The following is a 115,343-nucleotide window of genomic DNA, read 5'->3' on the forward strand; positions in this document are numbered from 1 at the left end:
ATTACCCCACTCAAGAAGCCGGCCAATCCACGCTGACCCGAGCCGAAGTTCGTGCCCAGGTTCTGGATGCCATAGCCAAAGGCGAAATGCTCTCGCAAGGCGAGTCCTATCTGCCTCTGTCGGTCCAAAAACCAACAAACTCCACGCTGACCCGCGAACAAGTGCGCAACGAAACCAAATCCGCAGCCAAAGCAGGCCTGCTCGACAACTACGGTGCCTGATAAAGGCAGGGACGCAAGAGCAATCAGCCACTGTGCTGCACAAAGAAAAAGCCCCGGGGCCAGGCCCTGGGGCTTTCTTGATTTGTCTTGAAAGAGAGTTCAAGCCTCGGCGCCATAGCTGCGCGCCAGCGATTCGGCCACGCACACAGGTTTGTCACTGCCTTCGCGCTCCACCGTCACCAGCCAGGTCATCTGCACGCCATCGGGCTCGATCCGTTCGGCCGCCTGCAGCGTCATGCGTGCGCGCAAACGGCTGTTGACGGGTACGGGGGCCATGAAACGTACCTTGTTGAGGCCATAATTCACGCCCATCTTCGCCCCCTCGATACTGAACGTATCTTCAAAAAACCGGGGCAGCAGCGACAGCGTGAGAAAACCATGAGCGATAGGCGCGCCGAACGGCCCTTTGGCGGCACGCTCCGGGTCCGTATGAATCCATTGCTGATCGCCGGTGGCATCGGCAAACATCTGGATTTGCGCCTGTGTAATCGTGATCCAGCCGCTGACGGCCACTTCCTGCCCTATGCAGGACAGCACTTCGGAGTAGGAATGAAAGGTTTTCATGCCTGCCACTGTAGAAGCAGCCCACGCGCCTGCTTGTCTGGCGCGAGACAAGGGTTAGCCCATAGAGATCAATATCAAAACAGGCCGTATCGCTTATGCATCAAGCGCCTGCAGCTATCTTTTTTACGGATTTCAGGCTTCCGACGAGCGCTGCACAAAGAACAACCCCGTCCCCACGGCCATCAGCAATCCGCCAAACACGCGGTTCTGGTTGCGCATGGCTCGCGCACTGCGCATCAGGCCGCGCAGCGCGCTGGCACCGGCCGCGTAGCTGTGCATGACCGTGGTGTCCACGGCCAGCATGGTGACGGCCAGAATGGCCAGCTGCGGCACCAGCGGGCGGCTGGTCGTCATGAACTGGGGCAGCACGGCCACCATGAAGATGATGCCCTTGGGGTTGGTGGCATTGGTCAGGAAACCGGTCAGCACGCGCTTTTTGACACTGACTTCAGGCGCCACTTCCTGCGCCATCAACGGAGAGCCACCCGAGCGCCACTGGCTGAAGCCCAGATAGATCAGATAGCCCGCGCCCACGACCTTGACCGTGTTGAAGGCCCATTCGGAGGCCATCAGCAGCGAGCCCACGCCCGCCCCGGCCACCAGCAGGATGGACAACAGGCCCAGTTGCAACCCCAGGATGGTGACACTGGTTCTGCGCACGCCATAGGAAAGGCCATGGCTCATGGACAGCACGGCCCCCGAGCCTGGCGACACCGCAATGATCCAGGACGCCACAAAAAATGCGAACCATGTATGCAAATCCATCTCAAGACCCCTGAAAACACCCGCTGGCAGATTAGCCGGATATTTTAAAAGTTACGCGCCAAGCCTGCAGGCGCAGCAGAGACATACCAGTACAAGCCATCAGTAACGATTCATTGGCATTTATGGCCCGTCAAGAATTGACGGCTGTTGCGAGGTGCCAAAATGGCCCGAACCTGGGTTAACACCAAACAACATCCCCCCATGGAACACAGCACTCCCATCTGGCTGACCTACGGCTTCATCTATCTCACAGCCGCCGTGCTGGCCGTGCCCATTGCCCGCGCACTGGGGCTTGGCGCCATCATTGGCTACCTCGGTGCAGGCATTGCCATGGGCCCCTGGGGTTTCGGCCTGGTCAAGAATGTGGAGGACATACTGCACTTTGCCGAATTTGGCGTGGTGCTGATGTTGTTCGTGATTGGCCTGGAACTCCAGCCCAAACGGCTATGGGAGCTGCGCCGCCCGATTTTTGGCTGGGGCATGGCTCAGATGGCCGTCTGCACGGGCATTCTGTTCATCGCGGCCTGGGGCTTTGGCTTTTCCTGGCGCGTCAGCCTGATCGCAGGCATGGGTCTGGCGCTATCGTCCACGGCTATCTGCCTGCAGGTCATGGCCGAGCGCAATCTGATGCGCACCCCCAGCGGCCAGGCTGCGTTTTCCATCCTGCTGTTCCAGGACGTGGCCGCCATCCCCATCCTGGCCCTGATTCCCATTCTGGGCGCCTACAAGGCCGCCCACGCCACTCATACGGACGGGCATATCTGGCTGGCCATACTCAAGACCGTGGGCACGATTGCCGCTGTCATCATCGGCGGTCGCCTGCTGTTGCAGCCGCTGCTGCGCTGGATCGCGCGCAGCAAGACACCCGAGATCTTCACCGCCACCTCGCTGCTGCTGGTGGTGGGCATCGCCATGCTGATGACCCAGGTGGGCCTGTCCATGGCGCTGGGCGCCTTTCTGGCCGGCGTGCTGCTGGCCGACAGCGAATACCGCAGCGAGCTGGAAACCAATATCGAACCATTCAAGGGACTGCTGCTGGGCCTGTTCTTCATGGCCGTGGGCATGAGCATCGACTTTGGCGTCCTCCTCAAATCGCCCTGGACCATGGCGGCCATGGTGGCGGGCTTCATCAGCCTCAAGGCACTGATGATTTTTGGCCTGGCCAAGTTCATGAAGCTGCCCTGGCGCGAGCGCCCCGTTTTCACCCTGATGCTGGCCCAGGGCGGTGAATTTGCCTTTGTGGTGTTCCAGACCGCGGCTCAGTACAAGGTCTTTCATCACACCATCTCATCCATGCTGGTGGCCGCCGTCGCTTTGTCCATGCTGCTGGGCCCGTTGCTGCTGGTGCTGCTGGACAAGCTGCTGCTGCGCCGTTTCTCGACGGTCAAGGAAGAAGGCCAGAGCGGCAAGGCCAAGGAGATTTCCGAGCAGCAGGAGTCTCCCATCATCATCGCGGGCTTTGGCCGCTACGGCCAGATCGTGGCCCGCGTGCTGCTGGCCCAGGGCCAGCGCCCCACCATCCTGGACCACAGCGTGGAGATGCTGGAGACCGCGCAAACCTATGGCTACCGCGTCTTCTATGGCGATGCCACCCGCATGGACCTGCTGCGCATCGCTGGCGCGGCATCGGCGCGCGTGCTCGTGATTGCCGTGGACTCTGTCGAGCAGTCGATCAAAATCGCCAGTCAGGTGCGCAAGCATTTCCCCAATCTGGAGGTCGTGGCCCGTGCCCGTGACCTCGATCACTGGTTCCGCCTGCGCGACCTGGGCGTAAAGCATGCCCAGCGCGAAGTCTTCGAATCCAGCCTGATATCTGCGCAGTCCGTGCTGGAGCTGATAGGAGAAAGTGCTGAAGACGCCCGGCGTGTGACAAAGCGCTTTCGGGATCACAACCAGGCGCTGGCCGAGCGCATGTATCCACATTACAAGGACAAGGATCAGAACCAGTTGATCGCCGTGGCCAAGCAGGGCCGCCAGCAACTGGCGGAGCAAATGGCCAGGGAGCGTGCAGCCATGCTGGAAGGCGACAACGACGAGACCGCGCAGGATTCAGCACTTCCCGCACAGGCAGAAATCCAAGACCACAGACCTGCCAGCGCCGAGCAGCCGTGATACGCTGCGCGCCATCATGTTCAACCCCAGTCAAGCCGACGTACGGCGTTTTTTTTGCGGTGTGCGCGCCAAGATGATCAGCGGCGCGCCCATGGAGGCCATCGAGACCCTGGCCAGCCTGTGGATCGATGAGCACCCCGAGTATTTTGCGGAGCTGGCAGATGCCGACGCCGCCGTGGCACGCGACTACGACGCCGAGCCCGAGCGCACCAATCCGTTCCTTCACCTGTCCATGCATCTGTCCATCAGCGAGCAATGCAGCGTGGATTCACCGCGCGGCATTCGCCAGGCCGTGGAGCTGCTGGCCAGGAAACGCGACCTGCATGACGCCCACCACGCGGCCATGGAATGCCTGGGGCAGATGCTCTGGGAAAGCCAGCGCTCGGGCCGCCCCCCTGACGGCGAGGCTTATGTGGCCGGTGTGCAGCGTCTTGCGACCAGTGACGGTAACTTCAAAAACACCCCCTGAGTCGCTTCGCGCCTTCCCCCTCGACAGGGGGACGACACAATCGCTGCGGGGCGGCCCTTGCTCTGTGTCCCTGGTTCTTTCGAAAAAACACAAAGCCCGCATCTGCGGGCTTTGTGTTTTTCCGAGGCAGGACTTATTTCTGGCCCAGACGGAAATGAGGCTGCACCACCACCTGCATCTCGCTCTCCTGCGCTCCTATGTATTTGGCCAATTGCTGCAATTCATCATTCTTGAATTGCTTGGCAATGCCTGCCATTACACCGTTGCTGCGACCGATGAGCGGATTGCTCTCGGTCTTGTACGACTGCAGTGCGCGGAACACATAGTCCGAATACTGCCCCGCCACCTTGGGGTAGGAGGGGTCTATGGGTTTGGAAAAGCCTTCACCGTGGCAGGAGAAACAGGCTCCCTTCTGCAGCAGCGCGGTGACTGCAGCATTGGCTTCTGCGGGCTTGGCGCCCTTGGTTTTCCCATGCCCAGCGTAGAAGGCCGCCACATCGGCGATATCCTGCTCGCTCAGCGAATCGGCAATGCCGCGCATGGTGGGGTGTTTGCGTTCGCCCTTTTTGTAGGCGTTGAGCGCCGAGACGATATAGGCCTCGTTCTGTCCACCGATCATGGGTACTTTGTACACCTCGGGGAAGCTGGCCTGATAGCCTTGAATGCCGTGGCAACCGATGCACATGGCGATCTTGCCTTCGCCGGCTTTGGCATCGCCCTTGACGGCCTGGGCATGTGCCACTCCGGTCACTGAGGCGACAACTACTGCCAATGCTGTGGTCCAAGTTTTTATCATTTTGCGCGCACAATCCTTCAAGAGTTCAGACGGGTGCTCAAATGCCTTGCTGCAGTGCAAATGATTATGGCAGCCAGAATTTGACACGCTTATCAATACTTACGCTGATACCGCCCATGAAGTTTCAAGGTTCCGACAAATACGTGGCCACACAGGATCTGATGCTGGCCGTCAATGCTTCCGCTACCCTGCAGCGCCCCTTGCTCATCAAAGGTGAACCCGGCACAGGCAAGACCATGCTGGCCGAGGAAGTGGCAGCGGCACTGAAGATGCCGCTGCTGCAGTGGCATATCAAGTCCACCACCAAGGCCCAGCAAGGCCTCTATGAATACGATGCCGTCAGCCGCCTGCGCGATTCGCAGCTGGGCGACGAACGCGTCAAGGACATCACCAACTACATCGTCAAGGGCGTTCTCTGGCAGGCTTTCATGGCCGATGAGCCCGTGGTGCTGCTGATCGATGAGATCGACAAGGCCGATATCGAATTTCCCAACGACCTGTTGCGCGAAATCGACCGCATGGAGTTCTACTGCTACGAGACGCACGAGATGATCCGCGCCAAGCATCGCCCGCTGGTCTTCATCACATCGAACAACGAAAAGGAATTGCCCGACGCCTTCCTGCGCCGCTGCTTTTTCCACTACATCAAGTTCCCCGATGCGGACACCATGCGCCAGATCGTCAGCGTGCACTTCCCCAAGCTGCAGGGCGAGTTGCTGAGCGCCGCCATGAAGGTGTTCTACGACGTGCGCAATCTTCCCGGCCTCAAGAAAAAGCCTTCGACCAGCGAGCTGCTCGACTGGCTCAAGCTGCTGGTGGCCGAGGACATTCCGGCCTCTGCGCTGCAGGATATCGATGGCAAGGTCAGCGTGCCCCCCATGGTGGGCGCACTGCTCAAGAACGAACAGGACATGAGCCTGTTTGAAAAGCTGGTCTTCATGAACCAGAGGAATAGATGACATCCCCCTGTGTCGCGGCGCTCCTTCCCCCTTCTCTCACTTCGCTACGCTACGTGGGAAGGGGGTCGATGCCGGCGCGGCGGGGCGACCCTTGCGCGGCATCTGCTGACCTGGACCATGCTTGTTTATGCACCATGGATAACTGATATGAGCTTTGTCGAACCCGTCACCTTGCGCGACCGGGGCGTGCGCCTGGAGCCCCTGTCCCTTGATCATGAAGCAGGCCTGGCTGCCGCCGCTGCGGACGGCGAGCTGTGGAAGATCCGCGTCACCTCGGTGCCGGCGCCGCAGGAAACCCGCAGCTACATCGAGACCGCCCTGCTGGGCCGCGCGCAAGGCCACCGCTTTGCCTTCGCCGTGCTCGACGACGAAAGCGGCAAGGTGCTTGGCACCACCAGCTATCACGACATCGTGCCCGCCGTGCGCCGCGTGGAAATCGGCTACACCTGGTACGCCCAAAGCGTGCAGCGCACGCATGTGAACACCTCGGCCAAACTGCTGCTGCTGGCCCATGCCTTCGGCACGCTGGACTGCCATGTCGTGGGCTGGCGCACCGATAACTTCAACTTCGCCAGCCAGCGTGCCATCGAGCGCCTGGGGGCCAAGAAGGATGGCGTGATTCGCGGCCATGCGCTGCGCCGCGACGGCACGATTCGCGACACCGTGATGTATTCCATGCGCAGCGGCGAATGGCCCGAGGCCCGTGCGCAGCTGCTCTATCTTCTGGAGCAGCATACGCCCGCTGCATAAGAGCTGGAGGCATATTTCATGCTGATCGACTTTTTCTACACCCTGCGAGCCGCCAAGCTGCCGGTATCGGTCAAGGAGTTTCTGGCACTGCTGGAAGCGCTGGATGCGGGCCTCATCGGCCCCAAGAGCGAAGACCGCTGGAGCCTGGACGACTTCTATCACCTGGGCCGCACGATCCTGGTCAAGGACGAGAAGCACTACGACAAATACGATCGCGCTTTTTCCGCCTATTTCAAGGGCGTGGAAATGCTGGCCGACCTGACCAAGGAGATCCCTCAGGACTGGCTGCAAAAGCTGCTGGAGCGCGAACTCAGTCCCGAGGACAAGGCCAAGATCGAGGCCATGGGCTGGGACGAGCTCATGGAGACGCTCAAGAAGCGCCTGGAAGAGCAGAAGGAACGCCACGAAGGCGGCAGCAAATGGATCGGCACGGGCGGCACCAGCCCCTTCGGCCATGGCGGCTACAACCCGGCCGGCATACGCATAGGCGGGCCGGGCCGCAACAAGAGCGCCGTCAAGGTCTGGGAGCAGCGCGCCTACCGCGACTATGACGACACCCAGGAATTGGGCACGCGCAACATCAAGGTCGCGCTGCGCCGCCTGCGCAAGTTCGCACGCCAGGGCGGCGAGCTGGAGCTGGATCTGCCCGACACCATCCGTTCCACGGCCGCCAACGCCGGGTATCTGGACATCAAGATGATTCCCGAGCGGCACAACAATGTGAAAGTGCTGCTGCTCATGGACGTGGGCGGCACCATGGACGAGCATGTGCAGCGCGTGGAGGAACTGTTCTCGGCCGTCAAGAGCGAACTCAAGCATCTGGAGTTCTATTACTTCCACAACTGCGTCTATGACTTCATGTGGAAGAACAACCGCCGCCGCTTTGCCGAGAAGTTCCCGACCTGGGACATCATTCGCAAGTACAACAAAGACTACAAGCTGATCTTCGTGGGCGACGCAACCATGAGCCCCTACGAAATCCTGCAGCCCGGCGGCAGCGTCGAGTACATGAACGAGGAGCCCGGCGCCGAATGGTTGCAGCGCCTGACCCATGCCTTCCCGCGCTTTGCCTGGATCAACCCCGAGCCGCAAGGCGTGTGGCAATACCGCCAGAGCATCAGCATCATCCAGCAGCTGATGGGCGACCGAATGTACCCGTTATCGCTCAAAGGCTTGGAAGACGCCATGCGCATGCTGTCAAAATAGGGGCATGCCCCAGACCTTGCCCTTGAAAAAGCCGGCCTTGAGGCCGGCTTTGCTTTTGGGAGCCGCCTTGCTCCTCAGCGGCTGCAGCCTGCTTTCCCCCAAAGACAAAGAAGCCGAAACCATGGGCATCGACACCAGCGGCCCTGCGGCTTTCACGCTGGAAGTCGAGGCCCCCAAAGAAATGCGCGAGCTGCTGGAAAAACATCTGGAACTCAAACGCTTTCGCTACCAGCCCGATCTGCAGCGCCGCGAGCTCACGCGGCTGCTGGGCGCTACCGACGCCAATGTGCGCGAGCTGATCGGCACCCTCGGCTACTTCAGCCCCACGGTCACGGTGGAGCTGACGGACACCCCCGAAGAAGATGCCGATGCTCCGCGCAAGGTGGTGGTCAAGGTCGACCCCGGCCCCGCGACGGTGATCGAGCAATCCGAAGTCAAATTCGTCGGCCCCAATGCCGAGGATGAACTGGGCCGCTCGCAGCGCCTGACCATCGAGGAAACCTGGCCGCTGAATGTGGGTGAGCATTTCACCCAGAACGCCTGGGGCAGCGCCAAGAGCGGCGGCCTCAAGGAGTTGCAAAAGCGCCGCTATCCGCTGGCACGCATCGACCACAGCCTGGCCGATGTGGATGCAGACACCAACAAGGCGCGCATCAACGTGGCCTACGATCCGGGTCCGGCCTATACCTTCGGCCCCTTGCAGATCGAGGGTGCCCAGCGCTACGACTCCGTGGGCACGGCCCGCATCGCCCGCCTGCCCGAGGGGCAGGAGTACAACCAGCAAAGCATGCTCGATGCGCAGCAGCGTCTGGTCAGCAGCGGCTATTACGACTCCGTCTTTCTGACGCTGGCCGATGCGCCTCAGCAAACCGAGAGCGCCGCGGCCGACGACGAGAAACGCAAGGCCATGGCCAATGAAGTCACCTCGCCCGTGATTGCCAAGGTGCGCGAGGCCAAGCTGCAGAAATGGGTGTTCGGCGTGGGCGCCAGCACCGATACCGGGCCACGCCTGTCCGTGGACCATGTCTACAACAAGGTGCCGGGTCTGAACTGGCGCGCCGTCAGCAAGCTGCAGCTGGATACCAAGAACCCGCTGATCTCCACCCAGCTCACCGGCTTGCCCGGTGAGGATCTGTGGCGCTGGTTCGTGGGCGGCAAGATAGAGCGCGCACCGGCCGGTGACTTCACCACCAATAGCGCACAGTTGCGCTTTGGCCGCTCCAAGGCCGAAGACCGGATCGAGCGCAATATGTATCTGCAGTATGACTTCGCCAAGACGCAGGGCCCCGATGCCCCGCCCAGCGCCTCGTCGCTGCTGGGCAACTACGGCTGGACCGGGCGTTACTTCGACAACCAGATCTCGCCCACCTCGGGCTTTGGCTTTGCGTTTGAAGTCGGCGCAGGCACCACGCTGACACCGCAGCGCACGCCGTTTGGCCGCGCCACGGGGCGCTTTCTGACGCTGATTCCGATCGGCGAGCGCGACGAGGAAACCAAGCGCCGCAGCCGCCTGTCGCTACGCGCCTCGGCCGGGGCCATCATGGCCAAGAAAGAGGCTGACCTGCCCATGACGCTGATGTTCCTCACGGGCGGCGACAACACGGTGCGCGGCTACGGCTACCAGAAGATCGGTGCACGTGCGGACAACGGCCTGGTCATCGGCGGCCGCTATCTGGCCACCGGCAGCGTGGAATGGCAGCGCCCCATCACCATCAAGGGCAACACCCGCGACTTCGAGCACGCCGTGTTCATGGACGCGGGCACGGTGGGCGATGAGCTCAATCACATGTACATGCGCGTCGGCGTGGGTACCGGCATTCGCTGGAAAAGTCCCGTCGGCCCGATTCAGGCTGACCTTGCCTACGGTTTGCAGGAAAAGCAGCTGCGTCTGCACCTGCGCCTGGGCTTCACTTTCTAGACATGGCGGATAACAAGACCCCCGCAGGGCAAGCGCCCTCCACTCCAGCTCCTTCCGCAGCCGCTGCAGCGCATGCTCCTCGAAAGCGCCGCCGCTGGCTGCGTGCCCTGGGCTGGCTGTTTCTCACATGCGTCGTCGCGATCGCGCTGGCCCTGGGCACCTTGCTGTGGTGGATTGGCCGCGACGACTCGCTGGCCACCACCTTGCAACGCGTGGCCCGCTGGCTGCCGGCGGAGCAATCGCTGTCGGCCAAGGAAGTGACGGGCTCGGTCAAGAACGGCGGCCATATCGGCTGGCTGCAATGGCAAAGCCCGACCATGAAGGTCGAGCTCAAAGAAGCCACGATAGCCTGGCAGTTCAGGCCGTTGATTCTGTCGCGCGCGCTCAAGCTGGGCGAAGTTCATGTCGCCGAGCTGGAAATTTCCAGCACGCCCGACCCTGAGAAAAAGCCCAGCGAGCCGCTGCAGTCGCTGATGCTGCCGGTCAAGATCGAGCTGCCCTTCCAGATCGACCGCATTGTCTGGAAAGGCCCGCCCGAAACCGTGGTGGAAAACCTCAGCGGTCGCTACGAGTACACAGGCAGCCTGCATGAGCTGCAGGTGCGCAGCCTGCATGTGGCCGACGGCGACTACCAGGCGCTGGCCCGCATTCAGGCTGCAGCGCCCATGCAGACCAGGGTGGAACTGCAAGGCCAGCTGAAAACGCCCAACCCCTTGCAGAGCAAGGATGGCCAGACTGCCAGCCTGATCGATGTACTGGCCGATGCGCAGATCAAGGGAACACTGGCCACGGAAGCCGCCGAGCTGCAGATCACCGCCCATGCCGAAGCGGCGGTGCAAACAGCCGAATCTCAAAATAGTGAGCAGCCAGCGCAATCCGATGCTTCATCTAATAGCAAATCAATCCAGAAATCAGCCAACAACAAGCGCAAACAGCTAGAAAATCAGGAGCAATCCACGGCTGATGTGCAGCCCATGCTGGCCGATATCAAGGCGACCATCGCCCCCTGGAAGCCACAGCCACTGCTGTCCGCCCAGGCCTTGCTCAAGAACCTGGACGTAGCGGCTTTCTGGCCCCAGGGACCGCGCACCGCCCTGTCCGGCGAGCTGCAGGCCGGCCCCGGCCCTGTGCTGCAGGCAGATTCGGCAGCCGCCGCTGATCAGACGCCGCAGCCCACCTGGGCATTGAGCACGCAGTTCAGCAACGCCCTGCCCGGCCCCTGGGACAAGCAGCGCCTGCCGCTGAAGAATCTGCAGGCCCAGGTCAATTTCGATGGCAGCCAATGGCTGGTCGATGAAGCCCTGGTCGACATCGGCAAGGGCCAGCTCAATCTGGCTGGCCAATATATGCCCGCAGGCCAGATGTTCGAGGGCAAGCTGCTGGTCAAACAGCTGAACCCTGCCGACCTCTACAGCAGCCTGGAAGCCGCACCGTTGGACGGCAGTCTCAAGGCCGAGACACTGACGCCGCCTGTGTCCTCAGATGCAGGCAATGGCGAAACCGTTGCGGCAGCGCCCATTGCCTTCTCCGTCGATCTGCATGCCCCCGGCCGCCCCTCGGACAAGGCCTTGCGCATACAGACCCTGGCCACCCAGGGCCAATGGCAAGCCCCGCTGCTGCAACTGCAGACGCTGGAGCTGGAGGCCCTGCAAGCCAGCATCAGCGCCAAGGCCATCGAATTCAATACCGAGACCCAGCAGGCCAAAGCCCAGCTCAAGGCCGCCTTGCCCGGTGCACAGCTGCAACTGGCCGGTCATATCGCGCCCAAGGATGGGCAAGGTCAGGCCACGCTGCAGCTCAGTTCCCTGAGCGCGCTGACGCAGTGGCTGGCACGCCTGCCCGGCATGGACAAGCCGCTGGGTGGCGCCAAGCTGGACGGCGCCGTTCAGACCCAGCTGGACTGGCGCGGCGGCTGGGGCGCATTGCTGGAGCGGCTCAAGGCTGCCCCGGGCGCACCGCTGCCCGCCAGCGGCCTGCAACTCAATGCCAGCGTGAACAGCGATCTGATTCGCTACCAGGCTGCGGGCGCTGCCCCCGACCAGGCGCTAAGCCTGAGCAAGCTGCAACTCAAGCTGAACGGCAGCCCCGAAAATACGCAGCTGAGCCTGGCAGCCCTGGCACAGCAGGCCGACAAATCCGTGCAACTGGATACCGCCCTGCAAGCGGGCCTTGCCAGCGGCAAAGGCGCTGCGCCCCTGGACTGGCAAGCCAGCCTGGACAAGCTGCAGGCCCAGCTCAAGCCGGGCAAGGACAAGCCCGGCCCCTGGGCCCTGCAGTTGCAGCCTGGAGCCCCTGTGCAGATTACCCAACGCACATCGGGCAATACCGTGCTGAGCACGGCCTGGCAGATCACCGCAGGCAAGCTGCAAATCACGCCGCCTGCGGGTGCTGGCGGCCAAGGCCGGGGCAACGCCCTGGCCCCGGCACTGCTGCAATGGGACAACAGCAGCTTTACCAAGGCAGGCAATGGCCAGTTCGGCCTGCGCAGCACAGGTCGCGCACAAGGCATTCCGCTGGCCTGGGTCGACGCCTTCAGTCTGGGCGACGATGAACCGCCGCTGCAGGCCGCAGGCCTGTCAGGCGACCTGAGCTTTAACGGCCAGTGGGATGTGGACACCATGGGCCGCAACCTCAGGGCCGAACTGATGGTGGAGCGCGCTGGCGGCGATCTGCGCCTGGCCGTGGACGACGGTGGTACAGGCACCACCGTGATCCAGACCACCGGACCCACGGCCAAGCGCGCAGGCGGCACGCGCACGCGCACCATCAGCGGCGCGGGCATGCGTTCCCGCATCAAGCAAGCCAAGCTGACCGTACAGGCCAGCGGCAGCAATGTGACCACCAAACTGCTCTGGGACAGCGAACGTGCGGGCACGGCCCAGGCCGAGCTGCGCACCCAGCTCAGCTACGGCAAGGACGGCTGGTCATTGCCACCCAACGCGCCCCTGAGCGGACAGCTGCGCGCCAGCATGCCGGACATCGGCATCTGGGGCCTGTTTGCTCCGCCAGGCTGGCGCGTGAAGGGCACGCTGGCCGCCGATGCCACGATCTCCGGCACGCTGGACGACCCCAAGTGGCTGGGCAATATCAATGCCGAATCGCTCAACATCACCTCGCTGCTGGACGGCGTGGACCTGCAGGACGGCGTGCTACGCGCCAAGCTGCAGGGCACGCGCCTGGACATCACCGAGCTGCACCTCAAGGGCGGCAAGGGCAGCAACACCCGCATCCTTGGCTACAGCGGCAACCTGACCTCGGCCCCCGAAGACGGCGGCACGCTGACTGGCAGCGGCTATGCCCAGTTCACCCCGCCCGGCCGGGCCGGGGAGCCGGGGCTGAGCATGCACCTGCAGGCCAAGGCCAGCAAGCTGCAGGTGCTGGTGCGTGCCGACCGCCAGGTCAGCGTCTCGGGCGAACTCTCCGCCAATCTGCAGCAAGGCCAGTTCACGCTGCGCGGCGATCTGACGGTGGATCGTGCCTCCATCATCCTGCCCGAGGAATCCGCGCCCTCGCTCGACAAGGACGTGGTCGTGCGTTCGGCCGCATCACGCAAGGCCGAAGAGGAAGCACGCAAAAAGCAGGAGCGCGACGAACGCCGCGACCAGGCCCGAGCCACACCACGCAAGCTGCCCGACATTCTGGTCAAGCTCAATATGGGCCGCGACTTTGCACTGCAGGGCTTTGGCATCGTCACCCGGCTGCGCGGCGATCTGGAGATCAAGGGCGCCAGCTACGCTGGCGGCCCGCCCAGCGTGACCGGCGAAATCCGCACCGAGCAAGGCCGCTACCGCGCCTGGGGTCAGTCGCTGAATGTGGAAAACGGCCTGATCCGCTTCAATGGTCCCTACAACAATCCATCGCTGGACATCCTGGCCCTGCGCCCCAATATCGCCGTCAAGGCCGGCGTGCAGGTCATGGGCTCGGCCAGTGCGCCCCGCGTGCTGCTGTACTCCGACCCTGTGCTGCCCGACGCGGAAAAGCTCTCCTGGGTCGTCATGGGGCGCGATCCTGCCTCGGGTGGCGCCAGCAGCGCGCTGCTGCAGCAAGCTGCCATGGCACTGCTGGCCGGCGGCAACAGCAGCAGCGGCAAGATTGCCGGCAGCCTGGGCCTGGATGAAGTGGGTTTCAAGGGCGGCGGCGATGGCGACGCCGAAGGCGCGGCCCTGACCATGGGCAAGCGTATCTCGGACAAGCTCTACCTGACCTACGAGCAAAGCCTGTCGGGAGCCATGGGCATCATCTACATCTTCTACGACCTGTCACGCAACCTCACGCTGCGTGCCCAGACCGGCGTGACCAGTGCGCTGGACCTGGTCTATACCGTGCGCAAGGATTAAGCATGAAACAGGCCTTTAGCACTTATCCAGTAAGCGCAAGCAGCTATCTCATTTGATATGAGCAAACACCGCACAGCACTGCAAGCCGCCGCCGGCCAACTGATCAAGGCCATCCAGAAAGAATGGATGGACGAGATTGGCGCGCCAGCGGCCGCACAATGCGAGCAGATCATGCTCAGCGCACATGAGCTGCTGCAAGCCACCAAGCAAGGCTGCCTCACCGACGTTCTGCGAGGCCGCTCCATTACGCAATTTCTAGGGCAGGACTGGGTTCAGATGCATCCGCGCGTGCAGCCCTTCATCCAGGCTCTGGCAACGGCTGCCAGGGCATAGAAAAGCAGCCCTGCCACACAGACAGAACCGCGCCGAGCATCCCCCAGTCGCCGCATGAACCAACCGATATTCGGTGCCATTCACCATCAATCGCCGGAGAGGGCGCACAACGCGGGTAAAATTCGGCGTCCCTCCCCGTAGTTCAATGGATAGAACGGTCGCCTCCTAAGCGACAGATACAGGTTCGATTCCTGTCGGGGGGACCAAATTCAAGGCCGCTAAGGTGCACAACCTTCCGGCCTTTTTCTTTTCCCCCTCGACAGAGGCAATTTTATTGTCCACCGTCGTCCACTGAAGTGCACGGCAATCCGGGGGTATCTGGGGGTACATCTGGGGGTATATTTTTCAAAACTGGGGGTACATCGCAAACAGGGGCATAGCAGTACCACTAGCACCAGGCACTGACACCCCCACCCCTCCAAAACCTGCGCACGCAAAAATTTCACTAGGCGCTCGGTTTCCGGCCTATGCGTTCTCAGACTTTCTTGACCCCCTACCCCTACATACCCGGACTCAAACCCCCAGGGGGTAGTTTTTCATGTCCATGAATTGCCGCCTAGGCGCTCGGTTTCCGGCGGCATTGCGTCAAAGTTTTGACCCACCCCCACCTTACGCAGCAAGCCCCCCCCCCCATTTTTCCCGCATTTTGCAAACGGAGAGTACCGGTCGGTCTAGGACACTCGGGCCTACAAATTTCCGATAGCCCCTTCCCATTGATTCATTTGATGAATAAATCATCACCACCATGCCGCGCACTTTCTTCGGGGTATTGACCAAAAATCTTGGGGACATTGGGGACAAGCGCAAAAACCTCACGTAACCCATTGACCCTATTGAATAAAAATGTCCCCAAAGCGAGTTTGGGGACAAGCCTTTTTGCTTGGGGACATTGGGGACAAATTGCCATTTCTTGGGGTCAATCAGTCACAAAAGCCACTCATGAGGTGCATCCATGGCCTAAGGCAGGCACGGCACCTGTTTTTCTTGGTACGGTCTTTGCGCTGTCCTTCCCGCACTCACGCCGGATTATTTATTCCATCGCGGAACTAAATCCCCCTGCGCCCCACACGGCGCGCCCGTCCTCGCACCTGGCTGCATAGTCGTCAGGCCGCTGGGTCAGAATCGCAAAGGCTGGCCATGCCATGCAGACACATGAACAGGCCCGGCCACAGCCGGGCAAAGCAACGATGGGGAGCCTGTTGCTACGCACAGGCACCCCGGCCATGCCCATGGATACTGCAGATAGCAAAAGGCCCAGGGCTGTGAACCTTGGGCCTTTGTACTGCTATGCCGGTGCATAACTGCTGGCGCTGGCGACTGGCTATATGTCCAGCTCCATGATGGCGGGGCTGATGCGATAGCACCAGGTAGGCCCCATGCCAGGCAGGCGCGGCTTGGCATCAACCTCGCGGCCTTTGTCGGGCTTGAGGCAACCGTGCTGCAGCAGCACCTTGCACACGGCCTTATGGTCAAAGCCCCGGCATAGCTCGGTGCGGAACACTTCGGGCAGCACAAAGTACTCAATGCGGGTCTGCTCGCCATCAATAGCCGTCAGCTCTTCGTATATCTCTTTGTCGGCGCGCGGCGTGTAGACCGTCTTCTGCACCTTGATGGGCTGCCCCTCTTCATCAATCAGACGCCGGAATCCGGCCCGCATCAGCGTCTTGGCATTGTGGTCATCCATGGCCCTGTGCCACCAGGTAAAGCGCCCCTCACCGTGCGCCTCCAGGAAGCCGCGCACCTGGCGAAGCATGGCCTTCACCTCACCATTGCCAGCACCACCACGGGCCTGCAGCCAGGCATCAAAGCAGGCCTTCGCCGCGTCCTCGCTTTCGCCCTCATCCCAGCCCGTTAAACCTGCCTCGGTTGCCAATGCACCCGCCACGCCCACTAGGGCAAAGCGTGCAGCCACGCGGGCCACCTGACCACTGGCACCGCTGGGCACCCAGGCATAGGACAGAACTGCAGCCGCATCACGCACACGCCTGGCCAGGGTATCCGCATGCTGCGTGACCCACTGCAGGAAGGCATGACCAACGGCACCATGGCACAGCCCGGCCTCACGCGCCAGGTGCGAAGAGAATGCAGCCCCGTCGCCTAGACCATGCAGGCATTCAAACGCCCCCATACCAGCGCCAGCATCAGCGGGAATATCGGCCATGCGCACCTCTTGCCCGGTGCGCGTGCGCTTGCCGCCCTCGGCCATGTGGTCAGCCAGGCCCAGCTCGCCCGCACTTAAAAACAGCAAGCGCCAGGAAAGGCGCGAGCGTGCTGCACCGTTACGCGTGGCGCGCGCCTTGCTTTGCTCATTGGCCAGCATGTAGGCGCACTCGCCCGCCACCTTGCCCTCCACCTGCGCCAGCTCGTCCAAGATCAGCAGGCTATCGCAGTGCTGTGCGGCAATGGCCTCCAACGCGTTATCCGTTGTGCGCCACCGCTGCATGTAGCTGGGGCCACCGTACACGCTGGCCGCCAGGCGCAGCGCCGTGGTCTTGCCGCTGGAGCTATCGCCCCGAAGGTGAAACCCGCCAGACTCCATACCCGCAGGGCGCAGCAGCGGCCCCGCAAAGGCACAGGACACAGCAAACACCAGGCGGCTATTGCCAGCGCACAGGCGACCTATGCGGTCTGTCCAGTCTTGCGCCTCACGCTTGATGCGGAACGTGTTCTCCATCTGGTTTTCAGACTGAAACACGATGCGCTCGGCATCATCGCCAATGGTTTTATGCGGCAGCACAAAGGCGCGACCATGCCAGCCTATGCGGTCTGTGCAGCTCGCAAACTCTTCGGGCTTGCGTGTCTGTATGTACTCGGTCAGCCGGTTGCGCGCTGCTGGCGCTGTGGCAATGCGCAGACCCATATTCAGCAGCGCGGCGCGGTACTCGCCACCATCACCGCTCAACATGCGCGCGGGCATGGCCCACTGCTTGGGTACGCCCAGAGGGTCAGCAAAGGTCAGCAGATAACCCCACCCTGCGCCCTCTTGGTTGCGCGTCAAAGCCTCTACATGGAGCGCAGAGCACAGCCACAGCGCACGGGCCGGGTTGCCATCCTTGTCACGCCCATGGAACCACACGCCGCCTTCATCAATGGTGAATGGGTCACCCCATGCAGGCTCATCATCTGGAGCGCTTGACGCCCCCTTACGCTTGCCGCCGCGCCCGCCACCATTGCCACCGCCTGAGGCAGAACTACCAGCACCAGAAGAAAGCAGGCCAGCGCCGCCACCTTGACCAGCGCCAGCATCAGCGCCGCCCGTCCTGGCATGCAATGCATCAATGGCTTGCTGTACACACGTCTGCACAGCCTCCAGGCCGTGCGCTTGGTGCATATCGTTGAAGTCTTTGCCACCATCAGGCAGATCAATAGGGAACACGGCCACACCGCCCACAGCGAGCGCCACGGCTTCGGCCTTGTCGCGGCCAGGGTTGCGGCCTGTACGGGCTTGCGTGTCCGTATCGTCATCACCGCACACCACCACCAGCGCGCCCGCGTTCTGAGCCTGCAGCGCCTTGGCCACATGCATCAGATTTCCCGCATCAAACGCCACCACCACCGGCCAGCCCGTGGCCATGTGCAAGCTGGCCGCAGTGGCATAGCCCTCAGCCACCAGCACCACCGCAGCGTCTGCCAGATCACCCAGCACATGCCACAGGCCCGACTTGCGCCCACCCTTGCCCAAAAACTTGTCTGTCCCTTTGGCTGGCTTGACCGGCGCAATGCGCTGCACATTCCACAGCCTGCCATCACCATCGCGCAGCGGCACCAACAGCCAGCCATCAGCCCCATAGCGCACGCCAAAGCCTTGCACGCCCTTGCGCTCCAGATAAGCGCTGGAACCGGTTTCGATGGCGCTGGCCCACAGTGCCACTGCCTCACCCGCTGCAGCCTCTTGCGTAGCCTGTATCGCCGCATCCTCGGCTTGCTGGCGCTGCCTGCGTTCATCGTCCTGGCGCTGACGCTCTGCAGCGCTCACGGGTTTGGAATCTTGCCCCTGGCGCGGCAGCTTGAAGCCGTGTTGCTTGGCTAGATAGAGCAAGGTAGACACACCCACACCACCACCGGCCTTAATGCTGCGCCAGGTGCTGCCCACGGCATTGGTATCAAAGCCGCTGCCAGCGCCCGCCGCGCTCCAGTCGCTAAAGAGCTGCAGACCCGTATCGTCGGGGTACTCGCTCTTGATCGCCATGCCCACACGCGCCCATTCATCGCGCGGCAGGTTCGCAGGCACAAAGCTCAAGGCATTGCGCAACAGCTCGGGGGTGATTGTGGTTTGAGACATAGACATTCAATTACGGACGCCAGGCCAAAGGCCGCAGCAACTCCAATTCCGCAGCCTGCGCATAACGCACGCTGTCGCACAACACCCCAGCCTCTATCTGCTTTCGGTGCAGCACTTCCATCAAAAGCAGCAGACGCTCAACACACTCAGCAGGCAGAGCCTTCAACGCCTTGAACACATCGCCCAACTGGCGCTCAGCATCAGCACTGGCCATCAAAAATTTCATGGTCCGATCAGCAATCAGGCCACCTACATCACCAGGCGCAACATCAGCCCGCCCAAAGTGCGGCTTGAACAGTTCCACGTTTTGGTACTCCATCCAAACTTGCAGAATCTCGGCGCGCTCATCCTTTGTCATCGCACCCGTTCTGACGTTGGCACCAGTCACCACACGCTTGTATTTCTCAGCAAGTTGCAAGCGGTAAGCCATAGATGGCGAGACAGGCAGCTCAGGCACTGCATAGACGGGTTCATTCGCTGCGTGCGACTTCATGCTTGGGCACCTCCAATACGCTCCTGCACCCAGGTCAACACAGCCGACTCAGGCCAGGCAACCATGCGGCTGGTGACGTACACGCAGCGGGGAAATTTGCCCTCCTTCATCAGCTTGTAGATGGTGCTTTTCTTGCACCCCGTAGCAGCCTCCACATCAGCCAGGCGCAACAGGCGATCACGGGGAACTACAGGACGGGCGGAATGAACTACTTGCATCACAAACCTTTCAACGCCATCAACGCCAGCACACCAACACGGAGCACCTTGAACGCAGACAAACATTGAGGGAAAGTTTTCACGGCATGAGGTACGGCAGTCGCCCGGCAGCAGTCCAGCAAAGGCCGTATAGAGCACGGTGAACGCTCGCGAACAACCAGACCTGCAGGGCGTTGCCGGACAAACAGAAGGGCATCAGGAGGCCTTCACACCACGGGGCCTCATGGCATCCCAAGGTGTTGCAGGGGCTTGCAGCTTTTCTCCCGTCGCTTGGTTGAAGTCGTGCTTTTTCAGCAGCTCACCTACCGTAGAGCGTACTGACCCAAGCTCACCCGCTAAGCGGCCCAATGCACCGCGCCCCCGGCCTGCCTGATGCTCTTCATGCAATCGAGCCGCCAGAATTTCCACATGCCCAGGCAACCATACAGGGCGCTTCTGAGCAGCCAGGCTGACGAACTGCAATCGATACCGCACCAGGGAATGCCAATCGGTCACGTCCTGCACTTCAATCACCGCCACAGCTGCTGGCGCTGCCTGCGTGCCAGCCACAGCATCCGGCAGCGCCACAGCAGCCGCAGCACGACCCCAGCCCCACAAGGTGAAAGCAATGGGAATGGGCACTGCCAAGCGCTCCAGCAGTCGCATCATCTCTTGGCGCTCTTCACTAAGCATACTGGCCGGTGCAGGGACAGACGATGCATAGGGATCGGCATTCACTCTTGCCCGGTGATTGAGATTGGCCGACTTCACGCGAGCCAGATACCAGTCACGGTCGGCATCAGGATCAGCGCTCACGCCCGGCCATGCGTACTCCCACATACGGACAATGACGCCTATCACGTCCTGAGCACCGCATTCAGACGTGACGCACTCGGGGTACTCAAAAGTGGAGTCAGGCTCACGCAGGTACTGCCAAAAATCTACTGTCTCAGGCGATGGCCCAAAGTGGCGAATCAAGCGCTGGGCATAGCCCTTTCCATTGAGGACGAACAATTGCCAGCCCCAGGGATCGGCCTCGTTTTGGTACAGCGCGCCAAACAACCGCCGACTCACCTCATCGCGGGGGTATTCATTAGCCATCCATGCTGCCACTTCCACCAAGCGCACCAGTCGGCACTCATCGCCAGGGCCGTGCCGCAGCAGTCCATTGGGCGCATTGGGCATCCAGCCCTCCAGTGGCCCAACATCCCATTGAACCTCACTCATTGACAACGGCCACATGGGGCGCAGCGTCTGCATCTGTCCATAACCCCACACCTTGCACGCCGCCCACAAGGGCACGGCCAGGCAGTCCAGACCTGCAGCCTCATAGACACTGCAGGCAGGTTCGCTGCCCCAGTAACGGCGCATGGCCTCTATAGCACCGGAATGGCCTGCACGCTGCGCACTTCTGCCAGAACTCCCGCCAACACCAACAGAGTCAAAGCTGGTGCGATTCGTGACAACCATGGCCAGGCCTTGCTGCTGCACCATGTACAGGACCAGCGCAGCATCAGCCTCAAGATCGGCACATACGACCTTCACGACCTCGCTGCACGGCAAGCTATCGCGCTCCATCAAAAAGCGCACCACAGCATCCAGCCTGGCCAGCAAACCGCCATCCGCAGCACCGGACTCATCCCGGCGCAATGTGCCCTCGCGGGTATCAGCCACCCAACCCACAGGTGGAACCACCTTTGGGCGCAGAGATTTCATGATTTCCATATCCGCACACTCATATCAAAAACGCCAGCCTGTGCACACGTCTGCACAGTGCTGGCGCTGGTTTACCGACTGGCAACGCGTGAATGCAGATGCGTCGCCATGTCACTCACAAGCCGCAACCCATTGAGCAAACTTACCTGGTTGGAAAGAAAAAACATCAGGCGCGGCAAATCATCTGTATCTCGAAAACTCCCTGAGTCAGCATCTGCAGCGACCAGGCAGCCGATCCCCTCTGTCAGATCCTCAAGCTGCATTGCGAGCGTGCCCGCAAACTCAGACACATTGCGCCCAAGCCAAGTCAGCTCTTTCTGGGTCAAGTGAGGTGCAGCACGTACCAGAAGCAAATCCAGCAGGACTCGCAAACTGAACGGAGACATTTGTTCAGCCTCTGGGGCTGGTGCTTTCGCTCTCTCTGTCATACCGCACCGCCTTTCACAGCAGCGCTAGTACTAGACGATTGAGCATCAGCACAAGCCAACAACTCAGCCGCCAAAGCTCGCGCCTGCTCGGGCGTGAACGCCATAAAGGTCTGATGAGAGACAAGATCGGTAGAGCAGGACAAGCCCAGCTCTACCAGGCCGGTATGCCTGGCCGCATTGATGGCCAGATAGCGCCCATCGGGCAGCGTGGCATCTGAGCTGAGCACGCAGCGTGAATGCACATCCATGCGGCGGGTGAAGTTGGCTTTACTCATGCTGCACCCCCAGCCTTTTCAAAGCCTTGTCCGCAATGCCAAAGGCCCATGCCGCCAATGATTCCACCGCCCGACGCTTCATCAGCCAGGCAGCCCACACCCTGCGCCAACGCCTGTGCAGCATCGACCAGGCGGCAGCGTTCCCAATCGTCCTCACAGGTCTGCGCAACCAGCAGCAAACCATTGAGTGCAACCATCTGGGTTGCAATGCTCTGCATGAGCATCTGCAGTTGCACCAGGCTGTAGCCATCACGGCCATTGTTTTGCGTTGCCATGGCTCAGCCCTCCATGCTCAAGGACAAGCCACGCAGCGCGGCCAGGGCCTGCGCAGCCTTGCGGCGCGCACCGGGCACATTGGCCGCCGGCTGGCGCAGGTAGAACACGGCCATGCTCAGCGCGTTATGCGCATCGGCGTGCAACTGGATGGGGTCAGGGGTGTTGCCCGTGCTGGGCAAAGACAGGCATGCAGCACCAGAAGGCTGGGTGCTGGCCAGGGGGTGAGATACGGTGTTCATGGTTCCGTGCTCCTTTGAGAGACTAAAACCACCGCCCTCGCGTTTTCAAGCACAAGAGAGGTGGACGGGATGTTGAAAACACGTTCAAAGCCGTGCGGGCATCCTTACGGGTAGCCCCATCCCGTCCATAACCGTGTGGATGTGCGGGCGCTATGCCCACTTTTCCAGTGTTCAGACGTGACTAAACCTCGCTATCGGGGAGGTTGCACCGCTTTGAATTTGGTGTTTTCAAGCACCGGCCCCGGGACAGGGGGCTGGGATGGATTGTGCCACGTTTACAGAGAAATCCGCGAAATCAACCGATGAGCTTAGTTTCAAACAAATCCTGTAATAAAGGATGGAATAGATAATGGTGGATACTCTCTCAACGTGCATATTACCAATAATAACCACGTAATGGTAAGAGCAATAGCAACATATATCGGAACTCTACTGACAGAATATTTTTTCAAAATTAATTTATTCGTAATGAAATATCTTCCAGAATCTAGATTGCTTGCAACCATTTGCTTATATCTATTCTCATCTTTGTGAAAAAGCTGAATTAATAGACTTCTATTTACAGAGCTTTTCATGAGATATTTTATTAGATTTTTCTCCAGATCATGAAGCGCTGCCTCCCAATATTCTTGCCAGAATTTAGCCCCTGAGGCCATTTGCATTTGATAAAAGGATACGAATAGGCCTACTATGCAGACCATAAAGCTAACAACTGGCTTTTGGTGCGCCGATTGGATCATCCCTGCAAACAACACCCCTTGAAATATCATAAAAAAATTATTACGCTGCACTAGCATTGATATTTCAAAATTCCTTGTTTCCAATGCAGTTTTAAACAAAGATTTAAGCGCCTCTAAATCTTGATTTTCTGCGGAAAATTCATTTTTATTTAATCCATTATCTAAACCAGGCTGCCTACCTGGAAAGTCATTATTTTTTCTCATCATATGTATTTCTATTAAAATTTAATATTTATCATTCTTCTGATTTATTTTCAGAAATTTCTTTAGCGCCACTACCAACCTCTTTCTTTAAATATTTTTCTGAGTTATCAATATTTATTGTTCTTTTTCGATAATTGAAGGTACCTATATTTCCACTCAAATATGATTTGAGCATTTCAATTTTCAAAAAGGTTCTATTCTCCAGCAGTTCTTTCTCTGATATATTAATATTGTTGGCTGATGCTGTAGCAACATCCTTGGCAATAATTCCTATCTTTGAAAAATCCAATCTCTCTGAATATATATTAGTGATTCGTCCAAAAAGAAAAATAGCTAAAGAGTAGCAAACACCTAGAATCGACGTACAAACGACAAGATAAGGAATACGAGTAACAAAGATAGTGAGTAGATCTAACTTTGGCTCTTGGGAATACTTGACGGATAGGTCTACCGCACCACTTAGGAGCTGCCATGTTAAAATCAAAATTACTGCAAGCGGTATAACACTTAAACAAAGAAAAACTCTGGCTTGTTTTGCGCCATGGTCTGAAAAAGATGAAAACTCCTCAGAAAAAAGATTAACATTGCTTGTTAAATCTTTCAGTTTTCTCTCACCTACTGCTGTTTCTTCCGCTATTAATTTCAGACGCTTTTCGCCAGCAGATATTTCTCCATCTATTTTTCTAGCATTAGCCTCCATGCTAGTTATCTGATTTTTTAGCGCATCTCTTTTCTTGTCTGCTTCGGAATAATCTTTTTTTAACTCATTAAAATCTTTCTGCCATTCAGAATAATTTTTTTTATTTCTAATATTTTTTCTTCTAGATGCTCTACTTCTTGATTTTTTCTATCCTCTAAATTTTGAGCTTCTCTCTCCTTTTTTTCCGCTGCCAGCTCTCTGCTTTCTAAACTCTCATTCTTTGACTTAATAAAATCCAATGACTCTTTTTTTAATGATGTTATCCTTTTTATTGATTCATTAATCTCATAAAAATCCTTAACAAAATATCCAGTGATAATTATATTTTTTATTTCAATAGTTTTCCTTCTGATTTTTTCATAAAGATCCGGATGCAACTTTATTGAAATCCCCGTAGTGATTCTACTTATTTTTAAAATTGCTTTTGCTGGATATGGATCAAGAGTCTGCCTAGAAGTAATTTCTTTATTATTAATTTGATCCATAACTGAAATATCAATATACGATCCAAAAATTGATTTTTCAAGAACTATTTCAAACTTCTCTACATACGCTGGCTCATTAAAATATATATGATAATCATCACCGGCCCGTACTGTAAATGGTTTACTTCCATCATTTAAGCATCTGGAAATAGCTCCAGAAGAAGCATTTATGAAGTCTGCTTTGAATTGAGTAGGCTCATAGTATTTCTCTTCCTCAATATCAGCTATTGAGGAATTAATTTTTTCATATTTCATTTAATCTCACAATATATATTTATCTAATAAATTATTATTAGATAAAATTCATCTTCAATCCATCGTTCCCACTTTGCTCCCTTCCTGTTCTCACTACGTTTCCATATATTTTGATAGCATCAAATGATTTCTACGTAAGCGTTTCCGGCATTTCCACTGCGTTTGCTCCCACGTTCCCACGGTTTTTGCAGAAATAGTCCCGAAGCAAATTGCGTTGTAACAAAGTGACACTTCTTGATTGGCAAGCACAAAAAAGCCGCCTCAACGGCGGCTGCTGGTCTGTCTCTTGTGCCTGAAGCGGCTAGCCCCTTACCTGCTGGGGCATGACCAGGGACTGCCCCGTCCTGCGGGCATCCAGATAATCTGGCCCAGCACTGCATGAGCTGGGTGCGCTCGGTGCGGCGGTAGCCAGCCCGCACCTTGTTGCGCTCTTTGTGGGCCAGTTGCCGCTCGATCACATCGGGGCGCCAGCCTGCCTCGTTGGCCACGGTCGCGAACAAGGCCCGAAAGCCGTGGGCCGTAGCCAGGTACTTGTAGCCCATGCGGGCCATGACCGAGTTGAAGGTGTTCTCGCTCAGCGGTTTGGTGCTGTAGAACGGGCTGGGAAAGACCAGCTCCAGCCGTTCAGAGATAGGCCGCATCTGCTGCAGCACGGCCACGGCCTGCCGCGACAAGGCCATTCAGTACGGATCGCTTTAAGCCTCAATCAACCCGCCGCCAGAATGCGGGCACCAGGGAAATGCCTTTCGCGTGCATTTCCCGCACTGTCCACTCACATGCACCGCCGTGCAGCCAGGTACAGGTGCTCGCCCCTGGCCCAAGCCCCACAGCCCAGGCTTTGCCGCGCCTTTTCTGGAGCCATGCACGTCACCCAAAAGCTAGATGCAGCACAAGCAGGCAAGAGGCTAAAAACAAAAAGGAAAGAGTAAATATTTCATATAAAGAAAAACTCTTCTTTATGTCCCCAACTTGACCCCACTTTGACCCCAAAATGTCCCCAAATTATTTGATAGCGCCGAATCCTTTATTCATCAGTGTTTCAAAGCCATAGCCCTTTCAGAAAAAGCCGTGTCCCCATGCCCCTACGAAAAATCATCTCCTACGCGAGTTGGTTTGCCATCGAGGCCGTGCCGCTGCCTGGCTTGCGGGCACAAAAAAGCCGCCTCTGTGGGCGGCTGCTGGACTGGGCGCAGGCGTATGGCTGGCACTGCTGGCCGGGTCTGGCCTGGCTAAGCTACCCGGCGCGCTGGCGCAGGTGCAGCACCTTGCCGGATTTGCAGCCCTCCAGGTAATCAGCCCACCACTGCAGCAGCTTGGTGCGCTCGGCCATGTAGGTGCTGCGGTGATATGCGGCCCGCACTTCGTTGCGTTCCTTGTGGGCCAGCTGGCGCTCAATCACATCAGGCCGCCATCCGGTTTCATTGGCCACGGTGGAGAACAGCGCCCGAAAGCCGTGGGCCGTGGCCAGGTTCTTGTAGCCCATGCGAGCCATGGCCGAGTTGAAGGTGTTCTCGCTCAGCGGCTTGCTGGGATAGAAGGGACTGGGAAAGACCAGCTCACGCCCACCGCTCAGGGCCTGCATGGACTGCAGCAGCTCCAGGGCCTGGCTGGACAAGGGGATGCGGTGCTCTTGCCGCATCTTCATGCGCTCGGCGGGGATGGTCCACATGGCGGCATCCATGTCCACTTCATCCCAGCGCGCGCCGCGCACCTCGCCGGGGCGCGTGGCAGTCAGCATCAGCAAGCGCAGGGCATGCACGGTGTGGGGGTCACCGTCGTATGCATCCAGTTGCGCCAGGAAGGCGGGCAGCTCTTTCGCATCGAGCGCGGCGCGGTGCTGCACTTCACGCGGCTTGAGGATTTCGGCGGGCATCAAGTCCAGCATGGGATTGCTGTCCAAGCGGCCATGGATGACGGCCCAGCGGAATATGGCCTTGACCCGCTGCAGCACGCGCCCGGCCTGCTCGCCCGCACCGCGCGCCTCGACCGCCTTCACGGCATTCATTACCTCCAGCGGCTTGATGCTGGCCAGCGGGCGCGCGCCCAGCGCCTTGAGCACGTTGGTCTCCAGTGATACATGGATGCGCTCTCGCGTCAGCGGCTCCCATCTGGCCGACTGGTGCTCCATCCATTCCAGGGCCACGGCCCGAAAGGTGTTGACAGACTCATGGACGGCTTTGGACTTGGCGGCCTTGCGCTGCTCGGCAGGGTCATCTCCCGACTGGATGGCCTGGCGCGCCTGGCTGGCCATTTCTCGCGCATCCTTCAGGCTCACTGCTGGGTATACGCCCAGCGCCAGCAGCTTTTCCTTACCTGCAATCCGGTACTTCAAGCGCCAGTAACGGCCACCGGCAGCAGTCAAATCCAAAAACAAGCCCGCGCCATCAAAATATTTGCCTGGCTCAGACAAGGTGCGCAGCTTGGCGTCGGTCAGCTTCATGGGGGGTATCCTCGACAGTCTGGGGGTACATTTGGGGGTACATTTCTAAATCACACCCAGACTATCAAGCATTCATGCGGGTTTCAAGCCTAAGTGTGAGTTCTGTCGGGACCAAATTCAAGGCCGCGAAGGTGCATAACCTTCCGGCCTTTTTCTATTGGCAGACGCTTTTAGCGGCCAAGTGCAGAACCATCACTCCGACACTGATTTCCTCTGCCGCGCAACCTTGACTCGGTACATGGATGCATCGGCTTTCTGCAAGGCGTCATCGACGTCGGTGTCATCGGGAACAAGGCAGACCATGCCGACGCTGGCGCCGCCATAACTGATCTTGCGGCCGTCCAACAGCTCGAACTCCAGCACAGAGGCCGCGGACAGGCGCTGCTGGATGTCCTTGACCACAGCATCGCCATCGCTTTGCAGCGGTGGGCCGATGCCGACCATGACAAATTCGTCACCGCCAAACCGGGCCAAAATGTCGCTGCTGCGCATGGCACTGCCAAGCTGCTCGGCCATGGTGCGCATCAGCGCATCTCCAGCCTCATGGCCGTACCGGTCGTTGATCTGTTTGAAATGATCCAGGTCGATAAAGCCGACCAGCACCCATTCCTGGGTGCGCCGGCAATGGGCAATGACGCGGTTGAGCTCATCGGTCATGCAGCGGCGGTTGGGCAAACCGGTCAGCGTATCCAGCATCGCCAGCGAGATCAGCTCCCGATTGGCACGCTGCAGGGAGTTGACCAGTTGCTCACGCTCGGCAAAACCCGCGATGATTTTGGCAAACAGGCGCAGCACATCTTCAGCTTCTTGCTCCAGCGTGACGGATCGGTCACTGGTGGCGCACAGGGTGCCATAGAGCTGGCCGCTGGCAAAGCGCACCGGCGTGCTGATATAGGTTTGTATGCCCAGCGCACGCGCAGCCTCGGAATCACCCCAGCATTCCCCGACATTGTTGGTATAGGTTCGACCTTCGTCGAGGGCACGCTTACATAGCGTATCGCCCCATGGCACTTCCAGACCTTCCGGTATGACCATGCTGCCGGTATTGAGCGCATGGATGACGTTTTGCACACCGCGCTCTTCGTCCACGCTGGTGAGGTAGGCAGAGTCCAGTGCGGTAACTTCCACCATGATTTCCAGCAAGGGCTTGATGAGGGCCGGCATGGTCTGTGAGCTGTTCACAGTCTGAGAGAGTCGCTGAACAATCGATGGCATATGCATGCAGTCTCCGTACGTTGCTCAATCAAAGGCTTGAGCCAAGTTTAAGCAAGGATGTCCAAGGCAGTTGCAGTTCATGGCAGCAAGCATGAATTTGATGCATTTTTGCCACCTTTCGCTTTTTAGATCAGCACTTTCAGCTATCTTTTTTGATAGTTCCAATTGATAGATGCGGCCAGATGACGCGCACTCGAAGCCCTCCCAGCTGGGGCGAGGTATCCAGCTCCAGCTGCGCGCCATTGCGCTCTGCGACGGCCTGCACTATCGCCAGGCCCAGGCCGCTGCCGCCCGCCATGCTGCCCGCGCCCTGCCCGCGCACAAAGCGCTGCAGCACGCGCGGGCGCTCTGCTGCAGCAATGCCTGGGCCGGAGTCCTCGACCACCAGCGCGCGGCCGTGCTCATCCTGCAGCCAGCCCACATCCACCCTGCCGCCCTCAGGCACATACTTGATGGCGTTATCCAGCAGATTGCGCAGCATCATGGACAGCGCCTGGGCATCCGCCTGCACGCAGAAGCTGGCCTGCTGCCCAGGGTCTTCGCTGAGCCCCATGTCCAGACCTTTGGCCTGAGCCGCCTCTGCGGTGTCGGCCAGCACCTGTTCTGCCAGCTCGCGCAGATCCACGAGGGCGGCGGTACTCAGTGCCTGCGCGGCGGCACCAGCCTCCTGCCGAGCCAGGGCCAGCAACTGCTCCACCAGTCGCCTGGCGCGCTCTATGCCTGCGGCCAGATCGTCTTGCGCTGCCTGGCGTGTGGCGTCGTCCGGGGCTTTGCGCAGCAGCTGCAGCTGCAGGGTTAGCGCCGCCAGCGGAGAGCGCAGCTCATGCGCGGCATCTGCGACGAAATGCTGCTGCGCCTCAAAGGCTTGTTGCACACGTTGCAGCAGGCTGTTGAGTTCATGGACCAGGGGACGGATTTCATCGGGCAGCCCCTGAACGTTGACGGCCGCCAGATCCTGCGGCTGGCGCAGAGCCAGCTCGGTACGCACGCGCTGCACCGGCAGCAGAGAGCGCCGCACCACCCACCACACGGCCAGCGCCAGCAAGGGCAGCAAGACCACGACGGGCAGCAGGCTGCGCAAGGCGGCCTCGCGGGCCAGCGCCCGGCGCACGCGCATGTCCTGCGCAATCTGTATGACCTGGGAGCGCGTTTGCAGGGAGAACACACGGTAGGTAGTACCGCGCGCAGACACATCGGCAAAGCCCAGTACGGCCATCTGCGGCAGTGCCGCCCCCAGGGCGGATTCAAAAATGCGCAAACCCTCGTTGGTCCAGACCTGCACGATGAATTCATCATTTTCATCTTCGGCCGGCGTGCCTTGAGGCCGCCCTTTGGCATCGACAGGCAGGCCAGCGCGCAACGCAAATGCCGTTTGCTGCATCTGGTAGTCAAACAAGGTGTCTGTCTGTTCCAGCGCATTGCGATAGGCCAAGGCACCCTGCAACACGGCCAGCAGACCAATCGCCAGACCGATGAACAACAGAAGCCTGGCCCCCAGCGAACCGGGCAATCGCAACCAGCGAGGAAAGACAGCGCGGTTCATGCTTTGGGCACCATATAGCCGACACCGCGCACATTGAGCACGGCACCGCTACCCAGCTTTTTGCGCAAGCCGTGGATATAGACCTCCACCGCATTGCTGCTGACCTCGTCGCCCCAGCCATAGAGCTTGTCTTCCAGTTGCTGGCGCGACAGCGTGCTGCCAGGTCTGGCCAGCAAAGCCTGCAGCACCGCCCATTCCCGGCCCGATAACTGCACAGGCTGGCCATTCACACTGGCTTCATGCGTTCTGGGGTTCAGCACCACTGCACCATGCTCGTAGACCGATTCCAGGTGAGCGGCTGCACGGCGTGTGAGAGCACGGATGCGAGCCAGCAACTCATCCATGTCATAGGGTTTGACCACATAGTCGTCTGCCCCGGCATCCAGCCCTGCGATGCGGTCACGCACGGCATCGCGGGCCGTGGCCACCAGCACCGGCGTGGCATCGCGACGTGCGCGTAGCTGACGCAACACCTGCAGGCCGTCGAGTTGCGGCAGGCCCAGATCCAGCAACACCAGATCGTAGTGATGACCGCGCAGGGCGGCATCGGCCTGAGCGCCATCCTGAACCCAGTCCACCACATAGCCATCGCCACGCAGCAGGCCCTGCACGGCCTGGCCGATCATGGTGTCATCTTCAACGAGCAGAATTCGCATGTGGACAGGATAGCGCCCCCTGAGCGGCTGCGCCGTTAAACCGCCGCCTCAATCCCCGGCATCGCCATGCGCGCCTTGGTCAACGCCATGCCCAGATTGGCCGTGCGACGGCAGACAAAAACCGCCACATAGTCCGTCACGGCCTTGCTGCGCAGGAACACGTGAATCAGGTTGTCGCTGTTGATGATGATTTCCTGGAAATAGTGGTGACCATCATCGGACATGCCGCGCGAGCGCTTGAACAGGGTCTCGATCATGGAGACATTGGGACCGTTGAACAGGTCGGCCGTGGCAGCGGCCACGAGGTCGATCACCTCGCGTGGATGGGAGTCCACGGTGCGGATAGACAGCAGCATGCCGGAAGCAGCATCCACATAGCCAGCAGCCAGGCATTCGGGCACCGATGCCACGGCCTGGGTCAAGACAGCATCCAAACTCATCAGTTTCTCTCTTTCGTGTTGCGCCACAGGGCGCGTTATCTCACGCCATCTTTTGGAGTAGCGCGTTTTCGTATTCGTGGAGCAAGGCTTCCTGCGCTGCAGACTGCACATATTGCGCATCGATCAATCGCACACGGCGCAGCGCCTCTTCGGCCGTCAGCCCTTCGCGCACCAGCCAGGCCGCCAGCACCGTGCCGGTGCGTCCCAGACCGGCCAGACAGTGCACCGCCAGCACTTCGCCACGGCGCATCGCGGCCGACATGCGGGCCAGCAGCATCTGGATCTGCGCCACTGTCGGTGGCTCATGGTCATAGACGGGCAGATGGAAGTTGCAGAGGCCGTGGCGGGCCAACGCATCCTGCGGAAAATCCTTTTCGGTCAGCGTGATCAGCATGGTCACACCGCAACGGCTCAGGGCCTTGAGGTCGGCATCCATGTCGTGAACCACACCAGGCCACGGCGTGCCTGCCAGGCGTCCTGGCACCAGCCAGGAAAAGCCACTGGGGCCACGGCTGGCGGGTACGGCATCTTCCGCAGCCTCCAGCGGCTGCATCTCCATCAGTACAGCTGCATTGACAGGGCGCGGCTTAAAGACCGGAGCCTGGGCCTGTACGGGGGCAGCCACGGCGCTCTCTGCTTCTACCGTTGCAACAGGCTCGGGCTGCAGAGAAGGCTGAGGCTCAGCCGCGATCACTGCCGGCTCCTGCCTAGCTTCGATGAATTCGGCAATCGCAGCCAGCGCAGCCGCTGGCAGCGGTGGCGGTGGCAGCACGTCGTCCGCCAGCTCATGCACCGGTGTGCCGGGCATGGGCACATGACAACTGCCGGTGCGCACAAACTGCTGGCCTGCAGCGCTGGCCGGACGCTGCATAAATTCGGCCATGGGCCGCGCTTCCTGAATATGGCCCCCTGCCAGCAACAGCATGTGCTGGGCCACGGCCTGGGCATGCTGCTGCTGATGCGTGACCAGCAGAACACTGCTGTGCTGACCAACCTGCTTGATCACATCCAGCAGAAGGAATGCCTCATAGCCATCCAGATCGGCCGTGGGCTCGTCGACCATCAGCACCGCAGGCTTGGCCCAGGCCTCACGCAAGATGGTCACGGCCCGCTGCTGCACGCTGCTCAGCTTCATGGTGGGGCTGTCCAGCTCATGGGCCAGCTCGGCAAAGCCGTAGTTCTGCAGCTGCTCGGTCACCCACTGGCGCCACTGCAAAGGGCTGCGCTGCTCGACTTGACGCGCCATCTCTATCAAAGCATCCAGGGTATTGGCACGCATGAGGCGCGCATGCTGCTGCACCAGCCTTGGGCGGTTATCGCCGTTCAGAGGCTGACCACCACTGAGCACCTGGCCCCAGCTGCGAAAGCGCGGATTGGCGTCGTTCAGTCCCGCCAAGGTGCGCAGCAAAGTGGATTTGCCGGTACCTGCAGGCCCCAGCAATGCAGTGATGCCGGTGGGGGGCAGCACAAAGTCCACCTCCGCCAGAATGACGCGCGGACCATAGGAGGCCCCCAGGCCCGATGCCTGCAGACTGTGTTGCTGATCCAAAAGAGCCTCCCCTCACTGCGCCGTGCGCTGTCTGTCAAGACGTGTTTTGTTGTCGCGCGCCAGAGTCGCCAGTGGACTTTGAAGCCCCAGGCCCAGACCCCTCACTCAGTCGAATAGACGCATTGGTGCAGCAGTCTATTTCATTACACATTTATGAAATTCGTTACTTAATGAAACGCGACAATTCCATGGGGAAATCCCGATTTAAAACGACGATTGAGTTAGTTTTTGTGATGAATCAATCAAATCGACGTCCAAAGAAAAACCGCATCCCAAGGGATGCGGTTTTCATTTAGGCCGCCAAGGCTCTACGCTTTACAGGCAAGCGCCCTCAACCCAGACGCACAGGCACAAAGATCTTGTTGCCATCACGCCAGATCAGCACAGCCACGGTTTTGTCGGCCTTGGCCACCGCGGCCCGCACGTCCTCGACATTGCTGGCGGGAGTACCGTTAATGGACAGCAGCACGTCCCCCTGGTTGATGCCTGCCAGGGCAGCCGGCCCGCTGGCTCCTGCCACGACCAGACCCGTATCCACACCGATCTGCTTTTTCTCATTGGGCTGCAGCGGACGCAGCGCCAGTCCCAGCTTGCCCTTTCCAGCATCCGATGTGTCCTTGGCCTGCTTGACGGCCTTTTCGCTGGCATCACCCAGGGTCGCGGTCAGCGTCCTGGATTCGCCCTTGCGCCAGACCTCCAGCGTCACCTTCTGGCCAGGCATGGCCTGGCCGATATAGGCAGGCAGGTCGCCCGAACCCACGATGGGTGAACCATCGACCTTGCGCACCACATCGCCGGGCTCCAGTCCGGCCTTGGCGGCAGGCCCATTCTTTTCCACGCTGGCCACCAGCGCACCTTCGGGCCGGTCGAGCTTGAAGGAATCGGCAAACGCCTGGTTGACCTCCTGCACGCTCACGCCCAGCTTGGCGTGCTGGGCCTTGCCCGTGGTCTGGATCTGCTGCTGCACGCGGGTTGCCAGCTCGATCGGAATCGCAAAGGACACGCCCTGATAGCCGCCCGAGCGGGTATAGATCTGGCTGTTGATGCCCACGACCTCACCCCGCGCATTGAACAGCGGGCCACCCGAGTTGCCGGGGTTGATGGCCACATCCGTCTGCAGGAAAGGCACAAAGGAATCATCGGGCAGCGAACGCCCCTTGGCACTGACCACACCGGCCGTCACGCTGTTTTCAAAGCCAAAGGGCGAACCAATGGCCAGCACCCAGTCGCCCACACGCAGTTGGCTGGTTTGGCCCAGCTTGACGGTGGGCAGGTTATGGGCCTCGATCTTGAGCACGGCCACATCGGTCTTGGGATCCGAGCCCAAGACCTTGGCACTGAACTCGCGGCGATCGGTGAGCTTGACGGTCACCTCCTTGGCGCCGCGCACCACATGGGCATTGGTCAGGATCACTCCATCGCTGGAAACGATGAAGCCCGAGCCCTCGCCGCGCATGGGTGTATCGGGCTGCTGGGCACGCGGGCCCATGCCCGGGATGCCGGGCATGCCGAACTGGCGGAAGAAATCAAAGAAAGGGTCGTCCGGGCTCATGCCCTGAGGGCCCTGGCGGGAATCCTGGCGTTCGGCGGCTTCATCCCCCTCGCCCTCTTCCATTGCGCGCGAGCTGCCCACCACGCTGATATTCACCACGGCCGCACCATTGCGGGCGGTGATATCGGCAAAATTGGGGGTAGCAACCGCAGGCAAGCTGGCAGGCAGATTGGCTGCCTGTGCGGGCTGGGCCACGGCGGCGGCAGTCGCCTGGGCATGGGCATCGCTGCGTGCACCGACCAGACCTGCGCCAGTCGCACCCAGTGCACCAATCGCACCTGCGGCGACCAGGGCCATCACCAGACGACGGGGAGTCAACGACAGTGTATTCATGGCAAACCTTTCAAAAAAGCACCGTATCGGCGTTGTTGAAAGCAAGTTTGCCAAGCCACACTTAGAACAGACTTAGGAAGCCGGCCCTACCGCAAGAACTCCTGAAAGATGAGCGTCTGACGGTTACCAGTAAAGCGTTAGACCCCTAAATTACCATCAATGGCAACGTTCAGATCAGCTCCAGCACCAGTTCTGGCGGGCGGCACAGCTTGGCGCCCTTGGGCGTGACCACGATGGGACGATTGAGCAGCACGGGATGCTGGGCCACTGCCTGAATCAGCTGCACATCGCCGAGGGCCGCATTGTCCAGCCCCAGCTCCTTGAACTGCGCTTCCTTGCTGCGCAGCAGCTCACGAACCGGCACACCCAGATGGGCCACCAGCTCGGCCAGCTCTGGCGCAGTCAGGGGCGTGGCAATGTAGTCGACGATATTGGGCTCTATGCCATGCTCGCGCAGCAATGCCAGTGCACCACGCGAATTGCTGCAGCGGTTGTTGTGGAAGATGGTGATATCGGGGCGATTGACAGGGGTGTCGATGCTTGTAGTCATGCTGCAGTGTAGCGAGACCCGGAGCATGCCTCACAGTCGCACCAGACCTGCTGCATCACCTCAGTTGCCACGCCCGCCGGGGCATTCATTCCCCGGGCGGGCATGTACTCCTACTCCATCAAGTCGCCACGGAAGTCACTGGCAGAGGAGTTGCCACAGCGTCCATGTCTTCCTCCGGTGCTTCCACTTCGCGTCCGGGCAGCAGCAGGTTCAGGCCCACGGCTACCAGGGCGCCGACCGTGATGCCCGAGCCGAAGACCTCGCGCACAAAGGCGGGCATCTTGGACAACAGGTCGGGGCGCACCGTCACCGCCAGACCGCAACCCAGCGAAACCGCAATGATCAGATTGCTGCGGCGCGAGTCCGCCGAACCGCCGAGCATGCGAATGCCGGCCGCAATAATAGTTGCGAACATCATCAGGCCTGCGCCGCCCAGAACCGGCAGGGGAATGGTGACCACCAAAGCCCCCAGCACCGGAAACAGCCCTGCCGCCAGAAGCATCACGCCGGTCAGCATCACCACATGGCGGCTGGCCACGCCCGTGAGCGAAACCACACCCACATTCTGGGCGAAGGTGGAAACCGGAGGGCTGGACATCACGGCGGCAAAGGCCGATCCCACGCCATCACACAACATGCCGCTGGCCAGGCGCTTGCCACGGATGGGCGTCTGCGTGGCCGCCCCCAGGGCCATGAAAGTGCCCGTGGTCTCGACAATGGTCACGAGAAAGGCGATGGACATGGCGACGATGCCAGACACCGGAAAGCTCATGCCGAAATGCAGCGGCTGGGGAATCGCGAAGACAGGTGCCTCGCGCACCTGGGTGAAGTCGATCAGGCCCAGCGCCAGGCACAGCAGATAGCCGCAGACAATGCCCAGCACCACGGCCGATGCCGAAATGATGCCCTTGCCCCATTGCACGAAGGCAATCACCAGCGCCAGCACAAAGCCGGCTATCGCCAGATTACCCACGGCCCCGTAGTTGCCGCTGCCCACGCCGCCTGCGGCCCAGTCCACAGCCACCGGAGTCAGCGACAGGCCGATCATGATCACGACCACGCTGGTCACGGTGTGCGGGAAGAAACGACGGATCACCGGCATGAAGAAGCTGCCGATGATCATCACCAGCGAACCTACGAGCGAGGAGCCCAGGATGCCGGGCACGCCATGCTCCAGCCCCACGCTGATGCCCGCGCCGACAAAGGCAAAGCTCGTGCCCATCACGCAGGGCAGGCGTATGCCCACAGGCCCCACGCCGCGGCACTGGATGATGGTGACTATGCCCGAGCCCAGCAGCGCCGCATTGACCAGGGCCACGATCTGGTCGGCCGGCAACTTGAGCGCGCCGCCGAACACCAATGGCACGGCGATGATGCCGCCCAGGGCGGCGAGCAAATGCTGCAAGGAAAGCAGCGTGGTGGTGATGAGGTTGGGTGGACGGTCTTCCACCCCGTAAAGCAGCTTTTCCATGGTTTTGTCTCCTGTTCCCTATGCGATGGCCTCTTCAGAGGCACTTGTATCTATGTCGTCGAGGGTGCCCTTAAGGGCTTCACTGCGTGCTTGGCTGTGTCGTGGCGCGTCTCCTGCGATTGGATAGAGAGATTCGGGCGCCGCCGTGTTGCGCCTAGGCTGGCGCACAACAAGACGGAATAGCGGCGGTCAGTGACCCGCAGCTCGCTCGAACAAGCTGCGAGCCAGATCACGGTGCTGGCCCAGCACCACGGGCAGGTCAGCGGTCAGCAGGCGGCCGTCCTCGACCACCACGCGGCCGTTGATGACGCTGCTAGACACATTGGCCGGCGTGCAGAACACCAGCGCCGCCACGGGGTCATGGCCCGCGCCCGCATAGCCGACCTCGGACATGTCGAAAGCCACAAAGTCGGCCGACATGCCGGCCGCCAGTGCGCCGATGTCGTCGCGGTTGAGCACGCGCGCACCGCCCAGCGTGGCAATCTCCAGTGCCTCGCGGGCGCTCATGGCCGCCGGGCCATGGCCCACGCGCTGCAGCAGCATGGCCTGGCGTACCTCGCCCAGCATGTGGGCGCCGTCGTTCGAGGCGCTGCCGTCCACGCCCAGGCCCACGGGCACGCCCGCGTCGCGCATGGTGCGGATCGGGGCGATGCCCGAGGCCAGGCGCATGTTGGAGCATGGGCAGTGCGCCACGCCGGTGCCGGTGCGCGCAAACAGCGCGATGCCTTCGGGGTCGAGCTTGACGCAGTGCGCATGCCAGACGTCGCGGCCCACCCAGCCCAGGTCTTCGGCGTATTGCGCCGGAGTCAGGCCGAACTTCTCGCGCGAGAAAGCCACGTCGTTGTCGTTCTCCGCCAGATGGGTGTGCAGCGACACGCCGTGGGCGCGTGCCAGCACAGCCGACTCGCGCATCAAGTCACGCGTCACCGAGAACGGCGAACAGGGCGCCAGCACCACGCGCAGCATGGAGTGGCGCGAGCCGTCGTGGTACTGCTGGATCAGGCGCAGGCTGTCGCGCAGAATGGCCTCTTCCTCCTCGACCACCACGTCGGGCGGCAGGCCGCCCTTGCTGCGGCCCAGGCTCATCGAGCCGCGCGCCGCGTGAAAGCGCATGCCCATCTGCTGCGCGGCGGCAATGGAGTCGTCCAGGCGCGAGCCATTGGGGAAGAGGTAGAGGTGGTCGCTGGTCGTGGTGCAACCCGACAGCATCAGCTCGGCCATGGCGGTCTGGGTCGAGACATGGATCATCTCGGGCGTCAGGTGCGACCACAGCATGTAGAGGTTCTGCAGCCAAGAGAACAGCTCTGCGTCCTGAGCCGCGGGCACGGCGCGTGTCAGGCTCTGGTACATATGGTGGTGAGTGTTGATCAGGCCGGGGGTCACCACCTTGCCGCGCATGTCCAGCACGCGCGCCTGGCCCTCGTCGGCCATGCGGCGGTACTGCGCCGGCAGATCGGCCGTGGCGCCCACCCACAGCACGGCCGGGCCGTCGGCCACCAGTGCACCGTCCTTGATTTCGCGGCGCTGCGCATCCATGGTGACCAGTACGTCGGCATTCAGGGCAATCAGGGTCATGAAGCTATTCCTCTCTAAACAATGGATCCCAGTCTAGAGAGGACGCTTGGCGCGCGATAGCGCCAAATTCAGCCCAGCATGTCCACAAAATGTGGACATCAAAAATCAGAGCTTCTTCGCAAACAAGCGCGCCAGCACTGCCTGAATACTCTCTGCCATCAGTTCAGCGGCAGCACTCAGCTCGGCTCCTTTGCGGGCAAACAGCATCAGGGTCTGACGCTGCAGATGCGCATCGCGCAAGGGCACAAAACTCAAGGCACCGCGGTCAAGCTCCTCCAGCACGTCGAGTGCATTGAGCAAGGCAATGCCCTCGCCCAGCATGACCAGACGCTGAATCAAGGCCATGGAAGTGGACTCCGCCACCGGCGTGACCTCGATGGCATTGCGTGCAAAGGCCTCGTTGAGCAGGCTGCGTATGGTCAGGGGCAGAGCCGGCAGAATCAGCGAATGCCCGACACACTCGCTGAGCAGCAGCGAGGACTGCGCTGCCAGTGCATGCCTGGTGGGCACGACCGCACCAATCTGCCATTCGCTGGCGGCCAGCGTGCGCAAGCCCGGTCGCAACGACAAGTCATAAGCCAGTCCCAGGTCGGCATCACCGCTCTCCACCACTGCAGCAATATCGGTGGTTGGCAAGTCCATCACCCGCACGGCCATGCCTGGGTGACTGCTGCGAAAGTCATGCACCAGAGAAGGCAGCAAGGAGCCTGCCAGCCCTGAAGTGGTTGCCACCGTGATCTCGCCACGTCTCATGCCCTTGAAGTCGGCAATGCGCTCGCGCAGCGCTGCATGTTCGCGCAAGGTGCTGCGCACATGGGTCAGCACCATTTCACCCAGGGGTGTCAGGCGCAGACGGTTCTGGATACGGTCGAACAGCGGCGCCCCAAGCTCGGCCTCCAGATCGAGAATCTGCCGATTGACGGCCGTGGGGGCCACATGCAGGTGCTCGGCCGCCTTGCGGATGGAACCACGGCGAACCACTTCATCGAGATAGCGCAGGACTCTGGCGTGCATCCGCGCAGCCTACACGGGTTTGGGTCTGATCGCTCTCAGCCTTTGCGCAGGCGGTCGACCTCGGCATGCAGATCCTTGGCCCAGGCCCGGCGGTCACGCCCCTGGGCTGTCTGCGCCTGGCCGTAGTGCACCACGGCCATCAGTTGGTCGGAACTGAGCACGCGCCAGATGGAGCCCAGCAGGGTTTCATCACCCACATAAGTTGCGGCATAGCTGACCTCGCCCGTCCTGCCATCGACAAAGCTCAGCCCCACGGGCTGCACCGGCGCGTCACATTGCACGGCCGCTTCGAGCAGATTGGAGTGAAAAGAGAGCAGCTCCCGACCATCGCCGGTCGTGCCCTCGGGAAAGACAGCCAGGATTTCGCCACGCTTGAAAGCCTCTTCCATGGCGCCAACCATGCGCATGGCATCGCGGCGCGAGCTACGCTGGATATAGAGCGTGCCAGCCGCCGTGGCCAGCGTGCCGATGATGGGCCAGCCTTTGACATCGGACTTGGAAATGAAGCGGCAGTGACGTGCCGCATGCAGCATGGGGATGTCCAGCCACGAGATATGGTTGCTGACCAGCATGACCGGCCCCTTGGCGGGCGGCTCTCCCTTGATCTGCAACTGCACGCCCGCGCGCACCATCAAGGTCGCGGCCCAGGCCTGCACATGCTCGTGCTGCTGCCAGTAGTGCAGCTGCGGGAAGCGAAACGCCACAATCCACGCGCCTTTGGCCACATGGGCCAGCAGCCGTATGCCACGCCAGACAGCGCGAATACTGGTTTTGATTCTGTGCAAGCCGTTTGCCATGATTCCCGGGAAGTGTAGCGACTGAGCCCAAACGAGATGCAGCAACTTGAAACGGGCAAGCCCCCAAAACTGGCGCGCACCAGCAAAGTGACTGCAAGCAAGGGCCGCCCCGCAGCGATGCTGTCGTCCCCCGCCCCCTAGCGCGAAGCGCGTAGAGAGAGGGGCGCCCGGCTAGGGGGAAGCGCGGGGCCGCCTAGGCAAAGCGCCTCAGGAGGTGCTTCAACGCAGAAATGCCATTTCGCCATCCACCACAGTGCAGCGCACGCGGGCGGGCAGCTCGTAGCCCGCAAAAGGCGTGCTCTTGCCCTGGCTGGCCAGAGCCTTGGGTTCCACCGTCCACTCGGCAGCGGGATCGACGATGCACAGATCGGCCACGCCGCCCACCTTGAGCTGCCCCAGCAAGGACTGCTGCTCGCCCAGCGCATTGCCCAACACCGTCACCGGCGCCGATGTGACGACGGCCAGTGCACGGCTCAAAGGCACGTTGTGCTCGCGGCTCCACTTCACGGCCACGGACAGCAGCAGCTCCACACCGGTGGCGCCGGGTTCGGCTTCGGCAAAAGGCAGCACCTTGGCATCTTCATCCACCGGGCAGTGGTCGGAAACCAGCGCATCGATGGTGCCGTCAGCCAGCGCGGCAGACAGCGCATCGCGGTCGCGCTGCTGGCGCAGCACGGGCACCACACGGGCACTGCTGTCGAAGTAGCCGATATCGTTCTCGGTCAGCAGCAGCGAGTTGATGGACACGTCGGCCGTCACGTTCAGGCCTTCGGCCTTGGCGCGGCGCACCAGTTCCACGCCGGCGGCGCTGGAGATGCGGCACAGGTGAACCCGGGTCTGCGAGCCACGGATCAACTCGAAAATGGTGTGCAGCGCAATCGTCTCGGCCGCCACGGGCACGCCGGCCAGACCCATGCGCGTAGCCAGCGCGCCGCTGGCCGCCACACCCTTGCCCAGATCCTTGTCCTGGGGGCGCAGCCACACGGCATAGCCAAAGGTGTTGGCATAGGCCAGCGCACGGCTCAGCGTGGTGATGCTGGGCAGAGGCACATCGGCCTGACCGAAGGCCACGCAGCCCGACTCGGTCAGCTCGGCCATCTCGGTCAGCGTTTCGCCCTTGAGTCCCACGGTCAGCGCGCCCATGGGGAACAGACGCGACTTGTGCTGCTTCTCGGCACGGAACTTGAGCATTTCCACCAGGCCTTGCTCGTCGAGCACGGGCTCGGTATCTGGCGGGCAGACAAGGCTGGTCACGCCGCCGGCCACGGCAGCCGCCATTTCGGACTGCAGCATGCCTTCGTGCTCGTGACCGGGCTCGCGCAGGCGCACGGCCAGGTCCACCAGACCGGGCAGAACCCACTGGCCGCTGGCATCAATCTCACGCTCGGCCACAAAACCATCGGGTACAGCACCGATGGCGGCGATCACGCTGCCGTCGATGGCGATATCGGCCTGCTGGTCGAAACCTCGTGCCGGGTCCATCACCCGGCCATTGCGAATCAGAATCTTCATGGTTTGGCACCAAATTGGCTTCCAGCCCTTGCTAAACAAGCGCTAGCAGCTACAAAAAACATATTGAACCCAATGCCACCCAGCCCTGTGCTCCAGCCCGCTGTAGCGAGAGACGCCGAGCAAGAGCCGCCTCGCGGCGAGGGCGTCGTCCCCCTTCCCGCAGCAGCGCTGCGAGAGAAGGGGGAAGCGGCGCAGCCGCTCAGGGGGATGGCCTGATGTTCCATCAGGCTTCGTTACCCGCGACGATGGACATGACCGCCATGCGCACCGCGATACCAAAGGTCACCTGCGACAGGATCACGGCCTGCGGGCCGTCCACCACGGCGGAGTCGATCTCCACGCCGCGGTTGATGGGGCCGGGGTGCATGACGATGGCATCGGGCTTGGCCAGCTCCAGGCGCTTTTCGGTCAGGCCGAAGCTCTTGAAGTATTCCTGGCTGGAAGGCAGCAGCGCACCGCTCATGCGTTCGTTCTGCAGGCGCAGCATGATGATCACGTCGCAGTCCTTGATACCCTCCTCCAGGTTGTGGAAGACGCGCACACCCATGCTGGCCATATCGGCTGGCACCAGCGTACGCGGGCCAACCACACGCACCTCGGCAGCGCCCAGCGTGGTCAGGGCGTGGATGTCCGAGCGCGCCACGCGCGAGTGCAGCACGTCGCCCACGATGGCCACGCGCAAGTTGGAAAAATCCTTTTTATAGTGGCGGATGGTGTACATGTCCAGCAGGCCCTGGGTGGGGTGGGCATGGCGGCCGTCGCCGGCGTTGACCACATGGACATGCGGCGCCACATGCTTGGCGATCAGATAAGGGGCGCCAGACTCGCTGTGACGCACGACAAAGATGTCGGCCGCCATGGCCGAGAGATTGTCTATGGTGTCCAGCAGGGTTTCGCCCTTGCTGGCCGAGCTGCGCGCAATGTCCAGGTTGAACACGTCGGCCGACAGGCGCTTGGCCGCAATCTCGAAGGTGGTGCGGGTGCGCGTGCTGTTCTCGAAGAACAGATTGAACACACTCTTGCCGCGCAGCAGCGGCACCTTCTTGACTTCGCGGTCGTTGACGCTGACGAAGTTGCTGGCCGTGTCGAGGATCTGGGTCAGGATGTCCTTGGACAGGCCTTCGGTGGAGAGCAGGTGGATCAGCTCGCCGTTCTTGTTGAGTTGGGGGTTGCGCTTGTACAGCACGATCAGGCCTCTTGAATGCGGAAGTGGAAAACACCGCCCTCGTCGCGCGCCAGCGCCAGGGAACGGTCGGCCGGCAGCGCCACGCGCGCTGCGGCAAAGTCGGCCTGGATGGGCAGCTCGCGCCCTCCCCGGTCCACCAGAACGGCCAGCCGCACGCTGGCGGGACGGCCGTAGTCATAGAGTTCGTTGAGCACGGCACGCACGGTACGGCCTGTGTAGAGCACGTCGTCGAGTACCAGGATGTCAGCACCGTTCACATCGAAGGCGATCTGGGTCTGGGCGCTGGAAGCCATGCCGCGCTGGGCAAAATCATCGCGGTGCAGCGAGGAAGACAGCACGCTGGGCTTGCCCTTGAGGTTCAGGTCCTTGTGCAGACGCTCGACCAGCCAGGCGCCGCCCGAGGTGATGCCCGCCAGACGGGTATTGGGGCCCATGATGCGCTGCACGCCGCGCAGCAGCTCGCTGTACAGGGCTTCGGCGTCCAGGATCAGGCTGCCTTGTCCCGGCTGGTTTCCTGCAATGGTTTCACTCATGGGAGACTCCTCAAAAACTGTTCAAGAATGATGCAGGCCGAAGCCGCGTCGGCGTCGCGTGCGCCGCCCGCCAGGGCTTCGGTCGTGCTGTAGCGTTCATCCACCTCGTACACCGGCAATTTGAAGCGGCTTCTGAGCTGGCGGCCGAATTTCAGGGCCCGGGCCGTGTTCTCGTGGGCCGCGCCATCGGGGTGGTAGGGCACGCCTATCACCAGGGCATTGGGCTGCCACTCGCGGATCAGCTTCTCCACTGCGGCCAGGCGTGCATCCGCCCCTTCGGCCTTGATGGTGGGCAGCGGGTTGGCGCCGCCCAGCACGCGGTTGCCCGAGGCGCAGCCCGTGCGCTTGATGCCGAAGTCAAAACCCAGGAACTGCTGGAAATGGGCCGGCACCTCGGGCTTTTGCGGTGCAGGTGCCGCTGCAGGCCTGGCAGCCGCATTTTCGGCCGAGGAAAAAGTCGAGGAAAAGGCCGCATCGGCGGCCTTGTTGGAAGAGGAAATATCGTTCATGCGCGACCCGACTCCGGGGACAGCATCCAGCGCTGCAGACCCAGCAAACCCAGAGCGCGGTCATAGCGCTCGTCCACCGGGGTGCTGAAGATCACCTCGGGGTCGGCTTCCACGGTCAGCCAGGCGTTTTCGCCGATTTCGGATTCGAGCTGACCCTCATCCCAGGACGAATAGCCCAGCGTGACCAGCACGCGCCTGGGGCCGGCACCGTCGGACAAGGCTTCAAGCACATCCTTGGAGGTTGTCATTTCCAGGCCGCCGGGAATGGTCATGGTCGAGGCATAGGCCGACTCGTTCTCGGCTGCGCCTTCGATGACCATGGGCTCATGCAGCACAAAGCCGCGGTCGGTCTGGACCGGGCCGCCGGTAAACACCTGAGCCTCGCGCAGATCCTCGCGCTTGAGACCCAGATCCACTTTTTCCAGCAGGCCTTGCAGGCTGAGCTTGGAAGGCTTGTTGATAATCAAACCGAGCGCGCCACGCTCGCTGTGCTCGCACAGGTACACAACGCTGCGCGAAAACGACTCATCTTCCAGGCCGGGCATAGCGATCAGGAAGTGGTGCGTCAAGTTGATAGGCGCAGATTCTTCAGACATCCAGCGATTTTAATGGCGATCCATGACTTCTTCTTACCCTGTGGGCTTGATCTGGCTGCGGCGTGACCTGCGTCTGGCCGATAACGCCGCGATTTACCATGCCGCCAGGCATTGCGCAAAGCTGTATTGCGTCTTTGTCTTTGACGACAGCATTCTTGCCACCCTGCCCCGCGCCGACCGCCGCGTGGAGTTCATCTGCCAGAGTCTGGTCGAGCTGGATGCCGCCCTGCGCGAGACCGCGGGACGCCCGCAGACAGGGCTGATCACGCGGCGCGGCCTGCCCCAGGACATCATCCCGGCCCTGGCCCGGCAACTGGGCGCGGGTGCGGTCTTCTGCAACGACGACGACGAACCGGCTGCTCTTGCCCGCGACGCCCAGGTGGCGCGCAGCCTCAAGGCCCAGGGGCAGTTGCTGCTGCGCTTCAAGGACCACCGCATCTTTGCGCGCGACGAGGTGCTGACCCAGAGCCTGTCGCCGTTCTCGGTCTTCACGCCCTACAAGAACGCTTGGCTGCGAAAGATCACGCCGTTCTATCTCTCGGCCTATCCCAGCGAGCGCGATCTGGCGAGCAAGCTGGCCGACCTGCCGGACAGCGAGCGCCGCACGATCCCCTCGGCTGCGGATCTGGGCTTTGCTCCGGACACGCTGGCCGGCCTGCGCCTGCCCACCGGCGTCAGCGGCGCACGCCAGCTGCTGGCCGATTTTCTGCCGCGCCTGCCGCAGTACAAGACGGCGCGCGACTTTCCGGCCCTCAAGGGGCCCAGCTATCTCAGCGTGCATCTGCGCTTCGGCACCGTGTCGATACGCGAGCTGGCCCGCCTCGCCCATGAGGCGGCGCACAACGAGGACTGGTCTGCCGCCGCGCGCGAAGGCGCGGCCACCTGGCTCAGCGAGCTGATCTGGCGCGACTTCTACTTCCAGATCCTGGCCCACCAGCCTTATGTTGTGGAACGCAGCTTCAAGCCTGCCTATGACGCCATCGAATGGGAGACGGGAGCCGAAGCCGACGCCCTCTTTGCCGCCTGGTGCGAGGGCCGCACCGGCTACCCGCTGGTCGATGCCGCCATGCGCCAGCTCAATACCAGCGGCTATATGCACAACCGGCTGCGCATGGTCACGGCCAGCTTTCTGGTCAAGGACCTGGGCCTGGACTGGCGCCGGGGCGAAGCCTATTTCGCCGAGAAGCTCAACGATTTCGACCTGGCGGCCAACAACGGCGGCTGGCAATGGGCGGCCTCCACGGGCTGCGATGCCCAGCCCTGGTTCCGCATCTTCAACCCCGTGACCCAGAGCGAGAAGTTCGATCTGGACGGCAAGTTCATAGCGCGTTATGTGCCTGAAGTGGCTCAGCTGCCCAGCAAACTGCGGCATGCCCCCTGGCTGGCCAAGCCGCTGGAGCTGGCCGAAGCAGGCATCGCACTGGGGCGCGACTATCCCTTGCCCGTCGTGGATCACGCGGCAGCGCGCGAAAAGACGCTGGCACGTTATGGCATCTTGAAGAACAACATCTAAAAAAGAAGCGGTTTGCGCCTGTCTTGAAAGGGTTTAAGGAAGTTTCTCACCTCAAACCCAATCGCAACTTGCGCAAACCGCTTCTTTATCAGTAGCAGACTTTATTCGGTGACCGCTTCTGGCTCATCCGCCGCAGGCCCGCTCAACGGGTTGCGCTCCGGCGCAGGGCCGCTGCGCTGCAAGGCGTAGTGCTGAATCAGGCCCAGCAGTTCCTCGTCGGAGTACGGTTTGCCCAGATAGTGGTTGGCACCCAGCTCGCGAGCCATTTCACGGTGCTTCTGCGCAATGCGCGAGGTAATCATCACCACGGGCAGACCTTCAAGCTTGTGATCGGCGCGGATGTTGCGCAACAGATCGAAACCGTCCATGCGCGGCATTTCGATATCCGACAGCACCAGGGTCGGACGCTCGTCCTGCAGTCGTTCCAGCGCCTGCAGGCCGTCGGCAGCCAGCGTGACGCGATAGCCTTCACGCTGCAGCAGACGCTGGGTAACGCGGCGCACGGTGATGGAGTCGTCCACCACCAGCACCAGCGGCACCGTGGTCTGCGCACCGCCCGAAAGACCCGCACCGGCGGCCTGGGCCTCGGAAGCGCCTTCGGCGGCAGCCTGCTCGGCCTTGGCCAGCATGGCACGCACGCTGTCGCCATGCACATTGGCCAGCGCCACAGGGTTATAGATCTGCACCACGGCGCCCGAGGGCAGCACGGACATACCGGTCAGACCGGGCAGACGCGAGAGCTGCGGCCCCAGGTTCTTGATCACCACTTCCTGGTTGCCCAGCACTTCATCGACGTGCAGAGCCACGCGCTGCGAGGCACTGCGCACGATGACCACGGGGCGTGTGCGGCCCACGTTCTCGTCGCTGCGCAGCGATGCCTGCCACAGCGCACCGGCCCAGAAGAAGGGCATGACTTCGCTGCCGTCGTGGAACTCGTGCCGGCGGTAGCTTTCCTCCAGCGTCTCGACCGAGACACGGCGCACGATTTCCACCAGGCTGGCGGGCACGCCCATGGAGATGGAGCCCATGCGCAGCATGACCACCTGGGTCACCGCTGTCGTCAACGGCAGCACCAGGCGGAAGGCACTGCCACGGCCCTCTTCGGAGTGGGTTTCGATACGGCCGCCGAGGGCGTTCACTTCGGAGCGCACCACGTCCATGCCAATGCCGCGGCCGGCCACGCCCGTCACTTCGGTGGCCGTGCTGAAGCCCGGCTCGAAGATCAGACGGCCAGCGTCTTCCATGGTCATGAACTGCTCGGCAGACCACAGCTTCAGGCCAATCGCCTTGGCACGAATGCGCTCCAGATTCAGGCCCGCGCCATCATCCTCGACCGACAGCGCCACATCGTTGCGCTCCTGGCTCAGAATGATTTCGATCGTGCCGACGACGGGCTTGCCCTTGGCCTGGCGCTCTTCGGGCGACTCGATGCCGTGGGCCACGCAGTTACGCAGCAGATGTTCGAAGGCCGGCATCATGCGTTCCAGCATGCCGCGGTCCATTTCGATGGTGCCGCCCAGAATGTTCAGGCGCACCTGCTTGCCCATCTCCTTGGAGGTCTGGCGCACCACGGCGTACAGACGCTCGGCAAAAGAGTCGAACTCCACCATGCGTGTGCGCAGCAGATCGCGCTGCAGATCACGCGCCTGACGGCCCTGAGCCACCAGGTCATCTTCGGCAGCCGCCAGATCGCGCTGCAGATTGCGCTGCACGGTGGCCACGTCGTTGACCGACTCGGCCATCATGCGGGTCAGCTCCTGCACGCGCGTGAAGCGGTCGAACTCCAGCGGGTCAAAGCCTGCCGCCGTGTCCTTGGACAGGGCCAGACGCGACTGCATCTGGCTCTCTGCCTGCACCTCGATATCGCGCAACTGGGTGCGCAGACGCTCCAGGTTGCCGGTCAGGTCATTGAGTGCAGCACGCGCCTGGTTCAGGCGCGAGTCCACACGCGAGCGGGCAATCAGCACTTCGCCGGTCTGAGAAATCAGGCGGTCCAGCAGTTGCGCACGCACACGCACGGTCTGCTGCGAAGCGGCACGCGGCACCACGGGCGCGGGCATCTGAATGGCCATGCCCGCTGCCTCGGCCTCTGCCAGGGACTTGGCTTCTGCCGGAGCGGCTTCTGCACTGCTCAGGTGCAGAGGCACCTGGGCCAACGTGTCCTCGATCTGGTCCAGTGGCAGCTCGGGCTCTTGCTCGCCGGCCATGCGCAGCACATCAAAGCTGGCCTGCAACGCGTCGAAGCTGCCCAGCAGCGGCTCGATGGCATCGGCCACAGGCCTTTCGTGGTCCACACGCTCCACCGCCGATTCCAGGCGGTGGGCCATTTCGCCCATGCGCATGGCGCCGGCCAGGCGGGCGCTGCCCTTGAGCGTGTGCAGCGCGCGCAGTGCTTCGTTGCGCGCCTCTTCCAGCGCAGGACGGCCATGCCAACGGCGCAGCGCAGCACCCAGCTTGGGCAGCAGGTCCACGGCTTCTTCTTCAAAGATGGGGAACAGGTCCGGATCGACCTGGTCCAGCACATCGATATCGTCCTCATCGTCGGCGGCATGAACGGCCAGGGCAATGGCCTCGTCGATGCGACGCTGCAGCTCGGCCTCCTGGTCCACGCTGCCGCCGGTAACCAGCGAATACGGCGCCTGCAGCGCCACCGGATCGGCGGCATCGAGCACCTGATCGGCGGCCACATCCGCCAAAGCCTTTGGCTCTGGCTCGATCTCCTGCACAGTCTCTGAGCTGGCGCCGGCGGGAGCAACTTCGGCCGCCGCTGGCTCCGCCCTGGCTTCGGTCTGGACCAGGGCCAGCGACTGGCTTTGAGCCGCCTCGGCCGCGAAGTCCAGCGGCAGATCCTTGGGGTCGTTGAGAGGCGCCAGCACATCGTCTGGCCACTCGGAGTCCGGTGCCAGCAGCTCTTCCTCGGCAACAGGAAGCTCCAGCGCCTGCACCTCGGTGCTCAGGATTTCACGCAGCGCCTCTTCCACCGTGGGCAACGGCGTCTTGAGGAAGCCCGCCGCAAACTGGTGCAGCAGCCGGCGGATTTCATCCGAGGCCTCCAGACTCTGACGAATCTGAGTTTCGCTGGCATAACGCTGGGGCAGCAGATGCTGCAGCGCATGTTCGAGCAATCGGGCCAGCTCGGACAAAGCCTTGAAACCCACGGTACCGGAACTGCCGGCCAGCGAATGCGCCAGCGCAATCGCCTCCTCGGGAATCTCCTGTTTGGGCTGCTGCATCCACTGCTGCAACACGCCATCGAGCCGGGCCGACCATTCATCGGCTTCATTCAGATAGACGTTGTACAGCGGCGTGCTGATGCGCAGGCCATCGATATTCTTGTAGCCATCGTCTTCGACGAGCGGGGCAGCGTCGGCCTCTTGCAGCGCCGTCTCAGGCTCTGCAGCCTCGGTCTGCACCAGCTCCGGCAGATCCGGCTTCAGCAGCTCTGGGCCGGCCTCGGCAATAGCTGGCGTCTGCGTGGCAATCGAGGCCTGCTCGCTTTCGCGTATGGCCGCTTCAAAGGCGGCGAAATCAAGCTCCTGCACGGCATCGGCAGAAACGGACGGCTCAGCCACAGGCGCGGCCGACTCCACCACTGGAACTTCATCCGGAAGCTCCAGCGACATTGCGGTCAGCGGTCCCTGCTCGGCCACCAGTCCCAGCTCGGCAGGCCTGTCCGGCACATCTGCTGCCTCGGTTACATCAGGCACGAATTCCGGAAATTCCAGCGCCGGAATTTCGGCAGCCCACTCCAGCTCTGGCAAGCTATCGGCAGTCGCTTCTTCGCTGACCACGGCTTGCGCGGCCTCGATTTGCGCATCGACGGTAGGCGCCAGGCTCTGCATAGATTCGAGCGTCTCTGCAAGCTCCTCACGCGCGCCCCGGCGCGGCACCAGCGCCACTTCGGCGCGTTCGCCATGCATGCGCATGGCGTCCGCAGCGGCCCGGAAAGGCGTGGCCGACCAGTTCTCGGCTCTATGCTGCTCCAGATCCTGCGCCCAGGCCCCAAAGGCCTTGAGAGCATCCCGAGCGAGCTGCTGCATGGGCTCGGGCATGGCTTTTTGCTCGGCCAGCCAGGCGTTGAGCATTTGCTCCAATGCCCAACCGGCTTCGCCGAACTCGTCCAGCCCCACCATGCGCGAGCTGCCCTTGAGCGTATGGAATGCCCGGCGCAACGTGGTCTGCTCGCCCAGGTTCGCAGGCTCGTCGGCCAGCGCCTGCAAGGCCTGCAAACCGTTGTCCACCACTTCGCGTGCTTCCTCCAGGAAGATGGAAAGCAGCTCGTCATCGCCATCCAGATCCTGCGCGCTCAGCTCCACCGGCTGCTCTACGAGAGCGGGTTCAACCTTCACCTCCTGGGCAGGGAAGTCCAGCATGAACTCCAGGCCCTGGCTTTCCTCTGCCGGGCTCTTGCCGGACTGCATGTCGGCAAAGACCTGGGCCATGGCATCCGCCAGGGCATCGGGGCCTTCGCCCGTATGGGGCGCAGGGGCAGATGGTTCAATGTCGGGCAGCGCTGCAGGTTCGGTCTCGGCCCAGGGGCTGGGGTCCTGCCCAGGCAGGTCCGCCAGCTCGGAAGGCTGCTCCAGCACCGTGGGCTGGAATTCCGCCTCAGGCACTGCAGCTTGCACAGGAGTTGCCGATTGAGATTCAAATTCCGGCGCAACGCTTTCCTGATCAGCGTCTGCAGCTATGGCAGGTATAGCATTCACCTCCGCAGCAGCCTGAACCGCTTCTGGAGCAGGCTGCGACGGCACGGCAGGTACCGCAGCCGGCGCTACCGCCGGCACAGATGCCGGTGCGCCGGCCAGATCCATCGCGATATCGACAGGGGCAGCCAGCGCCGGGCCTCGGCCACGGCTTTGGCCCATGACGATGCGCAACTCGTCCCTGTCCTCGTCATACACAAACAGCTTGCGCGCCATATTGCGCTGATAGCTGAGCATGTCGATCAAAAAGCCCATCGCGCCAAGACTGCCGCCCAGCTTTTCAAAGACCTTGAGTCGGTCTTCCTGCGCCACCTCGCCCAGCATCAGATGCTCGACGGTGTCGCGCATGCGCTGCATGGCAGTCGCTGCCTGATCGAAACCCAGCACCATGAGCACGCCGCGCATCTGCGACATCTGGCCCGGCACGGGTGCCAGCACCGAACTGTCCAAAGGATTGCGGAAGTACTGGTCCAGGTGTTTTTCCGCCTCGCCCAGCGTCACGCGCAGCTCACCAACCACGGAGCCCATGGTCTGCTGGTCGCTGGCCTGGCGGTACAGGTCTTCCATCCAGAATTCGAGCGGCTGGGAGGGCGCGCCATGCAAGGCTGCATCCAGACGCTGCACCAGCACGCTTGACTGAGCCGCCTGAACACTCTCATCCTGGCCACCGGTCATGAACGAGGCCTGCAGATACAGGACGGCCGTGGCAACCTCCATGGCCAGCTCGGCCGGCGGCGGCTCGCCGATACGCTCCACGGTTTCGGCCACGCGAATCAGGCCGCGTGCCAGACCATGGCTTGCAGGCTGCAGCTTGACCAACGATTCGGCCACCTGACCGAACTGCTCGCCCATGGCGCGGATCTTGCCGCGCTCGCCACCTGCCACCGCCGACCAGGTCTCGGCAGCGGCAGCGATACGCTTGCGCGCCTGCACCAGTACCGCCGGGTCATAACGACCAAAGCGTGCCACCTGATAGTCCACCAGCGGCATGGTCTCCATGGAATAGGCTTGCTGCACGGACTGCAGCGCCGGCCCGGCCTGATCACGCGGCTGTGCCTGCGCGCAAAAGAACATCAGGTCCTGCAGCAAACGGGCCGGCGGCAGGCTGTCACCCTTGGCCATGGTCGCGTACTGCATGAGCACACGCGAAGCCATGCGCTTGACGTAGACGTCCGCAGTGATCAGTCCACGCGAGAGCCCGTCAAAGAACGCAGCCGCAATCTTCCAGAAACTGCGCGCACCGACATCTTCGGCCTGGGCTGCCGCAAACCGCAGGCACAAAGTGCACATCTGCGCTGCAGCCTCGCGGTCATCGCTCTTGACCATGCGCAGCACCACACCGTCCAGCATGGCTCGGGCCTGCGGACCATAAGCCAGGGGCTCCGGCACAGGGACATTCCAGCGCGGCTCACGCGCACGGCGCTCGGACGGCCACAGGTCGGCCGGGTGGATCTTGTCATTGCCGGCCAGCACCTGCGTGTCGCGGTACTGGGGAAACAGCGCCACGGCAGATACATTCTTGCCGGCCAGCACGGCTTCCAGATATTCCATCAGCGCAAAATGCGTGCGTTCCAGCGTGGAGGCAGCTTCCTGCGTGCAGTATTCGGGGCGCTGTACGAAGCGGTTGACCGCAGCTTCCATGCCGCGCAGCACCTGGGCCGGGCCGCTGATGCCGACCATCTCCAGCGCACCGCAAGCCTGGTGCAGTTGCTGGCGCGCAATGCGCAGCGCCGATGTATCCAATGCCTCCAGATCGGACTGGCGCGCCGCGTCCGCATCTCTGACAAAGCGGCCTACGGCCTTGGTGGCAGCCTCCAGCGACTTGCGCACTTCATCGAGCACCCAGGCCAAGGGGCCCAGGTCCTGCTCGGTGGCTGCAGGCGTCGCTGCACGTGTTGGCGAGTCGTCAACCTCTGACATGCTCAATTTCCTTGACCCCTAGAGAGTCCGTATCAGTTGTCCATGCTGCATGTGCCTCTTATCAGAGACGCCAAGCAAGAGCCGCCTCGCGGCAATGGCGTCGTCCCCCTTGGGGGAAGCCGCGCAGCGGCACAGGGGGTGATCTTGCTTACGAAATCTTGAAGCGTGAGACAGACTGGCGCAGCTCTTCAGCCATGTGCGAGAGCTCTCGCACCTGTTGTGCCGTGCTGCGTGTTCCCTCACCGGTCTGCTCTGTCACCGCGAAAATGTGCTGGATATTTTCTGCCACGCCGTTGGCCATATTGGCTTCACGCGAGGTGGAATTGGAAATCTGTTCGATCAGCTCGGCCAGACGGCGCGACACGCTGTCGATCTCAGACAGTGCGGTACCCGCGGAGTCGGACAGGCGGGCTCCTTCCACCACACCCTGGGTGGAACGCTCCATGGCGGCCACCGCATCCTGGGTATCGGTCTGAATCGCCTTCACCAGCGCCGCAATCTGGCGTGTGGCGTCTGCCGAGCGTTCGGCCAGACGCTGCACTTCTTCCGCCACCACCGAGAAGCCGCGGCCGGCTTCACCAGCCGATGCGGCCTGAATGGCGGCATTCAGCGCCAGCACGTTGGTCTGTTCGGTAATGTCCGAAATCAGTTCCGTGATTTCACCAATCTCCTGCGACGACTCACCCAGGCGCTTGATTCGCTTGGAGGTATCCTGGATCTGGTCGCGAATGGAGTTCATGCCGCCGATGGCGTTCTGCACGGCCTTCAGACCCGAGTCCGCGGCCTCCAGGGACTGACGGGCCACCTGGGCCGATTCCTGCGCCTGTGCCGAAACGTTGTTGATACGGCCGGCCATGTCCAGAATCGACTTGCCGGTTTCGCGGATCTCGTGCAACTGCTCGTTCGAGGCTGCCAGCAGCTCGGTCGAGGTCACATCCACACGCTCGGTGGTCTGGGCCACACGGGTGACAGTGTTCTGCACCGAGCCCACCAGAGCGCGCAGCTCTTCCACCGTGTAGTTCACCGAGTCGGCAATCGCGCCGGTAATGTCTTCCGTCACGGTGGCTTCCTGGGTTAGGTCACCCTCGGCCACGGATTGCAGCTCGTTCATCAGACGCAAAATGGCAGCCTGGTTGGCGTCATTGATACGCTTGGCTTCCTGCTCCTGCAAGCGCGCATCCATCTGGTGGCGCTCGGCTTCCTGCTGACGTGCACGGCTGTCCATCAGTTGAACGCGGGAAATGCCCACGCCGCACAACAAGGCCACCAGCACCGCAGCCGCCAGGGCCACAAGCTGAGCGACGCTGGCACCACCCAAGCCCTGCAGTGCAGTCTGCAACTGCTCCAGTTGCACGCGCAATGGCTCGCTATCGTTGTTGATGGTGGTCTGTGCTTCACGCGCCGACACCAGACCCTGCAGATTGCCCAGAATGGCGCTGGCCTGCGAGCGGGTGTCGTCGTACTGTTTGATCAGAGTCTGCAATTGCTCGCGCACCTGGGGGTCGCGTGCCGCACTCAAGCGCAGTTCGGTGCTGCCGTTCAGCAAGCCTTCGGAAATTTCCTTGAAGGAGTTCAAGTCCTTGCCCAGCAGGAACACGGCCTCGGGACTCACGCCTTCGAGCGTCTGGAACTCGTTGGCGGACTTGCCGATACGCTGGGTCAACATCACCAGCTGACCTGCAGCGGCGATCTCTGCAGCACCTGCGCCCTGCTGCAGCTTGAGCGAGGAAATGGTTTCTGCAGTCTCCAGCAGGTCGGAAGACTGACGGTTGATGGTGCGCAGCGCCTCGCCCACCTGGGTCAGCGTCTTTTGCTGCGTCAGAATCAGCGCCGCACTCTTTTCCGCGCGATCGGTCAGCATGCTGATGCCGCTTGCGTCGGACTGCAGGCTGTCGCTGACGGCATTCACGCCCAGATCGGAGTCACCCGAAATCAGGGCTCGCACGTTGCGGGCCAACACGCTGGAGCTATCCTTCACGTCGTTGAACGCGGGAGCCGCACCGGTCATGGCCAGAGACACGGACTTGGCCAGTCGCTGCGACTGCATCAAGGCCTGGCCGGTCGCAGCCAGTTGCTGGTTGGAGTTGCTGGCATCGCGCAGCATCCAGGCCGACAGCACCACCAGCACCAGCACCGAGCCGCCGAGCACCGTGAACAGCGTGCGCTGGTGCTTGGCAACCGTACCCTTGCCCAGAAGCGGCAGACGGACCAGTTCCTCGACACGCCCATCCTCATCCATGCCGATGAGGGATGGCGCCCCCTGGACGCTGTTGAGCGCACCGTCGTACATGTCCTGTACCACCGTGTCTTCCATCATGCTGCCATGGGCGCCAGCCGCCTCAGCCACGGGCTTGCGTTTGAACCACTGATTCACTTTGTTTGCAAAAGACATAGCGCTGTATCCAGAAACCTCAAGCACGAATGCTCAAAAACTTGGCGGTTTGCGACAGGCGCTGCAACTGCAGCTCCTGCCAGCGGCGGCCTGTGCCATCCACATGGACAGCGCCGTAGAAACTCGGAGATCGCTCGGGAGCAGGCTCGGTCTGGGTAAAGGCATCTGCGGCACGCAGGCCCAGCAGCTTGTCCACCAGCAGCGCAGCATTGACTTCCAGCGCGGGATTGAAGGCCAGCAGGCTGCACTCCAGCAGTTCCTGCTCGGTGCGGGCATGGCCTTGTCCCAGCAGCTGCGCAATATCGATCACGCCCATCAGCGCACCGCGCAGATTGGCAATGCCCAGAAACCAGGACTGTGTATAGGGCACCGGCTGCACGCCGGTCCAGGGAAAGATCTCGCCGGACTGGGTCAGCGGCAGCAGAAAGTCACGCCCACCGGCCTGCACGGCCAGCCAGGCAGCGACGCTCACGCCTTCGCTGCGCGCGGCCTGCAGTCGGCCTGCCAGACGGGATTGAAGATCTCGAAGGGCTTCGCGGTTCGCCATGGAAGCGCCGCCCGTTACAGAGCCGCGATCTTGGCCTGCAGCTCCGCTGCATCCACGGGCTTGGTGATGTAGCCCTTGGCGCCCTGGCGCATGCCCCAGACGCGATCCGTTTCCTGGTTCTTGCTGGTACACATGATGATGGGCACATCGGCATACAGCGGGTCACGCGAGATGGCGCGGGTCAGTTGAAAACCGTTCTGGCCGGGCATGACCACATCCATCAGGATCAGGTCAGGCTTGTCCTCTGCCAGGCGCTTCAGTGCTTCCTCGCCGTTTTCGGCAGTACGCACCTGCAGACCCTGTTTTTGCAGCATTTCGCTCAGAGCCATCAGCTCTGTCTTGGAATCATCTACGACCAACACTTTTTGAATTGTCATCATGCAGCTCCCACACCTGCTGACTGCTTGCCGAACTGTTCGACGGCCTGCAGCAATTGATCTTTGGTAAACGGTTTGGTCAGATAGTCCTGGCAGCCGACCATGCGGCCACGCGCCTTGTCGAAGACACCATCCTTGGAGGACAGCATCACCACAGGCGTATTCGAGAAACGGGCGTTGCGCTTGATGATGGCGCAGGTCTGATAGCCGTCGAGCTTGGGCATCAGGATGTCGCAGAAGATGAGCTGGGGCTGGTAGTCGTTGACCTTGGAGAGGGCATCGAAGCCATCATCGGCCAGCAGCACCTCATAGCCACCCTGCTTGAGGAAGATTTCCGCGCTGCGGCGAATGGTGTTGCTGTCATCCACCACCAGAACCCGCAAGGGCACGCTGGATGCTGTCACGGTGAAACTCCTCCCAGATATCTTTTTTTCATTGGACCGAGTGGCTAGCGCACTCAGATCTCCACCATCTCAAAATCGTCTTTTCGCGCACCGCACTCGGGGCAGGTCCAGTTCATGGGCACGTCTTCCCAACGTGTGTTCGGTGCGATACCGTGTTCAGGACAACCCTGGGCCTCGTCGTAGAGCCAGCCACAGGTCAAACACATCCAAGTTTTAGGGTCAGTCACAGCTTAAAGGGGCTTCACATAGAATGCAATGATTGTATCTAGTCATAACCCCGGCTCTCACCCTTGCAATTCCGGGTGCAAACTGGGGTTCGCCATGGCAACCAACCCCATCTCCTCTCCTTCCACCCGTTCTACTCGCGAGGAACAAGCCGCAGAGACCGCACCGATTTGCGTGCTGATCTTCAACAGCAGCGACCCCTGTGGCGCTGGCGGCCTGTCCGCCGACATCTCGACCATTTCCTCCGTGGGCGGCCATGCCCTGCCCGTGACCTGCGGCGCCTATGCCCGAGATACGGTGCGCATTTACGAGCACTTTTCGCTGGACGATGAAGCCGTCACCGAGCAGGCCCGCGCCGTGCTCGAAGACATTCCAGTGGCCGCGATCAAGGTCGGTTTCGTGGGCAGCCCGGCAAACCTGGCCGCCGTCGCGGAGATTTCCTCCGACTATCCCAACATCCCCATCATCAGTTACATGCCGGACCTGTCCTGGTGGGAGGACGACAAGCAGGACCAGTACCTGGACGCTTTCAAGGAACTTGTTCTGCCTCAAACCTCAGTGTTGGTTGGAAACCACAACACTCTGTGGCGTTGGCTGCTGCCCGATTGGGAGAGCAGCCGCAGCCCGACGGCCCGTGATATCGCCATGGCTGCCGAGGCCCTGGAAGTACCTTATGTATTGGTGACGGGTATTCCCCTGCCCGATCAGTTTGTCGACAACGTGCTGACCACGGCCCAGACCGTATTGGGCAACAGCAAGTACGAGATGTTTGACGCCACCTTCACAGGTGCAGGTGATACGCTGTCTGCGGCACTGACGGCCTTGCTGGCCACCGGCAACGACCTGGGTGTCGCCACCCTGGAGGCGCTGGAATACCTGGACCATAGCCTGGATGCAGGCTTTCGCCCCGGCATGGGCCACTATGTGCCCGACCGTCTGTTCTGGGCCCAGCCCGAAGACGAAGCCGATGATGAGGATGCCGATGAAGTCCAGGCCTCATCTTCCGACGAAGAACCTCAGACAAAGCCCCTCGAAGGCTTTGTGATTCCCTCTCATGACACAAAACACTGACTTGAATATTGCATTGTTCGAACGCGCCAAGCAGGTGATTCCTGGTGGCGTGAATTCGCCCGTGCGTGCCTTTGCTGCCGTCGGCGGCACTCCGCGCTTTGTCAAGCGCGCCCAGGGTCCCTATTTCTGGGACCAGAACGAGCAGCAGTTCACCGACTACATCGGCAGCTGGGGTCCCATGATCCTGGGCCATGGCCACCCTGAAGTGGTGGCTGCCGTGCAGGCTGCCGTGCTGGAAGGCTTCAGCTATGGTGCGCCCACCGAGCGCGAGGTGGTGCTGGCAGAGAAGATCCGCTCGCTTGTGCCCAGCATGGACATGGTGCGCATGGTCAGCTCCGGCACCGAAGCCGGCATGAGCGCGCTGCGCCTGGCGCGCGGCTTCACGGGCCGCAACAAGATCATCAAGTTCAACGGCTGCTACCACGGCCATGCCGATGCCCTGCTGGTCAAGGCCGGCTCGGGCCTGGCGACCTTTGGCGCTTCCTCCTCCGCCGGCGTGCCCGCCGATGTGGCCAAGGACACCATCGTGCTGGAGTACAACGATGTTGCCCAGCTCGAGGAGGCTTTTGCCAAGATCGGCAGCGAGATCGCCTGCGTGATCATGGAGCCCATCGCCGGCAATATGAACTTCGTGCGCGCCTCCGTCGACTTCACACGCCGCATCCGCGAGCTGACCCGCGAGCACGGCGCGCTGATGATCTACGACGAGGTGATGACGGGTTTCCGCGTGGCTCTCGGCGGCGCGCAAAGCGTGTACGCCAAGGACATTGAAGGCTTTGCGCCCGACATCACCGTGATGGGCAAGGTCATCGGTGGCGGCATGCCCATGGCAGCCTTCGGCGCGCGCCGCGAGATCATGGAAAAGCTCTCGCCCCTGGGCCCGGTCTACCAGGCCGGCACACTGTCGGGCAACCCCATTGCCACGGCCTGCGGTCTGAAAACGCTGGAGCTGATCAGCCGCCCCGGCTTCCACGCCGATCTGCACCTGAAGACCGGCCATCTGATGCAGGGCCTGAAGTCCGAAGCCAAGGCTGCGGGTATCCCCTTCAGTGTGGACTGGCAGGGCGGCCTGTTCGGCTTCTATTTCCTGCCCGAGCTGCCCAAGACCTATGCCGAAGTCATGAAGACCGACGGTAAGGTCTTCAACAAGTTCTATCACGGCATGCTGGAGCGCGGCCATTACTTCGCGCCTGCGCTGTACGAAGCCGGCTTTGTGAGCGCAGCCCATACGGACGAAGATATCGACCGCACCATCGAGGCGGCACGCGAAGTGTTCAAGACACTGTAGTTTCAGCGCCCCCACACAAGCCCCGCAGCAAAAGCCTGCGGGGCTTTTTGTATTGCCGCCGGGCCGCCCCAAGGCAATAAGCGACCCCCTCGGGGGGCTGCTGCCACATGTCAGTAGGCAAGCGTGGGGGCTGTGGTTGTCGCCGGGCCGCGTCAAGATAAAAACGTCGGGGCCGCCTAGGTCCTTTCGGAGGGCTGCAAACCACACGCAGTGGGGAGCATGGGGTGTCATTTTTATTTTGATAGCAGATGGCGCCTGCTCTGCTTCAGCGCAAGGCCTTTTTGCTTTTCATAGCCACGTCATGGAGGCTTGTCACGCTCGCGCTTTTGCCTGCAATGAAAGCACCATGACCGACGAATCCAGCAAGCAGCCGCTGCACAATCTGTTCAAAGATATGGCCCCAGAATCCAGCGACCAGGGCCGCCGCCAGTTCATCCGCCAGATGGCTTGGGGTGCCGGTGTCGTGGCCACGCTGCCCCTCGCGGCATGCGGAGGTGGTGACGGAGAGGCCGGCCAGCCCGGCACGCCAGAGCCAGCCCCCAAGGTCCGCTTTGCCCATGGCCTGGCCAGTGGCGACCCGCTGTCCGATCGCGTGATTCTCTGGACCCGTGTCACCCCTCCCGCCGGGCATGCGGCAGATATTCCCGTGCAGTGGGAACTGGCCAGCGACGCAAGCTTTGCCAGCATCGTGGCCAGCGGCCAGACCAGCGCCAGTGCCGCCCGGGATTTCACGGTCAAGGTCGATGCCACAGGCCTCAAGCCGGCCACGGCCTACCACTTCCGCTTCCGTGCCTACGGCACGACTTCACCCACGGCGCGCACGCGCACGCTGCCCACGGGCTCGGTAGCCCAGGTCAAGCTGGCGGTGTTCTCCTGCGCCAACTACCCCGCAGGCTACTTCAATGTGTATGCCGATGCCGCCAGGCGCAGCGACCTGGATGCCGTAGTGCACCTGGGCGACTACATCTATGAATATGCACGCGGCGGTTATGCATCGGCCCATGCCGAGGCCATGGGCCGCCAGGTCGACCCAGCCGGAGAAATCCTCTCGCTTGCCGACTATCGCGAGCGCCATGCTCAGTACAAGACAGACGCCGACCTGCAGGCGCTGCACGCGGCAGCCCCCATGATCGCCATCTGGGACGACCACGAGTTTGCCAACGACACCTGGAGCGGTGGTGCCGAAAACCATCAGGCCAGCGAAGGCGACTTTGCAGCACGCAAGGCCGCCGCCATGCAGGCCTACCACGAGTGGATGCCCACGCGCACGGCCAGCCCCGAGCTGATCTACCGCAGCTTCAACTTTGGCAACCTGGTCTCGCTGCACATGCTGGACACCCGTGTCATCGGCCGCGACAAACAGCTGGACTATGCCGATTTCATGACGCCCACGGGTCTTGATGCAGCTGGCTTTGCCAAGGCCATGGCCAACCCCGCGCGCCAGCTCATGGGACAGACCCAGACACAATGGCTGCAGCAGCAGATGGCGGCCTCCAGCGCCACCTGGCAGGTGCTGGGCCAGCAGGTGGTGATGGGCCGCATGGAGATCCCCGCCCCCATCCTGATGGAAACCATTCAGCCCGGTGCAGGCGTGTCGGTCTCTCAATATGCGGCGCTGGTCGCCAAGGCACAGAGCGCGCCTGCCACGCTTACCCCGCAGGAGCAGGCCATCCTGGCCCAGCCCTCGATTCCCTACAACCTCGACGCCTGGGACGGCTACCAGGCCGCGCGCGAGACCGTGCTGGCCAGCGCACGCCAGTTGAAGAAAAAACTGGTGGTGCTGGCCGGCGATACGCACAACGCCTGGGCCAACGAGCTGCAGGACATGAACGGCAATGCCGTGGGCGTGGAGTTCGCGACTTCGTCGGTCAGCTCGCCGGGCTTCGAGGAGTATCTACCCAAGGAGAACCCGGCCATGCTGGCCGGTGCGCTGCAGCAGCTCATCAAGCCGCTCAAGTACTGCGATACCTCGCGCCGCGGCTATATGGTGGTGACGGCCACCGCCGATGCCTGCCGCGCCGACTGGATCTATGTGAACACCATCACCAGCCGCGACTTCACGGCCAGCAGCGATGCTGCCATGAAGGTCATGGCCAGTGCACCGGGGCTGCTGGTCAAGGCCTGACCGGCGACTGCCCAGGCCCCTGTCAGGGCTGCTGGAAAGCGGCTCTGGCCTCATCCACCTTGGCCCTTGTGATGCAGCCTGGCGCATGGTCATTGACCAGGCCCATGGCCTGCATCAGCGCATACATGGTGGTGGGGCCAACAAACTTCCAGCCGCGCTTCTTGAGCTCCTTGGACAGAGCCTGGGACTCTGCCGTCTGCGCGGGCACGGCCTCGCCGGTCGATGGCGCGGCAGGCTGGTAGCGCCAGAAAAATGCGGCCAGCGAGCCCTCGGCCTCGACCATTTCCAGCGCGCGCCGGGCGTTGTTGATCACGGCCTCGATCTTGCCGCGGTGGCGCACAATGCCCGCGTCCTGCAGCAGGCGCTCCACATCGGCCTCGCCAAATTGCGCGACCTTGTGGAAATCAAAGCCTGCAAATGCCGCGCGAAAGTTTTCGCGCTTGTTGAGTATGGTCAGCCAGCTCAATCCCGACTGAAAGCCCTCCAGACAGAGCTTTTCAAACAGGCGCTGGTCATTGCCGACCGGAAAGCCCCACTCATGGTCGTGATAGTGCACATAGGCGGGCGTGCCGTGGCACCAGAAGCAGCGGTCCTGCCCGTCGGCGGAAGGTAAGGTGTGAGACATGGCTGCACTGTACTCAAAACAAAGCCCTGCAAGAAATGAGCTTGCAGGGCTTTGTTTTTGATAGCTGCTAGCGCCTGTCTGCAGAGGATCTCAGATATCAATCGTTCTTATCTCAAGAATGGCTCAGCGCCAGCAGCTTCATTTTCGATAGCAATCAACGCAACCTGGAGTGCCGCATGCCATAGGCCAGATAGATGACCACACCGATCGCCATCCAGCCCAGAAAGCGCAGCCAGGTCAGCGTGGTCAGATTCAAGGCCAGATAGGTGCACAGCAGCGCCGAGAGCACGGGCACCACCGGAACCCATGGCACGCTGTAGCCGCGCGGCAGATCGGGACGCTTTTTGCGCAGTACCAGAATACCGATGCTGACCAGCACAAAGGCCGACAGCGTGCCGATATTGATCATCTCTTCCAGCATCTCGACCTTGGTGAAACCTGCCAGCGCCGCGATGATGACGCCCACCAGCAGCTGCAGGCGCACAGGCGTCTTGCGCGTGGCCGAGGTCACGCTCCAGCTGCGCGGCAGCAGGCCGTCACGGCACAGGGCCAGCAGAATGCGGGCCGACCCCATGAGCAGCACCATCACCACCGTGGTTAGCCCCATGAGCACGCCCACGGCAATGACCTGCGCGGCCCAGTTGGCTCCCACGCTGATGAAAGCCGTGGCCAGCGACGGGTTCTCGGCCTTGGCCAGTTCGGTGTAGGGCACCATGCCGGTCAGCGCCAGCGTGACCAGGATGTAGAGCACGGTGACCATGGCCAGACCGCCGAAGATGCCGCGCGGCAGCGTCTTCTGCGGGTCCTTGACTTCCTCGGCCGAGGTGGCGACCACATCAAAGCCGATGAAGGCAAAGAACACCAGCGAGGCGCCCGAGATCACGCCCAGCCAGCCGTACTGGCTGGGTTGTGCGCCAAACAGCCAGGCCAGCATGGGCTGACCCCAGATATCACCCGTCACGCCATGGCTCACCACAGGCGGCTGCGCGGGCGGCACGAAGGGCGTGTAGTTCTTCAGATCGACATAGGTGAAGCCCACCACGATGACAAACAGCGTGATGGCAATCTTGATCAGCGTGAACAGGTTGTTGACGCGGGCCGACGCCTTGGTGCCCAGCATGAGCAGGGCCGTGAACACGGCCACGATGACGAACGGCCCCCATTCCATATCGATGCGACCCAGGTGCAAGGTGCTTGGCACATGCAGGCCCGCCGTGGCAAAGATGGTGGATAGATAAATGCCCCAGTACTTGGCAATCACGGCTCCGGCCGAGATCATCTCCAGCAGCAGATTCCAGCCGATGATCCAGGCCACGCCCTCGCCCATGGTCAGATAGGTATAGGTGTAGGCACTGCCCGTGACGGGTACGCTGGAGGCGAACTCCGCATAGCACATGGTGGCCATGGCACAGGTCAGCGCCGCCAGCACAAAGGAGAAGATCACCGCCGGCCCGGCAAAGCTGCCGGCTGCGCGGGCACCCACCGAGAATATGCCGGCGCCCACGGCGACGGCCACGCCCAGGATCATGAGATCGAAAACGCCCAGCGTGCGCTTGAGCTGTCGGCCCGGCTCATCCGAGTCGGCCATGGCCTGTTCAATGGTTTTGGTTTTCAGCCACTGCATGCATACCCCTCGGCCAGGCGACCCACGCTTGTGGCGCGTATCCCCAGCCCTGTTCATTTCATCAAACGGCCATCCTAGGGATTCGGCCCGACGCTTGCAGCTTCCCTGCAGCATCACCGCCGGCGCTGCATGTTTTCTGCAAGCGCGCTTGCAGCCGCTTCGCAAAAAAGATTAGCCGGCATCACCGCTCACAAAGCCTGCGCCAGTCCTGAAGATGGCGCAGATGTCCTGCGAGCAAGCACCTACTCGAGCAGGAATCAAAAACATCCCGCGGCTCTGACAGGGCATCTTTCGCTCAAGGCCGGGCGAGCCCCAGAGGTTCCGCGGCAGGGCGGATCAACACACAGAGCACGGCCACCAGCAGCAGCGCCGTCACCACATCGAGAACGTGGTGCTGGTGCACCAGCATGGTGGAGGCACAGATGGCCACACTCCACAGCACGATGGCGATGCACAGACCCGCCCGCCCCTTGGGCCACTGACACTGGCAGACGGCCAGACAGGTCAGCGCCGTGTAGACGATGTGCAGCGAAGGCAGCAGGTTGTGCGGCTTGTCCACCAGAAACATCATGGAAAAAATGCTGCGATAAGGCTCGGCATCGGGGATCACGCGCTCGAATGCGAGGTTGGCGGGAAACAGCACAAACACCAGCCCGCAGATCAGCGTGCCGGCAATCTGGCGCTTGCCCAGAGCCGACAACACCGGCTGCTGCACCAGCCACAGCGGCAACAGCAGAAAGGGGAAAAAGGAGAAATAGACAAAGATGAATTCCGGCACCAGCGGAATCATCGCGTCCCAGGGGGTGAGGAAGTCGTAGCGATGATCACGCAGACTGGCCAGCCAGTTGGCCGTGGGATAGACGGCGTAAGAGGCAATCAACACCCAGACGGCCCAGAACACAAAGCCGCGCTGCTTGCGGGAGGAATGGACTTGGGTTTTATGGTTTTGCGGGGCTGTGGTCGCTGGCTCGGTCATGCGCGGATTATGAAAGCAGCACATCGACCCCAGCGTAGTCCGCAAAGCAAAAAGGCTGGAAACGCGCCCGCATCCAGCCTTGTCATGGATTGCAGGCGACTGCCTGCGTCTATTTTTCGGAGCTCTTGTCCGAAGCCTTGGCCGACATCACCCAGCGGGCCATCTGCAAGGAATCCACCTCGCTGATCTGGGGGTGGCGCGGCATGATGACATTGCCCCAGACACCCACGCTGCCGCTGCGAATCTTGCCAGCCAGATAGGCCTGGGCATCGCTGCGCTCGCGGTACTTGTCGGCAATCGACGCAAACGCCGGGCCCACAAACTTGCGGTCCCAGCCATGGCAGCGCATGCAATCGGACTGCTCCACCAGCTTCTTGCCTGCAGCCAGCTCAGGCTGGCTCTGCACCAGCGCATCCGCCGCCTGCTCTGCCGAGCTGACCCGCATGATGCGCCAGCCGATATTGACCACACCCAGCACCGCAGCCAGTATTACCAGCCCGATCAGCCAGCCAATCCAGCGCGGCCTGGCCGGGTAGTTTTCTTCGTCGTCGATGGGGTCAGTCATACCAAACAATCACAGCTCAAAAAGACAATGGCCAGCTTGCGCTGGCCATGGGACGCGGAGCAAAAAACTGGCGCGAACCTAGCCAGAGATACCGAGGAAGCGCCGCCGCGCACCGAAGGTGTCGTCCCCCTCCGGCGCTCAGCGCCAGAGAGGGGGAAGGCGCGCAGCGCCTCAGGGGAGTGTTTAATGACGGAAATGACGCACGCCGGTGAACACCATGGCCACGCCACGCTCGTTCGCCGCATCGATCACTTCCTGGTCACGCATGGAGCCGCCGGGCTGGGCCACGCAGGTCGCACCAGCATCGACCACCACGTCCAGGCCGTCGCGGAAGGGGAAGAAGGCGTCCGACGCCACCACGGTGTTCTGCAGCGACAGCTTGGCGGCTTCGGCCTTGATGGAGGCAATGCGGGCCGAGTCCAGGCGCGACATCTGGCCGGCGCCCACGCCCATGGTCATGCCGTTCTTGCAGAAGACGATGGCGTTGGACTTGACGAACTTGGCCACCTTCCAGGCGAACAGCAGATCCTGCAGCTCTTGCTGTGTAGGCTGCTTGACGGTCACAACCTTCAGCTCTTCGAGCTTGAGTTCATGGTTGTCGGCCGATTGCAGCAGCAGGCCCGAACCCACGCGCTTGGTTTCCAGCACATTGCGCACGTCACCGTAGTTGGCAGGCAGCGCAATCTTCATCAGGCGCACATTGACCTTGGACTTGAAGATTTCCAGGGCTTCGGCGGAAAACTCCGGAGCCATCAGCACTTCGACGAACTGCTTGGAAACGGCTTCGGCGGCGGCCTTGTCCACAGGGCGGTTGAAGGCAATGATGCCGCCAAAGGCGCTGGTGGGGTCGGTCTGGAAAGCCTTGGAATAGGCTTCGAAGGGGTTGGCGCCCACGGCCACGCCGCAGGGGTTGGCGTGCTTGATGATCACGCAGGCTGGCACTTCAAAGCTCTTGACGCATTCCCAGGCAGCATCGGCATCGGCGATGTTGTTATAGGAGAGTTCCTTGCCCTGCAGTTGCACACCGGTGGCCAGCGAGCCGGCAGCCGGCGCCAGGTCGCGGTACCAGGCCGCTTGCTGGTGGCTGTTTTCGCCGTAGCGCAGGTCTTGCACCTTCAGGTACTGCTCGTTGAACTGGCCGGGGAAGGCGGCGCGCTCGGGCACATATTCTTCGCTGAGCTTTTCGTCTTCAAACTTGACCGACGACAGGTAGTTGCTGATGGCACCGTCGTACTGGCTGATGCGGTTGAACGCCGCAACCGACAGCTCGAAGCGCAGCTTGTTCGACAGCTTTCCGGCAGTCTTGAGCTCGCCCAGCACGGCCTCGTACTGGTCGGCTGCGGTGACCACGCCCACGTCCTTCCAGTTCTTGGCGGCGGAGCGCACCATGGCGGGGCCGCCGATGTCGATGTTCTCGATGGCATCGGCCAGCGTGCAACCGGGCTTGGCCACGGTGGCTTCAAACGGGTACAGGTTCACCACCAGCAGGTCGATGGTCTCGATGCCGTGTTCCTTCAAAGCGGCCATGTGCTCGGGGAAGTCGCGACGTGCCAGCAGGCCACCGTGCACCATGGGGTGCAGAGTCTTCACGCGGCCGTCCAGCATTTCGGGGAACTTGGTGACTTCGGCGACTTCGGTCACGGGCAGGCCCTTGTCGGCCAGCAGCTTGGCCGTGCCGCCGGTGGACAGCAGCTGCACGCCCAGGGCGTGCAGGGCTTGCGCAAATTCAACGATGCCGGTCTTGTCGGAGACGGAGATCAGAGCTTTCATGGGCGTCAATTCAAAGTTTGGATAAAAACAAGCTGCAGCGCATATCCATCAAGCGCTTGCAGCTATGGATTCGGAAGCGATACAGCTCAGAGCAACTGGTGATCCAGCAGCTTTTTGCGCAAGGTGTTGCGGTTCAGGCCCAGCCACTCGGCCGCGCGCGACTGGTTGTTGTCGGCCTGGCCCATGACCACCTCCAACAAGGGCTTTTCGACAAGGCGAATCACCATGTCATAGACATTGGCGGGCGTTTCGCCTTCCAGATCGCGGAAATAGCCCTCCAGGCTATCGCGAACGACTTGTTCTAAATTCTGATTGCTCATGCAGTCATTCCTGCCGGTTCGTCCAGCTCGCTGCTTTCAGCAGCTGCCGTGGCAGCCGGTATCCGCTCCATCTGCTGCCCCAGGGCATCCAGATAGTCGGCCACGGCCTGCCATTGAACCGTACAGTCCTCAATAGTGTTGATGTGTTTTCTGAATTCTTCCCCACCCGGCAGAGTCCGCAGATACCACGCAATGTGCTTGCGCGCGCTGCGCACCCCGACTCCCTCGCCATACAGGCCGTAATGGTCCTGCAGATGTTCCAGCAGCAGGCGACGCAGCTCGGCCACCAGCGGTGGTGCCATGTGCTCGCCCGTCTCCAGGAAATAGGCAATTTCGCGAAATATCCACGGCCTGCCCTGGGCAGCGCGGCCGACCATGATGGCGTCCGCCCCCGTGTAGGCCAGCACATCGCGGGCTTTCTCGGGGCTGTTGATATCGCCGTTTGCCACCACGGGCACTTTCACCGCCTGCTTGACGGCGGCAATCGTGTCGTACTCGGCAAAGCCTTTGTAGCCCTGCTCGCGCGTGCGGCCGTGCACGGTGAGCATCTGGATGCCCACGCCCTCGAACTGGCGTGCCAGCGCGATGGCGTTCTTGTGTTCATCGCACCAGCCGGTACGCATCTTCAGCGTGACGGGCACGTTGTAGGGTCGCGCGGCCTCCACCACGGCCTGGGCAATTTCCACGGCCAGGGGCTCGTTCTGCATCAGGGCGGAACCCGCCCATTTGTTGCAGACCTTCTTGGCCGGGCAGCCCATGTTGATGTCGATGATCTGTGCGCCGCGCTCGATGTTGTAGACCGCGGCTTCGGCCATCATGGGCGCTTCGGTGCCGGCAATCTGTACCGAGATCGGCCCAGGCTCGCCTTCGTGGTTGGCGCGCCGACTGGTCTTGAGGCTGTTCCACAGGTCCTTGCGGCTGGTCACCATCTCGCTGACCGCATAACCCGCGCCCAGGGCCTTGCACAACTGGCGAAACGGCCTGTCCGTCACACCCGCCATGGGTGCGACAAACAGACGATTTGCCAATGGGATATGACCAATGTGCAGAGCGGGCATGAAAGGGGTTCTGGGGTCGCAGCAGACAGTGCTTGTCTGGAGCCAACCGGGCGCTGGAAAAGAGGGCTGAATTATACCTGCCCAATTTTTCAGCAAAACCAAAGTTGATGCATCACCCTGTAGGACGAATCACTATCGCTACCTACCCGCAGCAGGACTCAGTTTTTTCGGACCGGCTGGTTGAAATACTGATCGGGATAGGGCTCGCTCGCCAGCGTGTAATGCCACCATTCTTCGGGTAGATTCTTCCAGCCATGGCGCTGCATCAGCGCCCGCAGCCAGCGACGGTTGTGCTGCACATCCGGGGACTGGGAAGCATCTTCGGTATGCGACTGCTCATCGAACATATCGAACGGCGTGCCCATGTCCACATCGATACCATCGGCCAGCGGACCGCGCACACGCTTGCTTGCGCGCCTGGCATCGACGACCACCAGCGTCATGTCCACCGTGCTGGCACGGCTGTGGCCGGATTTTTCGGCGATATAGCCGCGCTTGAACAGCTCGCTCTTGGGCACGCGCGGGTAATACATGTCCTTGTTCTTCTGGTCCGTCATATCCCTGCCCCAGCGCACAAAGTCATTCACCGCCGCCTGAGGACGATAGCAGTCATAGACCTTGATGGCCATGCCATAGACTTCCAGCTCCTTCTGCGCTGCAGCCAGAGACTGGGCCGCCGCACGGCTGAGCCAGCACACACCGGCTTCATAACCTTCGACAGGCCGCCCCATGAAGTTATGGCGGGTGGCGTAACGCATATCCTGGCGCACGCCAGGGGCCAGACTGCTCAGCGGCACCAGGTCTGCTCCAGCATTGGAGGTCGATGACTCTGTCGCGCCCATGTGCTGTGCGCAACCAGCTATAAAAATCAAAGCAAACGCCACAACCGCCAGGCGGGGCTGAAAACTCATATTGGTATCTCCATACGCAAGCGCTCTTGCAGGATATTGGCCGGATGCGCGATTGTGCCGCAGCCCCAAGAACGTGTTCACGATCTCTACGCAGCCGCGTTGGAGCGCAATCGGGATGAGTTCGAAGCGATGGTCCGCCGCTTGCACCGGGGTGCAAGCAAGGGCCAGCGCGCAGAAGGCGCCCGATTTCACTCCAACCCTTCGGGACAGTGGCTTTGCGGGCGGTCTGCGGCGTTGCAAATCCTCGCAATAGCACGGCTATTGCTGCGGTATTGCGCGCGGGGGGCCGCCCCCTAGCATCCCCTCCCGCAAAGTCACTGTCGCGGAGCGGGGAGATCGTCAACACGTTCTAAACTAGCGCCCCTATGGAATCATGGATGCAACAAGTGCTGCACTGGCTGGCCCTGCCGGAGCTGGGCCTGAGCACGGTCTTTATCGTGGCCCTGGTTTCTGCCACCTTGCTGCCGCTGGGCTCGGAGCCCGTGGTGGCGGCCCTGGTCACGGCCAATCCTCATCTATTCTGGCCCGCCATTATGGTTGCGACGGCAGGCAACACCATTGGCGGCGCCATCAGCTGGTGGATGGGCCTGGCCGCGCACAAGGCCTGGAACAGGGCCCGCAGGCTGCGCCAGCATGATGGCACCCAGCCTCAGCGGAAAAACATGCACAACCAGTCACGCTGGCATCGCGTGGCCCGCTACTGGCTGCGCAAATACGGCGCCAAGGCCTGCCTGCTGAGCTGGCTGCCCGTTGTGGGAGACCCGCTGTGCGCCGTCGCCGGCTGGCTTCGCCTGCCCTTCTGGGCCTGCGTGGGCTATATGGCGGTCGGCAAGTTCCTCCGCTACACCTTGATGACCGCAGGCCTGCACCAGATCCTCCAGCGCATCTTTTAAAACTCCGTGTGCAGGCGCACGGCCAGTGCATTCACCGGCCCGCGGTCGGCGTTGTACGCGGGGTTGCGGATATGTTGCCAGTCGAAGGTCACGCTGGACTTCTGGCCGACGCTCATGCTGTAGAACATCTCCAGAATGCTTTCGGGCTTGTAGTTCAGACGTCCATCGCCGATGAACGGCCCCATGCCGCCTTCGGCCAGGTACTGACGATGGACGGAAGACAGAAAATTGCGTGCCACACCCAGGCCCAGCGTATCCTTGGCCCGCCCCCATTTGCGCCCCTGGATCAGCAGGCCTGTGGATAGCGAGCGGTCGATTTCCGTGAAGGCATAGATTTCCGTCTTTCCATCGGCCCAGCTGGCGCGTGCGAACAGTCCCACATCGTCAGATAGCGCCTGCTCCAGGTTCAGGCCGAAGCCGCGCTTGCTCTTGGCCCCGTAGCGCGCGGTATTGATGTCAGGCACTCCTCCTCGCTGCGCGGCCTGGGCCAATGCATCGCTGTAGCTGGTCATCACCGCATGGTTGCGAAACACCAGTGCCCGCAGCTTACCAGGCTGACCTGCCAGCGTATGCGCATGGGCAACCTCCAGCTGGTCACCGTAGTGCTTGAAGATGCGGTAGTCCAGCGGCTGGCCGTTGGGCTCCTTGGGCTGGATGAAACGGCCAAAGCGCAGCTCCCAGTCATCATGAAACCACTCCAGCACCGCGCCCCAGCTGTAACCACGGGCGTCCGCTGCATAGTCGGACGCACCTTGGGTCATCAACGACCAGTTCATGAACTGGGTTCGCGGATCGTGGTTGTAGCGGTTGTTATCAAAGATGTCGGTCACGGCCAGATTACCGACCGTCAGCACGGTCCGGCGCTTGTCCTCCATGCCGGCCAACTGCCTTGCATCGGACTCCACGGCTTCTTGCTCACCGCCATGGTTCCAGGTCTGGCGCAAAAATGCACGGGCGCGATAGAGTTTCAGCCTTGCGCCCGAAGTTTTGGCCAACTCTCCATTGGTAAAGCCACCCAGGCCGGTCAGTCCCGACAGAGGAATGCCCTGCGCACCTTCCAGATCAAGATAGACCTCTGCTCCCGCCCATGGACGGTATCCGAAGGATGCGGTGGTCGTGAACGAGTAGCTCCGCTCGCGCTCGGGCTTCAGGCTCATGGCTCCCGTATAAGGCGCGGAAAAAGATGGTTTGCGCTGCCATACATAGGTCGCCTGGAACCTGGCATTCCACTTTTCAGGCTCTATGGTTTTCTCACCCTCAGCAGCATCCTCAGCGCCTGCCTGGGCTGTCTCCGCACTCTGCTGCGCATGAGCAGCCGGCCCCCACATCAAGTACAAGGACATCAGGCTGCCTGCGCAGAGCTTGCCGAGACCACATTTGTTATTGAATGTTCCTTGCTGATGCATTGACCGCTCCTGGCGAATCCGCCATTGTGTACTGGCAAATCCCCGGTACGCACCAACAAGCCCATGCGCAGTCAGCACATGGAGCCGATATCAGCAAGTTTGACGTTCACCGTTATGGCTCCAGCCAAAGCTGCCGCGCCCCTGAAGCAACGGCCCGGCGGGCATCAGCGGATATCCAGCTTCTCCAGCATGCGCACCAGCTCGGCAACCGAGCCAGCCTCCATCTTGCGCATGGCTTGAGAACGCCTGACCTTGATCGTGATTTCGCTGACATCGAGCTCGCCCGCGATCTGCTTGTTGAGCAGGCCTCGCACCACGCCTGTCAGCACGGACTGCTCCCCGCCGGACAGAGAATCCCAACGCGAGCGCAGCTCCTGCAGCAGCCCGTCCTGCACGCGGCGCTGGCGATCCAGTGCAATGCCTTGCTGTATGGCGTCGAGCAGATCCTGATCGCGAAACGGCTTGGCCAGAAACTCGATGGCCCCTGTCTTCATGGCTTCCACGCTCATGGGAATATCGCCATGCCCTGTGATGAATATCGTGGGAAAGCGCAGGCCCAGCTCCAGCATCTGCCTCCTGAACTCCAGGCCGCTTTGCCCGGGCATGCGAATGTCCAGCACCAGGCAGGCAGGCCCTTCAGGCGGGCTCAGCTCCAGATGCGTGAGGAAGTCGCGGGTTGCACCAAATGCCGACACGGACAAGCCCACGGAAAGCAGCAAATCTTCGATGGCGGCGCGTACCGAGGCATCGTCGTCAATCACATACACGGTTTCCATCTCAGCCAAACCTGTTTCCTCCTGCTGCAGCATCCCCTGCGGCCACGAAAGCGGCGATGGTGACATGAAATACGACTCCGCTGCGCCCATCCTCACGATCTGTGGCCCAGATACGGCCGCCATTGGCCTCCGCCATATTGCGGCAGATGTTCAGTCCCAGTCCCATGCCGTCGCGCTTGGTCGTCCAGAAGGCATCGAAGAGATGGCTTTTTGCAGACATGGACAGCCCTTCCCCGGCATCCATCACCGTCAGCGCCAGTTGCTGGCCCAGGGACTGCGTGGCTACCGTGATGCGCCGCTGCACGACCGGTGTGTCCTGCATGGCGTCCATGGCATTGAGCAGCAGATTGCCCAGCACCTGCAAAAACTGCACGCGGTCACACCATGCCGGTGCCAGCCCTGCTGCCAGTTGCAAGTCCATGGCAATGGAGCGCTGGTTCAGGTCGGCCCCAGAAAGATGCACCATCTCGCGCACGGCGTCGTTGAGATCGAATTTCTGCTTGCTGGGTGCCTCGCCACGCGCCATGGAACGGATGCGTGCAATGACATCGCTGGCCCGCTGGGCATCCCCGAGGATGCGCTCCAGCGCCTGGCCGGCTTTTTCAAGATTGGGCGGTTGCTGGGCCAGCCAGCGTTGGCAGGCATTGCCGCTGGTGACGATGGCGGCCAATGGCTGGTTGACCTCATGCGCAATCGAGGCAGTCACCTGCCCCAGGCTGGTTGCCTGGGTGATGCGCAGCAACTGGGTCTGCGCCGCATGCGCGGCATTCTGCGCCGCCACCATCTTCAGGCCCAGATAGGCCGTGATGACGATGGCCAGAATGCTGATACCGGTATTGATGAGCCCCGTGCGATAGGCCCCGGCCGGGGTCAGCGCAAAGCTGGCCAGGGTCAGCGTGATGCACAAGCCCGTGATGGCAATCACCAGGCGCGGGCTGAACCAGCGCACGGCTACAAGGATGATGGCCGTGTGAAACACGGCTGCGGCCACCGCATATTCGGTTAGCGTATCCAGCGCAAAGATGACTGCCATGGCCGCAGCCATAGCAAGCAGGATCAAGGCCCGGCGCAGATGCACAAAGCGTTGCGGTTCGGCGGTCATGGCGTGCAGGGTCGTGCTCAGGGCGTGAAAGATCCACTGATTGTGACTCATGACGCGGCGCATGATGCGCGCCCGCCAGCCCTGCTCGCCCGGTTCACCCATCACAGCGCGGGCCGCTGGCCTATGCTCAGTTGCAGGTCGACCGTGGCCTTGGCCAGGTCAGCCTCAGCCTGCAGATAGCCAAGATAGGCATCGTCGGCAGAACGCTGTGCCGACAGCAGTTCCAGCAACGAAGCTTCGCCATGACGGTAGGACAGGCGAATGCTCTCCAGCACGCGCTGCGCATCGGTCAGCACATTGCTGCGATAGCGCTCCACGTTCTCCCTGGCTGCCTCGAAGCGGAAATAGGCCGAGCGCACGTCGGCCTCGGCTTTGTGCTGCGACTGCTGCAGGCCCAGCATGGCCTGGGTCACGACAGACTCGGCCTGCAGCACCTCGCCACGGTTCAGGCGCGAGAACGGAATCGGCACGCTGACCGAAACCGACAACATGCGCGAGCGATTGCCTGCGTCAAAGGCCTTGCCTTCGTTGTCGACGCCTGCAGCCGTCGCTGGTATGGCCGCCACACCCACGGCCAGCGTGGGATTGACCCAGCGGTTGGCCTGGGCCACGCCGGCGTTGTCGCGTGCGTTGTCCAGCGCCGCCTGGGCCACGCGCACATCGCTGCGCGCATCAAGCGCCTGAACCACCAAAGCTTCGATGTTCTTGCCGTTGGCAAAGGGCTGGAAATCGCATTGCAGGTCTTCCGAACTGAAGACCTCGGACAGCTTGCGCCCCAGCGGCACGCTCAGTGCCAGACGCGAGGTCTGGGCATCGGCTCGAGCCTGCGTGACATCGGCCTGAAACTGGTCGCGCTCCACACGCGACTGCCGCCATTCCACGGTGCCTATGTCGCCAGCCTTGCGTCGCACCTCGTTGGCCTTGACCACATCGGACAGTGCCTTGAGTGTCTGCTCCTTGCGCTGCAGCGCCTGCTGGTCGCGGCAGGCCTGGGTGAAATCCTGGGCCGCATCGGAAAACAGCTGGGTGCGAAAGCCCTCGACGCCGGCCTCGGCCAGCCTCACCTGGCTGCGCGCGGCGCGGATGCGGGCCGAGCGCTTGCCGCCGGTCTCCAGTTCCATGCTGACTTCGTAATTGCGGTTTAGCGGACGCGGCGTGCCGGTTCTGACCTGCTCGCGCGAGGCCCCCAGCGTCAGCTGCGGATCGGGGCGTATGCCGGCTATGCCGACGCCAGCCTTGGCCGCCACCACGCTCTGTTGCTGGGACTGCAGCTCCAGGCTGTGCTGCTCGACAGCGCTCAGATAGTCGGCAAAGCTCAGGCCATTGGCTGCCGACAGCGCCGGAGCCTGCGCGGCGGTCTGCGCCAGCGCCGCACCGCCCAGGCCCAACGCTGCCAGCAGCAGGGTCAGGCACTTGAGGGAAGAGATAGGAAATTGCATGCTATGTCCAGTTTGGTCGGCAACCCGCTCAGGGAGCCATGCGCTCCGCAGCGGCAACAGTCGTCACCGGGCCTTCGCTTTCATCGTCGAGTTCACCGCGCTCGGCCGCGCGCCGGCGCTTGCGCTCGGCTGCGCGCTGGGCACGCAGTTCGATCACGTAATAGAGGTTGGGCAGCAGCAGCAAGGTCAGCAAGGTGGCACTGACCAGGCCGCAGACCACCACTGTGGCCAGGGGCCGCTGCACATCGCTGCCCAGTCCCGTGGCCAGCATGGCCGGCGTGAGGCCGAAAGCGGCCACCGTGGCCGTCATCAGCACCGGGCGCATACGGCTCGAAGCGCCTTCATGCACCGCTGCACGCAGCTCCAGTCCATCCTCGCGGCGCAACCGGTTGATCTGCGAGACCATTAGCACCCCCGACAGCACGGCCACGCCGAACAGCGCGATAAAGCCCACGGCGCTCGAGACATTGAGCGTCATGCCGCGCAGATGCAGGCCTGCAAAGCCGCCAATCATGGCCAGCGGCACCACGCCCAGCACCAGCAGCGGCTGGCGCAGATTGCCGAACTCGCCGAACAGCAGCACCAGCATGATGCCCAGCGTCAGCGGCAGGATGACCAGCAGCCGCGCCTCGGCACGCTGCAGGTTCTCGAACTGGCCGCCCCACTCGATGTGGATCTTCTGGTGGTCGTACTGGAGCTGGGCGTCGATGGCGTCGTGCGCATCCTTGAGGAAGCCCGCAAGGTCGCGGTCGCGCACGTTGAGCTTGACCAGGATGTGGCGCTCGCCGCCCTCACGCACGATCACGCTCTGGCCCACCGTGGTGCTGATGCGCGCCACGTCGGCCAGCGGCACCTGGGCGCCGTTGGCTGCAGCCAGACGCAGCGCACCTATGGCCTCGGGGCTGTTGCGCGTGCCGGGCGTGAAGCGCACCGTCATGTCGTAGCTGCGTTCACCCACGTAGAGCTGGCCTATGGAGGCCCCGCCCACGCCCGTGGAGATCAGCTGGGCCACATCGGCCGCGTTGATACCGTAGCGCGCCGCAGCCGCGCGGTCCAGGTCGATGCGCAGATTGGGCAGCGGCGGCTCGATGTCCACGGCCACATCGGCCGCGCCGGGCACCTTGGACAGAATCGCCACCATCTCGTCGGCCACGCGCCGGTCCTCGCTCAGATCCTGGCCGTAGACCTTCACGGTCAGATCGCTGTGCGCGCCCGAGAGCTTGTCCTGCACGCCGTCGATCATGGGCTGCATGAAGCCCACGGTATAGCCGGGCATCTTCTCGAAGCGCTCGGCCATCTTGGCGATCAGCTGCTGCTTGGTCAGGCCGGATTTCCACTCGCCATAGGGATGCAGGCCCACGCTGGCCTCGATGTGCGAGGGCGTCCAGTAGTCGGTGCCATCGTCGTTGCGGCCCGTCTGGGTCACGATATAGGACACCTCGGGAAACTCCAGCGTGGCGCGGCGCAGCTCGTCGGCCATATCGCGTGCCTTGTCCAGCGTGATGCCGGGCGGCATCTGCACCTGCAGCCAGATCGAGCCCTCGTCCAGATAAGGCAGGAAGTCGCGGCCAATGGTGCCGGCCAGCAGCACCAGAGCCACCAGCGCCGCCACCACGGCGCCGACCAGCCAGCGCATCTGGCCCACGGCGACGCCGAGAAAGTGGTCGTAGCGCTCACCCAGCCAATGCAGCACGGGGTTGTGGAAGATCTTGCGCGGCTTGCGGAACGCCAGCCAGGCCAGAGCCGGCGTGAGCAGCAACGCCACGGCCAAAGCACCTACCAGGGCCGCACCCACGGCGCTGGCCATGGGCGAGAACAGCTTGTACTCGATGCGCTCGAAACCGAACAGCGGCAGATAGGCGGCCGCGATCACGCACATGCCGAAGAAGATGGGACGCGCCACCTGCAGCGTGGCCGAGATGGCATCGCGGGGCGTCAGGGTCCGTTCACGCTCGGCCTCGCGCCGCCGCAGAATGTTCTCGACCACCACCACCGAGCCGTCGACCAAAATGCCGAAGTCGATGGCTCCCAGCGACAGCAGATTGGCCGGGATCTTGGCGTGGTGCATGAAGACGAAGGCCAGCAGCAGCGCCATGGGAATCGTCAGCGCCACGATCAGCGCCGCGCGCGGGCTGCCCAGGAACAGCAGCAGCACCAGGGTCACGACGATCATGCCCTCGGCCAGGGTCTTGCCCACGGTATGCGTGGTGCGCTCGATCAGCGTGGTGCGGTCCAGATAAGGTACGACCTTGACATCGGCAGGCAGCAGCTTTTCATTGAGTTCCTTCACTGCCGCGTGAATGCCTTCCAGTGCCTGCGAGGGGTTCGCGCCCTTGAGCAGCAGCACAATGCCTTCCAGCGTGTCGGAATTGTCATCCTTGCCCAGAATGCCGCGGCGTTCCACATTGCCATAGGTCAGGCGCCCCAGGTCCTTGACCAGGATGGGCGTGCCGTTGTCCGAGGTCTTGACCACCACATTGCCCATATCGTCCAGCGATCTCAGCAGGCCCACGCCGCGCACCACATAGGAGACTTCGCCGCGGTCGATGACGCTGCCGCCACCGCTGGCATTGTTGGCATTGATGGCATCGATCACCTGCGACAGCGTCAGCCCGTACTGCAGCAGACGCGCGGGATCGAGTTCGAGCATGAACTGCGTGGTCAGGCCGCCGAAATTGGTCACGTCCACCACGGACTGGGCTTTCTTGAGGCGCGGAATCACCACCCATTGCTGGAGCTCCGACAGCTCGCGCAGGCTGTGCGTGGGGCTTTCCAGCGTGTAGCGGTAGACCTCGCCCGTGGGCGAGCTGTAGGGATCCAGCGTGGCACGTGCGCCATAGGGCAGAGCGACATCGTCCATGCGCTCCTTGAGGCGCTGGCGCGCCCAGTAGCCGTCGACGCCGTCCTCGAACACCACGGTGATCAACGACAGACCGAACAGGCTGCGCGAGCGCAGCACATGCATGCCCGGCGTGGCCAGCAGTGCGCGCTCCAGCGGAATCGTGATCTGCTGCTCGATTTCCTCGGCCGCCAGGCCCGGCACCTGGGTGACGATCTGCGAGGTCACGTCGGCGATGTCGGGATAGGCTTCCAGCGGCAGCTGCTTCCAGCTGAACCCGCCATACAGGGCCGCGAAAATGAAGATCAGCCACACCACGCCGCGGCGGGCGAAACTGAGATTGACGATGCGCTCTATCATTGCAGCAGCACTCCACCGTTGACGACGATGCGCTCGCCAGCCGCCAGACCCGAGCGGATCTCCACCTTGCCGTCCTGCTGCACGCCGACCTGCACGTCACGCGGCTCGAAGCGCGCGCCCTTGTCCGTGCGGCCTTTGTCCACGAACACCCGCGTGCTCACATTGCCCTGCAACAGCGCCGTGGTCGGCACCATGAGGGCGTCACGGCCCGGGCCGTCGAAGCTCACGCGCGCAAACATACCGGGACGCAGCCGCCCTTCGCGGTTGTCCACAGCCACCCGCACCTTGACGCTGCGCGTGGCCGTATCGACGATCTCGCCCACGTATTGCACACGGCCTTCGAGCTTGAGGTCTGGATAGGCCGTCAGCGCGATATGCGCTTCCTGGCCCACGTCCACATGGGCCAGATCGCGCTCGGGCACGCTGGCGCTGAGCCAGACCTTGCTGAGGTCGGCCACGGTCATCACCGAAGCATTCACATCGTTCCAGTAACCGCCTTGCGATCCCGCCATATCGACCACGCGCCCGCTGATCGGCGACTTGATCACATAGCTGCCGCGCGAGCTGGCCTGCACATCGGCACCCAGCTGGGCCAGACGATCGGTCGCCGCGCGCGCATCGGCGCTGGCCGATGCCAGGGACTGCTGGGCGGCCTCGTAATCCTTGCGCGCCGCGATCTCCGCATCAAACAGCAGCTTCTGGCGGTCGAACTCCTGCTTGGCATGCAGGAGCGCGGACTGGGCCTTGGCATTGTCGGCCCGGGCGCTCGAGATATCGGATGAGTCCATGGTGATCAAGGCCTCGCCGGCCTTGACCGGGTCACCCAGTTGCCGATGCAGGCGCACCAGCCGACCCGCGACTGGAGGCGTGATCTTGACCAGTTTTTCGGGCTCCGCCTCGATAGTGGCCGGCGCGGAGATCAGCGTTTGGACATGCTCCAAAGTGGCTTCGGCCAGCTTCAATTGCGCCAGCACCGGGGACTGAAGCGGCACCAGGACCAGACTGCCCTCGCGGCGCAAGGCCGTCTGGCTATCGGCATCGGCAGCCGGGGCTTGTTTGTCGCCATTGCAAGCGCTGAGAGCCAGACACAGCAGCAGACACGCGACCCCCACGGGGTGATGAAAATTCAGAACTGGTTTCATAAGAAGCAAACAGTGGCATCAATATGGTCAGGGCAGATCCCGGCCTGAGAGCCGATGCTGCCCTGCACTCGCAACTCCTTCATGACAGGAGCTTCCGTGCAGCGAGACAGACATGCGCAAAGACACGGGCAAGACCGTGCTCCATGACGCCATCAAGGAATGAATCCAGCGGAAACCCCTCCCTTCGATGGACGACAAGGCTGTCGCCTCGGTGGCAGGGTCTGCTGCCCTGCTCCTAGCCTTGAATTATCAAATCCGGCCTGCAACAAAGCGAGCCTTCCTTGGGAAGGCAGGTCTGTTTTTTGGTTGCCCCAGGCTATACCTTGGTATAGCGAGTTCGTCACAGGCCTGAAACAAAACAGGCCACCGTTGCCGGTAGCCTGTCAGGACTTCAAGCGTGGGCAACAGCGGCCCTCTGCACTTCTCAATCGGCCTTGAGTCCAAGCTGCGCCGTCACGGCCGCATAGCGCTCCATATCGGCCGCAATGAGCTGGCCGAACTGTTCAGAACTTTGACAAACCAAGGTGTAGCCTTGCGCACGCAAGGACTGCTGCATTGCCGGTTCAGCCAGAATCTGCGCCAGCTCCTGGTGCAAACGGGCAATCACCGCTTCTGGCGTTGCCGCGGGAGCCAGCAAGCCATGCCACTGCTCCACGGCAAAGCCCGCCACGCCCTGCTCGGCCAGGGTCGGAATATCCGGCAGAGACGCCACGCGTGTCGGCGCCGTGACGGCAATCGCCCGCACACGCCCGGCTTCAATTAATGGCGCCGCGCTGCTGGCCGTGACCATGCCAAGCGGTACCTGATCTGCCGCCACGGCGGAGATGGCCGGGCCACAACCCTTGTAAGGCACATGCTGCAAACGCATGTGCGCCGCCTGGGTCAACATCTCGCCCGCCATATGCTGGGGCGTGCCATTGCCGCAGCTGGCAAAAGCCAGCGGCTTGTCGGCCGAGCTTTGCGCCAGCACATCTGCCAGACCATGCACATTGCTGTGCTGAGGCACGACCAGCACCGACGCAATGGTGCCGGCATTGAACACCGCCTTGAAGTCCTTGTGCGGATCAAAACCCAGCTCGCGGTACACGCCAGGATTGATGGCAAACGAGCTATTGGCCATCAACAGGGTCGTACCATCGGGCGCGGCTTCGGCCACGGCACGCGCACCGATATTGCCGCTGGCACCCGGCCGGTTTTCCACCACCACGGGCTGGGCTATGCGCTGCTGCAGCTCGGCCCCCAGCTTGCGCGCCAGCAAGTCCGTGCCCCCGCCCGGCGGAAAGGTCACGACGATGGTGATGGGCTTTTCAAACCGCATGGCCGCAGTCCCTGTACGGGCATGCCACAGGCCCACCGCCGTCACCGCCAGCGCTGCAGCACCCAGCACCACCCAACTGCGACGCTTTTGAATCAATGACATCTCTTAATCCTTGCCAACGAGCCTGCGCAAGTCCCCGCGCGCGAGACAGCAAGCAAGCGCCGCCGCGCCGCAATGCTGTCGTCCCCCTTGGGGGGAGGCCGCGCAGCGGCTCAAGGGGGCATCATTCATGCATCCAGCCCGATATCCAGCACCTTGGCGCTATGCGTGAGCCAGCCCACGGCGATCTGGTCCACGCCCGTGGCGGCCACGGCCGGTGCGGTTTCGGGGCTGATGCGGCCTGAGGCTTCGGTGATTGCACGGCCCTTGCACATGGCCACGGCCGTGCGCAGATCGTCCAGGCTCATGTTGTCCAGCAGCACCACATCCACACCCAGCTGCAGCGCCACATCCAACTGGGCCAGCGTGTCCACTTCCAGCTCGATCTTGACCATATGGCCGACACCGGCGCGGGCACGTCCCACGGCCGTGGCCAGATCACCGGCCAGTGCGATGTGGTTGTCCTTGATGAGCACGGCATCGTCCAGGCCGAAGCGGTGATTGCTGCCGCCGCCCACGCGCACGGCGTACTTTTGCAGCGAACGCAGGCCGGGCATGGTCTTGCGCGTGCAGGTCACACGCGTGCCGAAAGGCTTGATGGCTTCGGCAATCGAATGCGTGGCCGAGGCCACGCCGCTCAGATGGCAGAGGTAGTTGAGTGCCGTGCGCTCCGCCGTAAGAATGGCCCGGCTTTTGCCACGGATGCGCGCGATCTCCGTACCCGGAGCCAGCAAAGTCCCATCGGCGCAGCTGACCTCGAACTGCATCTGTCCATCCATCAGCGTGAAAGCCAGACGCGCCAGGTCCAGCCCGGCCAGTACACCGTCCTGGCGCGCCACCAGCCGCAGCTCATCCGTTGCGTCGGCAGGCACGATGGTGTCCGTGGTCAGGTCTCCGGCGCGGCCCAGGTCTTCCAGCAGGGCCATGCGCACCAGCGGCTCCAGCATCACATCGGGCAGAGGTGAAACGGGCAAAGCCGCAATCTCATTAATGCTCATTTTGAGTATTTGTATAGAAATAAAAAGCGCGACGGCTTTGATCAGTCGCGCACAGTGCACTTATGCTAAACATGAGCATTAGTCAGGTCAAGCATTCATCATTCATTTTTTTGAGACTTCAGTCCTGACTTTTTGCAGCGAATTTCAAGCACTGCCAATACCGTCTGCCCCGGCATCCAGGCAGGATCACTGCGGCCACTCTTCAGTGGCTGCGCGCCAGCGGCAGCTTGTTGCCGACAATGGCCCTCTCCAGCATCACATTGCGGCGAAAGCGAAACAGCTTGGCGGGACGGCCTGCACCGGCCATGGTCATCTGTCCGGTTTCCTCGACCAGCGCCTGCTGCTCAATCAGGCGGCGGAAGTTCTGCTTGTGCAGACTGCGCCCGGCCAGCGCCTCCACCGCTTGCTGCAGTTGCAGCAGTGAAAACTCGTCGGCCATCAGCTCAAACACCACGGGGCGGTATTTGATCTTGGCGCGCAGCCGTGCCATGCCGGTGGCCAGAATGCGGCGGTGATCATTGCTCATCGCCATGCCCGGCAGCAGCTGACCCGCAGGAACTGCATCGCCATCGCCCCAGGACTCGGCCACAAAGCCGGCTTCAAACAACAGCTCGTAGCGCTGCAGCACCAGCTCTTCATTCCACTCATGGCCATCCAGGCCAAAAGTCATGGAAGCCCTTTGCCAGCGCGCGCTTCTAGCTACGCTATCTGCAGCAGCTTCACTCCAGGCAAGCAGCGCAGGGGCGATCTGCTCCTGCACCACGGCAGGCATGCCTTCACGCCAGTCCTCCCAGGGGAAGTAGCGGTACCAATCCTGCCAGCCCGGCTGGGCCTGCCCCGCCTCATCCAGCTCGCGCGTCAGTGCCAGATAGCTGATGGAGATGGCACGCATGCCCAGCTCCTGCGAACGGTCGCGATCGGCAAAGGTATAGAGCTGCTCCACAAACCCCAGCGGATGATGGGTTTGCGTCTCCACCCAGGCGCGCAGGCTGGCCTGCAGCGAACGGTGATTGCTGGTGAAAGGCCCCGCAGGCAACGCCATCCCCGACCTGGTGGTCAGTATGCGGGGCTGGCCGCCGGTGACAGCCACGAGGACTGCCACCAGATCAGCCTGCACGGAGTGCTGCTCGGCAAGATTGCTCAAAGGCTTTCAGGGCTTAGACGTTGAACAGGAAGTTCATCACATCGCCATCCTTGACGATGTATTCCTTGCCTTCGGCGCGCATCTTGCCGGCATCCTTCGCGCCCTGCTCGCCCTTGAAGGCGATGAAGTCCTCGAAGGCAATGGTCTGGGCACGAATGAAGCCGCGCTCGAAGTCACCGTGAATCACACCGGCAGCCTGAGGAGCGGTGGCACCCACGCGCACGGTCCAGGCGCGCACTTCCTTCACCCCAGCGGTGAAGTAGGTCTGCAGGCCCAGCAGCTTGAAGCCGGCACGGATCAGACGGTTCAGGCCTGGCTCTTCCAGACCCAGCTCTTCCAGGAACATGTCGCGGTCGGCGTCGTCCATCTCGGCCATTTCGGCTTCGATCTTGGCGCAGATGGCGACCACGGGAGCACCCTGGGCTTCGGCATATTCCTTGAGGCGGTCCAGCAGAGGGTTGTTTTCAAAACCGTCTTCCGAGACGTTGCCTACAAACATGGCGGGCTTGGCGGTGATCAGGCAGAAAGGCTTGAGCAGGGGCGCATCTTCCTTGGAAACTGGTACCACGCGGGCAGGCTTGCCTTCGTTCAGCGCTTCTTGGATGGGTGTCAGCAGCGACACCAGCTTGGCGGCTTCCTTGTCGTTGCCCGACTTGGCGGCCTTGCTGTAGCGGCTCAGTGCCTTCTCCACGGTGGCCATATCGGCCAGGCACAGCTCGGTCTGGATGACTTCGATGTCGGCGATAGGGTCCACCTTGCCGGCCACGTGAATCACGTTGGGGTCTTCAAAGCAGCGCACCACGTTGACGATGGCATCGGTTTCGCGGATATGGGCCAGGAACTGGTTGCCCAGGCCTTCGCCCTTGGAAGCGCCAGCCACCAGACCGGCGATGTCCACAAACTCCACGATGGCGGGAACCACGCGCTCGGGCGAGATGATCTCGGCCAGCTGATCCAGGCGGGGGTCGGGCACCTCCACCACGCCGGTGTTGGGCTCGATCGTGCAGAAGGGGTAGTTTTCCGCAGCGATGCCGGCTTTGGTCAGGGCGTTGAAGAGAGTGGACTTGCCCACATTGGGCAGGCCCACGATGCCGCACTTGAGGCTCATGGAATTTCCTTTGGTATCAATGCACTTGCCTGGCACCACACCTGCGTGGCCGAAGTGCCCGATCCGCATTGAGGCGAATCTGGTTGTTCTTGAGCGTGCCTCCGCTGTCACGCGCAGAGGTCACGAAAACCCTTGATTGTAATGAAGCGGCGTTTATCGCAGATGAGCGGCCCCGGATGTACTGGATCCCGGGCACAAAAAAGCCTGCTGGAAAGCAGGCTTTTGACGGGAGGTGCAAAACAGTAACGCATTCGCTCAGACAGGCAGCGGTACCTGCACCACAGGCAGCGCATGCGCGAACAACGGCGTCAGGCTGGCCGATTTACCCAGATGTTGCAGATGGCATTCCGGGCTGCACAGGTATTTGCTCATGCAGGGCTTATCGCTGCCGCGATGCAGGGTGGCAACCTTCTGGGCGAACTCCAGCACCCATTCGCCTGAGCAGCATGCAATGTGCGGGCGTCCATCGGGCAGGGCAAAGTCCACCTCGGGCGCCCGGCACAGCACGCGGGCAATCATTCCCGCATGGGCGCTGTTGGTCGCAAGAACCACGAAGTCTCCAGCTTGCAGTGTCATCACAATGCCCTCCTTCATCCGTTGCTCTTGGCTTGATTGGACCCTGGCTTCACACCACTCAGCGCCTGCCAAGGCCGTCTGCAAATGACAGACAAATACTTACAACCGTGTTAGTCGAAACGCAGCTGCCCACCCAGGCTCTGTCCCAATGTCAGCACAGTTGCAGAGTCCTGCCCTTCGGGTAAGCCCTGGACCACGGCATTCATACCAAAAGTAATAGCACCGCCCACTCTCGAATCCTGGCGATAGCCGCGAATCTGGTGACCGACCGAAGTGCCGGGAACCGCCGTATCGGGGTCGATATCGGGGATGGGGCAGCGCGTGCAGGGCTTGCAGGGCCGCAGGCTCAGGCCGGGCTGGTCCAGCAGCTCCAGCTCTTCCACACGATCCTCGTCATGGGCCTCCATGCCCGAAATCACGATATTAGGCCGAAAGCGCCGGGCATCGACCACGGCCTCGCCCGCCCGGGCCAGACGTTGGTTGAGTTCATCGACTGCCGCCTGGCTCAGCAGCAACAGCGGATACCCGTCCGCGAAATGCACGGGGGCCTCACCGGCCTGGACCCAGCGCTCGCTGGCCTGGCGGTCTTGAGCAGGGTCAAAGCGCACCAAACGGCAGTCCGTTCCCAATACCTGGCTCAGCCACCAGCGCACGGGCTGGGCCCATTCACCGAGGTCCCATGCCTGCACGGTGTCATCCCAGACCCTGGCTCGACAGGCCTGCCCCTGGGCCAGCAGCGGAATTTCGATGCTGTCTTGATCTGGCGCATGCAGCACCAGATGCCGGTCAGTGATCTGCGGGCGAATCAGCGCCATGCGCGGGTGGCTGCGCTGGGTCAGGAAATCACCATCGGCATCCACCACCATCCAGTGACGATCCCACTGCAAACCGTGGCGCAGCAGACGGGCCTGCCTGACGGCAATGCCCGCGCAGGACTTGATGGGATAGATCCAGAGCTGGTCAATCTGACCCATCACATCGTAGGCAACCTCATTCATGGAATTTCCTTGCAGCTTCGGTAATTTGCAGCCATTTTGCCTTCAAGCCCAAGCAGCACCTGCGCAAGCCGCTATGAACTACAGAGTCTTCTCCTGATATGACTGCCACAGGCACGCGGTTTCCACCATGGCCGCAGGCCCTGCCCGCGCCTCCTACAATGCCGGGCATGGCGCAAACCTTTGATGTATGTATTCGTGGAGCCGGCATCGTGGGCCGGACCTTGGCTCTTTTGCTGGCGCGTGAGCGTCTGCGCGTGGCGCTGGTGGCGCCGCCACAGGCCAGATCCCAGCACAAGGATGTGCGTGCCTACGCGCTCAACGCCAGCTCCCGGGCTGTGCTGCAGTCGCTGCGCTGCTGGCCCGATGACGAAGACGCCACGCCCGTGGTCGGCATGCAGGTGTTTGGCGATCTGGACGGGCAGGTTCAATTCGACGCCGCATCGCAAGATGTAGCGGCACTGGCCTGGATTGTCGATGTGCCCGCACTGGAACAGCGCCTGGCCGAGGCCGTGCGCTATCAGCCGCAGGTGGAAATCGTCAAGGAGCCGGTCGAGGCCGCCCTCACCGCCGTCTGCGAAGGCCGCGCCAGCAGCACCCGCACCGAGTTCGGGGTGGACTTTTCCGTCACGCCCTATTCCCAGCACGCGATTGCCACGCGCCTGCGCTGCGAGCTGCCTCACGGCGGCATTGCCCGCCAATGGTTCACGCCCGAAGGCATTCTGGCTTTTCTGCCCCTGGGCGGCCCCGAAGGCCAGGAAGTCGCCGTGGTCTGGTCGCTGGAGCGCTCGCTGGTGCCCGACTGGCTGCAAAGCGATGAAGAAAGTTTTACCACCCGCCTGCAAGCCATCAGCCAGGATGCTCTGGGCCAGCTGGAACTGACCGCCGAACGCGCCACCTGGCCTCTGCAGCAGGCCGTGGCCGACCGCTGGTGCGGCCCTCTGTCCCAGAACAGCGCGCAAAGCTGGGTGCTGGCCGGCGATGCGGCCCACAATGTGCACCCGCTGGCAGGCCAGGGCCTGAACCTGGGCCTGGGCGATGTGCAGGCGCTGGCACGCATTCTGCAAGAGCGCGACTACTGGCGCAGCCCTGCAGATCTCAAGCTGCTGCGCCAGTACGAACGCGAGCGCAAGGCCTCCCTGGCGCCCATGGGCATGGCCATGGACGGCTTGCAGCAGCTGTTTGCCCGCCCCGAAGTTCCGGTGCAAATGCTGCGTAACTGGGGCATGAAAGGCTTCGAGCGCAGTGGTCCTCTCAAGTCCTGGATGGCTCGCCAGGCCATGGGCCTGCTGTAATCAAGGGAACCCCGGGCACTTGCCAGACTCCAAGCCCTCAGCCCTGCCCCCGGCTCAGCCGGGCTGGCGGAAACCGATAGTCTCACCATGCCGCAGCTGCGGCCTTACAGATTTCCCATGAAACTTGTTGCCTGCGTGCTGGCTGCTGCCAGCCTGACCTTCGGCCTGAGCGTGCATGCCCAGGATGCCAATCTCAAGAAAACGCTGACAGAGCGCATCCCCCAGCTCGAAAAAATCGACGAAGTGCGCTCCACCCCCATGAGCGGCCTGTACGAGGTGCGCGTGGGCACGGATATTTTCTACACCGATGCCAAGGGCAACTATCTGATCCAGGGCGAGCTGATCGACACCAAGGCCAGGCGCAATCTGACCGAAGACCGCATGACCCAGCTGACGGCAGTGGACTTCAAGCAGCTGCCCATCAAGGACGCCATCACCATCGTGCATGGCAAGGGCGAGCGCAAGATGGCCGTGTTCGAAGACCCGAACTGCGGCTACTGCAAGCGCTTTGAAAAAGACCTGCAGAGCGTGGACAACGTCACCATCTATCTCTTTCTCTACCCCATCCTGAGCCCCGATTCGGCCGAAAAGTCACGCAATATCTGGTGCGCCAAGGATCCGGCCAAGGCCTGGCATGAGCAGATGCTGAGCAGCAAGAACGCCCCAGCCGCCCAGTGCGACCCCGCCGCCATCCAGCGCAATCTGGCATTTGGCCGCAAGTACAAGATCACCGGCACTCCGACCATTGTTTTCGCCAACAATGTGCGCGTACCCGGCGCCATCTCGGCCGCCGAGGTTGAAAAACACCTGGCTGCCGCTGCCAAGTAAGCCTCTCGTTTCATCGCCGGAGCGGCACGTGCCAGATCTGCAGGAACTGGCCGTGCTGCGGCAGATCCGCATGCTCCGGCCCGCATTTTTGGAGCTGTCATGACTGCTGTTCTCAACACCCCCGGCATTCGCTACACCGTGCAGGCCAGCGCGGTGGAAGCCCATCTTTTTGATATCAGCCTGCATATCGCCCAGCCTGCGGCGCAGCAACTGCTGTCGCTGCCGGTGTGGATTCCCGGCAGCTACCTGGTGCGCGAGTTTTCCAAGAACCTGCAGGGCCTGAGCGCGACCCAGAACGGCCAGAGCCTCCCCGTCAGCCAGCTCAGCAAGAATCAATGGAAAATCGGCTGCAGCGCAGATGCAGCATGCGTTGTCAGCTATCAGGTTTGCGCATACGACACATCCGTGCGTACGGCCTGGCTGGACCGCCAGCGCGGTTTCTTCAACGGCACCAGCCTGTGCCTGCGCGTGCATGGCCAGGAAGAGCGTCCCCATGCGCTGGAGCTGCTCGGCAGCCGCGCCACCGAGGACTGGCAGGTGGCCACCGGCCTGACGCCCGCACAAATCGATGCCAACGGCTTCGGCCTCTACACGGCAGCCCATTACGACGAGCTGGTGGACTGCCCCGTGGAGATGGGCCGGTTTTGGCGCGGCAGCTTTGAGGCCGGCGGCGTACCCCATGAATTTGTGGTCGCCGGTGCCGCGCCCAGCTTTGATGGCGAGCGCCTGCTGGCCGATACGAAAAAGATCTGCGAGGCCGAGATCGCCTTCTGGCATGCCGACGGCAGCCGCCCGCCCATGGACCGCTATGTCTTCATGCTCAACGTGGTGGATGACAACTATGGCGGCCTCGAGCACCGCAACAGCACGGCGCTGATCTGCGGTCGCCGCGATCTGCCGCGCAAGGGCGAAGCCAAGGCCGGCGAAGGCTACAACACCTTGCTGGGCCTGATCAGCCACGAATACTTTCACACCTGGAACGTCAAGCGCCTGCGACCTGCCGAGCTGGCCCGCTACGACTACGAGCAGGAGAACTACACCGAGCTGCTGTGGTTCTTCGAGGGCTTTACCAGTTACTACGACGATCTGTTCCTGCGCCGCGCGGGCCTCATAGACAACACCCAGTACCTCAAGCTCATCACGCGCACCATCAACCAGGTGCTGCAGACGCCGGGCCGCCATGTCCAGTCCGTGGCCGAAGCCAGCTTCGACGCCTGGGTCAAGTACTACCGCCAGGACGAGAACACGGCCAACCACACGGTCAGCTACTACACCAAGGGCTCGCTGGTTGCGCTGTGCCTCGATCTGGCGCTGCGCGCCCAGGGCAGCAACAGCCTGGACGATGTGATGCGCGGCCTGTGGCGCAAAAGCGCGGGTGGCCCCATCAGCGAAGCCGATGTGCTGGCCGTGGTCAGCGAAGTGGGCAACCCTGAGATTGCCAGACAGCTGCAAACCTGGGTGCACTCCACCGACGACCTGCCGCTGCGCGAGCTGCTGACCAAGCATGGCATCAAGAGCAAGGCCGAGCCCGCACAGCTGGCCCAGAAACTGGGCCTGCGCGTTCAGGAAAATCACAGTGTGCAGATCAAGACCGTGCTGCACGGCGGCCTGGCCGAACAGGCCGGCATGATGGCCGGCGATGAATGGCTGGCCGTCGAGACCGATGGCCAACGCTGGCGCATTGCCAAACTGGACGATGTGCCGCTGTATGCAGGCAGCTCCAATACCGTGACCGCCTGGGTCGTGCGTGACCGGCAGATTCTGGAGCTGACGCTGGCCCTGGACATCGCGCCCGCCAAAGCCGCCAGCGAGGATGCAAAGCCTGCCACGCCCATCAGCAATCTGGGGCTGGAAATCAGCGACAAGGCCGCCGCAGAGCGCTGGCTGACGGGCCTTGCAGCCTGAAGCCGCCCCCGCAGGGCGGCTGCAACGCGACAGCCGGCAGCCAGGCTCAGCGGTTATTCTTGGCAGCAGAGATTCATTCTTTAGCAGGAGACAAACTTGGCCTACGAAACCATAGAAGTCCGCGTGGAAGCGGAAAAAGTCGGCGTCATCACGCTGAACCGTCCCAAGCAGCTCAATGCCCTGAACGACCAGCTCATGGACGAGCTGGGCGATGCGCTCAGGAAGTTCGATGCCGACAAAAGCATTGGCTGCATGATCATCACCGGCAGCGAGCGTGCCTTCGCCGCCGGTGCCGACATCGGCGCCATGGCCAAGTACAACTTTGCCGACGCCTATGGCGGCGACTACATCACGCGCAACTGGGAAACCATCCGCAGCATCCGCAAGCCCGTGATCGCCGCCGTCGGCGGCTTCGCCCTGGGCGGCGGCTGCGAGCTGGCCATGATGTGCGACTTCATCATCGCCGCCGACAACGCCAAGTTCGGCCAGCCCGAAATCAAGCTGGGCGTGATTCCCGGTGCCGGCGGCACGCAGCGCCTGCCCCGCGCCGTGGGCAAGTCCAAGGCCATGGACATGGCGCTGACGGCCCGCATGATGGACGCCACCGAGGCCGAACGTGCCGGTCTGGTCAGCCGCGTCGTGCCTTTTGACAAGCTCATGGAAGAAGCGCTGGGCGCCGCCATCATCATCAGCGGCTTCTCTCAGCTGGCCGTGATGGCTGCCAAGGAATCCGTGAACCGCGCTTTCGAAAGCGGCCTGTCCGACGGCGTGATGTTCGAGCGCCGCCTGTTCCACGCGCTGTTTGCCACGCAGGACCAGAAGGAAGGCATGGATGCGTTTGTGAACAAGCGCCCGGCCAACTTCACCCATCAATAAGTGCCAGCGAACGCGAGATTTTTTCGCAAGAAATCTCTGAAATCGCATGAGACAGCGATTTTTTGCATATAATAACTGTCTCTGGTCGTGTAGCTCAGTTGGTTAGAGCGCAGCATTCATAATGCTGATGTCGCAGGTTCAAGTCCCGCCTCGACCACCAGACAAGGAAACCGCAGTGTTTGCAAAAGCACTGCGGTTTTTTCTTTGTGTCGCACAGTGACCGACACACAAAATTCCCAACTCGGCTGACGAGCCAATTTTTCCGATATAATCTCTGGCTGTCGGTCGTATAGCTCAGTTGGTTAGAGCGCAGCATTCATAATGCTGATGTCGCAGGTTCGAGTCCCGCTACGACCACCAAATACAAGCCCCAGTTGCTCATGCAGCTGGGGCTTTTCGCTTTTTACAGAGGCGACATGGCGCCGCACTGCCCTTTCTGCACCGCAGAAATCAGCGCAGACCGCGCCGCCATGCTCCAGCCGCTCAAACTCCCCTTCAAGGACTTTTTCGTGCCCGTTGCACCTCAAGGATGCCGCACGCACGCCGCGTGCCCGCGCGCTGGTCTTGCGCCCAGCGAGGGCCGGCTTTTTTCTGCAAAAGCCGGCCTGCAGGCACCCGAAGTCCGTCTTCGCTCAAGGACTCTCCCGTGACCACATCAACCACAGGCGCCGTGGCAGGCACAGCCGCGCCCGCCGCCCCCACAGAAGTCAACGGATACAGCTGGAAAGCACTCATGGGCTCGGCCGTCGGCTATGCCATGGACGGCTTTGACCTGCTGATTCTGGGCTTCATGCTCTCGGCCATCTCCAAGGACCTGAACCTCACGCCCGGCCAGGCCGGCTCTCTTGTGACCTGGACCTTGATCGGCGCCGTCTTCGGCGGCATCGTCTTCGGCATGCTCAGCGACAAATACGGTCGCATCCGCGTGCTGACCTGGACGATTGTGCTGTTTGCCGTCTTTACCGGCCTGTGCGCTTTTGCCCAGGGCTATTGGGACCTGCTGATCTACCGCACCATCGCCGGCATCGGTTTGGGCGGTGAGTTCGGCATCGGCATGGCCCTGGCCGCCGAAGCCTGGCCCGCCCGCCACCGTGCCCGCGTGTCCTCCTATGTGGCCCTGGGCTGGCAGCTCGGCGTGCTGGGCGCAGCCATGCTGACCCCGCTGCTGCTGCCCTCGATAGGCTGGCGTGGCATGTTCCTGATCGGCGTGATTCCCGCCGTCGTGGCCTGGGTCATCCGCAACAAGCTGCACGAGCCCGAAGTCTTCGTGGCACGCAGCAAGAAGGACCAGCCCTCGGCCATGCAATGCCTGAAGCTGCTGATGAAGGACAAGGCCACGCGCAAGATCAGCCTGGGCGTGATCGTGCTGACCTCGGTGCAGAACTTCGGCTACTACGGCATCATGATCTGGATGCCCAGCTTTCTGTCCAAGCAGATGGGCTTCAGCCTGACCAAGTCGTCCATGTGGACTGCCGTCACCATCATCGGCATGTCGCTGGGTATCTGGGTCTTCGGCCAACTGGCCGACCGCATCGGCCGCAAGCCCACTTTCCTGATCTTCCAGGTCGGCTCCGTGATCTCGGTGCTGGCCTATTCCCAGCTCACAGATGCCACGGCCATGCTGTGGGTGGGTGCCATCATGGGCCTGTGCGTCAACGGCATGATGGGCGGCTACGGCGCTGTCATCAGCGAGGCCTACCCCACGGAAGCCCGCGCCACCGCACAGAACGTGTTGTTCAATATCGGCCGCGCCGTCGGCGGCCTGGGCCCGGTCGTCATCGGCGCCCTGGCCATGGCCTATTCCTTCCAGGTGGCCATTGCGCTGCTGGCCGCCATCTATGTGCTGGACATGCTGGCCACGGTCTTTCTGATTCCCGAACTCAAGGGCAAGGAGCTTCAATAAAGATAGCTGCTATCGCATACCCATCAAGCGCCAGAGCCTAAAAAGCCTGGCGCTTTTTTATTTTGCCACCACGCTATCTGCGCTGCCGGAACACGTCGCCGACCAATTCCCGCAGCCACTGGTTCGCCGGCTCCCGGGCAAAACGCCAGCTCCAGTGCAAGGAGACATCGAATGCGCTCTCGGGCAGATCGGCCTGCAGCATCACATAGCCTCCCTGTTCCACAAAGGTCTCGGCGATCTCGGCAGGCATGATGACGGCCAGATCGGTCTGGCGCACGATGGAGGGCACGGCCATGAAGTGGGCCGCCGACAGCCGCACCTGATTCTGCAGCTCCAGCTTGCGCAGGATGCGCAGCGTCTCGGAATGCGAGCGCACGACCACATAGTCGAGGCCACGCAAATGTTCGGTATCCAGCCTCTCGGTCTTCAAATCCCTGAGCACCGGATGCCCCTGGCGCAGCAGCAGCGCGTAGCGATCGGACAGCAGCACCTGCTGCTGCGTGCCCGTCACACCGGGCAGAAAACCGATGGCAATGTCCAGCGAACCGCGATCGAGCGCATCGGCAATCTCGGCCATGGGCATGGGCAGGGTTTCGAGCTGCACATTCGGAGCCTTCTCACGCAAGGCCTGCATCAGCGGTGGCAGGAAACGCGCCTCGCCAATATCGCTGAGGTGAATGCGAAAGCACTGATTGGCCTGCAAGGGGTCAAAGCTGTGCGCCTCCGCCAAGGCAACCTCCAGCGTTGCCAAAGCCGTGCGAACGGCAACTGCCAGACGCTCGGCCCTGGGCGTGGGCCGCACTCCGCCATGCATGCGCTCGAACAGCGGATCGCCCAGCAATTGCCGCAGCCGCGTCACCGCCTGGCTGGCCGCCGGCTGGGACAGGCCCAGCTCATGCGCCGCACGGCTGACGCTGCCATGGCGAAACACCGCATCGAAGACACGCAACAGATTGAGATCCAGGCCCGATATATCCATGACACGAATATCTCTTAGATGATTTATTCAATTGCTGGAAATTATGCGGCCATGCAAGATCAACCCAGAAGCGCTCCGACCCATGAAGAGTAGCCCGATCAAGGAAACCTACTGTGCCAGTCACACCTCAAGTCGCCCCCTCGTCCAACAGCTACACCGTCCGCCATGCCGTCATAGCCATGCTGCGCGAACTGGGCATGACCCGCATCTTTGGCAACCCGGGCTCCACCGAGCTGCCGCTGTTTCGCGACTACCCCGAGGACTTCTCCTATGAGCTGGGCCTGCAGGAAGCCGTGGTCGTGGGCATGGCCGATGGCTATGCCCAGGCCACGCGCAATGCCAGCTTTGTGAACCTGCACTCCGCTGCCGGCGTCGGTCATGCCATGGCCAATATCTTCACAGCCTTCAAGAACCGCACGCCCATGATCATCACGGCCGGCCAGCAGGCTCGCTCGCTGCTGCAGTTCGACCCGTTTCTGCACTCGCGCGATGCCGCCGAGCTGCCCAAGCCCTATGTGAAATGGAGTTGCGAGCCCGCCCGCGCCGAGGACGTGCCCCAGGCCCTGGCACGTGCCTACTACATCGCCATGCAGGAGCCGCGCGGCCCCGTGTTTGTATCCATCCCAGCAGACGACTGGGATGTTCCCTGCGAGCCCATCACGCTGCGCCATGTGGGCTTCGAGACCCGCCCCAATCCACAGACCCTGACCGCCCTTGGCGACGCACTGGATGCGGCTCGCTCTCCGGCTTTTGTGGTCGGCGCAGCCGTGGACCGCGGCCAGGCCTGGGATGCCGTCGTGGCCCTGGCCGAGCGCCACCAGGCTCGCGTTTTCGTGGCCCCCATGAGCGGGCGCTGCAGCTTCCCCGAGGATCACCCGCTGTTCGCCGGTTTTCTGCCTGCCATGCGCGAGCGCATCGTGGAGCTGCTGGGCAGCCATGACAAGATCTTTGCCCTCGGTGCCGCGGCCTTCACCTATCACGTCGAAGGTGCAGGTCCCTTCATCCCCGCAGGCTCCGAGCTGTTCCAGCTGATTGAAGACCCCGCCATCGCGGCCTGGGCCCCCGTGGGAACGGCGGCCGTGGGCAATATCCGCCTGGGAGTGGAAGAACTTCTGGCGCGCCCTCAAGTCACCGAGCGCCCCGCCCCGGCACGCAAGCCCGCACCGCCCGTTCCCGCCGCCCCTGCGGCTGGCGAGCGCATGTCGGTGGCCTATGCCATGCATACCCTGGCCGGCGCGCGTGACCCGCAGAGCATCATCGTGGAGGAGGCGCCAAGCTCGCGCCCCACGATTCAGACCTATCTGCCCATCTTCCACAGCGAGACCTTCTTCACCATGTGCAGCGGCGGCCTGGGCCACAGCATGCCCGCGGCCGTGGGCATCGCCATGGCCAAGCCCGAGAAGAAAGTGATCGCAGTCATCGGCGACGGCTCGGCGATGTACGCAATCCAGGCCCTGTGGAGCGCAGCCAATCTGCGCCTGCCCATCACCTTTGTGATCCTCAAGAACCGCCGCTATGCGGCGCTGCAGGATTTCTCCAGGGTCTTTGGCTACCGCGAAGGTGAAAAGGTCGAAGGCACGGAGCTGCCCGATATCGACTTTGTCGCCATGGCCAAGGGCCATGGCTGCGACGGCGTGCATGTGCAAGATGCCGGGCAACTGGCACAGGTGCTCAAAGACGCCATTGCTTACCCTCGCCCCATCCTCGTAGAAGTAGAAGTGGCCTGACCCACTCGAGCGCATTCCATAAAAAATATCCAAGGAGACAAATCATGGCTCACAAGCCTTGCTTCAACCGCCTGCGCCGTCTTGGCCTGGCAACTATTCCCGCGCTGCTGGCAAGCAGCTTTGCACTGCCCGCCACGGCAGCCGACAAATGGCCCGATCGCCCCATCCGCCTGATCGTCAACTTCGCGCCCGGTGGCGCTGCCGATGTGATGGGCCGTGCGATTTCTCCGACCATGAGTCAGGAGCTGGGCCAGTCGGTGGTGGTGGACAACAAGCCCGGCGCCAACGGCAATATCGGTATCGGCGAAACCGTGCGTGCACCCAAGGACGGCTACACACTGCTGCTGAGCAGCGGTGGCGGCATCAGCATCAATCCGCTGATCTACAGCAAGCTGCCCTTCAATCCTGAAAAGGACTTGATTCCCGTGGCCGCCGTGGCCCGCGTGCATGTGTTCCTGGAAACCAGCCCCAGCCTGCCCGTGAGCAATGTGCAGGACTTCGTCAAATACCTGCAGGCCAACCCCGGCAAGCTGTCCTATGGCTCGCCCGGCCCCGGCAGCTCGCCCCATCTGGCCGGCGAGATGTTCAAGCGCGCAGCCAAGGTCGATGCCATTCACGTTCCCTACAAGGGTGCAGGCCCGGCGCTGACCGATGTGCTCAGCGGCCAGCTCCAGTACTGGTTCGATCCGGGCCCCGGCCTCAAGCAGGTCGAAGCCGGCAAGCTCAAGCTGCTGGCCATAGGCAGCCCGCACCGCTCGCCGCTCTACCCCAAGGTGCCCACGCTGGCCGAAAGCGGCCTGCCGGGCTTCGATGCCGACACCCTGTTCGGCATCTACGCGCCAGCAGGCACGCCCGCCCCCGTGGTGGAAGCCGTGCGCGCCAGCGTGATCAAGGCGCTGGAGCAGAAAAACGTGGTCGAAGTGATCCAGGGCCTGGGCGCTACGCCCGAGCCGCGCATGAGCCGCCAGGATTTCGTGGACCACCATGCCAAGGAGCGCGCACGTTTTGCACCGCTGATCAAAGAGATTGGCTTGAAGGTGGACTGAAGATTCTTTGATTCAACGTGGGAGTCCGGTTGCCCGAAACCTCCCTTTTGGCCGCCCATCTGCAAAGACAGGCGGTCTTTTTTTATTGCCGCCGGGCCGCCCTAAGGCAATAAGTGGCCCCCTTGGGGGGCAGCGGCCACACGAAGTGGGCAAGCGTGGGGGCTTTTTTATTGCCGTCGGGCGGCCCCCTGCTGGTAGCAACAGCCACACGCCGCCGGCAAGCGTGGAGGCTTTTTTCTCAGTGAGAGGCCACCGCCACCACCACGGCGGACTCGGCCACCTCCAGCCAGACATGGTCATCGGCCACAAGGCCGCTCATGGCCGGTGCAAAGCCCACGATCTGGGCGCCCCAGTTCAGCCGGCAGATGACTTCGTCCGAAGCCGTCACCTCTTCGGAGACCGTCGCCGCGCCGTAAGTGGCACGCTGCACCACGGCAGGCCAGAGATTGATGGACTGCGTGGAGGCCGCTGGCCGCTCCTGGCCCAGCCAGACCTTGACGGCCGTGGCCTTGCACAGCGCCAGTACCTGCGCACCGGGAGCAAGGCCCAGCAGCTCATAGCTTTCCGGCGTGATGCGCGCTGCAATCGTCCAGTCGGCCCCGGCATCGGCCGCAGCACGCAGCCAGACACGAATCTGCCCGCCCATGGATTCCACCTTGAGTACGGTACAGGGCCACTGATTGCGCATGCTGGTCATCAGGCCCAGATTGGGCTGGATGGATGTCGCGCCGTCCTTGAGACGATCGAGCAGCTCGCTGCGCAGCCGCGCCATGGCTTCGGCGGCCTGCAGCAGCTCATGGCCCGCCGCCGTCATCTGGGCTCCGCCACCGCCCACACCGCCCACGCTGCGCTCCACCAGGGGCACGCCAGCAAGATTGGTCAGGGTATCAATGGCCTGCCAGGCCGCCTTGTAGCTCACGCCCACATCGCGTGCAGCCTGAGAGATGGAGCCGCTTTGCGCAATGCCGCGCAGGATGGCAATGCGGCGGTCGGCCATGTCATAGCCCAGCGCCTGCGAGACGGAGTCGGATGAAAGCGATCCTTCGCCGGGCATATCCAATTGTTCTTGTTCGAAATTTTCTGTGTCTGGCATAGACCGCCATCATGCCCCGACAGCTAATTTCCCCGCTCGACCTCAGTTGTTCATTCACGTTACACTCGCTATTCAATCAATGAATAACGAACTTCAATCAATGACTCAGATCACTGCCCGCTCCACCGGTTTTTCCTTTCAACTGGCTCGCTCAGCAGCCGTGATCGGCACAGCTGTGCTGGGCCTGTGGTCTGCGCAGGCACAGGCCGCCGAGGTTTCGGTCGCCGTGGCAGCCAACTTCACGGCCCCCATGAAGAAGATCGCCGCCGAGTTCGAGAAGGATACAGGCCACAAGGCCGAGCTGTCCTTCGGTGCCACCGGCAAGTTCTACGCCCAGATCAACAACGGCGCCCCCTTCGGCATCCTGCTGGCCGCCGATGACACCACTCCCGAAAAGCTGGCCAAGGAAGGCAAGGGCGTGGCCGACTCGCGCTTTACCTATGCCATCGGTACCCTGGTGCTGTGGAGCCCCAAGGCCGGTTATGTGGACGACAAGGGCGAAGTGCTCAAGAGCGGCGACTACAAGCACATCGCCATCGCCAACCCCAAGCTGGCCCCCTATGGCACGGCCGCCATGGAAGTGCTGAACAAGCAAGGCCTGACGGCCCAGGTTCAGCCCAAGGTGGTGATGGGCGAAAACATTGCCCAGACCTATCAATTCGCCGCTTCTGGCAATGCACAGCTGGGCTTTGTGGCTCTGTCGCAAGTCATGGAAAACGGCAAGATCCGCGAAGGCTCGGCCTGGCAGGTTCCCGCCAATATGCACGAGCCCATCCGCCAGGACGCCATCGTGCTGAACGGCGCCAAGGACAACGAAGCCGCCACGGCTCTGATGAAATATCTGCGCAGCCCCAAGGCGCATGACATCATCCGCTCCTACGGTTATAGCTTCTGACGCTTGCTCCACACTGGTTTGAGGCGCTTTTGGCCTCAAACCATCTGAATCAACCTTCTGCTCTGCCCTTGGTGCCTCTCGGCTAAGCTGGGAAACCAGGGGATTTTTTTGACCTCATGCAACTGAACGCCGAAGACTATGCAGCCATCTGGCTCACGCTCAAGCTCGCGAGCGTGACCACGGTGCTGCTCATGCTGTTGTGCACGCCCCTGGCCTGGTGGCTGGCGCATACGCGCTCGCGCTGGGCCGGCCCCATAGGCGCCGTGGTCGCCCTGCCGCTGGTGCTGCCACCCACGGTGATCGGCTTTTACCTTCTGGTCACCATGGGCCCCAACGGCCCCATAGGCCAGCTCACGCGGGCCCTGGGCCTTGGCCAGCTACCCTTCACCTTTGCGGGCCTGGTCATAGGCTCGCTGATCTATTCCATGCCGTTTACCGTGCAGCCGCTGCAGCGCGCCTTCGAGGCCCTGGGAGCGCGCCCCATGGAGGCCGCAGCCAGCCTGGGCGCCCGCCCGCTGGACCGCTTTCTCACGGTGGCCGTGCCATTGGCCCGCCCGGGCTTCATCACCGCCGCCGTGCTGACCTTTGCCCACACCGTGGGGGAATTCGGCGTGGTGCTGATGCTGGGCGGCAATATTGCCGGCGAAACCCGCGTGGTCTCGGTGCAGATCTACGACCATGTGGAGGCCATGGAGTACAGCCACGCACATTGGCTGGCCGCAGGCATGGTGGTGTTCTCCTTCCTCATTCTTCTCACCTTGAACTGGCTGCAGCCGAAAAAATGACCCCCACGCTTGCATCACTGGCGTGTAGCCGCTGCCCCCCGAGGGGGCCGTTTTTTGCCTTGGGGCGGCCCGGCGGCAAAAAGGAGCGCCGCGCATGAACAGCTTTATCGAAGCTCGCCTGCAGCTGGCACGCGCCGATTTCACTCTCGACGTCGATCTGAAATTGCCGGGCCACGGCGTCACGGCGCTGTTCGGGCCTTCGGGCTGTGGCAAAACCACCTGCCTGCGCAGCCTGGCGGGCCTGGAGCGAGCCAGGGGCCGGGTCACGGTCAACCAGAAAATCTGGCAGGACGATCAAAGCAAGCAATGGCTGCCCACACACCAGCGCGCGCTGGGCTATGTGTTTCAGGAAGCCAGCCTGTTTGCGCATCTCTCGGTGCAAAAAAACATAGCCTACGGTTTGAAGCGCACGCCTGTCGAGCGGCGCCAGGTCTCCAAGGAACGTGCCGTGGAATTGCTGGGCATAGGCCACCTGCTGGAACGCATGCCCGCCACGCTGTCGGGCGGCGAACGCCAGCGCGTGGCGATTGCGCGCGCCCTGGCCACCAGCCCCGAGGTGCTGCTGATGGACGAACCTCTGGCCGCGCTCGATGCCCAGCGCAAGGCCGAGGTCCTGCCCTATCTGGAGCAGCTGCAGCGCCAGCTGCAGATTCCCATCGTCTATGTCAGCCACTCCATGGACGAGGTCGCGCGCCTGGCCCAGCACATGGTGCTGCTGAACGCAGGCCGCGTGCTGGCCCAGGGCTCGGTGACCGAGCTGCTGTCCAACTTGGATCTGCCGCTGGCCCATGGCGATGTCGCCTCCAGCGTGGTGCATGCCACCGTTCAGAGCCATGACGCGGCCGACCACCTGAGCACGCTGATTTTTGACGGCGGCCAGTTGCAGCTGGTCATGGCCAGGCCGCGCCAGGTGGGCAGTCAGGTCCAGCTGCGCGTGCAGGCCCGCGATGTCAGCCTGAGCCTGCACCGCCCCGAAGCCAGCAGCATTCTCAACATCCTGCCCATGCAGGTACTGGGCCTGCGCGAGGACGGGCCGGGTCAGACCATGGTCTCGCTGCAGGCTGGCAACACCCGCCTGCTGGCGCGCATCACCCAGCATTCGGCCCGGGCGCTGGCGCTGCAGGCAGGCATGCAGGTCTATGCGCAGATCAAGGGCATGGCTTTACTCGACTAACCCCCTGAGCGGCTGCGCCGCTTCCCCCTCTCTCTACGGGAGGGGGACGACAGCCTCGCTGCGGGGCGGCGCGGCCGGCCCAGGCCCTTGCTTGCTGTCCCTCGCTTGGAGTGCGCCGGTTTTTGACTGGGTATCCGCCGGTTTTAGCCGCGCTGGCACTTTGGATTGGACAGATCACTATCATCAGCCCATGACCGAATCCGCCTGCCCCCTGCCCGCAACCGAAGCTCTGGCAGCCCTGCAAAGACATGCCGTGACGTTCCACAACGCCGGGCAGGTGCATGCCCAGCAGCGCGTGCTGGCGGCCGAAGTGCCGATTGCGCTGGTCTTCAACGGCATCTCGCACGCGGTGATGATGGGCTCGCCCGGCGATGTGCAGGACTTTGCGCTGGGCTTTGCGCTGACCGAAGGCATTATCGACAGCGCAGCCGATTGCTATGGCATCGAATTCCGTCCCGTGGCAGCCGCTGCTGCGGGCTTGCCGGACGGCATGGACGGCATTGAGGTGCAGCTGGAGATTGCCTCGCGCTGCTTTGCGCGGCTCAAGGACAAGCGCCGCAGCATGACGGGGCGCACGGGCTGCGGTGTCTGCGGTGTGGAAAGCTTTGCCGCGCTGGATCTGAGCTTCGACGCCCTGCCCGCGCATGACTGGGTGCACCGCGTGGATGCGAGCACCGTGCTCAAGGCCATTGGCGCCCTGCCGCCGCACCAGATTCTGAACGCCGAAGCCGGCGCCATCCACGCCGCAGGCTGGGCCACGCTGGATGGCGAGATCACCGATGTGCTCGAAGACGTGGGCCGCCATAACGCGCTGGACAAGCTCATCGGCCGGCTGGCGCGCACCGGGCGCCTGGACCAGCCGGGCTTTGTGCTGCTGTCCAGCCGCGGCAGCCACGAGCTGGTGCGCAAATGCGCCAAGGTCGGCATCGCGGCCCTGGCCACGATTTCCGCGCCCACGGCCATGGGCGTGCGCATGGCCGAACTTACGGGCCTGCGCTTCTGGGGCCTGTGCCGCCCACCCAAGGCCGTGCTGTATGCGACCGGCGGCAAAGCCTGAGCAAGTCACGCCGCTGACGGCAAGCGACTAAAATCGCGGCTCTCTGGACTTCTTCCAGACCTGAAACAGCCCCTGGATATACACCATGAACCGCTGCACCACCTCTGTCCTGGACCGCCGACTTTTTGGCTCGGCCCTGCTGGCTGCCGCCGCCAGCGCCAGCCTGCCGGCCCTGGCCCAGGGCTTGCCGTCCAACGAAACGCGCAACTTTCCGCCCACGGCGTTGTTTGGTGAACTCAGCATCACCAACTTCCCCGAAGTGGCCATCAACGGCAGCCCCATCCGCACCACGCCGGGCTTTCGTCTGTTCAGCCAGGAACGCACCATTGTCTTTGCCAGCAACTACGCAGGCCAGAAGATGCTGGTCGGCTATGTGATCGAGCCCCAGACCCAGGGCCTGCACACGGCCTGGATTCTGACGCCCGCCGAGATCGAGAAATACAAGCCCATCCAGCCGCGCACCCTGCTGCAGCGCGTCTTCGGCAGCTAAGTTCTGCTGCTGATTCCGGCGGGGCTGACCGCTATTGATTCCAGAGCTGTTTGCGCTTGACGTGCAAGCAGCTCAAACCGTTTACATATTAAAACCAAGTAATGGCGCGCGCCAGCCGCTATGACTTTGCGCTTGCAAGCACTGCAAGCCTCACCCTACAAGAGCGCCCCATGAGCAAGAAAGTCTTTATCAAAACCTTTGGCTGCCAGATGAACGAGTACGACTCGGACAAGATGGCCGATGTGCTGGGCGCGGCCCAGGGCTACGAGCCCACGCAGGACGTGGAGGAAGCCGACCTGATCCTGTTCAACACCTGCTCGGTGCGCGAAAAGGCCCAGGAGAAAGTGTTCAGCGACCTGGGCCGCATCCGCCACCTCAAGGAAAAAGGCGTGCTCATCGGCGTGGGCGGCTGCGTGGCCAGCCAGGAAGGCGAGGAAATCATCAAGCGCGCACCGTTCGTGGACGTGGTCTTCGGCCCCCAGACACTGCACCGCCTGCCCGAGCTGCTCAACGCCCGCGCGGCCAAGGCCAAGCCCCAGGTCGATATCTCCTTCCCCGAGATCGAGAAATTCGACCACCTGCCGCCCGCACGCGTGGAAGGTGCCTCGGCCTTCGTCTCCATCATGGAAGGCTGCTCCAAGTACTGCAGCTACTGCGTGGTCCCCTATACGCGCGGCGAGGAAGTCAGCCGCCCGTTCGAGGACGTGCTGGTCGAGGTCGCGGGCCTGGCCGACCAGGGCGTGAAGGAAGTCACGCTGCTGGGCCAGAACGTGAACGCCTACCTGGGCAAGATGGGCGACACCGCCGAGATGGCCGACTTCGCGCTGCTGCTCGAATATGTGGCCGAGATTCCCGGCATCGAGCGCATACGCTACACCACCAGCCACCCCAACGAGTTCACGCCGCGATTGATCGAGGCCTACGCCAAGATCCCCAAGCTGGTCAGCCACCTGCACCTGCCCGTGCAGCACGGCTCGGACAAGATCCTGATGGCCATGAAGCGTGGCTACACGGCCATGGAGTACAAGAGCACCATCCGCAAGCTGCGCGCCATCCGGCCCGAGCTGGCCATGAGCAGCGACTTCATCGTGGGCTTCCCCGGCGAGACCGAGGAAGACTTCCAGAAGATGATGAAGCTCATTGCCGACGTGCGCTTCGACAACAGCTTCAGCTTCATCTTCAGCCCACGCCCCGGCACTCCTGCAGCCAATCTGCCCGACGACACGCCGCACGAGGTCAAGCTGCGCCGCCTGCAGGAGCTGCAGGCCGTGATCAACCACAACATCAAGGAGATCAGCGAGGAGCGCGTGGGCACGGTGCAGCGCCTGCTGGTCGAGGGCGTCTCCAAGCGCGACGGCAGCGAGCTCATGGGCCGCACCGAGTGCAACCGCGTGGTGAACTTCCCCGGCAACCAGCGCCTGATCGGCCAGCTCATCGACGTGAAGATCACCGAGGCCAAGGCCTACACCTTGCGCGGTGAAGTGGTGACACAGGGCTGATACAGCCCGGGCCTGGCAGCAGCCCGCAAACCGGGCAGCTGTAGGCCAGTCATTTTCTTGCAAAGATCCAGGTTCAAGACTGTGGCGCGACTCCGTGCACGCGTGCAAAGGTCAGAATCACCTCGCGGATCAGCTTGCGCTGCGGGGGCGGCAGCTGCAAGAACGCATCAAAGGTCTCGCGCTCCAGATAGCCTATGTCCTGCTCCCAACGCTGGCGGTGCTGCTGCACCGAGTGGCGCACCGCCTCGCCATAGCGCAGCACCTCGGGCTCGATTTTCAGCACATTGGCCAGCACCACGAGCTTGTCCTGCGCGGGAATCGCCTCTCCGCGCAGCCAGCGCGATACCGCCTGGAAAGTGACGGAACGGCCCCAGTAATGGGTATTGAACAGATTCAGCAACACACCGGGCCTGGGGTCCAGACCTGCGGCCACCATGGCCTGGCGCAGCCGCTGCGCGAACTCGAGCTTGTTATCCATGCCCGAACGCTAAATATTCAGATGACCTTTTATTAACTTTCTGTAATATTATTCATTGAATTGTTGATTTAATGATGAACGTAATGAAGGCTTGAGGAAAGAATAAATCCAAGGGGAAGCGACAGCAAAAATGCCGGCTGAAATGCCGCCAAAAGAGGAAGATGGGAGGGACACATTATGCGAAACACGCAAGCCGTGAGCAGTAACTGCAATAGCTCGCAAAAATGTGAGCTATCACTATTGCATCAACAGCTGATCGATGTGCGCCAGGAATTCGATGATCTGAGAACGGCATTGAACGCACATGCCATCGTGGCCGTGACCGACGCACGCGGTGTCATCACCCAGGTCAACGAAAAGTTCTGCCAGATTTCCCAATATGCGCAGCATGAGCTGATCGGCCGCTCCCATCGCATCATCAATTCGGGGCAGCACTCCAGGGCGTTCTTCCTGAACCTGTGGAAAACCATTTCCTCGGGTGAAACCTGGCATGGCGAGATCTGCAACCGGGCCAAGGACGGTTCGCTGTACTGGGTACATACCACCATCGTGCCCTTCATCGGTGCCAATGGCAGGCCCGAGCAATACATCACCATCCGGACCGACATCACCCAGCGCAAGCAGGCCGAGCAACAGGCCAGCCATCTGGCGCTGCACGATGCGCTTACGGGACTGCCCAACCGGGTTTTGTTGACCGAGCGCCTGCAGCAAACCATGGCCGCCATCGGCCGAAACCGCCGCTTCGGGGCGCTCATGCTGCTGGACCTCGACAATTTCAAGGATATCAACGATCGGCTGGGCCACAGCCTGGGCGACGAGCTGCTGCGCCAGGTCGCCCATAGGCTGCATCACTGCGTGTGCGCAAGCGATACCGTAGCGCGCGTGGGCGGCGATGAATTCGTCATCCTGCTGAACGACCTGGATGCCGCCCCCGGCCAGGCCAGGGTCCGCGCCCACGCCATGGCCGAGCGGATTCAGCAAGCGCTGGCATCCGGCTTCGACCTCAGCGGCCAACAGGTGCGCACCTCCTCCAGCATCGGACTGCTGCTGATGGACGATGCCGGGCAGGAGCAAGAGGAGCTGATGAGGCTGGCCGACATGGCCCTCTACAAGGCCAAGGCCCGGGGCCGCAACAATGTCTACGCCTTCGATCCGCGGCTGCAGGCCGAGGTGCAGGATCGCGCCAGCCTGGCCAGCGACCTGCGCGAGGCCCTGTCGCACGAAGATACCGGCCTGCATCTGCTGTTCCAGCCCGTGGTCGACCTGTTGCTACGGCCGCAAGGCTGGGAGGCGCTGTTGCGCTGGCAGCACCCTACACGGGGCCGGCTGACCCCCAATGCCTTCATGGAGCTGGCAGAGCAGACTGGTCTGACTCTTCCCCTGGGGCAGTGGGTGCTGCAGGCCGCCTGCGCGCAACTGGCGCAATGGAGCCATGTTCCCGGCGCGGCGCACTGGAGTCTGGCTGTCAACGTCAGCACGCGGCAGTTCCAGAACCCTCTTTTCGTCTCCAGCGTGCGCGATGCCATAGCAAGCACAGGTGCCAACCCCCATCTGCTGCGCATTGAGCTGACGGAGAGCATGTTTCTCACCGATATCGAGAACAGCATCCTCAAGATGCAGGAGTTGCAGGCTCTGGGCGTGCGCTTTGCGCTGGATGATTTAGGCACCGGCTACTCGTCGCTGGCCTGTCTACAGCGACTGCCACTGGATCCGCTCAAGGTAGACCACTCCTTTGTCCAGGGCCTGCCGGGCAACCCCGGCAATGCTGCCATCACAACCACCATCCTGGCCCTGGCGCGCACAATGAATCTGAAGGTCGTTGCCGAAGGCGTGGAGAACACGGCCCAGCTGGGTTTTCTACGGCAGCAGGGCTGCGATGCCTTTCAGGGCCATCTGTTCGGCAAGCCCATGCCCGCACAAGAGGCGCAGAGGCATTTCATGCGGCAAAAGGCTTGAGCCGGAAGAATTACCTGTTTTGATAGCAATTTTCGCTGTACAGGTAAGCCTTGGGGTCTGATATCGCTTGAGGCAATGGCTTGAACCGCATGCCAGATTTACGGGCGAAGAGCGGGCCTTGGCCCGCCAGCAAACCGTTCCGTGCAGCCGCCCAACCCATCCGCAACCGCTTGCAAAAAACGCGGCCATCCGACAAACAGGCCCGTGCTGCCGCTAGGATGATGGTTTTTCCCAGGGCCACGCCCGCTTTCTGCCAAAAATCCATGAACTCACCACGCGACGCCGCCGCGTTGCAGGGCGATGCTCTGCATGCTTTTCTGAACCAGGCCCACGAGCTGCTATCGGACGACGACTCCAGCACCTCCATCGCCCATGCCGACCGCGTCGCCGCTGCTGTCGAGCTGATGAACCAGCAACAGTTTGCGCCCACCAGCGTGACCGAACTGGAACGTGTGCATGATTTCTGGCTGCTGCTGGACCAGCCAGCGACCGCCAACGCCTTCTTGCAAACCCACCGCCAGGCCGTGCTTCAGGCCGATCCCCACCAGTCTGCCGAGGCGGCGGCGCGCATCGCCCTCAGCGATATCCAGAGCCGCCTTGGCTTTGAGCCATCCTCGGCCGTGGCGCTGCTGCTGCCTGCCGCCCAGACCCTGGCCGCTCTGCCCGAAGACGTTGATGCCGACGGCTACTGGCATGGCTGGCACTGGATGGCCGACAAGGCCCAGGCCTGGGAGATCGCCGCCCAGGGCGTGGATTTGCAGCGCGCCCAGGAACGCGCCAACTCCGACAACGAAGACCGCGCGGCCTATCTGGATGCCATGGCCTGCGTGCACAAGGCCGAGCTGGACCAACGCCGTGGCGATAGCGGTGCAGCCACGCGCCAGGTGCAGGCCGCGATCGAAGCCCTGCGCAGCGCAGGTGCCGATCAAAGCGTGGACTTTGACCAGTGGATGGAGTTGGCCAACCGCGCGTTGCCCGTGGCCAGCGCCAGCCTGCCCGCGCTGCTGATGGCCTGCGAGCAGCAACTGGCGCGCACCGAGCAACCCGCTCCATCGCAAGCCGTGCAAATGCACCGCAAGGTGCGCATCGTGCGCCTGCAGGCCCAGGCCTGCGCCCAGGCCGGCCAGCTGGAAGCCGCCGTGCAACTGGCGGCCCAAGGCCACTTCGGCCTGACCGATGACGACGGGGATTCCTTTGGCGCCCAGCGCCTGGAATGGCTGGTGCAGGCCGGCCAGCTGGATGAGGCCGCTGCCGTGGCGCTGGAAAGCGTGCTGCATGCCCGCCCCGGATCGGCCGTGCGCGGCTACCAGCTGGCGCTGCAGCAGTTTGCCCCCGATGCCCCGCACGCCGACACCTGGGCGCTGATTCTGGCCATGGCCCAGGAAGACGAGGACATGCGCTACCTGCTGGCGCAGGAAACCATGCCACCCCAGCCTGCGGACTATTACCTGGATCTGGTGCGTGCACGCGACCCGCACAACGACCTGGTGGCAATGATCGTGGGCCTGCGCCATGCTCGCAAGCGCCAGCTCGACAAGGCCTTGCCGCTGCTGGAGCAATCCGTGGGCCGCCACCCCGAATGGAGCAACAGCGACGCCCTGTCGCGCCTGTGGGCCGCGCGCTTTGCCGTGCTGCCACTGGAAGAAGCGCTGGCCCGCCCCTTCCCCGCTGCCCATGGCGGCCACTGGGGCTATGGCGCGGGCGTGGTACTCGACGATGAAGACGATCTGGCACCGCTGATGGGTGGCAAGAAGAAAGTCCCGTCCGACGAGGTGCGCGAGCCACTGGTGCTGCGCTATTACGAGGAGGCGCTGGCGCGCTTTGAGCATTTCTGGGCCACGGGCCAGGGCCGCTTCAAGGATGCCGATCTGCATGTGTACTCCATGCTGTGCAACAACCTGGGCATCAAATACCGTTTTCTGGACCGCTACGACGAATCCGAGACGCTGCACCGCAAGGGCCTGGCCAGCAGCCCGTTTTCCGAGCATCACGAAGGCCTGTGGTGGGCCGCCAATGGGCGCGGCGATGACGCAGGCATCGTGGCCGAGGCCGAGCAGCTGTGGCATTTTGCTGAGCAGCATGGCTTCAGCCGCCATGAACCGCCGCGATATTTCCCCACCGTGGCACTGGCGCTGTACAAGCTCGACCGCGGCGATGAGATCAGCATCTGGCTGGAGCGCCTGGACAGCTGGTATGCCGAGCTTGACGAAGACGAGCAAAAGCAGGAGCGCCGCGACTACCTAGCGGCCATGATGTCGCTGCTGGACTTCTTCTCGGTCTTCCGCCCCGAGCAGGTGCTGCCGCGCCTGCGCGCCCACCAGGACGAAGTGCGTGCGCTGCAGGACAGCTACCCGCTGCGCCGCCTGGCCTGCGCGCTGGAAGCCTGGCCCGAGCTGCTGGAAGAATCCGTGGCCCTGCACCGCGAATCGGCTACCTACCTGGGCCACCATTCCAAGAAGCGGTTCGCACTGGGCAATGACAACGAGGCAGAGGCCCAAATGTCGGCCGAGGGCCTGGCCTCGGCCGAGCGCAAGCTGGCCGAGCGCGATCAGAATGCGGTCGCCGCATCGGGCCGCAAGCCATGGTGGAAATTCTGGTGAGCGAGCGTCAACCAGCCGGCGCTGCCAGCGCCTACCAGGCGCGCGACGTGGTCAATGCGCCGGCCATCAAGCAGGCCATCGCCTCGCGCAGCGCTGCGCGAGGCGATGCACCCGATGTTGCCGCTTGGCTGTCCAATCATTTCTACCGCCATGTGATCGGCAATCTGCAAGCCGAGCCCCCCGTGGTGCAGACCATTGCCGATGCCCATGAATTGCAGGAGCTGCTGGGCCGCCAGGAAGCCCCTGCCTGGGCACTGGAGCGCCTCCACAAGAAGGCCGGCGGCTTTGCCCTGCCCGATCTGTGGTGGATTGTTCCCGATGCCCCCGCCGTGCTGGCGCTGGAGAACCGGCTGGTGGAGTTTCTCTCCACCCGCAAAGGCACCTCGCTGGAAGGCAAGCTGCAGCGCGTCAATGCGCCGCAGGCTCTGGCCCGCTGGACGCTGGAGCATCTGTCCTTCGAGAAAAGGCAGAACAGCGGCCGCGTCGAACATTCCAGGGATGCCGTGCGCGGGCTGCTGCCCGGCCAGCAGGGCATCTTCTTCGAGTTCGAGAACAAGAGTGCCAATATGCGCCGCGAGATGGCCTATGAGAGCCAGATGATGGGCCACTGCGTGGGCCAGTTTGCCGACCGCAAGCAATTCAAGGGCGGCTATGGCGAGCACTATGCGAGCGGCCTGGAATCCGGCCAGATGCGGCTGTTCAGCTACCGTACCGGCTCGGCCCAGCCACGCATCACCGTCAATGCCTTTGTGCAGAAAGACGGTTCGCTGCAGATCGAGCAGATCAAGGGCAAGCAGAACCGCCCGCCTGTTGCCCGCTATGCGCCCGATGTGGTGGCCTTGCTCAACCATCTGCCCCTGAATGAAGAGGTGCCCCAGGATGCCATCGCCATGGGCGTGCTGCGCCGCCCGTCCCATCTGCTGCAAGCCAATCCACAGCTGTCCCCCTGGTGCTCGGTGCAGGAGCTGACCAGCGATGCCGAACAGCTGTGGCTGATGCAGCAATACCCCGAATTGCTGGTGCACCTGGATCTGCAATCCCCGCTGATGCAGTGGATGGTGGCGGCACGCAAGGACTCCGTGGACAACGAGGTGCTGGAACGCATGCCCAAGTCCGCTGCGCTGAAAACTGCGCTGCAACTGGCCAGAAAGCGCCCTGCCCGTAACGGGGGCCGGATATGAGCGGCTGGATGTATCTGCTGATCACCGTCGCCGTGGTGTACTGGGTCTTTCGCGGTGGCTTCAGGCGCCTCAACGCCGCCAAGGCCCGTGGCGACATGATCAGCTACCAGGCCGGCAGCCCCGAACGCAACTGGGCGCTGGCCCTGGCCCACCCCACGGCCTATCACGCCATGCAAGGCGGCTTTGCCTGCGACCTGGGCGGCGCGGACGAGGCCCTGGCCAAGCAACTGCGCCCCATGATCCTGCACCACCTGGGGCTGCGCACCGACCTTGGCGAGGAACAGGTGCGCCAGCAACTGCCGGGTGCCCTGCGCCAGCGCTGGTTCACGCTGGATCTGCAACGCCTGCAGCGCAGCGACGAGCCGCGCGCCGCCATGGCTTTTGCCTGTGCACGCGTCGCCTTTTTTGTGCGCTGCGCCCGGCTGCTGGACTGGATTGACGAAGCGGCGCAATGGCAGGTGCTGATGCTCAACGCCCAGCGCGCCCAGCAATGCTTTGGCAGCTGGCTGGAGTTCGGCCAAGCCTATGCACAGGGCCGCGCGCAATGGGTGGCACAAGGCCGCAGCGATGTGCTGGGCAAGGTGGTGAGCACCGAAGAGGTTGCCACCTGGGTGACCGAAGAGCAGCACCCCTGGCATTGCATGGACTGGAAGCTGCCACTGGATGAGACAGAAGTCGAGCACACCAATTCAGCATCAGGCACGGCAGCAGCCTAAGAAAATCAGGCGCTAGCCACTATCAAAAACAAAGGGACTGCATGCAGTCCCTTTTTCAATGTCGTTCTCGGTCAGGCAAAAATACTGCGCGCCTCGGTAAAGCGCTTGGCAAAGTACACGTTGTCCATGCGCACGCGCTGCACGGTACCGCCGCTGGAAGGTGCATGCACGAACTGCCCGTTGCCCACAAAGATGCCCATATGCGAATAGCGTCCGCCCAGGGTATTGAAAAAGACAAAGTCACCACGCAGCAGATCGCGGCCCGAAACCGGATTGCTGGACTGCGCCCACTGCGCCGTGGTGCGCGGCAGTCTGCGCTCGGTGATGCCGGCCACGGCCCACTGGATCAGGCCGCTGCAGTCAAAGCCACCTTCCGGTGAATTGCCGCCATAGGTATAGGGCGTGTTGACCACCAACATGGTGCGCGCCAGCATGCCTTCGCGCAATTCGTCGGACAGATTGAGGGGATTGACCGCCTTGGCGCCTCCCCCGCTGCTGCTGATTTGCGCAGCCTGGGTAGGCCTGGTCGATGGCCTGGTCGAGCAACCAGCCAACAGTGCCAGCAGCGAACCCGTACCCAGCAACAGCGCGGCGCGACGTCCCGCATCCCCGGGCAATGGCTCATCCATGGAAGTCCAAGCTTGTACTTTCATAGCGCGCATGTTCTCAGAAAGCAGCGCCCAGCTCCAGTCATAACCCCTGAGTGCACATAAAAAGTGAGCTGCTTGCGCACGCCAGATCATGAAAAAACGATGAAAAGCCATCGAATTTCACAACCCGTCAAGCGCAAGCAGCTCACTTTTTAGAAGCAACCCATCTCAAATCAGGCATGCCCCAACCAGGGGCGCCAAGCAAGAGCCGCCTCGCAGCGAAGGCGCCGTCCCCCTCCCGCGCAGCGAGAAAGGGGGAAGCCGCGCAGCGGCTCAGGGGGGGTGACTCCGATCAAAACGGCAGCTTGGGCATGCCGCCGCCCATCATGCCTTTCATGGCCTTCATGCCGCCCATCTTCTTCATCATCTTCATCAGACCGCCGCCCTTGAACTTCTTCATCATGGTCTGCATCTGCTCGAACTCCTTGAGCAGGCGGTTGACTTCCTGCACCTGAACACCGGCACCGTCGGCAATGCGTTTCTTGCGCGTGGCCTTGATCAGGGCGGGGTTCTTGCGCTCCTTGAACGTCATGGAGCAGATGATGCCTTCCTTGCGCTTGATCTCGCGCTCGGCCTTGTCCATGTCGACCGATCCGGCCTTGCCTGCGAGTTCGGCGGGTAGCTTGTCCATCAGCGTGGACAGGCCGCCCATCTGCTTCATCTGCTGCAGCTGGGCCAGAAAGTCGTTGAGGTCGAAGCCGTCGCCGCTCTTGAGCTTCTCGGCCATCTTCTGCGCGGCTTCCATGTCCACGCCCTTGGTGACCTGCTCGACCAGGGCCACGATGTCGCCCATGCCCAGCACGCGCTGTGCGTGGCGGTCGGCATCGAAGACTTCCAGACCGTCGATCTTTTCCGAGACACCGGCGAACTTGATGGGCGCGCCCGTGATCTGGCGCACCGACAGCGCCGCACCGCCGCGCGAGTCACCGTCGAGCTTGGTCAGCACGATGCCGGTCAGCGGCAGCGCTTCCTTGAAGGCCTTGGCGGTGTTGATCGCATCCTGACCCTGCATGGCATCGACCACGAACAGGGTTTCGACAGGCTTGATGGTCGCGTGCAAGTCCTTGATCTCGGCCATCAGCAACTCGTCGATGGCCAGGCGGCCGGCCGTATCGACCAGCAGCACGTCGAAGAAATGCCTTTTCGCATAGTCCAGCGCAGCCACGGCGATGTCGTGCGGCTTCTGGTCCGGCGTGGACGGGAACCACTCGGCGCCGGCCTGGGCCGTCACGGTCTTGAGCTGCTCAATGGCCGCAGGGCGGTACACGTCGCCCGAGACCGTGAGCACCTTCTTCTTGCGCTTCTCGATCAGATGCTTGGCCAGCTTGGCCGTGGTCGTGGTTTTGCCGGCGCCTTGCAGGCCGGCCATCAAAATGACGGCGGGCGGTTGGGCATTGAGGTTGATGTCTGCCACGCCTTCGCCCATGGTCGCCGCCAACTCCTTGTTGACGATGGACACCAGCACCTGGCCGGGCTGCAGTGAGCTGACGACTTCCTGGCCCAGCGCTTTTTCCTTGACGCGGGCAATGAAGTCGCGCACCACGGGCAGGGCCACGTCAGCCTCGAGCAAGGCCATGCGCACTTCGCGCAGCATGTCCTGGACATTGGATTCGGTGATGCGGGCCTGGCCGCGCATCTCCTTGACGAGGCGCGAGAGTTTATCGGTCAGTGCGGAGGCCATAAGCAAAAAGCATTCGAAAGAGGTGGACAGACAGAGGGCCTTGCCGCCGAAAATACCGGCAAGCCGCCCGCTGCAAGAAGCCGCAAGGCTGGTGATCACCCATTTTACCCGCTCCCCCCTGCCAGGCGCCTGGCTGGTGTCATGCCTTGCGCGCCAAGCAAGCGTGAGTGTTCGCTCATGCCGGCTATCCAGATGGCGTGGCAGGCACCGAGGCAACTGGCCATGGGTGCCTGGTCATCAGCGCATTCAGGCCGTCATCCATCTGCAGGATTGACACAACAAAAGGCGAGTGACGGCCGGCGGCACTATCATTGAAAGCATGCTCTCCCACCCGCTTACCGCAGCCAGCCCCATCAGCTGGATTCTGGCCATCGCGGCAGCCATTGCCTATGCCCTGCCCGCTCTTGCAACGCAACGTCTGCAGGAAAAAGGCGCACGCCGCTGCCTGGGCCTTGCCTGGGCCTTGCATGCACTGACACTGGGCTGGGGCCTTCTGGGCGGGCTTTCACGCTTTGGCTTTGCCCCGGCACTGTCCATCACCGCCTGGCTGGTGCTGACGGTCTATGTGGTCGAGCAGCAGCTTTATCCACAACTGCGCTCGCGCTGGCCGCTGTCCATCATGGGCAGCGTGGCCGTGCTGCTGGCCGTGATCTTTCCCGGCACGCCCCTGCATGTCAACGCATCGGCCTGGCTGCCACTGCACTTGGCCTTGGGCATTGCGTCCTACGGACTGTTTGCCGCGGCCGTGGTTCATGCAGCGCTGATGGGCCATGCCGAGCGCCAGATGCGCCTGGGGGCCGACCATGATGGCGGCTTGCCACTGCTGACACTGGAGCGATTGACGTTCCGCTTCGTGGGCGCGGGCTTTTTGCTGCTCACGGCCACACTGGCTGCAGGCTGGCTGTTCGGTGAACAGCTCTACGGTCGCAGCTGGGTGTGGAACCACAAGTCCGTGTTCTCTCTGCTGTCCTGGATCACGTTTGCCGTGCTGCTGTTTGGCCGCAAGCGCTTTGGCTGGCGTGGCCAGAGCGCGGTACGCGTGCTCTACATAGGGGCTGCTTTGCTGCTGCTGGCGTATGTGGGGTCGCGCTTTGTCGTGGAAGTCCTGCTGGGGCGCACGGCATGAAGTATTTGCTGGTAATGCTGGTCGTGGCGATTGCCATAGGCATCTGGCGCAAAAAGCGCCGTGTGCATGGCTCTTCCACCACCTCCACCAACCCTTCCACCGCACTCAGCAAGCCGCAATCCATGGTGGAGTGCACATACTGCGGCCTGCACCTGCCCCAAACAGATACAGTGGCCGATGCCCAGGGCCGGCTCTACTGCAGCGCGGAGCATCGCCATCTGGCCGCCCAAGACCCCAACAGCCGTTGACACATGGCAGAGCCCTCCTCCGACTGGCAACACACGCTGATTCCGCTGGAATCGGCCATCAACCGTCAGGCAGACGCCAATCTGAAAGCGCCGTTTGTCCGTCTCTGGCAGGCTTTTCTGAGCGGGCGCGTGCTGTTGGCAGTCGCCCTGCTGCTGCTGCAGACCCTACATCTGCAGTTGCAGAAAATCAGCTCTCCCCTGGTCTGGCTGGTCTGCATCACTTATCTGGCACTGACGCTGATCATGCGCCTGATGGCGGGACGCCACCTTCCCGCGCCAAGCGCAGGCATGCAATGGCTTCCCGTCATCGGCGTGGACATTGTCGTGATCTTTCTGCTGCAGCTTTTGCAGGCGGGCTCGCTGAACTACACGGCCTTGCTGGCCATTCCGATTCTGATTTCCTCCGCCCTGGGCGGACTGATGCTGGCCTTTGGCACGACGGCTGCCGTGACGCTGTTGATGCTGGGCTATACCTTCTGGCAGCAGTCCCACGGTTTCAGCGACACCGCTCAGGCCTACTATCAGACGGCGTTTTCCTGCGCTGGCTATTTCTGCGTGGCCTATCTCACACACGAGCTGGCCAAGCGGGTGCGACGCGAGCGTGCGGCAGCGCTCTACAACCAGGTACGCACCAAGACCCAGGAGCAGGTCAACACCCTGGTCATCAACCACCTCTCGGATGGTGTGCTGGTGGTGGATTCCAGCCTGCAGGTCGTGCAAGCCAACCCCGCAGCACTGCGCTTGCTGGGCTTGCCGGAGCTGCATGCGCAGAACTTCTCTCTGCAGACACAGCCGTGGTGGCAGCCGCTGACCGAGGTTGTTCAAACCACTTTCTCCCATGCGCGCCCCCTGTCTGTCACCGTTCATCTGCAAGCCAATGAACAGGGCACCACCACGGGCCTGGATGTACGCGCCCGGGTGACCGAGGTCGAGACCTCTTACCTGAACAGCCCCCCCGGCCCATCGGTCAGCCATTCACTGTGCGTGATGTTTCTGCACGATCTGCGCGAGATGGAAGCCCAGATGCGCACCGAAAAACTGGCCTCCATGGGGCGCATGTCGGCCGCCGTGGCCCATGAAATCCGCAACCCTCTGGCGGCCATCACCCAGGCCAATGCGCTGCTGGCCGAAGACCTGAGCAGCCAACCCACCCAGCAGCAGCTGTGCCGCATCGTGGGCCAGAACGCAGACAGACTGGCCCGCATTGCCGAGGAGATTCTCAACATTGCCCGCGTGCAACAGGGTAGCGACACAAGCCCCGCGCAAGCACTGGCTCTGGACACCCAGCTGGCCCTCAGCAGCCAGGAGTGGCAAAGCCAGACTTCGCCACATCGCCAACTGTTGCTGCAGCTCAATGCTCCTGCCCGCCATATCGTCTTTGACGAGGAACACCTGCGCCGCGTGCTCATCAACTTGCTGGACAATGCCCAGCGGCACCGCAGCAATGCCAGCCATCCGGCCAGCCTGCAACTGGTCAGCGGCCATGGCTGCGATGAGCTGCAGACCCAATATGCACCGCTGCAGGACAGCAGCTGGTTCATGGTCTGGAGCGATGGCGCGCCGCTGGAGCCCAGCGTGCAACGCCATCTGTTCGAGCCGTTTTTTTCATCGCAAAGTCGCTCCAGCGGCCTGGGCCTGTATATCTGCCGTGAACTGTGCCAGCGCTACGGCGCCAGCATCAGCTATCAGCGCCTGAGCCGCAACGGAGTCGCTGGCAATGCATTCATCGTCAGCCTGCGCAGCGGCCCGGCCGAACCCACCAACCGCCCTCTGTTTGATTCGATCATGGTGTAAGCCTCGTGAATTCCTTGCCCACACCCCCTACCTCCGCCAGCATCCTGGTCGTGGACGACGAGCCCGATCTGCGCACGCTCTATGAGCTGACCCTGCTGCGCGAGGGTTATCGCGTGGAAACGGCAGGCTCGGTACAGGACGCGGCGCAGTTGCTGCTGAGCAGGCGCTTTGACGTGATGATCAGCGATATGCGCCTGCCCGATGGCACCGGTATGGAGCTGCTGCTGCAGCTGCGCGAGCAGGCCCGGCCCGAACGCTGCATCGTCATGACCGCCTACGGTTCTGCCGAGAACGCGGTCGATGCTCTGCGTGCCGGGGCTTTTGATTACCTGACCAAGCCTGTGGATCTGCGACAGTTCCGCCAGGTGGTCGCTTCCGCCATTCAGGGTATAGGCGCCGTTCCCACACCCGGTGTCGCACCTAGCATGGCAGTGGATGCCGCAAACAGCCGCCCCTTGCAGGGCGATGCGGCCTTGAAGGCTCTGGTCGGCGAATCCCCTGCCATGCAAGGCGTCAAGCAGCGCATTGCCAAGGTTGCCAAGGGCATGGCACCTGTGC

Annotated in this window: 98 protein-coding genes and 3 tRNA genes (2 of these 101 running past the window's edge); 38 read left to right on the plus strand and 63 right to left on the minus strand. The window is 62.2% G+C overall.

Annotated elements, in window-relative coordinates:
• Positions 1-221, plus strand: the 3' portion of a protein-coding gene (locus QMY55_RS19630; RefSeq protein WP_407650713.1) for a DUF4148 domain-containing protein. The gene continues 73 nt to the left of window position 1, outside the view; 221 of the gene's 294 nt are visible here — the last part of the coding sequence; its start codon lies off the left edge, out of view; it ends in the stop codon at positions 219-221.
• A gap of 99 nt (positions 222-320) precedes the next feature.
• On the opposite strand, the gene QMY55_RS19635 is transcribed toward QMY55_RS19630, so the two are convergent.
• Entirely contained in the window at positions 321-785 is a 465-nt protein-coding gene (locus tag QMY55_RS19635; RefSeq protein WP_283485794.1) for a MaoC family dehydratase, read from the minus strand.
• Positions 786-917: 132 nt separating this feature from the next.
• Positions 918-1,550, minus strand: coding sequence for a LysE family translocator (locus tag QMY55_RS19640; RefSeq protein WP_283485795.1), 633 nt, complete (start codon positions 1,548-1,550; stop codon positions 918-920).
• Positions 1,551-1,751: 201 nt separating this feature from the next.
• Between QMY55_RS19640 and kefC the strand changes: the two genes are divergently transcribed.
• Together kefC and QMY55_RS19650 are read left to right on the plus strand one after the other, a co-directional pair.
• Positions 1,752-3,662 carry a glutathione-regulated potassium-efflux system protein KefC gene (gene kefC, locus QMY55_RS19645; RefSeq protein ID WP_283485796.1) on the plus strand — a complete coding sequence of 637 codons (1,911 nt, stop codon included), beginning with the start codon at positions 1,752-1,754 and terminating at the stop codon, positions 3,660-3,662.
• A gap of 16 nt (positions 3,663-3,678) precedes the next feature.
• Positions 3,679-4,131, plus strand: coding sequence for a DUF1841 family protein (locus QMY55_RS19650; protein ID WP_283485797.1), 453 nt, complete (start codon positions 3,679-3,681; stop codon positions 4,129-4,131).
• Between the two features lie 133 nt (positions 4,132-4,264).
• Here QMY55_RS19650 and QMY55_RS19655 read toward each other — a convergent pair whose 3' ends face one another.
• On the minus strand, positions 4,265-4,927 hold the full coding sequence (locus QMY55_RS19655) for a c-type cytochrome (RefSeq protein ID WP_283485798.1): 663 nt from the start codon (positions 4,925-4,927) through the stop codon (positions 4,265-4,267).
• 116 nt (positions 4,928-5,043) lie between these two features.
• On the opposite strand from QMY55_RS19655, the gene QMY55_RS19660 reads away from it, so the two are divergent.
• The 7 genes from QMY55_RS19660 to QMY55_RS19690 all read left to right on the plus strand — a co-directional run bounded on the left by QMY55_RS19660 (position 5,044) and on the right by QMY55_RS19690 (position 14,636).
• Positions 5,044-5,886 (plus strand): AAA family ATPase, encoded by an 843-nt coding sequence (locus QMY55_RS19660; protein ID WP_283485799.1) that lies wholly within the window; start codon positions 5,044-5,046, stop codon positions 5,884-5,886.
• A 147-nt stretch (positions 5,887-6,033) separates the two neighbouring features.
• On the plus strand, positions 6,034-6,636 hold the full coding sequence (locus QMY55_RS19665; RefSeq protein WP_283485800.1) for a GNAT family N-acetyltransferase: 603 nt from the start codon (positions 6,034-6,036) through the stop codon (positions 6,634-6,636).
• Positions 6,637-6,654: 18 nt separating this feature from the next.
• Positions 6,655-7,842, plus strand: coding sequence for a vWA domain-containing protein (locus tag QMY55_RS19670; RefSeq protein ID WP_283485801.1), 1,188 nt, complete (start codon positions 6,655-6,657; stop codon positions 7,840-7,842).
• A gap of 4 nt (positions 7,843-7,846) precedes the next feature.
• Positions 7,847-9,760, plus strand: coding sequence for an autotransporter assembly complex protein TamA (locus QMY55_RS19675; RefSeq protein ID WP_456064497.1), 1,914 nt, complete (start codon positions 7,847-7,849; stop codon positions 9,758-9,760).
• 2 nt (positions 9,761-9,762) lie between these two features.
• Entirely contained in the window at positions 9,763-14,097 is a 4,335-nt protein-coding gene (locus QMY55_RS19680) for a translocation/assembly module TamB domain-containing protein (protein ID WP_283485803.1), read from the plus strand.
• A 57-nt stretch (positions 14,098-14,154) separates the two neighbouring features.
• A complete protein-coding gene (locus QMY55_RS19685) occupies positions 14,155-14,430 on the plus strand; it encodes a hypothetical protein (protein ID WP_283485804.1) in 276 nt (91 codons plus the stop codon).
• A gap of 131 nt (positions 14,431-14,561) precedes the next feature.
• Positions 14,562-14,636 (plus strand) — tRNA-Arg (locus tag QMY55_RS19690).
• 1,115 nt (positions 14,637-15,751) lie between these two features.
• Here the strand turns inward: QMY55_RS19690 and QMY55_RS19695 are convergent.
• From QMY55_RS19695 to QMY55_RS19835, 29 genes are all read right to left on the minus strand, one after another.
• A complete protein-coding gene (locus tag QMY55_RS19695; RefSeq protein ID WP_283485805.1) occupies positions 15,752-18,712 on the minus strand; it encodes a DUF927 domain-containing protein in 2,961 nt (986 codons plus the stop codon).
• Between the two features lie 10 nt (positions 18,713-18,722).
• Positions 18,723-19,205 carry a hypothetical protein gene (locus QMY55_RS19700; protein WP_283485806.1) on the minus strand — a complete coding sequence of 161 codons (483 nt, stop codon included), beginning with the start codon at positions 19,203-19,205 and terminating at the stop codon, positions 18,723-18,725.
• Positions 19,202-19,423, minus strand: coding sequence for a helix-turn-helix transcriptional regulator (locus QMY55_RS19705; RefSeq protein ID WP_034366368.1), 222 nt, complete (start codon positions 19,421-19,423; stop codon positions 19,202-19,204). Before QMY55_RS19705 ends, QMY55_RS19700 begins: the two co-directional genes overlap by 4 nt.
• A gap of 195 nt (positions 19,424-19,618) precedes the next feature.
• Complete coding sequence (locus tag QMY55_RS19710) at positions 19,619-21,118, minus strand: hypothetical protein (protein ID WP_283485807.1); 1,500 nt, start codon at positions 21,116-21,118, stop codon at positions 19,619-19,621.
• Between the two features lie 71 nt (positions 21,119-21,189).
• Positions 21,190-21,504 (minus strand): hypothetical protein, encoded by a 315-nt coding sequence (locus QMY55_RS19715; protein WP_283485808.1) that lies wholly within the window; start codon positions 21,502-21,504, stop codon positions 21,190-21,192.
• Between the two features lie 38 nt (positions 21,505-21,542).
• Entirely contained in the window at positions 21,543-21,821 is a 279-nt protein-coding gene (locus QMY55_RS19720) for a hypothetical protein (RefSeq protein WP_283485809.1), read from the minus strand.
• Positions 21,818-22,096, minus strand: coding sequence for a hypothetical protein (locus tag QMY55_RS19725; RefSeq protein WP_283485810.1), 279 nt, complete (start codon positions 22,094-22,096; stop codon positions 21,818-21,820). The genes QMY55_RS19720 and QMY55_RS19725 overlap by 4 nt, the downstream gene beginning before the upstream one ends.
• 3 nt (positions 22,097-22,099) lie before the next feature.
• A complete protein-coding gene (locus QMY55_RS19730; RefSeq protein ID WP_283485811.1) occupies positions 22,100-22,336 on the minus strand; it encodes a hypothetical protein in 237 nt (78 codons plus the stop codon).
• Between the two features lie 314 nt (positions 22,337-22,650).
• The gene (locus tag QMY55_RS19735) at positions 22,651-23,283 is read right to left on the minus strand and encodes a RipA family octameric membrane protein (RefSeq protein WP_283485812.1); all 633 of its coding nucleotides are present in this window, start codon (positions 23,281-23,283) and stop codon (positions 22,651-22,653) included.
• 28 nt (positions 23,284-23,311) lie between these two features.
• Positions 23,312-23,980, minus strand: a complete 669-nt coding sequence (locus QMY55_RS19740) for a hypothetical protein (RefSeq protein WP_283485813.1) — start codon at positions 23,978-23,980, stop codon at positions 23,312-23,314.
• A gap of 59 nt (positions 23,981-24,039) precedes the next feature.
• The gene (locus tag QMY55_RS19745) at positions 24,040-24,720 is read right to left on the minus strand and encodes a hypothetical protein (protein WP_283485814.1); all 681 of its coding nucleotides are present in this window, start codon (positions 24,718-24,720) and stop codon (positions 24,040-24,042) included.
• 119 nt (positions 24,721-24,839) lie between these two features.
• Positions 24,840-25,400: a tyrosine-type recombinase/integrase gene (locus tag QMY55_RS19750; RefSeq protein ID WP_283485815.1), complete on the minus strand. Its 561-nt coding sequence runs from the start codon at positions 25,398-25,400 to the stop codon at positions 24,840-24,842.
• Between the two features lie 554 nt (positions 25,401-25,954).
• Complete coding sequence (locus tag QMY55_RS19755; RefSeq protein ID WP_283485816.1) at positions 25,955-27,160, minus strand: tyrosine-type recombinase/integrase; 1,206 nt, start codon at positions 27,158-27,160, stop codon at positions 25,955-25,957.
• 192 nt (positions 27,161-27,352) lie between these two features.
• Complete coding sequence (locus QMY55_RS19760; protein ID WP_283485817.1) at positions 27,353-28,375, minus strand: sensor domain-containing diguanylate cyclase; 1,023 nt, start codon at positions 28,373-28,375, stop codon at positions 27,353-27,355.
• A gap of 139 nt (positions 28,376-28,514) precedes the next feature.
• On the minus strand, positions 28,515-29,918 hold the full coding sequence (locus tag QMY55_RS19765) for an ATP-binding protein (RefSeq protein ID WP_283485818.1): 1,404 nt from the start codon (positions 29,916-29,918) through the stop codon (positions 28,515-28,517).
• Positions 29,915-30,574, minus strand: a complete 660-nt coding sequence (locus QMY55_RS19770; RefSeq protein ID WP_283485819.1) for a response regulator — start codon at positions 30,572-30,574, stop codon at positions 29,915-29,917. Before QMY55_RS19770 ends, QMY55_RS19765 begins: the two co-directional genes overlap by 4 nt.
• A gap of 35 nt (positions 30,575-30,609) precedes the next feature.
• Positions 30,610-31,014, minus strand: coding sequence for a hypothetical protein (locus QMY55_RS19775; RefSeq protein ID WP_283485820.1), 405 nt, complete (start codon positions 31,012-31,014; stop codon positions 30,610-30,612).
• A 40-nt stretch (positions 31,015-31,054) separates the two neighbouring features.
• Positions 31,055-32,563, minus strand: a complete 1,509-nt coding sequence (locus QMY55_RS19780) for a phosphatase domain-containing protein (RefSeq protein ID WP_283485821.1) — start codon at positions 32,561-32,563, stop codon at positions 31,055-31,057.
• A gap of 331 nt (positions 32,564-32,894) precedes the next feature.
• Positions 32,895-34,448 (minus strand): DegQ family serine endoprotease, encoded by a 1,554-nt coding sequence (locus tag QMY55_RS19785; protein WP_283485822.1) that lies wholly within the window; start codon positions 34,446-34,448, stop codon positions 32,895-32,897.
• A gap of 169 nt (positions 34,449-34,617) precedes the next feature.
• Positions 34,618-34,998 (minus strand): arsenate reductase (glutaredoxin), encoded by a 381-nt coding sequence (gene arsC / locus QMY55_RS19790; RefSeq protein WP_283485823.1) that lies wholly within the window; start codon positions 34,996-34,998, stop codon positions 34,618-34,620.
• A gap of 118 nt (positions 34,999-35,116) precedes the next feature.
• Positions 35,117-36,469, minus strand: a complete 1,353-nt coding sequence (locus tag QMY55_RS19795) for a nucleobase:cation symporter-2 family protein (RefSeq protein WP_283485824.1) — start codon at positions 36,467-36,469, stop codon at positions 35,117-35,119.
• 189 nt (positions 36,470-36,658) lie between these two features.
• Positions 36,659-38,044 carry an 8-oxoguanine deaminase gene (locus QMY55_RS19800; protein WP_283485825.1) on the minus strand — a complete coding sequence of 462 codons (1,386 nt, stop codon included), beginning with the start codon at positions 38,042-38,044 and terminating at the stop codon, positions 36,659-36,661.
• Between the two features lie 105 nt (positions 38,045-38,149).
• A complete protein-coding gene (locus QMY55_RS19805; protein WP_283485826.1) occupies positions 38,150-39,058 on the minus strand; it encodes a LysR family transcriptional regulator in 909 nt (302 codons plus the stop codon).
• 35 nt (positions 39,059-39,093) lie between these two features.
• Positions 39,094-39,855 carry a lysophospholipid acyltransferase family protein gene (locus QMY55_RS19810; protein ID WP_283485827.1) on the minus strand — a complete coding sequence of 254 codons (762 nt, stop codon included), beginning with the start codon at positions 39,853-39,855 and terminating at the stop codon, positions 39,094-39,096.
• 219 nt (positions 39,856-40,074) lie between these two features.
• Positions 40,075-41,367, minus strand: a complete 1,293-nt coding sequence (locus tag QMY55_RS19815) for a dihydroorotase (RefSeq protein ID WP_283485828.1) — start codon at positions 41,365-41,367, stop codon at positions 40,075-40,077.
• A 223-nt stretch (positions 41,368-41,590) separates the two neighbouring features.
• Positions 41,591-42,553, minus strand: coding sequence for an aspartate carbamoyltransferase catalytic subunit (locus QMY55_RS19820; RefSeq protein WP_283485829.1), 963 nt, complete (start codon positions 42,551-42,553; stop codon positions 41,591-41,593).
• A gap of 2 nt (positions 42,554-42,555) precedes the next feature.
• Entirely contained in the window at positions 42,556-43,086 is a 531-nt protein-coding gene (gene pyrR, locus QMY55_RS19825; RefSeq protein WP_283485830.1) for a bifunctional pyr operon transcriptional regulator/uracil phosphoribosyltransferase PyrR, read from the minus strand.
• Complete coding sequence (gene ruvX, locus QMY55_RS19830; protein WP_039049773.1) at positions 43,083-43,595, minus strand: Holliday junction resolvase RuvX; 513 nt, start codon at positions 43,593-43,595, stop codon at positions 43,083-43,085. The genes pyrR and ruvX overlap by 4 nt, the downstream gene beginning before the upstream one ends.
• Positions 43,592-44,191: a YqgE/AlgH family protein gene (locus tag QMY55_RS19835; protein WP_283485831.1), complete on the minus strand. Its 600-nt coding sequence runs from the start codon at positions 44,189-44,191 to the stop codon at positions 43,592-43,594. Before QMY55_RS19835 ends, ruvX begins: the two co-directional genes overlap by 4 nt.
• Positions 44,192-44,213: 22 nt before the next feature.
• Here QMY55_RS19835 and QMY55_RS19840 point away from each other — a divergent pair, with 22 nt between their 5' ends.
• Positions 44,214-45,704, plus strand: a complete 1,491-nt coding sequence (locus QMY55_RS19840) for a cryptochrome/photolyase family protein (protein WP_283485832.1) — start codon at positions 44,214-44,216, stop codon at positions 45,702-45,704.
• 101 nt (positions 45,705-45,805) lie between these two features.
• Here the strand turns inward: QMY55_RS19840 and QMY55_RS19845 are convergent, their stop codons facing one another.
• From QMY55_RS19845 to QMY55_RS19870, 6 genes are all read right to left on the minus strand, one after another.
• The gene (locus tag QMY55_RS19845; protein WP_283485833.1) at positions 45,806-52,330 is read right to left on the minus strand and encodes a hybrid sensor histidine kinase/response regulator; all 6,525 of its coding nucleotides are present in this window, start codon (positions 52,328-52,330) and stop codon (positions 45,806-45,808) included.
• Positions 52,331-52,478: 148 nt separating this feature from the next.
• Entirely contained in the window at positions 52,479-54,722 is a 2,244-nt protein-coding gene (locus tag QMY55_RS19850; protein ID WP_283485834.1) for a methyl-accepting chemotaxis protein, read from the minus strand.
• A gap of 19 nt (positions 54,723-54,741) precedes the next feature.
• On the minus strand, positions 54,742-55,269 hold the full coding sequence (locus QMY55_RS19855) for a chemotaxis protein CheW (protein WP_283485835.1): 528 nt from the start codon (positions 55,267-55,269) through the stop codon (positions 54,742-54,744).
• A gap of 14 nt (positions 55,270-55,283) precedes the next feature.
• Positions 55,284-55,646 (minus strand): response regulator, encoded by a 363-nt coding sequence (locus QMY55_RS19860; protein ID WP_283485836.1) that lies wholly within the window; start codon positions 55,644-55,646, stop codon positions 55,284-55,286.
• Positions 55,646-56,050, minus strand: a complete 405-nt coding sequence (locus QMY55_RS19865) for a response regulator (protein WP_218240991.1) — start codon at positions 56,048-56,050, stop codon at positions 55,646-55,648. The genes QMY55_RS19860 and QMY55_RS19865 overlap by 1 nt, the downstream gene beginning before the upstream one ends.
• A 53-nt stretch (positions 56,051-56,103) precedes the next feature.
• Entirely contained in the window at positions 56,104-56,256 is a 153-nt protein-coding gene (locus QMY55_RS19870) for a rubredoxin (RefSeq protein WP_283485837.1), read from the minus strand.
• Positions 56,257-56,371: 115 nt separating this feature from the next.
• On the opposite strand from QMY55_RS19870, the gene thiD reads away from it, so the two are divergent.
• The 3 genes from thiD (at position 56,372) to QMY55_RS19885 (ending at position 60,759) form a co-directional block, all read left to right on the plus strand.
• Entirely contained in the window at positions 56,372-57,346 is a 975-nt protein-coding gene (gene thiD, locus QMY55_RS19875) for a bifunctional hydroxymethylpyrimidine kinase/phosphomethylpyrimidine kinase (protein ID WP_283485838.1), read from the plus strand.
• The gene (hemL, locus tag QMY55_RS19880) at positions 57,330-58,634 is read left to right on the plus strand and encodes a glutamate-1-semialdehyde 2,1-aminomutase (RefSeq protein WP_283485839.1); all 1,305 of its coding nucleotides are present in this window, start codon (positions 57,330-57,332) and stop codon (positions 58,632-58,634) included. The genes thiD and hemL overlap by 17 nt, the downstream gene beginning before the upstream one ends.
• Before the next feature lie 394 nt (positions 58,635-59,028).
• On the plus strand, positions 59,029-60,759 hold the full coding sequence (locus QMY55_RS19885) for an alkaline phosphatase D family protein (protein ID WP_283489020.1): 1,731 nt from the start codon (positions 59,029-59,031) through the stop codon (positions 60,757-60,759).
• Positions 60,760-60,781: 22 nt separating this feature from the next.
• Here the strand turns inward: QMY55_RS19885 and QMY55_RS19890 are convergent, their stop codons facing one another.
• From QMY55_RS19890 to QMY55_RS19925, 8 genes are all read right to left on the minus strand, one after another.
• Entirely contained in the window at positions 60,782-61,384 is a 603-nt protein-coding gene (locus QMY55_RS19890; protein WP_283485840.1) for a DNA-3-methyladenine glycosylase I, read from the minus strand.
• A gap of 154 nt (positions 61,385-61,538) precedes the next feature.
• Positions 61,539-63,008: an amino acid permease gene (locus QMY55_RS19895; protein ID WP_283485841.1), complete on the minus strand. Its 1,470-nt coding sequence runs from the start codon at positions 63,006-63,008 to the stop codon at positions 61,539-61,541.
• A gap of 295 nt (positions 63,009-63,303) precedes the next feature.
• A complete protein-coding gene (locus QMY55_RS19900) occupies positions 63,304-63,984 on the minus strand; it encodes a phosphatase PAP2 family protein (protein ID WP_283485842.1) in 681 nt (226 codons plus the stop codon).
• A 109-nt stretch (positions 63,985-64,093) separates the two neighbouring features.
• Positions 64,094-64,549, minus strand: a complete 456-nt coding sequence (locus QMY55_RS19905; RefSeq protein ID WP_283485843.1) for a c-type cytochrome — start codon at positions 64,547-64,549, stop codon at positions 64,094-64,096.
• A gap of 183 nt (positions 64,550-64,732) precedes the next feature.
• The gene (purH, locus tag QMY55_RS19910) at positions 64,733-66,319 is read right to left on the minus strand and encodes a bifunctional phosphoribosylaminoimidazolecarboxamide formyltransferase/IMP cyclohydrolase (RefSeq protein WP_283485844.1); all 1,587 of its coding nucleotides are present in this window, start codon (positions 66,317-66,319) and stop codon (positions 64,733-64,735) included.
• An 86-nt stretch (positions 66,320-66,405) separates the two neighbouring features.
• Positions 66,406-66,639: a Fis family transcriptional regulator gene (locus QMY55_RS19915; protein ID WP_283485845.1), complete on the minus strand. Its 234-nt coding sequence runs from the start codon at positions 66,637-66,639 to the stop codon at positions 66,406-66,408.
• Positions 66,636-67,697 carry a tRNA dihydrouridine synthase DusB gene (gene dusB, locus QMY55_RS19920; RefSeq protein ID WP_283485846.1) on the minus strand — a complete coding sequence of 354 codons (1,062 nt, stop codon included), beginning with the start codon at positions 67,695-67,697 and terminating at the stop codon, positions 66,636-66,638. The genes QMY55_RS19915 and dusB overlap by 4 nt, the downstream gene beginning before the upstream one ends.
• Positions 67,698-67,855: 158 nt before the next feature.
• Positions 67,856-68,608, minus strand: a complete 753-nt coding sequence (locus QMY55_RS19925; protein WP_283485847.1) for a M15 family metallopeptidase — start codon at positions 68,606-68,608, stop codon at positions 67,856-67,858.
• 377 nt (positions 68,609-68,985) lie between these two features.
• On the opposite strand from QMY55_RS19925, the gene QMY55_RS19930 reads away from it, so the two are divergent.
• Entirely contained in the window at positions 68,986-69,501 is a 516-nt protein-coding gene (locus tag QMY55_RS19930) for a YqaA family protein (RefSeq protein ID WP_283485848.1), read from the plus strand.
• On the opposite strand, the gene QMY55_RS19935 is transcribed toward QMY55_RS19930, so the two are convergent.
• From QMY55_RS19935 to QMY55_RS19990, 12 genes are all read right to left on the minus strand, one after another.
• Positions 69,498-70,844 carry a carbohydrate porin gene (locus tag QMY55_RS19935; protein WP_283485849.1) on the minus strand — a complete coding sequence of 449 codons (1,347 nt, stop codon included), beginning with the start codon at positions 70,842-70,844 and terminating at the stop codon, positions 69,498-69,500. The two genes, QMY55_RS19930 and QMY55_RS19935, sit on opposite strands and share 4 nt — an antisense overlap.
• Positions 70,845-71,071: 227 nt before the next feature.
• A complete protein-coding gene (locus QMY55_RS19940) occupies positions 71,072-71,683 on the minus strand; it encodes a response regulator transcription factor (RefSeq protein WP_283489021.1) in 612 nt (203 codons plus the stop codon).
• Between the two features lies 1 nt (position 71,684).
• Entirely contained in the window at positions 71,685-72,785 is a 1,101-nt protein-coding gene (locus QMY55_RS19945; protein ID WP_283489022.1) for a sensor histidine kinase, read from the minus strand.
• A 101-nt stretch (positions 72,786-72,886) separates the two neighbouring features.
• Complete coding sequence (locus QMY55_RS19950; RefSeq protein WP_283485850.1) at positions 72,887-74,224, minus strand: TolC family protein; 1,338 nt, start codon at positions 74,222-74,224, stop codon at positions 72,887-72,889.
• Positions 74,225-74,252: 28 nt separating this feature from the next.
• Complete coding sequence (locus tag QMY55_RS19955; RefSeq protein WP_283485851.1) at positions 74,253-77,423, minus strand: efflux RND transporter permease subunit; 3,171 nt, start codon at positions 77,421-77,423, stop codon at positions 74,253-74,255.
• The gene (locus tag QMY55_RS19960) at positions 77,420-78,565 is read right to left on the minus strand and encodes an efflux RND transporter periplasmic adaptor subunit (protein ID WP_283485852.1); all 1,146 of its coding nucleotides are present in this window, start codon (positions 78,563-78,565) and stop codon (positions 77,420-77,422) included. Before QMY55_RS19960 ends, QMY55_RS19955 begins: the two co-directional genes overlap by 4 nt.
• 424 nt (positions 78,566-78,989) lie before the next feature.
• Positions 78,990-79,985: a tripartite tricarboxylate transporter substrate binding protein gene (locus tag QMY55_RS19965; RefSeq protein ID WP_283485853.1), complete on the minus strand. Its 996-nt coding sequence runs from the start codon at positions 79,983-79,985 to the stop codon at positions 78,990-78,992.
• Between the two features lie 125 nt (positions 79,986-80,110).
• A complete protein-coding gene (nadC, locus tag QMY55_RS19970; RefSeq protein WP_283485854.1) occupies positions 80,111-80,980 on the minus strand; it encodes a carboxylating nicotinate-nucleotide diphosphorylase in 870 nt (289 codons plus the stop codon).
• 202 nt (positions 80,981-81,182) lie between these two features.
• Complete coding sequence (locus QMY55_RS19975; protein ID WP_283485855.1) at positions 81,183-82,124, minus strand: NUDIX hydrolase; 942 nt, start codon at positions 82,122-82,124, stop codon at positions 81,183-81,185.
• A gap of 13 nt (positions 82,125-82,137) precedes the next feature.
• A complete protein-coding gene (gene ychF, locus QMY55_RS19980) occupies positions 82,138-83,232 on the minus strand; it encodes a redox-regulated ATPase YchF (RefSeq protein WP_283485856.1) in 1,095 nt (364 codons plus the stop codon).
• A 255-nt stretch (positions 83,233-83,487) separates the two neighbouring features.
• Positions 83,488-83,808 carry a hypothetical protein gene (locus tag QMY55_RS19985; protein WP_283485857.1) on the minus strand — a complete coding sequence of 107 codons (321 nt, stop codon included), beginning with the start codon at positions 83,806-83,808 and terminating at the stop codon, positions 83,488-83,490.
• A gap of 110 nt (positions 83,809-83,918) precedes the next feature.
• Entirely contained in the window at positions 83,919-84,806 is an 888-nt protein-coding gene (locus QMY55_RS19990) for an MOSC domain-containing protein (RefSeq protein ID WP_283485858.1), read from the minus strand.
• Between the two features lie 167 nt (positions 84,807-84,973).
• Here QMY55_RS19990 and QMY55_RS19995 point away from each other — a divergent pair, with 167 nt between their 5' ends.
• From QMY55_RS19995 to QMY55_RS20025, 7 genes are all read left to right on the plus strand, one after another.
• A complete protein-coding gene (locus QMY55_RS19995; protein WP_283485859.1) occupies positions 84,974-86,098 on the plus strand; it encodes an FAD-dependent monooxygenase in 1,125 nt (374 codons plus the stop codon).
• Between the two features lie 117 nt (positions 86,099-86,215).
• On the plus strand, positions 86,216-86,926 hold the full coding sequence (locus tag QMY55_RS20000) for a DsbC family protein (RefSeq protein ID WP_283485860.1): 711 nt from the start codon (positions 86,216-86,218) through the stop codon (positions 86,924-86,926).
• Positions 86,927-87,025: 99 nt separating this feature from the next.
• Positions 87,026-88,831: a M61 family metallopeptidase gene (locus QMY55_RS20005; RefSeq protein WP_283485861.1), complete on the plus strand. Its 1,806-nt coding sequence runs from the start codon at positions 87,026-87,028 to the stop codon at positions 88,829-88,831.
• A 96-nt stretch (positions 88,832-88,927) separates the two neighbouring features.
• The gene (locus QMY55_RS20010) at positions 88,928-89,707 is read left to right on the plus strand and encodes an enoyl-CoA hydratase (protein WP_283485862.1); all 780 of its coding nucleotides are present in this window, start codon (positions 88,928-88,930) and stop codon (positions 89,705-89,707) included.
• An 83-nt stretch (positions 89,708-89,790) separates the two neighbouring features.
• Positions 89,791-89,867 (plus strand) — tRNA-Met (locus tag QMY55_RS20015).
• Between the two features lie 123 nt (positions 89,868-89,990).
• Positions 89,991-90,067: transfer RNA gene (locus tag QMY55_RS20020), tRNA-Met, on the plus strand.
• A 373-nt stretch (positions 90,068-90,440) separates the two neighbouring features.
• Positions 90,441-91,610: an MFS transporter gene (locus QMY55_RS20025; RefSeq protein WP_283489023.1), complete on the plus strand. Its 1,170-nt coding sequence runs from the start codon at positions 90,441-90,443 to the stop codon at positions 91,608-91,610.
• A gap of 73 nt (positions 91,611-91,683) precedes the next feature.
• Here the strand turns inward: QMY55_RS20025 and QMY55_RS20030 are convergent, their stop codons facing one another.
• Positions 91,684-92,589, minus strand: coding sequence for a LysR family transcriptional regulator (locus QMY55_RS20030; protein WP_283485863.1), 906 nt, complete (start codon positions 92,587-92,589; stop codon positions 91,684-91,686).
• Between the two features lie 113 nt (positions 92,590-92,702).
• On the opposite strand from QMY55_RS20030, the gene mdlC reads away from it, so the two are divergent.
• Together mdlC and QMY55_RS20040 are read left to right on the plus strand one after the other, a co-directional pair.
• Entirely contained in the window at positions 92,703-94,316 is a 1,614-nt protein-coding gene (gene mdlC / locus QMY55_RS20035; protein WP_283485864.1) for a benzoylformate decarboxylase, read from the plus strand.
• Between the two features lie 44 nt (positions 94,317-94,360).
• Complete coding sequence (locus QMY55_RS20040) at positions 94,361-95,362, plus strand: Bug family tripartite tricarboxylate transporter substrate binding protein (protein WP_283485865.1); 1,002 nt, start codon at positions 94,361-94,363, stop codon at positions 95,360-95,362.
• Between the two features lie 238 nt (positions 95,363-95,600).
• Here QMY55_RS20040 and QMY55_RS20045 read toward each other — a convergent pair whose 3' ends face one another.
• Positions 95,601-96,455: a TOBE domain-containing protein gene (locus QMY55_RS20045; protein WP_283485866.1), complete on the minus strand. Its 855-nt coding sequence runs from the start codon at positions 96,453-96,455 to the stop codon at positions 95,601-95,603.
• 100 nt (positions 96,456-96,555) lie between these two features.
• Between QMY55_RS20045 and modA the strand changes: the two genes are divergently transcribed.
• From modA to miaB, 6 genes are all read left to right on the plus strand, one after another.
• Positions 96,556-97,350, plus strand: coding sequence for a molybdate ABC transporter substrate-binding protein (gene modA, locus QMY55_RS20050; RefSeq protein WP_283485867.1), 795 nt, complete (start codon positions 96,556-96,558; stop codon positions 97,348-97,350).
• A 116-nt stretch (positions 97,351-97,466) separates the two neighbouring features.
• On the plus strand, positions 97,467-98,135 hold the full coding sequence (gene modB, locus QMY55_RS20055) for a molybdate ABC transporter permease subunit (RefSeq protein WP_283485868.1): 669 nt from the start codon (positions 97,467-97,469) through the stop codon (positions 98,133-98,135).
• Between the two features lie 94 nt (positions 98,136-98,229).
• On the plus strand, positions 98,230-99,309 hold the full coding sequence (gene modC / locus QMY55_RS20060) for a molybdenum ABC transporter ATP-binding protein (protein ID WP_283485869.1): 1,080 nt from the start codon (positions 98,230-98,232) through the stop codon (positions 99,307-99,309).
• A gap of 190 nt (positions 99,310-99,499) precedes the next feature.
• Positions 99,500-100,366, plus strand: coding sequence for a formate dehydrogenase accessory sulfurtransferase FdhD (fdhD, locus tag QMY55_RS20065; RefSeq protein ID WP_283485870.1), 867 nt, complete (start codon positions 99,500-99,502; stop codon positions 100,364-100,366).
• Between the two features lie 85 nt (positions 100,367-100,451).
• Positions 100,452-100,856: a hypothetical protein gene (locus tag QMY55_RS20070; RefSeq protein WP_283485871.1), complete on the plus strand. Its 405-nt coding sequence runs from the start codon at positions 100,452-100,454 to the stop codon at positions 100,854-100,856.
• Positions 100,857-101,026: 170 nt separating this feature from the next.
• A complete protein-coding gene (miaB, locus tag QMY55_RS20075) occupies positions 101,027-102,355 on the plus strand; it encodes a tRNA (N6-isopentenyl adenosine(37)-C2)-methylthiotransferase MiaB (protein WP_283485872.1) in 1,329 nt (442 codons plus the stop codon).
• Between the two features lie 73 nt (positions 102,356-102,428).
• Here the strand turns inward: miaB and QMY55_RS20080 are convergent, their stop codons facing one another.
• Positions 102,429-102,833 (minus strand): helix-turn-helix domain-containing protein, encoded by a 405-nt coding sequence (locus tag QMY55_RS20080; protein WP_283485873.1) that lies wholly within the window; start codon positions 102,831-102,833, stop codon positions 102,429-102,431.
• 240 nt (positions 102,834-103,073) lie between these two features.
• Between QMY55_RS20080 and QMY55_RS20085 the strand changes: the two genes are divergently transcribed.
• From QMY55_RS20085 to QMY55_RS20100, 4 genes are all read left to right on the plus strand, one after another.
• Positions 103,074-104,789 carry a putative bifunctional diguanylate cyclase/phosphodiesterase gene (locus QMY55_RS20085; RefSeq protein WP_283485874.1) on the plus strand — a complete coding sequence of 572 codons (1,716 nt, stop codon included), beginning with the start codon at positions 103,074-103,076 and terminating at the stop codon, positions 104,787-104,789.
• A 263-nt stretch (positions 104,790-105,052) separates the two neighbouring features.
• Positions 105,053-107,389 (plus strand): hypothetical protein, encoded by a 2,337-nt coding sequence (locus QMY55_RS20090; protein ID WP_283485875.1) that lies wholly within the window; start codon positions 105,053-105,055, stop codon positions 107,387-107,389.
• Complete coding sequence (locus QMY55_RS20095) at positions 107,371-108,570, plus strand: hypothetical protein (RefSeq protein WP_283485876.1); 1,200 nt, start codon at positions 107,371-107,373, stop codon at positions 108,568-108,570. The genes QMY55_RS20090 and QMY55_RS20095 overlap by 19 nt, the downstream gene beginning before the upstream one ends.
• Positions 108,567-109,286 carry a DUF1266 domain-containing protein gene (locus QMY55_RS20100; RefSeq protein WP_283485877.1) on the plus strand — a complete coding sequence of 240 codons (720 nt, stop codon included), beginning with the start codon at positions 108,567-108,569 and terminating at the stop codon, positions 109,284-109,286. Before QMY55_RS20095 ends, QMY55_RS20100 begins: the two co-directional genes overlap by 4 nt.
• Before the next feature lie 71 nt (positions 109,287-109,357).
• Here the strand turns inward: QMY55_RS20100 and QMY55_RS20105 are convergent, their stop codons facing one another.
• Both QMY55_RS20105 and ffh read right to left on the minus strand, forming a co-directional pair.
• Positions 109,358-109,939 carry a C40 family peptidase gene (locus QMY55_RS20105; protein ID WP_283485878.1) on the minus strand — a complete coding sequence of 194 codons (582 nt, stop codon included), beginning with the start codon at positions 109,937-109,939 and terminating at the stop codon, positions 109,358-109,360.
• A gap of 289 nt (positions 109,940-110,228) precedes the next feature.
• Positions 110,229-111,617 carry a signal recognition particle protein gene (gene ffh / locus QMY55_RS20110; protein WP_283485879.1) on the minus strand — a complete coding sequence of 463 codons (1,389 nt, stop codon included), beginning with the start codon at positions 111,615-111,617 and terminating at the stop codon, positions 110,229-110,231.
• A gap of 319 nt (positions 111,618-111,936) precedes the next feature.
• On the opposite strand from ffh, the gene QMY55_RS20115 reads away from it, so the two are divergent.
• The 4 genes in view from QMY55_RS20115 to QMY55_RS20130 are tightly spaced (at most 5 nt apart) and all read left to right on the plus strand, a layout consistent with a single transcriptional unit that may run on beyond the window.
• Positions 111,937-112,743: a cytochrome C assembly family protein gene (locus tag QMY55_RS20115; RefSeq protein WP_283485880.1), complete on the plus strand. Its 807-nt coding sequence runs from the start codon at positions 111,937-111,939 to the stop codon at positions 112,741-112,743.
• Positions 112,740-112,991: a PP0621 family protein gene (locus QMY55_RS20120; RefSeq protein ID WP_283485881.1), complete on the plus strand. Its 252-nt coding sequence runs from the start codon at positions 112,740-112,742 to the stop codon at positions 112,989-112,991. The genes QMY55_RS20115 and QMY55_RS20120 overlap by 4 nt, the downstream gene beginning before the upstream one ends.
• A gap of 3 nt (positions 112,992-112,994) precedes the next feature.
• Entirely contained in the window at positions 112,995-114,785 is a 1,791-nt protein-coding gene (locus tag QMY55_RS20125; RefSeq protein ID WP_283485882.1) for a sensor histidine kinase, read from the plus strand.
• Positions 114,786-114,790: 5 nt separating this feature from the next.
• A protein-coding gene (locus tag QMY55_RS20130; protein ID WP_283485883.1) for a sigma-54-dependent transcriptional regulator crosses the window boundary here: on the plus strand, positions 114,791-115,343 show its beginning. Its footprint extends 944 nt past the window's final position; 553 of the gene's 1,497 nt are visible here — the first part of the coding sequence; the start codon lies at positions 114,791-114,793; its stop codon lies off the right edge, out of view.

Source organism: Comamonas resistens (assembly GCF_030064165.1).
Classification (GTDB): Bacteria; Pseudomonadota; Gammaproteobacteria; order Burkholderiales; family Burkholderiaceae_C; genus Comamonas; species Comamonas resistens.

Excerpts from the sequence above, each read along its gene's own strand:
- QMY55_RS19635 (WP_283485794.1), bottom strand. The coding sequence starts at position 785 with ATGAAAACCTTTCATTCCTACTCCGAAGTGCTGTCCTGCATAGGGCAG.
- QMY55_RS19640 (WP_283485795.1), bottom strand. The coding sequence starts at position 1,550 with ATGGATTTGCATACATGGTTCGCATTTTTTGTGGCGTCCTGGATCATT.
- kefC (WP_283485796.1), top strand. The coding sequence starts at position 1,752 with ATGGAACACAGCACTCCCATCTGGCTGACCTACGGCTTCATCTATCTC.
- QMY55_RS19650 (WP_283485797.1), top strand. The coding sequence starts at position 3,679 with ATGTTCAACCCCAGTCAAGCCGACGTACGGCGTTTTTTTTGCGGTGTG.
- QMY55_RS19655 (WP_283485798.1), bottom strand. The coding sequence starts at position 4,927 with ATGATAAAAACTTGGACCACAGCATTGGCAGTAGTTGTCGCCTCAGTG.
- QMY55_RS19660 (WP_283485799.1), top strand. The coding sequence starts at position 5,044 with ATGAAGTTTCAAGGTTCCGACAAATACGTGGCCACACAGGATCTGATG.
- QMY55_RS19665 (WP_283485800.1), top strand. The coding sequence starts at position 6,034 with ATGAGCTTTGTCGAACCCGTCACCTTGCGCGACCGGGGCGTGCGCCTG.
- QMY55_RS19670 (WP_283485801.1), top strand. The coding sequence starts at position 6,655 with ATGCTGATCGACTTTTTCTACACCCTGCGAGCCGCCAAGCTGCCGGTA.
- QMY55_RS19675 (WP_456064497.1), top strand. The coding sequence starts at position 7,847 with ATGCCCCAGACCTTGCCCTTGAAAAAGCCGGCCTTGAGGCCGGCTTTG.
- QMY55_RS19680 (WP_283485803.1), top strand. The coding sequence starts at position 9,763 with ATGGCGGATAACAAGACCCCCGCAGGGCAAGCGCCCTCCACTCCAGCT.
- QMY55_RS19685 (WP_283485804.1), top strand. The coding sequence starts at position 14,155 with ATGAGCAAACACCGCACAGCACTGCAAGCCGCCGCCGGCCAACTGATC.
- QMY55_RS19695 (WP_283485805.1), bottom strand. The coding sequence starts at position 18,712 with ATGTCTCAAACCACAATCACCCCCGAGCTGTTGCGCAATGCCTTGAGC.
- QMY55_RS19700 (WP_283485806.1), bottom strand. The coding sequence starts at position 19,205 with ATGAAGTCGCACGCAGCGAATGAACCCGTCTATGCAGTGCCTGAGCTG.
- QMY55_RS19705 (WP_034366368.1), bottom strand. The coding sequence starts at position 19,423 with ATGCAAGTAGTTCATTCCGCCCGTCCTGTAGTTCCCCGTGATCGCCTG.
- QMY55_RS19710 (WP_283485807.1), bottom strand. The coding sequence starts at position 21,118 with ATGAAATCTCTGCGCCCAAAGGTGGTTCCACCTGTGGGTTGGGTGGCT.
- QMY55_RS19715 (WP_283485808.1), bottom strand. The coding sequence starts at position 21,504 with ATGTCTCCGTTCAGTTTGCGAGTCCTGCTGGATTTGCTTCTGGTACGT.
- QMY55_RS19720 (WP_283485809.1), bottom strand. The coding sequence starts at position 21,821 with ATGAGTAAAGCCAACTTCACCCGCCGCATGGATGTGCATTCACGCTGC.
- QMY55_RS19725 (WP_283485810.1), bottom strand. The coding sequence starts at position 22,096 with ATGGCAACGCAAAACAATGGCCGTGATGGCTACAGCCTGGTGCAACTG.
- QMY55_RS19730 (WP_283485811.1), bottom strand. The coding sequence starts at position 22,336 with ATGAACACCGTATCTCACCCCCTGGCCAGCACCCAGCCTTCTGGTGCT.
- QMY55_RS19735 (WP_283485812.1), bottom strand. The coding sequence starts at position 23,283 with ATGATGAGAAAAAATAATGACTTTCCAGGTAGGCAGCCTGGTTTAGAT.
- QMY55_RS19740 (WP_283485813.1), bottom strand. The coding sequence starts at position 23,980 with ATGGAGGCTAATGCTAGAAAAATAGATGGAGAAATATCTGCTGGCGAA.
- QMY55_RS19745 (WP_283485814.1), bottom strand. The coding sequence starts at position 24,720 with ATGAAATATGAAAAAATTAATTCCTCAATAGCTGATATTGAGGAAGAG.
- QMY55_RS19750 (WP_283485815.1), bottom strand. The coding sequence starts at position 25,400 with ATGGCCTTGTCGCGGCAGGCCGTGGCCGTGCTGCAGCAGATGCGGCCT.
- QMY55_RS19755 (WP_283485816.1), bottom strand. The coding sequence starts at position 27,160 with ATGAAGCTGACCGACGCCAAGCTGCGCACCTTGTCTGAGCCAGGCAAA.
- QMY55_RS19760 (WP_283485817.1), bottom strand. The coding sequence starts at position 28,375 with ATGCCATCGATTGTTCAGCGACTCTCTCAGACTGTGAACAGCTCACAG.
- QMY55_RS19765 (WP_283485818.1), bottom strand. The coding sequence starts at position 29,918 with ATGAACCGCGCTGTCTTTCCTCGCTGGTTGCGATTGCCCGGTTCGCTG.
- QMY55_RS19770 (WP_283485819.1), bottom strand. The coding sequence starts at position 30,574 with ATGCGAATTCTGCTCGTTGAAGATGACACCATGATCGGCCAGGCCGTG.
- QMY55_RS19775 (WP_283485820.1), bottom strand. The coding sequence starts at position 31,014 with ATGAGTTTGGATGCTGTCTTGACCCAGGCCGTGGCATCGGTGCCCGAA.
- QMY55_RS19785 (WP_283485822.1), bottom strand. The coding sequence starts at position 34,448 with ATGAATACACTGTCGTTGACTCCCCGTCGTCTGGTGATGGCCCTGGTC.
- arsC (WP_283485823.1), bottom strand. The coding sequence starts at position 34,998 with ATGACTACAAGCATCGACACCCCTGTCAATCGCCCCGATATCACCATC.
- QMY55_RS19795 (WP_283485824.1), bottom strand. The coding sequence starts at position 36,469 with ATGGAAAAGCTGCTTTACGGGGTGGAAGACCGTCCACCCAACCTCATC.
- QMY55_RS19800 (WP_283485825.1), bottom strand. The coding sequence starts at position 38,044 with ATGACCCTGATTGCCCTGAATGCCGACGTACTGGTCACCATGGATGCG.
- QMY55_RS19805 (WP_283485826.1), bottom strand. The coding sequence starts at position 39,058 with ATGCACGCCAGAGTCCTGCGCTATCTCGATGAAGTGGTTCGCCGTGGT.
- QMY55_RS19810 (WP_283485827.1), bottom strand. The coding sequence starts at position 39,855 with ATGGCAAACGGCTTGCACAGAATCAAAACCAGTATTCGCGCTGTCTGG.
- QMY55_RS19815 (WP_283485828.1), bottom strand. The coding sequence starts at position 41,367 with ATGAAGATTCTGATTCGCAATGGCCGGGTGATGGACCCGGCACGAGGT.
- pyrR (WP_283485830.1), bottom strand. The coding sequence starts at position 43,086 with ATGAGTGAAACCATTGCAGGAAACCAGCCGGGACAAGGCAGCCTGATC.
- ruvX (WP_039049773.1), bottom strand. The coding sequence starts at position 43,595 with ATGAACGATATTTCCTCTTCCAACAAGGCCGCCGATGCGGCCTTTTCC.
- QMY55_RS19835 (WP_283485831.1), bottom strand. The coding sequence starts at position 44,191 with ATGTCTGAAGAATCTGCGCCTATCAACTTGACGCACCACTTCCTGATC.
- QMY55_RS19840 (WP_283485832.1), top strand. The coding sequence starts at position 44,214 with ATGACTTCTTCTTACCCTGTGGGCTTGATCTGGCTGCGGCGTGACCTG.
- QMY55_RS19845 (WP_283485833.1), bottom strand. The coding sequence starts at position 52,330 with ATGTCAGAGGTTGACGACTCGCCAACACGTGCAGCGACGCCTGCAGCC.
- QMY55_RS19850 (WP_283485834.1), bottom strand. The coding sequence starts at position 54,722 with ATGTCTTTTGCAAACAAAGTGAATCAGTGGTTCAAACGCAAGCCCGTG.
- QMY55_RS19855 (WP_283485835.1), bottom strand. The coding sequence starts at position 55,269 with ATGGCGAACCGCGAAGCCCTTCGAGATCTTCAATCCCGTCTGGCAGGC.
- QMY55_RS19860 (WP_283485836.1), bottom strand. The coding sequence starts at position 55,646 with ATGACAATTCAAAAAGTGTTGGTCGTAGATGATTCCAAGACAGAGCTG.
- QMY55_RS19870 (WP_283485837.1), bottom strand. The coding sequence starts at position 56,256 with ATGTGTTTGACCTGTGGCTGGCTCTACGACGAGGCCCAGGGTTGTCCT.
- thiD (WP_283485838.1), top strand. The coding sequence starts at position 56,372 with ATGGCAACCAACCCCATCTCCTCTCCTTCCACCCGTTCTACTCGCGAG.
- hemL (WP_283485839.1), top strand. The coding sequence starts at position 57,330 with ATGACACAAAACACTGACTTGAATATTGCATTGTTCGAACGCGCCAAG.
- QMY55_RS19885 (WP_283489020.1), top strand. The coding sequence starts at position 59,029 with ATGGCCCCAGAATCCAGCGACCAGGGCCGCCGCCAGTTCATCCGCCAG.
- QMY55_RS19890 (WP_283485840.1), bottom strand. The coding sequence starts at position 61,384 with ATGTCTCACACCTTACCTTCCGCCGACGGGCAGGACCGCTGCTTCTGG.
- QMY55_RS19895 (WP_283485841.1), bottom strand. The coding sequence starts at position 63,008 with ATGCAGTGGCTGAAAACCAAAACCATTGAACAGGCCATGGCCGACTCG.
- QMY55_RS19900 (WP_283485842.1), bottom strand. The coding sequence starts at position 63,984 with ATGACCGAGCCAGCGACCACAGCCCCGCAAAACCATAAAACCCAAGTC.
- QMY55_RS19905 (WP_283485843.1), bottom strand. The coding sequence starts at position 64,549 with ATGACTGACCCCATCGACGACGAAGAAAACTACCCGGCCAGGCCGCGC.
- purH (WP_283485844.1), bottom strand. The coding sequence starts at position 66,319 with ATGAAAGCTCTGATCTCCGTCTCCGACAAGACCGGCATCGTTGAATTT.
- QMY55_RS19915 (WP_283485845.1), bottom strand. The coding sequence starts at position 66,639 with ATGAGCAATCAGAATTTAGAACAAGTCGTTCGCGATAGCCTGGAGGGC.
- dusB (WP_283485846.1), bottom strand. The coding sequence starts at position 67,697 with ATGCCCGCTCTGCACATTGGTCATATCCCATTGGCAAATCGTCTGTTT.
- QMY55_RS19925 (WP_283485847.1), bottom strand. The coding sequence starts at position 68,608 with ATGAGTTTTCAGCCCCGCCTGGCGGTTGTGGCGTTTGCTTTGATTTTT.
- QMY55_RS19930 (WP_283485848.1), top strand. The coding sequence starts at position 68,986 with ATGCAACAAGTGCTGCACTGGCTGGCCCTGCCGGAGCTGGGCCTGAGC.
- QMY55_RS19935 (WP_283485849.1), bottom strand. The coding sequence starts at position 70,844 with ATGTCCTTGTACTTGATGTGGGGGCCGGCTGCTCATGCGCAGCAGAGT.
- QMY55_RS19940 (WP_283489021.1), bottom strand. The coding sequence starts at position 71,683 with ATGGAAACCGTGTATGTGATTGACGACGATGCCTCGGTACGCGCCGCC.
- QMY55_RS19945 (WP_283489022.1), bottom strand. The coding sequence starts at position 72,785 with ATGACCGCCGAACCGCAACGCTTTGTGCATCTGCGCCGGGCCTTGATC.
- QMY55_RS19950 (WP_283485850.1), bottom strand. The coding sequence starts at position 74,224 with ATGCAATTTCCTATCTCTTCCCTCAAGTGCCTGACCCTGCTGCTGGCA.
- QMY55_RS19955 (WP_283485851.1), bottom strand. The coding sequence starts at position 77,423 with ATGATAGAGCGCATCGTCAATCTCAGTTTCGCCCGCCGCGGCGTGGTG.
- QMY55_RS19960 (WP_283485852.1), bottom strand. The coding sequence starts at position 78,565 with ATGAAACCAGTTCTGAATTTTCATCACCCCGTGGGGGTCGCGTGTCTG.
- QMY55_RS19965 (WP_283485853.1), bottom strand. The coding sequence starts at position 79,985 with ATGTCATTGATTCAAAAGCGTCGCAGTTGGGTGGTGCTGGGTGCTGCA.
- nadC (WP_283485854.1), bottom strand. The coding sequence starts at position 80,980 with ATGAGCATTAATGAGATTGCGGCTTTGCCCGTTTCACCTCTGCCCGAT.
- ychF (WP_283485856.1), bottom strand. The coding sequence starts at position 83,232 with ATGAGCCTCAAGTGCGGCATCGTGGGCCTGCCCAATGTGGGCAAGTCC.
- QMY55_RS19985 (WP_283485857.1), bottom strand. The coding sequence starts at position 83,808 with ATGACACTGCAAGCTGGAGACTTCGTGGTTCTTGCGACCAACAGCGCC.
- QMY55_RS19990 (WP_283485858.1), bottom strand. The coding sequence starts at position 84,806 with ATGAATGAGGTTGCCTACGATGTGATGGGTCAGATTGACCAGCTCTGG.
- QMY55_RS19995 (WP_283485859.1), top strand. The coding sequence starts at position 84,974 with ATGGCGCAAACCTTTGATGTATGTATTCGTGGAGCCGGCATCGTGGGC.
- QMY55_RS20000 (WP_283485860.1), top strand. The coding sequence starts at position 86,216 with ATGAAACTTGTTGCCTGCGTGCTGGCTGCTGCCAGCCTGACCTTCGGC.
- QMY55_RS20005 (WP_283485861.1), top strand. The coding sequence starts at position 87,026 with ATGACTGCTGTTCTCAACACCCCCGGCATTCGCTACACCGTGCAGGCC.
- QMY55_RS20025 (WP_283489023.1), top strand. The coding sequence starts at position 90,441 with ATGGGCTCGGCCGTCGGCTATGCCATGGACGGCTTTGACCTGCTGATT.
- QMY55_RS20030 (WP_283485863.1), bottom strand. The coding sequence starts at position 92,589 with ATGGATATATCGGGCCTGGATCTCAATCTGTTGCGTGTCTTCGATGCG.
- QMY55_RS20040 (WP_283485865.1), top strand. The coding sequence starts at position 94,361 with ATGGCTCACAAGCCTTGCTTCAACCGCCTGCGCCGTCTTGGCCTGGCA.
- QMY55_RS20045 (WP_283485866.1), bottom strand. The coding sequence starts at position 96,455 with ATGCCAGACACAGAAAATTTCGAACAAGAACAATTGGATATGCCCGGC.
- modA (WP_283485867.1), top strand. The coding sequence starts at position 96,556 with ATGACTCAGATCACTGCCCGCTCCACCGGTTTTTCCTTTCAACTGGCT.
- modB (WP_283485868.1), top strand. The coding sequence starts at position 97,467 with ATGCAACTGAACGCCGAAGACTATGCAGCCATCTGGCTCACGCTCAAG.
- modC (WP_283485869.1), top strand. The coding sequence starts at position 98,230 with ATGAACAGCTTTATCGAAGCTCGCCTGCAGCTGGCACGCGCCGATTTC.
- fdhD (WP_283485870.1), top strand. The coding sequence starts at position 99,500 with ATGACCGAATCCGCCTGCCCCCTGCCCGCAACCGAAGCTCTGGCAGCC.
- QMY55_RS20070 (WP_283485871.1), top strand. The coding sequence starts at position 100,452 with ATGAACCGCTGCACCACCTCTGTCCTGGACCGCCGACTTTTTGGCTCG.
- miaB (WP_283485872.1), top strand. The coding sequence starts at position 101,027 with ATGAGCAAGAAAGTCTTTATCAAAACCTTTGGCTGCCAGATGAACGAG.
- QMY55_RS20080 (WP_283485873.1), bottom strand. The coding sequence starts at position 102,833 with ATGGATAACAAGCTCGAGTTCGCGCAGCGGCTGCGCCAGGCCATGGTG.
- QMY55_RS20090 (WP_283485875.1), top strand. The coding sequence starts at position 105,053 with ATGAACTCACCACGCGACGCCGCCGCGTTGCAGGGCGATGCTCTGCAT.
- QMY55_RS20095 (WP_283485876.1), top strand. The coding sequence starts at position 107,371 with ATGGTGGAAATTCTGGTGAGCGAGCGTCAACCAGCCGGCGCTGCCAGC.
- QMY55_RS20100 (WP_283485877.1), top strand. The coding sequence starts at position 108,567 with ATGAGCGGCTGGATGTATCTGCTGATCACCGTCGCCGTGGTGTACTGG.
- QMY55_RS20105 (WP_283485878.1), bottom strand. The coding sequence starts at position 109,939 with ATGAAAGTACAAGCTTGGACTTCCATGGATGAGCCATTGCCCGGGGAT.
- ffh (WP_283485879.1), bottom strand. The coding sequence starts at position 111,617 with ATGGCCTCCGCACTGACCGATAAACTCTCGCGCCTCGTCAAGGAGATG.
- QMY55_RS20115 (WP_283485880.1), top strand. The coding sequence starts at position 111,937 with ATGCTCTCCCACCCGCTTACCGCAGCCAGCCCCATCAGCTGGATTCTG.
- QMY55_RS20120 (WP_283485881.1), top strand. The coding sequence starts at position 112,740 with ATGAAGTATTTGCTGGTAATGCTGGTCGTGGCGATTGCCATAGGCATC.
- QMY55_RS20125 (WP_283485882.1), top strand. The coding sequence starts at position 112,995 with ATGGCAGAGCCCTCCTCCGACTGGCAACACACGCTGATTCCGCTGGAA.